Annotated in this window: 100 protein-coding genes (2 of these 100 cut by a window edge); 60 read left to right on the top strand and 40 right to left on the bottom strand. The window is 65.8% G+C overall.

All coding sequences use genetic code 11. The features are described from left to right. Both CEY08_RS14620 and CEY08_RS14615 read left to right on the top strand, forming a co-directional pair. Positions 1–647, top strand: partial view of an amidase gene (locus CEY08_RS14620; protein WP_076812880.1) — the 3' end only. It extends 649 nt beyond the left edge of the window; the window shows 647 of its 1,296 coding nt (coding positions 650–1,296); its start codon lies off the left edge, out of view; its stop codon occupies positions 645–647. 1 nt (position 648) lies between these two features. After that, positions 649–1,626, top strand: a complete 978-nt coding sequence (locus CEY08_RS14615) for a Bug family tripartite tricarboxylate transporter substrate binding protein (RefSeq protein ID WP_076812884.1) — start codon at positions 649–651, stop codon at positions 1,624–1,626. Between the two features lie 4 nt (positions 1,627–1,630). Here CEY08_RS14615 and CEY08_RS14610 read toward each other — a convergent pair whose 3' ends face one another. After that, entirely contained in the window at positions 1,631–3,640 is a 2,010-nt protein-coding gene (locus tag CEY08_RS14610; protein ID WP_084738528.1) for a PEP/pyruvate-binding domain-containing protein, read from the bottom strand. A 477-nt stretch (positions 3,641–4,117) separates the two neighbouring features. Here CEY08_RS14610 and cnbCb point away from each other — a divergent pair, with 477 nt between their 5' ends. Both cnbCb and CEY08_RS14600 read left to right on the top strand, forming a co-directional pair. Continuing rightward, the gene (gene cnbCb, locus CEY08_RS14605; RefSeq protein ID WP_076812888.1) at positions 4,118–5,044 is read left to right on the top strand and encodes a 2-aminophenol 1,6-dioxygenase subunit beta; all 927 of its coding nucleotides are present in this window, start codon (positions 4,118–4,120) and stop codon (positions 5,042–5,044) included. Positions 5,045–5,062: 18 nt separating this feature from the next. Further along, entirely contained in the window at positions 5,063–5,881 is an 819-nt protein-coding gene (locus CEY08_RS14600; RefSeq protein ID WP_076812891.1) for a DODA-type extradiol aromatic ring-opening family dioxygenase, read from the top strand. On the opposite strand, the gene CEY08_RS14595 is transcribed toward CEY08_RS14600, so the two are convergent. The 8 genes from CEY08_RS14595 to CEY08_RS14560 form a co-directional block, all read right to left on the bottom strand. Beyond that, positions 5,868–7,415: a fumarate hydratase gene (locus tag CEY08_RS14595; protein ID WP_076812894.1), complete on the bottom strand. Its 1,548-nt coding sequence runs from the start codon at positions 7,413–7,415 to the stop codon at positions 5,868–5,870. The two genes, CEY08_RS14600 and CEY08_RS14595, sit on opposite strands and share 14 nt — an antisense overlap. A gap of 34 nt (positions 7,416–7,449) precedes the next feature. After that, complete coding sequence (locus CEY08_RS14590; protein WP_042793198.1) at positions 7,450–8,805, bottom strand: MFS transporter; 1,356 nt, start codon at positions 8,803–8,805, stop codon at positions 7,450–7,452. 71 nt (positions 8,806–8,876) lie between these two features. Continuing rightward, positions 8,877–9,545 (bottom strand): maleylacetoacetate isomerase, encoded by a 669-nt coding sequence (maiA, locus tag CEY08_RS14585; RefSeq protein ID WP_042793199.1) that lies wholly within the window; start codon positions 9,543–9,545, stop codon positions 8,877–8,879. Positions 9,546–9,558: 13 nt separating this feature from the next. Then, positions 9,559–10,593 (bottom strand): fumarylacetoacetate hydrolase family protein, encoded by a 1,035-nt coding sequence (locus CEY08_RS14580; protein ID WP_076812898.1) that lies wholly within the window; start codon positions 10,591–10,593, stop codon positions 9,559–9,561. A gap of 29 nt (positions 10,594–10,622) precedes the next feature. Next, entirely contained in the window at positions 10,623–11,582 is a 960-nt protein-coding gene (locus tag CEY08_RS14575) for an MBL fold metallo-hydrolase (RefSeq protein WP_042793201.1), read from the bottom strand. Positions 11,583–11,615: 33 nt separating this feature from the next. Next, positions 11,616–12,218: a VOC family protein gene (locus CEY08_RS14570; RefSeq protein WP_232033737.1), complete on the bottom strand. Its 603-nt coding sequence runs from the start codon at positions 12,216–12,218 to the stop codon at positions 11,616–11,618. Next, positions 12,215–12,421 carry a hypothetical protein gene (locus CEY08_RS14565; RefSeq protein WP_042793202.1) on the bottom strand — a complete coding sequence of 69 codons (207 nt, stop codon included), beginning with the start codon at positions 12,419–12,421 and terminating at the stop codon, positions 12,215–12,217. Before CEY08_RS14565 ends, CEY08_RS14570 begins: the two co-directional genes overlap by 4 nt. Continuing rightward, the gene (locus tag CEY08_RS14560; RefSeq protein WP_063960357.1) at positions 12,396–14,096 is read right to left on the bottom strand and encodes an FAD-dependent oxidoreductase; all 1,701 of its coding nucleotides are present in this window, start codon (positions 14,094–14,096) and stop codon (positions 12,396–12,398) included. Before CEY08_RS14560 ends, CEY08_RS14565 begins: the two co-directional genes overlap by 26 nt. A gap of 147 nt (positions 14,097–14,243) precedes the next feature. On the opposite strand from CEY08_RS14560, the gene CEY08_RS14555 reads away from it, so the two are divergent. Continuing rightward, complete coding sequence (locus tag CEY08_RS14555; protein ID WP_076812901.1) at positions 14,244–15,032, top strand: helix-turn-helix transcriptional regulator; 789 nt, start codon at positions 14,244–14,246, stop codon at positions 15,030–15,032. Here CEY08_RS14555 and CEY08_RS14550 read toward each other — a convergent pair. After that, positions 14,995–16,191, bottom strand: a complete 1,197-nt coding sequence (locus tag CEY08_RS14550) for an MFS transporter (RefSeq protein ID WP_076812905.1) — start codon at positions 16,189–16,191, stop codon at positions 14,995–14,997. The genes CEY08_RS14555 and CEY08_RS14550 overlap by 38 nt on opposite strands. 108 nt (positions 16,192–16,299) lie before the next feature. Here CEY08_RS14550 and CEY08_RS14545 point away from each other — a divergent pair, with 108 nt between their 5' ends. After that, positions 16,300–17,208 (top strand): LysR family transcriptional regulator, encoded by a 909-nt coding sequence (locus CEY08_RS14545; RefSeq protein WP_076812909.1) that lies wholly within the window; start codon positions 16,300–16,302, stop codon positions 17,206–17,208. A gap of 80 nt (positions 17,209–17,288) precedes the next feature. On the opposite strand, the gene argH is transcribed toward CEY08_RS14545, so the two are convergent. Continuing rightward, positions 17,289–18,710, bottom strand: a complete 1,422-nt coding sequence (gene argH / locus CEY08_RS14540; protein ID WP_076812912.1) for an argininosuccinate lyase — start codon at positions 18,708–18,710, stop codon at positions 17,289–17,291. A 135-nt stretch (positions 18,711–18,845) separates the two neighbouring features. On the opposite strand from argH, the gene CEY08_RS14535 reads away from it, so the two are divergent. The 3 genes from CEY08_RS14535 to CEY08_RS14525 all read left to right on the top strand — a co-directional run bounded on the left by CEY08_RS14535 (position 18,846) and on the right by CEY08_RS14525 (position 22,801). After that, entirely contained in the window at positions 18,846–20,195 is a 1,350-nt protein-coding gene (locus CEY08_RS14535) for a mechanosensitive ion channel family protein (RefSeq protein WP_088607701.1), read from the top strand. 80 nt (positions 20,196–20,275) lie between these two features. After that, the gene (locus CEY08_RS14530) at positions 20,276–22,333 is read left to right on the top strand and encodes an NAD(+) synthase (protein WP_076812915.1); all 2,058 of its coding nucleotides are present in this window, start codon (positions 20,276–20,278) and stop codon (positions 22,331–22,333) included. A gap of 129 nt (positions 22,334–22,462) precedes the next feature. Further along, complete coding sequence (locus CEY08_RS14525; protein ID WP_013393295.1) at positions 22,463–22,801, top strand: P-II family nitrogen regulator; 339 nt, start codon at positions 22,463–22,465, stop codon at positions 22,799–22,801. A 58-nt stretch (positions 22,802–22,859) separates the two neighbouring features. Here CEY08_RS14525 and gspF read toward each other — a convergent pair whose 3' ends face one another. Beyond that, entirely contained in the window at positions 22,860–24,065 is a 1,206-nt protein-coding gene (gene gspF / locus CEY08_RS14520) for a type II secretion system inner membrane protein GspF (RefSeq protein WP_076817623.1), read from the bottom strand. A 176-nt stretch (positions 24,066–24,241) separates the two neighbouring features. Here gspF and gspD point away from each other — a divergent pair, with 176 nt between their 5' ends. Continuing rightward, a complete protein-coding gene (gene gspD / locus CEY08_RS14515) occupies positions 24,242–26,614 on the top strand; it encodes a type II secretion system secretin GspD (RefSeq protein WP_076812918.1) in 2,373 nt (790 codons plus the stop codon). Beyond that, positions 26,611–28,038 (top strand): type II secretion system ATPase GspE, encoded by a 1,428-nt coding sequence (gene gspE, locus CEY08_RS14510; RefSeq protein WP_063959788.1) that lies wholly within the window; start codon positions 26,611–26,613, stop codon positions 28,036–28,038. Before gspD ends, gspE begins: the two co-directional genes overlap by 4 nt. A gap of 3 nt (positions 28,039–28,041) precedes the next feature. Here the strand turns inward: gspE and CEY08_RS14505 are convergent, their stop codons facing one another. The 10 genes from CEY08_RS14505 to CEY08_RS14460 all read right to left on the bottom strand — a co-directional run bounded on the left by CEY08_RS14505 (position 28,042) and on the right by CEY08_RS14460 (position 34,212). Then, a complete protein-coding gene (locus CEY08_RS14505) occupies positions 28,042–28,431 on the bottom strand; it encodes a hypothetical protein (RefSeq protein WP_076812922.1) in 390 nt (129 codons plus the stop codon). Positions 28,432–28,538: 107 nt separating this feature from the next. Next, positions 28,539–29,291, bottom strand: a complete 753-nt coding sequence (gspN, locus tag CEY08_RS14500) for a type II secretion system protein N (protein WP_076812925.1) — start codon at positions 29,289–29,291, stop codon at positions 28,539–28,541. Between the two features lies 1 nt (position 29,292). After that, on the bottom strand, positions 29,293–29,880 hold the full coding sequence (locus CEY08_RS14495) for a type II secretion system protein M (RefSeq protein ID WP_076812928.1): 588 nt from the start codon (positions 29,878–29,880) through the stop codon (positions 29,293–29,295). Beyond that, positions 29,877–30,869 carry a type II secretion system protein GspL gene (gspL, locus tag CEY08_RS14490; RefSeq protein WP_076812932.1) on the bottom strand — a complete coding sequence of 331 codons (993 nt, stop codon included), beginning with the start codon at positions 30,867–30,869 and terminating at the stop codon, positions 29,877–29,879. Before gspL ends, CEY08_RS14495 begins: the two co-directional genes overlap by 4 nt. Continuing rightward, positions 30,866–31,816 carry a type II secretion system minor pseudopilin GspK gene (gene gspK / locus CEY08_RS14485; RefSeq protein ID WP_076812935.1) on the bottom strand — a complete coding sequence of 317 codons (951 nt, stop codon included), beginning with the start codon at positions 31,814–31,816 and terminating at the stop codon, positions 30,866–30,868. The genes gspL and gspK overlap by 4 nt, the downstream gene beginning before the upstream one ends. Continuing rightward, a complete protein-coding gene (locus CEY08_RS14480; RefSeq protein WP_076812939.1) occupies positions 31,813–32,418 on the bottom strand; it encodes a PulJ/GspJ family protein in 606 nt (201 codons plus the stop codon). Before CEY08_RS14480 ends, gspK begins: the two co-directional genes overlap by 4 nt. Before the next feature lie 2 nt (positions 32,419–32,420). Further along, the gene (gene gspI, locus CEY08_RS14475; RefSeq protein WP_042793215.1) at positions 32,421–32,822 is read right to left on the bottom strand and encodes a type II secretion system minor pseudopilin GspI; all 402 of its coding nucleotides are present in this window, start codon (positions 32,820–32,822) and stop codon (positions 32,421–32,423) included. After that, on the bottom strand, positions 32,809–33,297 hold the full coding sequence (gspH, locus tag CEY08_RS14470) for a type II secretion system minor pseudopilin GspH (RefSeq protein WP_076812942.1): 489 nt from the start codon (positions 33,295–33,297) through the stop codon (positions 32,809–32,811). Before gspH ends, gspI begins: the two co-directional genes overlap by 14 nt. Next, positions 33,269–33,697: a type II secretion system major pseudopilin GspG gene (gene gspG, locus CEY08_RS14465; protein ID WP_042793217.1), complete on the bottom strand. Its 429-nt coding sequence runs from the start codon at positions 33,695–33,697 to the stop codon at positions 33,269–33,271. Before gspG ends, gspH begins: the two co-directional genes overlap by 29 nt. An 80-nt stretch (positions 33,698–33,777) precedes the next feature. Then, positions 33,778–34,212, bottom strand: a complete 435-nt coding sequence (locus CEY08_RS14460) for a general secretion pathway protein GspC (protein WP_076817625.1) — start codon at positions 34,210–34,212, stop codon at positions 33,778–33,780. 197 nt (positions 34,213–34,409) lie between these two features. Here CEY08_RS14460 and CEY08_RS14455 point away from each other — a divergent pair, with 197 nt between their 5' ends. The 4 genes from CEY08_RS14455 to CEY08_RS14440 all read left to right on the top strand — a co-directional run bounded on the left by CEY08_RS14455 (position 34,410) and on the right by CEY08_RS14440 (position 40,977). Beyond that, complete coding sequence (locus tag CEY08_RS14455) at positions 34,410–36,356, top strand: PhoX family protein (protein ID WP_076812945.1); 1,947 nt, start codon at positions 34,410–34,412, stop codon at positions 36,354–36,356. 206 nt (positions 36,357–36,562) lie between these two features. After that, the gene (locus tag CEY08_RS29835; RefSeq protein WP_076812948.1) at positions 36,563–38,569 is read left to right on the top strand and encodes an alkaline phosphatase family protein; all 2,007 of its coding nucleotides are present in this window, start codon (positions 36,563–36,565) and stop codon (positions 38,567–38,569) included. An 18-nt stretch (positions 38,570–38,587) separates the two neighbouring features. Continuing rightward, positions 38,588–38,770: a hypothetical protein gene (locus tag CEY08_RS14445; protein ID WP_042793219.1), complete on the top strand. Its 183-nt coding sequence runs from the start codon at positions 38,588–38,590 to the stop codon at positions 38,768–38,770. Between the two features lie 35 nt (positions 38,771–38,805). Then, positions 38,806–40,977 (top strand): phosphocholine-specific phospholipase C, encoded by a 2,172-nt coding sequence (locus tag CEY08_RS14440; protein ID WP_076812952.1) that lies wholly within the window; start codon positions 38,806–38,808, stop codon positions 40,975–40,977. A gap of 3 nt (positions 40,978–40,980) precedes the next feature. On the opposite strand, the gene CEY08_RS14435 is transcribed toward CEY08_RS14440, so the two are convergent. Continuing rightward, complete coding sequence (locus tag CEY08_RS14435; protein WP_076812955.1) at positions 40,981–41,883, bottom strand: LysR family transcriptional regulator; 903 nt, start codon at positions 41,881–41,883, stop codon at positions 40,981–40,983. Positions 41,884–41,976: 93 nt separating this feature from the next. On the opposite strand from CEY08_RS14435, the gene ggt reads away from it, so the two are divergent. From ggt to CEY08_RS14410, 5 genes are all read left to right on the top strand, one after another. Next, positions 41,977–43,605: a gamma-glutamyltransferase gene (gene ggt, locus CEY08_RS14430; protein ID WP_042793222.1), complete on the top strand. Its 1,629-nt coding sequence runs from the start codon at positions 41,977–41,979 to the stop codon at positions 43,603–43,605. A 113-nt stretch (positions 43,606–43,718) separates the two neighbouring features. Further along, a complete protein-coding gene (locus tag CEY08_RS14425) occupies positions 43,719–45,230 on the top strand; it encodes an ABC transporter substrate-binding protein (RefSeq protein WP_042793223.1) in 1,512 nt (503 codons plus the stop codon). Between the two features lie 129 nt (positions 45,231–45,359). Continuing rightward, positions 45,360–46,304 carry an ABC transporter permease gene (locus CEY08_RS14420; protein ID WP_076812958.1) on the top strand — a complete coding sequence of 315 codons (945 nt, stop codon included), beginning with the start codon at positions 45,360–45,362 and terminating at the stop codon, positions 46,302–46,304. Further along, positions 46,301–47,179: an ABC transporter permease gene (locus tag CEY08_RS14415; RefSeq protein ID WP_042793225.1), complete on the top strand. Its 879-nt coding sequence runs from the start codon at positions 46,301–46,303 to the stop codon at positions 47,177–47,179. Before CEY08_RS14420 ends, CEY08_RS14415 begins: the two co-directional genes overlap by 4 nt. A gap of 17 nt (positions 47,180–47,196) precedes the next feature. Continuing rightward, positions 47,197–49,056, top strand: coding sequence for a dipeptide ABC transporter ATP-binding protein (locus CEY08_RS14410; RefSeq protein WP_063642575.1), 1,860 nt, complete (start codon positions 47,197–47,199; stop codon positions 49,054–49,056). 60 nt (positions 49,057–49,116) lie between these two features. On the opposite strand, the gene CEY08_RS14405 is transcribed toward CEY08_RS14410, so the two are convergent. Beyond that, positions 49,117–49,767, bottom strand: a complete 651-nt coding sequence (locus tag CEY08_RS14405) for a LysE family translocator (RefSeq protein WP_076812961.1) — start codon at positions 49,765–49,767, stop codon at positions 49,117–49,119. Positions 49,768–49,910: 143 nt separating this feature from the next. Between CEY08_RS14405 and CEY08_RS14400 the strand changes: the two genes are divergently transcribed. Next, positions 49,911–50,447 carry a YaeQ family protein gene (locus CEY08_RS14400; protein WP_042793227.1) on the top strand — a complete coding sequence of 179 codons (537 nt, stop codon included), beginning with the start codon at positions 49,911–49,913 and terminating at the stop codon, positions 50,445–50,447. A gap of 19 nt (positions 50,448–50,466) precedes the next feature. Here the strand turns inward: CEY08_RS14400 and CEY08_RS14395 are convergent, their stop codons facing one another. Next, positions 50,467–51,576 (bottom strand): hypothetical protein, encoded by a 1,110-nt coding sequence (locus tag CEY08_RS14395; RefSeq protein WP_076812964.1) that lies wholly within the window; start codon positions 51,574–51,576, stop codon positions 50,467–50,469. After that, positions 51,569–52,210: a hypothetical protein gene (locus tag CEY08_RS14390; RefSeq protein ID WP_076812967.1), complete on the bottom strand. Its 642-nt coding sequence runs from the start codon at positions 52,208–52,210 to the stop codon at positions 51,569–51,571. Before CEY08_RS14390 ends, CEY08_RS14395 begins: the two co-directional genes overlap by 8 nt. A 115-nt stretch (positions 52,211–52,325) precedes the next feature. Here CEY08_RS14390 and CEY08_RS14385 point away from each other — a divergent pair, with 115 nt between their 5' ends. From CEY08_RS14385 to CEY08_RS14320, 14 genes are all read left to right on the top strand, one after another. Further along, positions 52,326–54,038, top strand: coding sequence for a GGDEF domain-containing protein (locus tag CEY08_RS14385; protein ID WP_076812970.1), 1,713 nt, complete (start codon positions 52,326–52,328; stop codon positions 54,036–54,038). Between the two features lie 62 nt (positions 54,039–54,100). After that, positions 54,101–54,898: a GntR family transcriptional regulator gene (locus CEY08_RS14380; RefSeq protein ID WP_042793229.1), complete on the top strand. Its 798-nt coding sequence runs from the start codon at positions 54,101–54,103 to the stop codon at positions 54,896–54,898. A gap of 17 nt (positions 54,899–54,915) precedes the next feature. Continuing rightward, positions 54,916–56,121: an ABC transporter substrate-binding protein gene (locus CEY08_RS14375; RefSeq protein ID WP_042793230.1), complete on the top strand. Its 1,206-nt coding sequence runs from the start codon at positions 54,916–54,918 to the stop codon at positions 56,119–56,121. Positions 56,122–56,123: 2 nt separating this feature from the next. Further along, the gene (locus CEY08_RS14370; RefSeq protein WP_042793231.1) at positions 56,124–56,996 is read left to right on the top strand and encodes a branched-chain amino acid ABC transporter permease; all 873 of its coding nucleotides are present in this window, start codon (positions 56,124–56,126) and stop codon (positions 56,994–56,996) included. A 2-nt stretch (positions 56,997–56,998) separates the two neighbouring features. Continuing rightward, a complete protein-coding gene (locus tag CEY08_RS14365) occupies positions 56,999–57,970 on the top strand; it encodes a branched-chain amino acid ABC transporter permease (protein ID WP_042793232.1) in 972 nt (323 codons plus the stop codon). After that, a complete protein-coding gene (locus CEY08_RS14360; RefSeq protein ID WP_076812973.1) occupies positions 57,963–58,718 on the top strand; it encodes an ABC transporter ATP-binding protein in 756 nt (251 codons plus the stop codon). Before CEY08_RS14365 ends, CEY08_RS14360 begins: the two co-directional genes overlap by 8 nt. Beyond that, complete coding sequence (locus CEY08_RS14355) at positions 58,715–59,425, top strand: ABC transporter ATP-binding protein (protein WP_042793234.1); 711 nt, start codon at positions 58,715–58,717, stop codon at positions 59,423–59,425. The genes CEY08_RS14360 and CEY08_RS14355 overlap by 4 nt, the downstream gene beginning before the upstream one ends. Before the next feature lie 2 nt (positions 59,426–59,427). Next, positions 59,428–60,696 carry a 3-isopropylmalate dehydratase large subunit gene (locus CEY08_RS14350; RefSeq protein WP_076812976.1) on the top strand — a complete coding sequence of 423 codons (1,269 nt, stop codon included), beginning with the start codon at positions 59,428–59,430 and terminating at the stop codon, positions 60,694–60,696. After that, a complete protein-coding gene (locus CEY08_RS14345) occupies positions 60,693–61,193 on the top strand; it encodes a LeuD/DmdB family oxidoreductase small subunit (protein ID WP_076812979.1) in 501 nt (166 codons plus the stop codon). The genes CEY08_RS14350 and CEY08_RS14345 overlap by 4 nt, the downstream gene beginning before the upstream one ends. Before the next feature lie 10 nt (positions 61,194–61,203). Then, entirely contained in the window at positions 61,204–62,874 is a 1,671-nt protein-coding gene (locus CEY08_RS14340) for a hydantoinase B/oxoprolinase family protein (protein WP_076812983.1), read from the top strand. Continuing rightward, entirely contained in the window at positions 62,871–64,943 is a 2,073-nt protein-coding gene (locus tag CEY08_RS14335; RefSeq protein ID WP_088607700.1) for a hydantoinase/oxoprolinase family protein, read from the top strand. The genes CEY08_RS14340 and CEY08_RS14335 overlap by 4 nt, the downstream gene beginning before the upstream one ends. Further along, positions 64,930–65,538: a cysteine hydrolase family protein gene (locus CEY08_RS14330; protein ID WP_042793239.1), complete on the top strand. Its 609-nt coding sequence runs from the start codon at positions 64,930–64,932 to the stop codon at positions 65,536–65,538. Before CEY08_RS14335 ends, CEY08_RS14330 begins: the two co-directional genes overlap by 14 nt. Continuing rightward, on the top strand, positions 65,535–66,932 hold the full coding sequence (locus tag CEY08_RS14325; RefSeq protein ID WP_076812986.1) for an FAD-dependent oxidoreductase: 1,398 nt from the start codon (positions 65,535–65,537) through the stop codon (positions 66,930–66,932). Before CEY08_RS14330 ends, CEY08_RS14325 begins: the two co-directional genes overlap by 4 nt. A 13-nt stretch (positions 66,933–66,945) precedes the next feature. Further along, positions 66,946–67,809 carry an isocitrate lyase/PEP mutase family protein gene (locus CEY08_RS14320; RefSeq protein WP_042793242.1) on the top strand — a complete coding sequence of 288 codons (864 nt, stop codon included), beginning with the start codon at positions 66,946–66,948 and terminating at the stop codon, positions 67,807–67,809. Between the two features lie 10 nt (positions 67,810–67,819). On the opposite strand, the gene CEY08_RS14315 is transcribed toward CEY08_RS14320, so the two are convergent. Continuing rightward, positions 67,820–68,440, bottom strand: a complete 621-nt coding sequence (locus tag CEY08_RS14315) for a chorismate--pyruvate lyase family protein (protein WP_088607699.1) — start codon at positions 68,438–68,440, stop codon at positions 67,820–67,822. A 299-nt stretch (positions 68,441–68,739) separates the two neighbouring features. Between CEY08_RS14315 and CEY08_RS14310 the strand changes: the two genes are divergently transcribed. The 9 genes from CEY08_RS14310 to CEY08_RS14270 all read left to right on the top strand — a co-directional run bounded on the left by CEY08_RS14310 (position 68,740) and on the right by CEY08_RS14270 (position 78,414). Continuing rightward, positions 68,740–69,630: a nitrilase family protein gene (locus tag CEY08_RS14310; RefSeq protein ID WP_042793243.1), complete on the top strand. Its 891-nt coding sequence runs from the start codon at positions 68,740–68,742 to the stop codon at positions 69,628–69,630. A gap of 38 nt (positions 69,631–69,668) precedes the next feature. Continuing rightward, positions 69,669–70,835: a substrate-binding protein gene (locus CEY08_RS14305; protein WP_076812989.1), complete on the top strand. Its 1,167-nt coding sequence runs from the start codon at positions 69,669–69,671 to the stop codon at positions 70,833–70,835. 53 nt (positions 70,836–70,888) lie between these two features. After that, a complete protein-coding gene (locus tag CEY08_RS14300) occupies positions 70,889–71,722 on the top strand; it encodes a branched-chain amino acid ABC transporter permease (protein WP_076812991.1) in 834 nt (277 codons plus the stop codon). After that, positions 71,715–73,538, top strand: a complete 1,824-nt coding sequence (locus tag CEY08_RS14295; protein WP_076812994.1) for a branched-chain amino acid ABC transporter ATP-binding protein/permease — start codon at positions 71,715–71,717, stop codon at positions 73,536–73,538. The genes CEY08_RS14300 and CEY08_RS14295 overlap by 8 nt, the downstream gene beginning before the upstream one ends. Further along, positions 73,535–74,251, top strand: coding sequence for an ABC transporter ATP-binding protein (locus tag CEY08_RS14290; protein ID WP_082884736.1), 717 nt, complete (start codon positions 73,535–73,537; stop codon positions 74,249–74,251). The genes CEY08_RS14295 and CEY08_RS14290 overlap by 4 nt, the downstream gene beginning before the upstream one ends. A gap of 61 nt (positions 74,252–74,312) precedes the next feature. Continuing rightward, positions 74,313–75,470, top strand: coding sequence for a transporter substrate-binding domain-containing protein (locus tag CEY08_RS14285; protein WP_042793246.1), 1,158 nt, complete (start codon positions 74,313–74,315; stop codon positions 75,468–75,470). 2 nt (positions 75,471–75,472) lie between these two features. Further along, on the top strand, positions 75,473–76,108 hold the full coding sequence (locus CEY08_RS14280; protein WP_063959807.1) for an ANTAR domain-containing response regulator: 636 nt from the start codon (positions 75,473–75,475) through the stop codon (positions 76,106–76,108). 18 nt (positions 76,109–76,126) lie between these two features. Beyond that, entirely contained in the window at positions 76,127–77,629 is a 1,503-nt protein-coding gene (locus tag CEY08_RS14275; protein ID WP_076812997.1) for a M81 family metallopeptidase, read from the top strand. A gap of 53 nt (positions 77,630–77,682) precedes the next feature. After that, positions 77,683–78,414, top strand: a complete 732-nt coding sequence (locus tag CEY08_RS14270; RefSeq protein WP_042793249.1) for a pseudouridine synthase — start codon at positions 77,683–77,685, stop codon at positions 78,412–78,414. A gap of 86 nt (positions 78,415–78,500) precedes the next feature. Here the strand turns inward: CEY08_RS14270 and CEY08_RS14265 are convergent, their stop codons facing one another. Beyond that, entirely contained in the window at positions 78,501–79,406 is a 906-nt protein-coding gene (locus tag CEY08_RS14265; protein WP_042796973.1) for a LysR family transcriptional regulator, read from the bottom strand. 272 nt (positions 79,407–79,678) lie between these two features. Between CEY08_RS14265 and CEY08_RS14260 the strand changes: the two genes are divergently transcribed. From CEY08_RS14260 to adeC, 3 genes are read left to right on the top strand one after another with little or no spacing between them, the layout of a single operon-like run. After that, positions 79,679–80,860 (top strand): efflux RND transporter periplasmic adaptor subunit, encoded by a 1,182-nt coding sequence (locus CEY08_RS14260; RefSeq protein ID WP_088607698.1) that lies wholly within the window; start codon positions 79,679–79,681, stop codon positions 80,858–80,860. A 17-nt stretch (positions 80,861–80,877) separates the two neighbouring features. Further along, a complete protein-coding gene (locus CEY08_RS14255) occupies positions 80,878–84,060 on the top strand; it encodes an efflux RND transporter permease subunit (RefSeq protein ID WP_063642560.1) in 3,183 nt (1,060 codons plus the stop codon). Continuing rightward, positions 84,057–85,529, top strand: a complete 1,473-nt coding sequence (adeC, locus tag CEY08_RS14250; protein ID WP_076812999.1) for an AdeC/AdeK/OprM family multidrug efflux complex outer membrane factor — start codon at positions 84,057–84,059, stop codon at positions 85,527–85,529. The genes CEY08_RS14255 and adeC overlap by 4 nt, the downstream gene beginning before the upstream one ends. A 61-nt stretch (positions 85,530–85,590) precedes the next feature. Here the strand turns inward: adeC and CEY08_RS14245 are convergent, their stop codons facing one another. After that, positions 85,591–85,842 carry a GlsB/YeaQ/YmgE family stress response membrane protein gene (locus CEY08_RS14245; protein WP_013393352.1) on the bottom strand — a complete coding sequence of 84 codons (252 nt, stop codon included), beginning with the start codon at positions 85,840–85,842 and terminating at the stop codon, positions 85,591–85,593. 128 nt (positions 85,843–85,970) lie between these two features. After that, positions 85,971–86,585 carry an SCO family protein gene (locus CEY08_RS14240; RefSeq protein WP_042793253.1) on the bottom strand — a complete coding sequence of 205 codons (615 nt, stop codon included), beginning with the start codon at positions 86,583–86,585 and terminating at the stop codon, positions 85,971–85,973. Between the two features lie 270 nt (positions 86,586–86,855). Here CEY08_RS14240 and CEY08_RS14235 point away from each other — a divergent pair, with 270 nt between their 5' ends. Next, complete coding sequence (locus CEY08_RS14235; RefSeq protein WP_232033735.1) at positions 86,856–87,587, top strand: class I SAM-dependent methyltransferase; 732 nt, start codon at positions 86,856–86,858, stop codon at positions 87,585–87,587. 52 nt (positions 87,588–87,639) lie between these two features. Here the strand turns inward: CEY08_RS14235 and CEY08_RS14230 are convergent, their stop codons facing one another. The 4 genes from CEY08_RS14230 to CEY08_RS14215 all read right to left on the bottom strand — a co-directional run bounded on the left by CEY08_RS14230 (position 87,640) and on the right by CEY08_RS14215 (position 93,072). Next, positions 87,640–89,706 (bottom strand): M3 family metallopeptidase, encoded by a 2,067-nt coding sequence (locus CEY08_RS14230; protein ID WP_076813002.1) that lies wholly within the window; start codon positions 89,704–89,706, stop codon positions 87,640–87,642. Positions 89,707–89,846: 140 nt separating this feature from the next. Then, complete coding sequence (gene folD, locus CEY08_RS14225; protein WP_042793255.1) at positions 89,847–90,698, bottom strand: bifunctional methylenetetrahydrofolate dehydrogenase/methenyltetrahydrofolate cyclohydrolase FolD; 852 nt, start codon at positions 90,696–90,698, stop codon at positions 89,847–89,849. Then, positions 90,695–91,321 (bottom strand): response regulator transcription factor, encoded by a 627-nt coding sequence (locus CEY08_RS14220; RefSeq protein WP_042793256.1) that lies wholly within the window; start codon positions 91,319–91,321, stop codon positions 90,695–90,697. The genes folD and CEY08_RS14220 overlap by 4 nt, the downstream gene beginning before the upstream one ends. Then, positions 91,318–93,072 carry a PAS domain-containing sensor histidine kinase gene (locus CEY08_RS14215; RefSeq protein ID WP_013393358.1) on the bottom strand — a complete coding sequence of 585 codons (1,755 nt, stop codon included), beginning with the start codon at positions 93,070–93,072 and terminating at the stop codon, positions 91,318–91,320. The genes CEY08_RS14220 and CEY08_RS14215 overlap by 4 nt, the downstream gene beginning before the upstream one ends. Positions 93,073–93,425: 353 nt before the next feature. On the opposite strand from CEY08_RS14215, the gene aceE reads away from it, so the two are divergent. Genes aceE through lpdA form a run of 3 tightly spaced genes read left to right on the top strand, consistent with a single transcriptional unit; the run spans position 93,426 to position 99,608 of the window. Continuing rightward, a complete protein-coding gene (aceE, locus tag CEY08_RS14210) occupies positions 93,426–96,134 on the top strand; it encodes a pyruvate dehydrogenase (acetyl-transferring), homodimeric type (RefSeq protein ID WP_063642557.1) in 2,709 nt (902 codons plus the stop codon). 12 nt (positions 96,135–96,146) lie between these two features. After that, complete coding sequence (gene aceF / locus CEY08_RS14205) at positions 96,147–97,811, top strand: dihydrolipoyllysine-residue acetyltransferase (RefSeq protein ID WP_076813006.1); 1,665 nt, start codon at positions 96,147–96,149, stop codon at positions 97,809–97,811. Between the two features lie 12 nt (positions 97,812–97,823). Next, a complete protein-coding gene (gene lpdA, locus CEY08_RS14200) occupies positions 97,824–99,608 on the top strand; it encodes a dihydrolipoyl dehydrogenase (protein WP_076813009.1) in 1,785 nt (594 codons plus the stop codon). Between the two features lie 118 nt (positions 99,609–99,726). On the opposite strand, the gene CEY08_RS14195 is transcribed toward lpdA, so the two are convergent. The 4 genes from CEY08_RS14195 to CEY08_RS14180 form a co-directional block, all read right to left on the bottom strand. Beyond that, the gene (locus tag CEY08_RS14195) at positions 99,727–99,921 is read right to left on the bottom strand and encodes a putative motility protein (protein WP_063642554.1); all 195 of its coding nucleotides are present in this window, start codon (positions 99,919–99,921) and stop codon (positions 99,727–99,729) included. 102 nt (positions 99,922–100,023) lie between these two features. After that, positions 100,024–100,344: a helix-turn-helix domain-containing protein gene (locus tag CEY08_RS14190; RefSeq protein ID WP_076813012.1), complete on the bottom strand. Its 321-nt coding sequence runs from the start codon at positions 100,342–100,344 to the stop codon at positions 100,024–100,026. Next, positions 100,341–100,700 (bottom strand): type II toxin-antitoxin system RelE/ParE family toxin, encoded by a 360-nt coding sequence (locus CEY08_RS14185; protein ID WP_076813015.1) that lies wholly within the window; start codon positions 100,698–100,700, stop codon positions 100,341–100,343. Before CEY08_RS14185 ends, CEY08_RS14190 begins: the two co-directional genes overlap by 4 nt. A gap of 353 nt (positions 100,701–101,053) precedes the next feature. Beyond that, entirely contained in the window at positions 101,054–101,884 is an 831-nt protein-coding gene (locus CEY08_RS14180; protein ID WP_076813019.1) for a hypothetical protein, read from the bottom strand. A 285-nt stretch (positions 101,885–102,169) separates the two neighbouring features. On the opposite strand from CEY08_RS14180, the gene CEY08_RS14175 reads away from it, so the two are divergent. Continuing rightward, a complete protein-coding gene (locus CEY08_RS14175) occupies positions 102,170–103,783 on the top strand; it encodes a class I SAM-dependent methyltransferase (protein WP_162726346.1) in 1,614 nt (537 codons plus the stop codon). A 162-nt stretch (positions 103,784–103,945) separates the two neighbouring features. Here CEY08_RS14175 and CEY08_RS14170 read toward each other — a convergent pair whose 3' ends face one another. Together CEY08_RS14170 and CEY08_RS14165 are read right to left on the bottom strand one after the other, a co-directional pair. After that, positions 103,946–105,145, bottom strand: a complete 1,200-nt coding sequence (locus CEY08_RS14170; protein WP_076813024.1) for a FliC/FljB family flagellin — start codon at positions 105,143–105,145, stop codon at positions 103,946–103,948. Between the two features lie 496 nt (positions 105,146–105,641). Beyond that, positions 105,642–106,397 (bottom strand): RNA polymerase sigma factor FliA, encoded by a 756-nt coding sequence (locus CEY08_RS14165; protein ID WP_076813027.1) that lies wholly within the window; start codon positions 106,395–106,397, stop codon positions 105,642–105,644. A 432-nt stretch (positions 106,398–106,829) separates the two neighbouring features. On the opposite strand from CEY08_RS14165, the gene flhD reads away from it, so the two are divergent. The 8 genes from flhD to CEY08_RS14125 form a co-directional block, all read left to right on the top strand. After that, positions 106,830–107,153, top strand: a complete 324-nt coding sequence (flhD, locus tag CEY08_RS14160; protein ID WP_013393369.1) for a flagellar transcriptional regulator FlhD — start codon at positions 106,830–106,832, stop codon at positions 107,151–107,153. A 31-nt stretch (positions 107,154–107,184) separates the two neighbouring features. Further along, positions 107,185–107,766 (top strand): flagellar transcriptional regulator FlhC, encoded by a 582-nt coding sequence (gene flhC / locus CEY08_RS14155; RefSeq protein WP_063642543.1) that lies wholly within the window; start codon positions 107,185–107,187, stop codon positions 107,764–107,766. Between the two features lie 345 nt (positions 107,767–108,111). Then, positions 108,112–108,987, top strand: a complete 876-nt coding sequence (motA, locus tag CEY08_RS14150; RefSeq protein WP_042793263.1) for a flagellar motor stator protein MotA — start codon at positions 108,112–108,114, stop codon at positions 108,985–108,987. Between the two features lie 11 nt (positions 108,988–108,998). Beyond that, the gene (gene motB / locus CEY08_RS14145) at positions 108,999–109,988 is read left to right on the top strand and encodes a flagellar motor protein MotB (protein WP_042793264.1); all 990 of its coding nucleotides are present in this window, start codon (positions 108,999–109,001) and stop codon (positions 109,986–109,988) included. Between the two features lie 2 nt (positions 109,989–109,990). Continuing rightward, on the top strand, positions 109,991–110,371 hold the full coding sequence (locus CEY08_RS14140) for a response regulator (protein WP_042793266.1): 381 nt from the start codon (positions 109,991–109,993) through the stop codon (positions 110,369–110,371). A gap of 29 nt (positions 110,372–110,400) precedes the next feature. After that, the gene (gene cheA, locus CEY08_RS14135; RefSeq protein WP_076813030.1) at positions 110,401–112,551 is read left to right on the top strand and encodes a chemotaxis protein CheA; all 2,151 of its coding nucleotides are present in this window, start codon (positions 110,401–110,403) and stop codon (positions 112,549–112,551) included. Positions 112,552–112,567: 16 nt separating this feature from the next. Beyond that, positions 112,568–113,068: a chemotaxis protein CheW gene (gene cheW, locus CEY08_RS14130; protein WP_042793268.1), complete on the top strand. Its 501-nt coding sequence runs from the start codon at positions 112,568–112,570 to the stop codon at positions 113,066–113,068. A 91-nt stretch (positions 113,069–113,159) separates the two neighbouring features. Beyond that, positions 113,160–114,808, top strand: partial view of a methyl-accepting chemotaxis protein gene (locus CEY08_RS14125; RefSeq protein ID WP_042796976.1) — the 5' portion only. It continues 55 nt past the right edge of the window; the window shows 1,649 of its 1,704 coding nt (coding positions 1–1,649); it begins with the start codon at positions 113,160–113,162; its stop codon lies beyond the right edge, outside the window.

Raw genomic sequence — 114,808 nt, 5'->3', positions numbered from 1 at the left:
CCGACGTGCTCATCGGCGGCACAGGAGCACAGGCCGCGGAGAAAGCCGCGGACAAGCGGCGGCTGACCGTGGCCGTGCAGCTGCATAACCCGAGAGCGGCGCTGTGCGCAGAGAGCCGCGCCGAGATTGAACGCGCCCTGGCCGTACTGGCTGCGCATGGCGTTCAGTGCCTGCCGGTGCAAGCCGAGCGGGAAACCGCGCTCCTGTTGCAGGCGCACGATGTGATCATGCATTACGAGTTCGCGCGCAGCCTGGCGCCGGTGGTGGAACGCCAGGGGCACGCGCTGAGCGGCGCCTTGCGCCAGGCGGTGGCGCATGGCCTGGGCATCGGAGCCGGGCAGTACGACGAGATGCGCGCGGTCCAGTCGGCGCTGCGCGGCAGCTGGCATGCGTGGTACGGCGGCGCCGATCTCGTGCTTACGCCCAGCACGCCAGGACCCGCGCCCCATGGGCTGGAACATACCGGCGACGCTTCATACAACAAGATCTGGTCGGTGCTGGGATGGCCATGCCTGCACCTGCCTACCGCGTTCAACCGCGCGGGACTGCCTTTGGGCATGCAATTGGTTGGTGATCTGGGCAAGGATGCCGCCTTGCTCGACGCTGGCCGCAAACTACATCAGCTGCTGACGCAGCAAGGGGAGTGAAATGGGATTCAAAAGAGTGAAGCAGGGCATGCTGGCCCTGTGCGCCGCCGCAGCCGTGGCGGGCTGGGGGCAGGCGCATGCGGCTTTTCCTGACCGGCCGATCAATGTCGTCGTGCCCACGGCGGCCGGCGGCACGGTGGACATCGTGGCGCGCATCATGGCGGAAAAGCTCGGGGCAGAACTCGGCCAGCCCGTGGTGGTCATCAACAAGCCGGGCGCGGGCGGGGTAGTGGGCACGCAGGCATTCCTGCGCGAACCTCAAGACGGCTATACCGTGTTGTTCACGGCGAACAGCAACCAGTTGATCGTGCCCTGGGTCTATAAAGAGGCGAAATTCGACCCGATCAAGGACTTTTCGCCGATCGCCGCGGTGGGGGAAGTGCCCAATGTGCTGTGCGTGAACCCGGCGTTTCCGGCAAAGGACATGAAGGAGTTCATGGCCCTGGTGAAGGCGAATCCGGAAAAGTACCAGTACGCCTCGGCCGGCGCGGGAACCTTGAACCATTTGCTCGGCGTCATGCTGGACCAGATGGGCGGACTGCGCATGCAGCACATTCCCTATCGCGGCGTGTCGCCCGCCATGGCGGACGTGATGGGCAATCAGGTGCCCATGCTGTTCGCCAGCCTGCCGTCGGCGGTTGAAGGCATCAAGGCCGGCAAACTGCGCGCCTTGGGCGTCAGCAGCGAAAAGCGCAATGCGCTGCTGCCCGACGTGCCTGCCATCAACGAAGCCATACCGGGGTTCCGCGGCGATCTGTGGGTCGCGTTTTACGGCGCGAAAGAAGCGCCCCGCGCGTCGATCGACACCCTGCACCAGGCGATACGCAAAGTCCTGGCGGACGCGGCGCTGCAACAGAAGTTTGACCAGCTAGGAGTCACAATGATGCATGATGGCCCGGCCGAGCTGGCTGCCCGCCAACAGGCCGAGTTCATGCAGTGGAAGCAGGTGGTGCAGGCGTCGGGAGCCAGCCCGGACTGACGCCTCAGCGGCTGCCGTCGATGTATGGGCGGGCCTGCAGAATAAGGATGTTCTCGCCCTGCACGGCCCATTCGATGTCCTGGTCCACGCCGCCCAGGCGCTGTTTGATATGGCTGCCCACGGCGGCCAGCCGCGCCACCAGGGCATCGTTGAGCACTTGGCGCGAGCCTTCGATCGGCACCTCGCGCACCCCGCCCGCGGCGTCCGCCACCAGTTGGGTGTCTTCGGCGGAGCGGCTCAGTACCTGGACCGCCTTGGACCAGCTGGAGTACATCAGCTGCTCGGCCTGGCGCTTGCCTTCCACCACCTTGATGCCCAGGCCGCGCTTGGCGGAAAGGTAGGTGACGTAGCGACGAGAGGCGTCGAAGGGATCTCGCGTGATCATCACCCCGGAACTCTCCGATGCCGCGGCCTGTTGCACCAGCACCGCCATCACCACGCCGTCCTGGCCGATGCCGGCCGCGCGCCGGGCTTCGTAGGCTTCATAGTTGTAGACCGACGCCCACACGGTTTGCACTGCCTGCGTCAGCGCTTCGGGCTGCGTCACGTTGGGAACGGTGGTGTAGAGCCCGGCGCCGCTGAAGCCCGGCAGGTCTTCGGAATTGGATGAGCTGCGCACGAACACGCCGCGCCCCTGCAATTGCTTCTGCCAGCGTTCGCGCCAGGCGGCCGCCAGCGCAGAGTCGGGCTGCGCCTGAATGATGTCCTGGCGCAGAGCGGCCAGTTCGGCGCGGCGCACATTGGCGTCGCGGGCGAAGTCGGGCCGTTGCTCAAGCGCCGCGATGCGTTCCGGCACGTGCAGCTGCGCCATGAATGCCGCGTACTGCGCAAAGGGTATGCAGAAACCGTCCGGCACCACCGCTGCGGGTGGCAGCGCGGATTTCAGCGCGCCGAGGTTTGCCGCCTTGACGCCGCAATGGCGGCTGTCGCGGGTGACCATGCCGGTGAGCGGCTTGATGGCCTTGACGGCCAGATCGGGCTTGGGCAGCGGGAGGGCGGCCTTGGGCGGCGGCGCCGCCGCAGGCTTTGCGATGCGGCGCAACTGATAACCGGTGCTGGTGACCGTCAGCTCGACCCAGTGGCCGTCATGTTCGCGCAGCGCCGCCACGGCATCGCGCACATAGGCATTGGGAATGCGCCAGCCCTTGGCCAGCAGGTTGACGTGGGACAGCAGGGTGGAGGGCCGCTGCGTGACCAGTCCGGCAACCGGCGGCAGGGCGACGGGGACTTCGTCCAGCACGAGGATGTCCGTGGGCGCCAGATCCGGCGTGTCGTCCACGGACGCCACGATGCGCAGGCGGCCCTCGGCCTGCCCGGTATTCAGCGGCAGGAAGGTCTGCTCGCGCAGCAGCGATTCCTGTGTCACCGCGTCCAGGCCTGCGCGTTGCGCGATTTGTTCGTGCAACGTGGAATTGGCCTTGAAGCGGACCGGCTCGTAAAAACTGGCCTGCAGCTTTTCGCCCGTCAGCTTGAGCAGTTCAGGGGTGAGGCGGTCGCCTTCCCAGAATTCATAGGTGTAGCCCGGCAGGTCGCGTTGCCAACTCAAGGTGCCGAACAGCAGGCGCCGCTGCGAGTCCTTGTACTGGGCGATGAGCGTGGCCTTGTCGCCCGCGGGCAGGAGCCGGTGTTCGCGCGCGAAGTTCTCGTGCAGCGAGTAGCGCGGCGTGTTGACGTAGTAGATCCGGTCACGCTGCTTCCTGTCGATCACGAACAGCACGTGCGGGATCTCCAGCGGCGTGCCGGGGTTGTAGACCCGCGCAAGCTGTTGGAACTCGGCCTGCGTGCGGATCTGGCTCAGGTAGGCGGGGCCGGCCTTCCTGGCATCCTCCGCCTGCTGCGCGGCGCGCTCATCAGCGCTCAATGGACGGGCGTTTTCGTACGGAGAGGGCTTGCGCGCGGTCTGCGCATGAACGGCGGGACCCTGGCCGGCGGCCAGCGCGCCGAGAGTGGCCAGGACGATCAGGCGGGGCAGGCGCCGGGAGGACACGCGGCGTGGGGCAGGCAAGGGATTCATGAACAGGCTTGCGGGGCGCAGAGAGCCGCGATGATATCGGAGCCCGCGCCGGCTGCATGCCCCTGCTTGTTTCAGGATGTGGCTAATTATGGATTGGCGTTGCCGGGCGGCTTGCCGAGCTGCGGCGAGGCGTGCCGCCGCCGGCGCGAAATACCCAATTTCAGGGATATGTTTTTGGCAAGGCTTGCCGTTAAATACCGCCCAGGCTTAATCGCCCCGCCGGCGCCACGAAAATCCCGGCCATCCAGGCTTGTCCTGATGGAGGGGGATTCTCGGAGGGCCTTTTTCAAGGAGCAGCAACTGCTGCTCCTTTTTTTGTGCCTGCTCGGGAAACTCCCTAGCCTTTGAACACGCATGGCGGATTGACAGCGGACCCGGTCGAATCGATACTGAAATCAAGTACGTATACGTACAAATCGGCATGCCGACCGCAACGATCGAAATCGGGTTCCCACTGCGCTCGCAAAGGAGCAAGCAATGAAGGACGGCGAAATTCTTTCCGGATTCCTGGCCCCCCATCCGCCACATCTTGTCTATGGCGAAAATCCGCCGCAGAACGAGCCGCGTTCGCGCGGCGGCTGGGAAAGCCTGCGCTGGGCCTACGACCACGTGCGCGAGAGCATCGAACGCCTGCGGCCCGACGTGCTGCTGGTGCATTCGCCGCACTGGATCACGCAGGTCGGCCACCATTTCCTGGGAGTGCCGCGCCTGGCGGGCCGCTCGGTGGATCCTATCTTTCCCGACCTGTTCCGCTACGACTTCGGCATGGACGTGGACGTCGAACTGGCCGAGGCGTGTTGCGAGGAAGGGCGCAAGCTGGGCCTCGTCACAAAGATGATGCGCAACCCCAAGTTCCGGGTGGACTACGGCACCATCACCACGCTGCACATGGTGCGTCCACAGTGGGACATTCCGGTGGTCGGGCTATCGGCAAACAATACGCCGTACTACCTCGACACCAAAGAGGGGCTCAAGGAGATGGACCTGCTGGGCAAGGCCACCCGGGAAGCCATACGCAAGAGCGGGCGGCGCGCGGTCCTGTTGGCCAGCAATACCCTGTCGCACTGGCATTTCCATGAACAGCCCGAGGTGCCTGAAGACATGTCCAAGGAGCATCCGGCGCGCTACGACGGCTATTTGTGGGACATCCGCATGATCGAACTGATGCGCAAGGGCAGGATGGCAGATGTCTTCGAGCTGTTGCAGCAGTTCATCGACGAGGCGTTCGCCGAAGTGAAGTCTGGCGCTTTCACGTGGATGCACGCGGCCATGGGCTATCCGCAGCTGGCGGGCAAGTTCCATGGGTACGGCACCGTGATCGGAACCGGCAACGCGGTCATGGAATGGAACCTGCAGGAGGCCGGTCTGTCCCGGCTTGAAGAAACCGCCGGCGTAGCGTCCTAGATCCCGAGGAGACATTCCATGGCCATCGTTTCCGCATTCCTCGTTCCCGGCAGCCCGCTGCCCCAGCTGCGTAGCGATGTGGCGCCCTGGGGACGCCTGAATCAGGCGCTGCGCAAGGCCGGCATGGCGCTGGCCGCGTCCCGCCCCGACGTGGTGCTGGTGTATTCGACGCAGTGGATGGCGGTGCTGGACCAGTTATGGATCACGCGCCAGCGCAGCACGGGCGTGCATGTGGACGAGAACTGGCACGAATTCGGGGAACTGTCGTTCGACATCGCCAGCGACAGGGGCCTGGCCGAAGCGTGCGTGCAAGACTGCCGCGATGCCGGCATCCATGCGCGCGGCGTGGACTATGACCAGTTTCCCATCGACACGGGCACGATCACGGTCAGCTCGCTGATGGGCTTCGGCTCTGAGGCGCTGCCGGTGACACTGGCGGCCAACAACCTTTACCACGACAACGCGCAGACGGAGCAACTGAGCCGCATCGCCGTGCAGGCGGCGGCCATGCAGAACAAACGGGCGGCGGTGATCGGCATAGGCGGGCTGTCGAACACCATGTTCCGCGAGCCGGTGCCGCCGGACTCGGACCACGTGATTTCCCGCAGCGACGACGATTGGAACCGTCGCATGCTTGCCTTGCTGGAATGCGGCGATGCCGGGCAACTGCGCGCGCTCATGCCCGAGTACGCCGGGCAGGCCAAGGCCGAGATGGGCTTCAAGCACATGTCCTGGCTGCTGGGCGCGCTGGGCGAGCAATTCCAGGGCGCCAATGTGCTGGAGTATGCGCCGTTGTATGGAAGCGGCGGGGCGGTGGTGGAGTTCAAACTGGCTTGAAGGCGCGCAAGGGCCTGGCCTCAGGCGTCCTGCGCCATTGCGACGGTCCGGACACATGCAGGTTTCCGCCGTGGGCGTCAACCGCCACGGTCACGGGCATGTCGGTGACCTCGAATTCATGGATCGCCTCCATCCCCAGGTCCTCGAACGCGACGACGCGGGCGCGGCGGATGGCGCGGGAAACGAGATACGCGGCGCCGCCCACCGCGATCAGGTAGGCCGCGCGATGGCGCTGGATCGCCTCGACCGCCTGCGGGCCGCGTTCGGCCTTGCCTATCATCGTCAGGAGGCCGGTGCGTTCCAACATCATGTCCGTGTAAGCGTCCATGCGCGTCGAGGTGGTGGGGCCGGCCGGGCCCACGGCTTCGTCACGCACCGCGTCCACGGGGCCCACATAGTAGATGGCGCGGCCCCGGAAGTCGGCTGGCAAAGGCTCGCCGCGCGCCAGCATCTCGCGGATGCGCTGATGCGCCGCATCGCGTCCGGTCAGCATGCTGCCGTTCAGAAGCAGTGTTTCGCCCGCGCGCCAGGACGCGACTTCTTCGCGGGAGAGGGTGTCCAGGTTGACCCGACGGCCCGCGGCGGCCTCACGGTCCGCACCCAGCTCGGGCCAGATTTCCAGCGACGGCGGTTCCAGATGCACGGGGCCCGAGCCGTCGAGCACGAAGCTCGCGTGGCGCGTGGCCGCACAGTTGGGAATCAGCGCGACGGGCTTGGCGGCGGCGTGTGTGGGATAGGTCTTGATCTTTACGTCCAGCACGGTGGTCAGGCCGCCCAGACCCTGCGCGCCCACGCCCAGCGCGTTGACGCGGTCGTAAAGTTCCAGCCGCAGGGCGTCTTCGGGCGCCAGCGCGCCGCCGCGCCGGGCCCGATCCTGCAAGTCATGCATGTCCAGGGGCTGCATCAGGCTTTCCTTGGCCAGCAGTACCGCTTTCTCGGCGGTACCGCCTACGCCGATGCCCAGCATTCCGGGCGGGCACCAGCCCGCGCCCATGGCGGGGATTTGCGCCAGCACCCAGTCGATGACGCTGTCGGCCGGGTTCAACATGGCGAGCCGGGCTTTGTTCTCCGAGCCGCCGCCCTTGGCCGCCACCGTCACCGCTACGCTCGCGCCCGGCACGATCCGCATGCTGATGACGGCGGGGGTGTTGTCGCGGGTGTTGCCTCGGCCAAAGAGCGGATCCGCCACCACCGAGGCTCGCAAGGGGTTGTCCGGGTCCAGGAAGGCTTGGCGCACGCCGGCGTTGACGGCGTCCTCCAAGCTGCCCGTAAAGCCCTCCCAGCGCACGTCCATGCCGACTTCCAGGAACACATTGACGATGCCGGTGTCCTGGCAGATCGGCCGTCGGCCGATGGCGGCCATGCGCGAACTGGCCAGGATCTGCGCCATGGCGTCGCGGGCCGGGGCGCTGGCCTCTTTTTCGTAGGCGCGGGCCAGGTGCGCGATGTAGTCGGCCGGGTGGTAGTGGCTGATGTACTGGAGCGCGCTGGCAATGGATTCGGTCAGATCGTTCTGGCGGATGATGGTGCTCATGGCGTGCGTCGGGCGGTGGCGTGAGAGGCGGCGGTCATTCGGCGTGCAGCGTGGTGCCGGGACGGTCCCGGACCAGGGTCACGGCCACGAAGGACACCGCCGCCATGACGATGACGTAGACGCCCACCAGCCAGGATTGGCCCGTGGCGGTGATGATGGATTGCGCAATCATGGCGGCGAAGGCGCCGCCCAGGATCGAACCCAGCGCATAGCCCGCCGACACGCCGGAATAGCGCACGTCGGCCGGGAACATCTCGGCGTACAGCGCGGCCTGGGGGCCGTAGGTCAGGCCCAGCGGCACGGACAGCACGGCCAGGGCGAAGGCGAATTGCATGACGTCGCCGGATTCGATGAAGGACCACATCGGTATGGCCCACAGGGCCAGCAGCACATAGCCGAGCTGGAAGGTGCGCACGCGGCCGATGCGGTCGCCCAGCCAGCCACCGAGCAGCGTGGTGCCCAGCCAGCAGGCTGCGGCCAGGGTGCAGATCATCAGCACCTGTTGCGCCGGCATGTGCAAGGCCCGGCTCCCGTAGCTGATGAAAAAGCCAACCAGCAGGTAGCCCGCGGTGCTGTTGCCGACGAAGATCAGCGTGGTCAGCAGGATCTGGCGCGGATGCTTGCGCAGCAGGGTGCCCAGCGGCGCGGAGGAATGGCTGCGCCGGGACTGCATCTGCAGGAACACGGGGGATTCCTCCACGGCGCGCCGGATGAAGACGCCGACAATGATGAGCGCGATGGACAGCAGGAAGGACACACGCCAGCCCCACGCCATGAAGTTCTCGGGGCCTACGGCGGCGGTGATGCACCACAGCACGCCGGTGGCCACAATCATGCCCAGCGGCACCCCGATCTGCGGGAAGGCGCCAAACAGCGAGCGTCGGTCCTCGGGCGCATGTTCGACCGCCATGAGCGCCGCGCCGCCCCATTCGCCTCCGGCCGAAAAGCCTTGCAGCACGCGCAGCGTCACCAGCATCACGGGCGCCCACACGCCGATCTGCGCATAGGTCGGCAGCACTCCGATCAGCGCGGTGGACACGCCCATCAGGATCAGCGTGGCGGCCAGCACCCGTTTGCGGCCGTAACGGTCGCCCAAGTGGCCACAGACGATGGCGCCCAGCGGCCGGAACAGGAAGGCCACGCCGACCGTGGCGAAAGACAGGATCAGCGACAGCTCTGGGTTTTCCTTGGCGAATGGCGCGAAGAAGAGCGAGCCCAGCACCAGGCCCGCGGCCTGGACATAGATGAAATAGTCGTACCACTCGATGGCCGAGCCGACGAGCGTGGCGGCGAGTACCTTGCGGTCGTCGGCGCTGACCAGCGGGCCGGCCGCGCCGGAGCGGCCGGCTGGCGCGACGGCGGCGCCGTCGGCGGGAATGTCTGTCTGCATGTTTGTCTCCTTGGGGTATGCGGCGGGTTCAGCTTCTTGTTGGGGGGGCTGTCGCTTTGGAATGGCGTCGCCTAGGCTGCTGCGCTTTGCGGCGCGTCAGGCTGGTTTTCCGGACGGGCCTGTTCGAAGGCGGGCAGGGCGGCGCAGGCCTGGACGATGGCGCGCACGCGCGCATAGGGCTCCAGATCCGCGCCGTAGCGCAAGGCGTTGTAGACCTGCGGTATGAGGGTGCACTCGACCAGCGTGGGGGCGGCGCCCAACGCGTACGCGCCGCTGGGCGCCGAGGGCAGCGCCGCCTCGAAGGCCTGGAAGCCCTCCGCGCACCAATGGCGGTACCAGTCGTGGATCCGTTCGTCGTCCGCGCCGAACTGCGCGCGCAGGCGCTTGAGCGCGCGCAGGTTGTTGAGCGGGTGCATTTCGCACGCAATCAGTTGCGCCAGCGCGCGTGCCTGGGCGCGCAGCGCCGGATCGGCCGGAAGCAGCGGCGTGCCGGGATGGCGCTCATCCAGGTACTCGATGATGGCCAGCGACTGTTGCAGGCGCAGGCCGTCGATCTCCAGCATGGGCACCAGGCCGAACGGCGCGAGCGACCGGTAGGCGGGCTGCTGGTGCTCTCCCTTGACCATGTGCCACGTGACCTGCCGGTACGGCAGGCCTTTCAAGGCCAGGGCGATGCGCACGCGGTAGGCCGCGGAACTACGCCAATAGCTGTGCAAGGTGAGGGCGGGCGATTCTGCCATGAGGGACTCCCGTTCAGGCGGTGGCGGCTTCGCGCGGGGCGGGCGACGCGGCGCAGGGCATGGGCCTCGTGCCCGGGATGCGGACTTGCTGGTCGATGTCGCCGAACAGGCTGTGGCCGGCATCGTCGCGCATGCCGATGCGCACGCGGTCGCCGTGCTTGAGGAAAGGCGTGCGCATTTCGCCGTCGCGCAGCTTTTCCCGTACGCGCGCTTCAACCAGGCAGCACACGCCGGCGGCGTCGCTGGCGTTGGAGATGGTGCCGCTGCCTACCAACGTGCCGGCGCCCAGGCGGCGCGTGCGGGCCGCGTGCGCGATCAGCTCGCCGAAGTGAAACTGCATTTCCTCGCCCGCCTGGGGCTGGCCGATCTGCTTGCCGTTGAGCCATACCTGCATGGCGCGGTGCAGTTTGCCGCCACGCCAATAGGGCTTCAGTTCGTCGGGTGTGACCAGCACGGGCGAGAGCGCCGAGGCAGGCTTGCCCTGAAGGAATCCGAAGCCCTTGGCCAGTTCGGGCAGCACCACATTGCGCAGGGTGACGTCGTTGACCAGGCCCAGCAGCGCCACGTGCGCCAGCGCCGTGTCCGCGTCCACGCCCAGCGGCACGTCGTCGGTCACCACGACGATCTCCGCTTCCAGGTCCACGCCCAGTTCCTCGCTGGCCGCCGTGATGTCGTCGCACGGGCCCATGAAGTCATCGGAGGCGCCCTGGTACATCAGGGGATCGGTCAGGAACGATGGCGGCATTTCGCCGCCGCGCGCCCGGCGTGTGAGGTCCACGTGGTTCAGGTAGGCGGATGCGTCCAGCCACTGGTAGGCGCGCGGCAGGGGCGCGGCGCAGCCGGCCGGATCGAAGGGCTGGCTGGCGCCGTCGCCGGCGTTCAGCGCCTCGTACTCGGCCTGCAGCAGCGGTGCGCTGCGGGCCCAGTCGTCCAGCGCCTGTTGCAGCGTGGCGGCGATGTGCGGCACGGCGCGCATGCGGGTCAGGTCCCGGTTCACGACGGCCAGCACGCCGTCGCGGACGCCATTGTTCAGGGTGGCGAGTTTCATTTTCAGTTGTTCCTTATGGGGAAGAAGGTTCAGGCGGTGAGCTCGGCCCACATGTCGCGGTCGCGCTGGGCGGTCCAGACGCGCGGGTCGACGATGCCGCTGGCCTCGTCGTAGGCGCGCGAGATGTCGAAGGGAATCGCGTGTTCATAGATCACGACGTGGCCGAACTCGGGGTCCATCACGCGGCGCGTGTCTTCGTAGACCTGTTTCAGGCTCTTGCCTTGCTCCACGCCTTGCCGGGCGCAGCCGTACAGCGTTTCCACCCAGCTACGCGTGTAGCCGATGGCCTCGCGGCAGGCAGCCGGCGTGGTGAGCGCCGGGCCGCGGCCGGGCACCATCTGGCGCGGCTCCAGGGCCTGCAGCGCGTCCAGCGTGGCCGGCCAGTCGGCCAGATAGGCGTCGCCCGTATACACGCCCGCGTTGAACTCCACCAGGTCCCCCGAGAAGCAGATGCCCTGCGACGGAATCCAGACGATGGAGTCGCCGCGCGTATGGCCGGCCCCCAGATGCAGCATGCGTACCTCCAGGCCGCCCAGAAACACGGTCAGCTCGCGGTCGAAGACCACGGTGGGCCAGGTCAGCCCCGGGATGGTCTCGGCGGACTGGAACAGGCGCGGGAAGCGGCCGATCTCCGAATCCATGTCGGCCTGGCCGCGCTCGACGATGAGCTCATGGGTGCCGCGGCTGGCGAACACGTTTACGGCGCCTTCGGCCGCGAACGCGGATGCGCCCAGCACGCGCACCGCGTGGTAATGGGTCAGCGCCACATGGCGGATGGGCTTGTCCGTGACGCCGCGGATGGCGCGGATCAGGCCCTGGGCCATGGCTGGGGTGGCGGTGGCATCGACGACCATGACGCTGTCATCGCCGATGATCACGCCGGAATTGGGATCGCCGTCGGCCACGTAGGCGTAGGCATTGTCGGACAGGCGTTCGAAGGAGATTTTCTTTTCCGCCAGGTCGGCCTGGGAGGCGAAGGGTTTGCTCATGGGGTTCCTTTATGGGATGAGAGGTCGGGCGGTTCAGTCGGCATGCGCTTGGCTGCGCTGCTGGCTGCTGGTGCCGGTGGCGCCGGGCCTCAGCCCGGCTGCCTTGTCGCGGGTCCAGGCGGCAAGTTCCTCGTGAGCGCTGCGCCGCTTGCGGGCGACGTAGTCGTCCACGGGCAGGCGCGAGGTCAGCTCCAGCCGGATGCCGTTGGGGTCGAAGAAGTAGATAGAGCGGATGAAGTGGTGGTCGGTCGGTCCCACGACGTCGATGCCATGCGTTTGCAGCCGTACGCGCATGCGTTCCAGCTCGGCTTCGCCGCGCATTTCCATGGCGAAGTGGTTGACCCAGCGCGGCGTTCCGGGATCGGGCTGGGTCAGGCCGTTGTCGCCCAGGTCGAAGAAGGCGATGTGCGAACCGTCCGCGAATTCGAAGAACAGGTGCACGAAGGGGCAATGCTCGCCAGTGGAGGGAACGCGTTCTTCCTTCACGACGTGCACGAGCGGCAGGCCCAGGATGTCTTCGTAGAAGCGCCGGGTTTCCTCCGCGTCGCGGCAGCGCCAGGCGAAGTGGTGCAGGCCCTGGATGGTCGGGTGGGTTTGGGGTTGTGTCAGCGTCATGGCGCCGTCTCCGTGGTTCATGGAATATTCAAGGCGGGCGCACCGGGTTGGGCCGCCAGGATTTCGTCGACGGCGTCCTGCACCCGGGCGGCGTCGTCCACTGCCTCGATGAGCAGCAGGGACAGCCGGGCCAGGCTGTCGCGCTGGGCCGCGGGATCGGGCACGTTGGTCAGCGCGATGAGGCGCTCTAGCAGGTCATCAAGCTGTTGCTGGGATAGCGGCATGGCTGGCGCCTCCGGTTGATCGGTAGAGGCCGCGGGCCTCGGGCGGGGATACGGGACAGGCGCCGGCGGCGTCCAGCGCGGCGGCGACCCGGGCCAGCACGGCCCGGGGATCGCTCGTTTCGGAAGTGGCGGCCGCCATGACGTGCTGGTCGGGACGCAGCAGCCACGCCTGGCCGTCCAGCGCCAGTCCCAACTGATGCGCCAGGGCGGCGCGTCCGCGCTCATCGCACAGCGGCGCAACGGCGACCCAGCGCACCAGGCCATCGCCTTCCTGTGCGCCGGCGGGCAAGACATCGCCAAAGACCAGGACGGTGAACCAGGGACCCAGCAGCCCATGCAGGGTCAGGCCATCCGCCTGCCGCAGCACGATATTGGGCAACGCGCGCCCGGCCAATGCGTGGGTGCCGAGCGACAACGCCGATGCGGGATAGACGGCTGGCATGCACAGGCGGCCCGTGTTGATCATGCGGGCCGCGACCGGGTGGCGCGGCGCAAGGTCGATGATGGCGTCGCGCCACAGCGCGGCCGAGCGCGCTGCGCCCGGATAGACAAAGCGCGACGAGCGGCGGGCTTGGCGGATGTTTTCCATCGCCGCGTGCTTGCGCTCGAGGCTATAGGTATCCAGCAGGGATGCGCCTGCGCGGCCTTGCAAGTGCAGGGCCAGCTTCCAGCCCAGGTTGTCGGCGTCCTGGATGCCGCCATTGCCGCCGCGCGCGCCAAAGGGAGCGACCAGGTGAGCCGAATCGCCAGCAAACAGCACGCGGCCGTGGCGCAGGCTGTCCAGGCATTCATGGCGGTACGCCCAGACGCCGTGCCAGGCGATGTCGAACTCCACGCGTTCGCCCAGCAGGTCCCAGACGCGCTGGCGCATGGCGGCGTCAGTGGCTGCCTCGGCGGGGTCTTCGTCCGTGCGCAACTGGAAATCCAGCCGCCAGGTGTCGTCGGCCATCTTGTGACGCCAGACCGCGCGGCCGTGGTTGCTGCCGGCGTCCAGCCAGGTCCAGCGTTCTTCCGGCCACGTGGTGTCGCGCAGCACGATATCGATGATGATCCAGCGGTCTTCGGTCTGGTCGTACACGCGTGGGCTCAGGCCCAGCATGCCGCGCACCGCGCTCTTGGCGCCGTCGCAGGCGACCACCCATTGAGCGCGGCAACGATAGGCGCCATCGGGCGTTTCCACGTGCAGCGTGGCGGGGCCGTCAGCTTGCGGCTCGACGCCGGCGACGCGGTTCAGCCAGCGCAGTTGCGCCAGCGGTTCGCGCATCAGCGCCTCGACCAGGAAGGCTTCCAGGTAGTACTGCTGCAGATTGACGAAGCCGTTGTGCCGCATGTCAGGCTGGTCCTGCAGCGTGAAGGAGGCCACCGCCAGGTCGCGGCAAAGCACGCGGCCCACGTTCCAGCGCACGCCCTTGCCGACCACGTCGCCAGCCATGCCGAGCCGGTCGAAGATGTCCAGCGTGCGCTGCGCCCAGACCATGCCGCGCGAGGCCAGGCCGCGCACGCCTACGGTGTTGTCGTCATCCAGCACGACAACGGGAATGCCGCGCCGCACCAGATCCAGGGCCAGCGTGAGGCCGGTCAATCCAGCCCCGACGACGGCCACCGGATGCGGATCGCGGCGGGGACGGTCCATTTCGTCGGGCCTGACGTATGGATAGATGGGAAGCTCTTTCATCGTTTTCCCTAGTTCGATGAGGTTTGTTGCAGCCCCCACTCTAGGAGCGCGCCGCGGACCCGTCATGTCCTCACGGAAGAGGACACCGCGGCGGCGGAGGATGACCTTAGAATCGGGAAAACACGCGCAAGCGGGGAAAACGACACCATGGAAGAGACAAGCAACCCCATGCCCGCGGGCGGGGGACCTGACCGCTGGGCCGAGTCCGCCGTCATGGACCTGGGCGGTCCGATGTTCCATGCCGCGCTACTGCTCGCACTGCGCGAAACGGTGGCGGCCGACCATGTGTCGCACGTGTTCTACGGCCACGAGGGCTCGGTGCAATATTCGTCGGCGGCCAGCTTGCTGAACCAGTCCCTGATCGAGTGGACCACCAACGTATTCGTGGACAACGAGTTCTACCGGCGCGATCCGAATTACGGCTTGCTGCGCGACATGGCATGCCGGCCGGAGCAACATCCCGATCTGGTCGTCCAGACGGCGTCTCCCGAACGCATCATGGACGACGAGTACCGCCGCCTGCTGTTCGAGCGTCCGGGGTTTGCCAGCAAGATTTCGCTTATCGGGTCTCGCAGCGAAGGCATCAGCTACCTGAACCTGTATTTTTCGCGCACGCATTCGCCGAACGTGACCGAATTGCTGCGCGGGCGCGCGCCCTTGCTGATCGCGCTTGCGCGCCGCCACCATCAGTTGTGCCGCGCGCAAGCGGAGCCGCCGCGCGCGGCGTCCTGGTGCAGCGGCTTGTCGCTGCGCGAAATCCAGGTGGCGGACCTGCTGCGCCAGGGCCATACCGCCAAGGAGGTGGGTCGCGAGCTGGGCCTGTCGCCCACCACCGTGGTCACCTACAAAAACCGCATCTTCAAAAAGAACAACGTGGCGAGCCTGAAGGAATTCCTGATCAAGGCGCCGCCGGCGAGGGTCGCAGGCGCGCAATGACCGGAACCGCCAGCGCCGCCAGGAGCGCCATGGCCGCGGCCACGTAGCCCACGCTGCCCAGGCCCCATTTCGCGATGGCCAAGCCGCCCAGCATTGCGCCGGCGCCAATGCCGGCATTGGCCGCCGATACGTTCAGGGTTCCCGCCATGGCCTGCGCGTGGGGCGCCACTTTCATCACACGCACCTGGCAAACCGGATACAGCGCCGTGTTGGCGATGCTCCAGGCGGCCAGCGCCGGCAGCAGGCCGGCCAGCGTGGACGCCAGGGGCACGGCTGCCATCATGCCCAGGCCCAGCAGCAGCGTGAATGCCAGGGTTGCGGCCAGAGGATGACGGTCTGCCGCCAGCCCGCCCAGCCAGTTGCCGGCAAGGCCCGCCGCGCCAAACCCCATCAGCCACCATCCCACCTGCGCAGGCGGTACGCCGGCGATGCGTTCCAGCACGTCGGCCAGATAGGTATAGGAAGCGAACATCGCAGTGAACACCGCGACCGACAACCCGATGTGGGCCAGCATGCGTGGATCTCGGAGGATGCGCGCCTGTTCGCGCAAACCGACACGGGGCGGGCGCGGCAGGGCAGGCATGCAGGTAAGCATCAGCGCCGCCAATGCCAGCGAAAGCCCCGACAGCGCCCAGAAACTGCCGCGCCAGCCGATCGACGCAGCCGCCAGCGTGCCCAATGGAATGCCGAACAGCAGCGCGGCGGAAATGCCGAGGTAGACGCGCGCTACCGCCTGGCCGGCGCGGCGCGGGCCGGCCAGTTGCGCGGCCGCTTCGCTGGCCGTGCCCCAGAACACCGGCAGCGCCAGCGCCGGAATGAAGCGCGCCAGTGCCAGTACCCAGATGTTGGGCGCGGCCGCAGCCAAGGCGTTGGACGCGGCGAAGAGCAGCAGGATGGCGATGAACAGGCGCTTGAGCTCCCAGTGCGACACCGTTGCCGTCAACAGCGGCCCGGCCAACATGACGGTGAAGGCGAACAGCGTGACGAGCTGGCCGGCGGCCGATACGGAGATAGAGAGGTCGCGGGCCAGTTCCGGCAGCAGCCCGACGATCAGGAACTCCGTGGACACAATGACAAAGGCGGCGGCGGCCAGGATGCTGATAGCCAGCGTGCCCGAGCGGGTCGGGGCGCAGGCCGAAGGCAAGGAAGATTCAGTCATGAAAAGCGTAGAAGGCTGGAGAGCCTTGTACGATATTGGAGATAGAATTTCTTATCTCCGGTATTTTTTCCTTATATTAAGGAATCAAATTCCTTAATTGGTAGCCCGATGATTCCTTCCGAACGCCTGAAAGGCATCGAAGCCTTTGTCTGCGTGGCAGACGCAGGCAGCTTTACCGCTGCTGCCGACCGGCTCAGCCTCACCGCCTCGGCCGTGGGCAAGAGCGTGGCCCGGCTGGAGGCCCGGCTGCGAACCCGATTGTTCGAGCGCAGCACCCGCCGCTTGGCGCTGACGGATGCGGGTCGCGCTTACTACCGCACCTGCGTGCGCGTGCTGGCTGAATTGCAGGACGCCGAAGCCGTGTTGGCGGCCGAGCGGCAGGAGCCGGCAGGGCGGCTGCGTGTGGATCTGCCAGCAACCTTCGGCCGCCGCGTGGCGCTGCCGCTGCTGCTGCAGTTCGCCCAGCGGCATCCGCAGTTGCGGCCGCAAGTGTCGTTCACGGACCGCTTCGTCGATCTGGCCGATGAGGGCATAGACGTGGCGGTGCGCATCGGCGGGCCGCAGCGTTGGGCGCCCGGTCTGGGGCATCGTTACCTGGGCTCGGAACGCGTGGTTTTCTGCGCGTCGCCCCAGTACCTGGCGCGCCGTGGCGTGCCGCAAACCGCCGACGATCTCATGCGCCATGACGCAGTGGCGTACGGGCGCCCGGACGGGGAGCCGGCATCCTGGCGGATAGTCCAAGGCGCGGGGCCGGTCAGCTTGCGACCGATAGAGGGTGTCATGGTGTTGGACAGCGCCGAAGCCCAGGTCGATGCCGTGGCCGCAGGGCTCGGCATCGCGCAACTGGCGACGTGGCTGGCGGCTGACGCTTTGCGCGATGGCCGGGTCGTCGAGGTATTGCCGCAACTGGCTACCGAGGGGTTGCCGCTGTACTTGCTTTGGCCGCTTAGCAAGCAACTGCTGCCCAAGGTGGACGCGGTTCTGGAGATGCTGGGCGAATCGCTGCGGATCGCGTGACCGACCCATACTCGCGAGCGCCCACGCAAAAGGCCCCGAAGGGGCCTTTTGCTTGCGACAGGATGATCCCGGGGCGGGAATCAGCCTTCGGCCGTTTCCTGCAGCACGCGCTTGGCTTCCTCGGCCACGCGCTCGGGGGCGGTGCCGCCCACGTGCTTGCGGGCGGCCACGGAGCCTTCCAGGGTCAGGACCTGATGCACGTCGTCGCCAATGCTGGCGTGGTAGGCCTTGAGCTCGTCCAGCGACAGATCGGCCAGGTCGCAGCCGCGCTGTTCGCAGTCGCGGACGGCGTGGGCGACCACTTCGTGGGCGTCGCGGAAGGGCACGCCGCGCTTGACCAGGTAATCGGCCAGGTCGGTGGCCGTGGCAAAGCCTTGCAGGGCGGCGGCGCGCATGTTGTCGGCCTTGACCTTGATACCGCCAGCCATGTCCGCGAAGATCGTCAGCGTGTCGCGCACCGTGTCGACGGTGTCGAACAGGCCTTCCTTGTCTTCCTGGTTGTCCTTGTTGTAGGCCAGGGGCTGGCCCTTCATCAGGGTCAGCAGGGCGACCAGATGGCCGTTGACGCGGCCGGTCTTGCCGCGGGCGAGCTCGGGCACGTCGGGGTTCTTTTTCTGCGGCATGATCGAGCTGCCGGTGCAGAAGCGGTCGGCCAGGTCGATGAAGCCCACGCGCGGGCTCATCCAGAGCACCAGCTCTTCGGAAAGGCGCGAGACGTGCGTCATGATCAGCGCGCCGGCGGCGCAGAATTCGATGGCGAAGTCGCGGTCCGACACGGCGTCCAGCGAATTGCGGCAGACGCCGTCAAAGCCCAGGGTCTTGGCGACGCGCTCGCGGTCGATCGGGTAGGACGTACCGGCCAGTGCGGCGGCGCCCAGCGGCAGGCGGTTCACGCGGCGGCGGCAGTCGGCCAGGCGCTCGGCGTCGCGGCCGAACATTTCGGCGTAGGCCAGCAGGTGGTGGCCGAAGGTGACGGGCTGGGCGACCTGCAGGTGCGTGAAGCCGGGCATGATGGTGCCCGCGTTGTCCAGCGCCACGGTGGCCAGGGCGCGGCGCAACTGGCGCAGCAGGTCCAGCAGGTTGTCGATTTCGGCGCGCAGCCACAGGCGGATGTCGGTGGCGACCTGGTCGTTGCGCGAACGGCCGGTGTGCAGGCGCTTGCCCGCGTCGCCCACCAGTTCAACCAGGCGCTTTTCGATGTTCAGGTGCACATCTTCGAGGTCGAGCAGCCATTGGAAGCTGCCTGCATCGATTTCGGACAGGATCTGAGTCATGCCGCGCTGGATGTCGGCCAGGTCCTGGGCGCCGATGATGCCCTGGGCGGCCAGCATGTCCGCGTGCGCGAGGGAACCCTGGATGTCGTAGCGCGCCAGGCGCTTGTCGAAATCCACGGACGCCGTATAGCGCTTTACGAGTTCGGAAACCGGTTCCGAGAACCGGGCGGACCAGGCCTGCGCCTTGTTGGCGAACTGGTTTTGATCGGGGGAGGGAGTGTTTGCCATGATGGGCGGAATTATAGGGCCTGGCGCGCGGAGGGCGAAGGCGGGCGCCGGTCCGCGGGCGGTGAACCTCCAGGCCGGGCCAGTTGTCGGATAATCCTGGATTAGTTTCAAGACCTTAGAGCAGGAAGAGAGTCTATGCCCCTGGAATGGGAAGAGCTGGTCACCCAATTGGATACCCATCTGCCGCGCGAAGCCTGGGCGCAGACGCTCATCGGGATCGCCGCCTTGATCCTGACGGCGCTGTTCGTCCAGTGGGTCGTGGCCCGGGTCGTGCTGCTGCTGGCGCACCGGGTGCTGGTGCTGAGCGGCAGGGGGGACTGGGATAAGGCCCTGCAGCGCCGCCGCGCGTACCAGAACCTCTGGTACGCCGTGCCGTTCGCGGTGGTGTCGATGGGCATCGGCCTGGTGCCGCATGTGGAACGGGCCGTCACCATCGTCGGGCGGCTGGCGCACGCCGGCGCCTGGATCTGCGTGTTCGTGGCGTTTTCCGGGGTGCTGAGCGCCTGGCAGGACACGTATTCCGCCACCACACGCGCGCAGACCCGCTCCATCAAGGGCTATATCCAGATAAGCAAGCTCATCCTGATGGCGGTTTGCACCGTTTTGGTGCTTTCGATCCTGATCGACCGCTCGCCGCTGTGGATGATCTCCGGCCTGGGCGCGCTGTCCGCCGTTTTGCTGCTGGTATTCAAGGACACGCTGCTGTCATTGGTGGCCAGCACCCAGCTGACCAGCAACGACATGCTGCGCATCGGCGACTGGATCGAGATGCCGCAATCCAACGCCGACGGCTTCGTGAAGGATATCGCGCTCCACACGGTCAAGGTGCAGAACTGGGACAACACCGTCACGACGGTGCCTACCTACAAGCTGTTTTCGGAAAGCTATCGCAATTACCGGCACATGTTCGAATCGGGCGGACGACGCATCAAGCGCACCGTCCGCATCGACGCGGCCAGCGTGCGCTTCCTGAGCGACGAAGAGGCCCGCCAGCTGATGCGCTTTCGCCTGTTACATGATTACCTGCAGGCCAAGACCCACGACATCGCCCAGGCCAACCAGACCATGGGCGAACTTGCCAGCGTGCCGGCCAACCGCCGCCGCCTGACCAATATCGGCACCTTGCGGGCCTATGCGCTGGCCTACCTGAAGCAGAATCCAGAGGTCCGCCAGGACATGGCGATGATGGTGCGCATGATGGAGCCCACTTCCGAGGGCATTCCGGTCGAGGTCTATTGCTTTACCGCCGTGACGGCCTGGGTGGAATACGAGCGCATCCAGGGCGACATCTTCGACCATTTGCTGGCGATCCTGCCCGAACTCGGCCTGCGCCTGTATCAGCAGCCGTCCGGCGCCGACATCGGCGCGATGGGTACCCACCTGCGCGAAGGGGCCTTGCAGGCGGCGCTGGCCGTCGAGGGCGGCCGCCCGGGCCTGGCCGCGCCGTCCGGGCACGGACTGACGGACGCGAAGATGCCGCGTTGAGGGACCGCGGGCGCCGGGGCGGGGCTGGCGGGGAGCCCCGTGAGATAATCCAGGCGTTGAAATCCCAGGCGATAGACCCGATGTCGAACCCGTTCTTCAACCTCTATTCCCACGGCTTTGCCCGGGTAGCCGTCGGCGTGCCCGAATGCAAGGTCGCCGACCCCGCGTTCAACGCCGCCCAGACGATCGCGCTGGCGCAGCAGGCCGCCCAGGGCGGAGCGGTGCTGGCGGCGTTTCCCGAACTGGGCCTGTCCGCCTACACCTGTGACGACCTGTTCCACCAGAAGGCCTTGCTGGACGAGTGCGAGGCGGCGCTGGCGCAGGTGGTGGCGGCAACCGCCGAGATGGATATCGCCGTCGTGGTCGGCGCGCCGCTGCGCGTGGCCCACCAGTTGTTCAATTGCGCCGTGGTTGCCGCGGGGGGCCGCGTGCTGGGCGTGGTGCCCAAGAGCTACCTGCCCAACTATGGCGAATTCTACGAAGCGCGCCAGTTCAGCGCCGGGGATTGCGCCACCGCCTCCGAGATCCACCTGCTGGGACAGACCGTGCCTTTCGGGTCCGAACTGATCTTCCAGATGGAAAAGCTGCCGCTGTTCCAGTTCCACGTTGAAATCTGCGAAGACGTCTGGGTGCCCATTCCGCCGTCCTCCTTCGCCGCGCTGGCTGGCGCCACCGTGCTGGTGAACCTGTCGGCTTCCAATATCGTGGTCGGCAAGTCCGAATACCGCCACCAGCTGGTGGCGCAACAGTCGGCTCGCTGCCTGTCTGCTTACATGTATACCTCCGCCGGGCGGGGCGAGTCCTCGACCGATCTGGCCTGGGACGGCCAGGCGCTGATCTACGAAAACGGCGAACTGCTGGGCGAATCGGAACGATTCCTCGGCCATTCCCATCTGCTGTTCGCGGACGTGGACCTCGAACGCCTCTCGCGCGAGCGGATGCGCCAGACCACCTTCGGCCAGTCCGTGCGCCGCCACCAGGACGAAGTGCGCAAGTTCCGCAGCGTGGCCGTTCCCGTGGATCCGCCGCTGGAAGACGCCGAGCTGGCGCTGGAGCGGCGCGTGGCCCGCTTCCCATACGTGCCGGCCGATCCGCAGCGCCGCGATGCCCGCTGCAAAGAGGTCTACAGCATCCAGGTCCAGGCCCTGGTCCAGCGCCTGTCGGCCAGCCGCATGTCCAAGGTCGTCATCGGCATCTCCGGCGGACTGGATTCCACTCATGCCCTGCTGGTCTGCGCCAAGGCCATGGACGCGCTGGACCTGCCGCGCTCCAACATCCTGGCCGTCACGATGCCGGGCTTCGCCACCAGCTCCCGCACGCTGCAGCAGGCGCGCCGGCTGATGGCGGTGGTGGGGTGCACGGCATCCGAGATCGATATCCGGCCCAGCTGCCTGCAGATGCTCAAGGACCTGGGCCATCCCTACGCGGACGGCAAGCCGGTCTACGACATTACGTTCGAAAACGTGCAGGCCGGCGAACGCACCAACCACCTGTTCCGCATCGCGAACTTCAACAACGCGATCGTCATCGGCACGGGTGACCTGAGCGAGCTTGCGCTGGGCTGGTGTACCTACGGCGTGGGCGACCACATGTCGCACTACAGCGTCAATGCCAGTGTGCCCAAAACGCTCATCACACACCTGGTGCGCTGGGTGGCCGAATCCGGCCGCCTGGGCGAGGAGGGGGCTGAAGTCCTGCTGGACGTGCTGGGCACCGATGTCAGCCCCGAGCTGGTGCCGGGCGGCGCGGACGACAAACCGGTGCAGAAAAGCGAAGATTCCATCGGTCCCTACGAGCTGCAGGACTTCAACCTGTATTACACGCTGCGCTACGGCTTCGCGCCGACCAAGGTGGCTTTCCTGGCCCTGGCGGCCTGGCGCGACAGGGAGGCGGGCGCCTGGCCCGAGGGAGGCCACGTGGCCCGCAACCAGTACGACCTGGCGGCCATCAAGCGCAACCTGAAGATCTTCCTGGACCGCTTCTTCCGGCTCAGCCAGTTCAAGCGCAGCTGCGTGCCGAATGCGCCCAAGGTCGGCTCCGGCGGTTCGCTGTCGCCGCGCGGCGACTGGCGGGCGCCCAGCGACTCCGAGTCGGCGGTGTGGATGCGCGACGCCGAGCGTATTCCTGACGAAACCTGAACCGGGCTTTCCCGCCAGGAGGGGCCCGGCGCTCGGGCTTCCTGGCGGGTGGTATTCTCTTATCCAACGTGCCCTGCAGCCATGCCGAGCCAGGGCGCCGCTACAGATCAAAAACCCAGGACGACCAACGTGAAACAAGTCACCGCCATCATCAAACCCTTCAAGCTCGACGAAGTCCGCGAAGCGCTGGCCGAAGTCGGCGTCAGCGGCCTGACCGTTACCGAAGTGAAGGGTTTCGGCCGCCAGAAAGGCCATACCGAGCTCTACCGCGGCGCCGAGTACGTGGTGGACTTCCTGCCCAAGATCCGCGTCGAAGTGGTGCTGCCCGACAGCCAGGTCGAAGCCGCCATCGAAGCTGTCGTCAAGGCCGCCCGCACCGGCAAGATCGGCGACGGCAAGATCTTCGTGACGCCGGTCGAACAGGCCATACGCATCCGCACGGGCGAAAGCGACGAAGAGGCGCTGTAGGTTCCAAGGCATTTGTGGCTGGCCGGATCCGCCGGCAGCCGCGAACACATTTTCCGGCCTACCTGATGAGCTGATTCATTTCCAGGATCGGGCTCATTACGGCCAGCACGATCAGCAGCACGAATCCCCCCATCAGCAGGATCAGCGCCGGCTCCAGCAGGGCGGTCATGGCCATCGCGCGCCGTTCCAGGTCGCGCGACAGGTTCTGCGCGCCGCGGTCCAGCAGTTCAGGCAGGCGGCCGGTCTTTTCGCCGCTGGCGATCAGGTGCACCAGCAGCGACGGAAATACCTTCTGCGCGCCCAGCGATGCCGAGAGCGACGCGCCTTCCCGCACCCGCGCCGAGGCTTCGTCCACCGCTTGGCGCAGCACATCGTTGCCCAGCGTGCGGCGCGCCGCTTCCAATGCCGTCAGCAGCGCCACGCCGCTCCCTGAGAGGATGGCCAGCGTGGATGCGAAGCGGGCGGCGTTCACGCCCAGCACGAAACGTCCGGCCAAGGGCAGCCGCAGCAATCGCGCATGCCAGGCGCGCCGCGCGGCAGGCGCGCGCAGCGCGTAACGCCACAGCGCCACCGCAGCCGCCAGCGCGGCGCCCGTCGCCGTGCCCCATTCCCGCACATAGTCGGACAGCGCCAGCATGATGCGCGTCAAGAGCGGCAGTTCCTGCTTGGCCTGGCTGAACGCGGACACCACCTGGGGCACCACATAGCCCAGCAGGAAGATCACGATGATCACCGACACGCACGCCACCACCGCGGGGTAGATGAACGCCGTCAGCACCTTGCTGCGCAGGGCATTGCGTTCCTCGATGTAGTCGGCAAGCTTCTCCATCACCTGCGCCAGGTCGCCTGATTCTTCGCCGGCGCCGATCAGCGCCCGGTAGATCTCCGGGAAGTCGCGTGGCCGCGCGGCCAGGGCGGTGGACAGCTTGTGCCCCGCGCGCACGTCGTCGCGCACGCCGCCCAGCGTGGCGGCGATGTGTTTTTTTTCAGCCTGCTCCAACGTGGCGCTGAGGGCGGCGTCCAGCGGCAGGCTCGCCGCCAGCAGGCTGGCGAGTTGACGCGTCAGCCAGGCCAGATCGGCGTCCGACAGGCGTGTGCGCAGCGACGCGCCGATTCCTTCGGCGCGCGCGGCCAGGGACGTGGACAGCGGCAGCAAGCCGCGGCCGCGCAACTGGTTGCGCGCGCCGCGCTCGCTGTCGGCGTCGATCGTGCCGCGCACGATTTTTCCCAACGCGTCGGTGGCTTCGTATCGGAAGGAAGGCATTTGCAAAGCACGGGCCGCGCGCATTTGCAAAACGCGCAAAGCCCCGAATTTAAAGGGTTTCAAGGCCGCTACGATGCCTGCGGATTATGACCGTAGTGTTGCACTGTCACCCCGTATACTCCGACGCGCTTTCACGTTTTTTCACACGATTTCACGTCTCAGGCACCTATCCCGTCATGCGTCAAATTGCGCAATTCAGCCTCGCGGTACTGCTTGCCGCGAGCCAGCTCGGACCCGCGGCCACCACGGTTCATGCTCAACAGACCGACAACCGCGTCAGTCTGAACTTCGTCGACACCGACATTCCCGCCGTGCTGCGCGCCTTGTCGTTGTTCACGCAGCGCAACTTCCTGGTGGACCCGCGCGTCAAGGGCAAGCTTACGCTGGTGTCGGACCGCCCCGTGGACAGCGCGCAGGCGCTGTCCATGCTGACGGGCGCGCTGCGTCTGCAGGGTTTTGCCATTGTCGACGTCGATGGCGTGACGCGCGTGGTGCCGGAGGCCGATGCCAAGCTGCAGGGCAGCGCGGTGGTGGGCAATGGACGACCCGGGCAAGCCGTGGGCGGGGCGCCGGCTGGCGGCGCGGGACGCGGGCCGGTGCCCGTCGCCGCGTTTGCCAAGGGCAGCAGTGGGGAAATGCTGACGCGCGTGTTTCCGCTGAAGTACGAAAACGCCGCCAACCTGGTGCCGGTGCTGCGTCCCATGGTGCCGCCGAACAATCCGATCAACGCCTATCCCGGCAACAACACGCTGGTGGTCACGGACTACGCCGATAACCTGGAACGGATCGCGCAGGTCATTGCGCGCATCGACGTCCCCAGCTCGATCGACACGGACGTGGTGCCGGTGCGCTCGGCCATCGCGACCGACATCGCCATTCTTGCCTCGCAATTGCTGGATACGCAAAGCAGCGACCCGACGCAGCGCATTGCCGTGGTGGCCGATCCGCGCAGCAATAGCGTGCTGGTGCGTTCCGGCAGCCCTGCGCGCACGCGCCTTGCACGGGACCTGATCATGAAGCTGGACGCGCAGCAAAACCGCGCCGGCAATCTGCACGTGGTCTACATGCGCAACGCGCAAGCCACGCGCATCGCCGAGGTCTTGGGCGGCCTGCTGACCGGGCAGGCGAATTCCGCGCCGGGCGCCACGGGGGGCGCCGCCGCCGGCGCCGGTGCCCAGGGCGGCGCACGCGCACAGAACGCGTCGGCGGGCATGGCCGGCCAGGCAGTGCAGGGCATGTCCGGCATGTCCGCGTCGTCCAAGGGCGGATTGTCGGGCGAGCAGGAGCGCATTGCCCGCGAAGACAACAGTTCGCAAGCCGTGTCGTACTCGGCTGGCGGGGCCACCATCCAGGCGGATCCCGCGACCAATTCACTCATCATCTCGGCGCCTGAACCGCTTTACCGCAGCTTGCGCGAGGTCATCGACCAGCTCGATCAGCGCCGCGCGCAGGTATTGGTGGAGAGCCTGATCGTGGAAGTCAGCGAGGCCAAGGCGGCGGAGTTCGGCATCCAGTGGATGACGGGCGCCGGCAACATCAATAGCGACGGCACCAGCTTCATCGGCGGCACCAATCTGGGCGGCAGCGGCATTACCGGCAAAGGCCCCACTACCATCGACGGCCTGGGCAGCGGCCTGAGCCTGGGCGTGGTCAAGGGCACCGTCGACGTGCTGGGCAACAAGGTGATCAACCTGGGCGTGCTGGCGCGCGCGATGGAAAATTCGGGCGAGGCGAACATCCTGTCCACGCCCAACCTCCTGACGCTGGATAACCAATCGGCCAGTATCCTGGTGGGCAAGACGGTGCCGTTCGTGACCGGTCAGTACGTGACTTCGGGCAGCAATGGCAGCACCAATCCGTTCCAGACCATCGAACGCGAAGACGTCGGCCTGAAGCTGAATATCCGCCCGCAGATTTCCGAAGGCGGCGCGGTCAAGCTGGACATCTACCAGGAAGTCAGCAGCATCGATGAAAGCCGTTCCAATTCCACCACCGGCATCGTCACGAACAAACGCGCCATCGACACCAGCGTGCTGATCGATGATGGCCAGATCATTGTGCTGGGCGGCCTGCTGGAAGACAACGTGACGCTTACGACGAACAGCGTGCCCGGCCTGGGTTCGCTGCCCGTGATCGGTTCGTTGTTCCGCTACGACTCGCGCAAACGCACCAAGACCAATCTGATGGTGTTCTTGCGGCCCTACGTGGTGCGCGACGCCAATCGCACTGCCGGCGTCACCATGGACCGCTACGACTACATGCGCCGCGCGCAGGGCGCGGTGCAGCCGGGCCAGCACTGGCTGCTGCCGGACATGCAGGCGCCGATGCTGCCTCAGCCCGGTTCGGCGCCCTCGGTCTCGAACAATGCGTACGACCTGCGGCCGGAACATCAGGCGGAAACGCTGCGGCGGCCGGCGCCCGTCACGGCGCAGTCCTTCGCGGTGCGGCAGTATCCCGGCATGGAGCAGGGCCGCGATGCTTCCGGGGCCATCCGTGTGTCGCGCACGCTGATGCACAGCGTGGCCGTGGACCCTGATACGTTGCTATGAGCGCGCATCCGCTGCCATATGCCTGGGCCCGCGCACAACGGGCGATGCTGTCGCTGCGCGGCGGACAGGCCCGCCTGACCGTCAGCCCGCGCACGCCAGAATGGGCGGTGCGCGAGATCCGGCGCTGCCATGGCGACATTGAACTGGCTCAGGTCGAGGACGAGGCGCTGGAAACCCTGCTGACCGCGGCCTACAGCCATTCCGAGGACGCGGCATCGGTCATGGGCGTGGCCGAGAACGAGATCGACCTGGACCGCCTGATGCAGGACATGCCCGAGGTGGCGGACCTGCTGGAGGCCCAGGACGACGCGCCCGTGATCCGCATGATCAACGCATTGTTCGCGCAGGCCGCGCGGGACGGCGCCAGCGATATCCACATCGAACCGTTCGAGACGCACTCCGTAGTGCGCTACCGGGTCGACGGCACCTTGCGCGACGTGGTGTCGCCGCGCAAGGCGCTGCATGCGGCGCTGATCTCGCGCATCAAGATCATGGCGCATCTGGACATCGCCGAAAAGCGCTTGCCGCAGGACGGACGCATTGCGCTGCGCGTGGGCGGGCGGCCGATAGATGTGCGCGTTTCCACCTTGCCGACCGGGCATGGCGAACGGGCCGTGCTGCGGCTGCTGGACAAGGAAGCGGGGCGCTTGCAGCTGGAGAAGCTGGGCATGGATGGGGGCGTGTTGGGACAGCTGGACCGGTTGATCCGCCAGCCGCACGGCATCGTGCTGGTGACCGGACCCACCGGCAGCGGCAAGACCACCACGCTGTACGCGGCGTTAAGCCGCCTGGACGCATCCACCAGCAATATCCTGACGGTCGAGGATCCGATCGAATACGACTTGCCCGGCATCAGCCAGACCCAGGTCAACGCCAAGATCGACATGAGCTTCGCATTGGCGCTGCGAGCCATCCTGCGCCAGGATCCCGATGTGATCATGATCGGCGAAATCCGCGACCTGGAAACCGCGCAGATCGCGGTGCAGGCATCGCTGACGGGCCACCTGGTGCTGGCCACCTTGCACACGAACGACTCGGTGTCGGCCGTGACCCGGCTCACCGACATGGGCGTGGAACCCTTCCTGCTCGCGTCATCGCTCTTGGGTGTGCTGGCGCAGCGTCTGGTGCGCAAGCTCTGCCCGGCGTGCAAAAAGCCCGCCCTGCAGGACGGTGCGCGCGTGTTTCATCCGGTGGGCTGCGATGCCTGCAACCATACCGGCTACAGCGGACGTTCCGGCATCCATGAACTCTTCACGGTGGACGACGAGGCGCGCCGGCTGATCCACGAAGGGCGCGACGAACGCGAACTGCGCCGCGCGGCTGCCGCGTCAGGCATGCGGACCATGCGCGAGGACGGACAGCGCTGGGTGGAAAGCGGGCAGACCTCGCCGGAGGAGATCCTGCGGGTGACGCGGGACGCCTAGTATTTATATTCGCCAGCGGTCGAAAAAGGCGAAGGAAAGCTGGCGGTGATGCCGGATCGAGAGCAGGTAGACCCGATTCTTGATGCAGGCGTAAAGCTTCAGGTAGTGGGCAGAGACGTACTCGCGCAGTTCCGCATCCTCGGAAAGCGTACTGAGCTGCCGGGCCACGCGAGCCACTCCATTGGCGGCTTCCACGGAACGCACGGGCCGTTCCAGGAACGAGCGCCCCATGGCGGCGGGAAAGGCTGCGAGATTCGGAATGACCACATCGGCTAACTCGTCCAGCAGCGCGTCGAAAGCGTGTGGAACCTTGGCCCCGGTGAGGAAGGCTTCGATTTCCTCGAGCTTGCGCTCGAAGTGGGCTGTGAGCTTGATGGCGGGTTTGGCGGTCACGAAGCGAAACCGTCGATCAGCGGGTGGCCATGGCAGGCTCCCTGGGCTAGATTTTGTACTTAAAAACGTACATTTTTCGGCCAAATCCGAAGCCCAACGATCCGGAATCAGGTGCCGAACGTCGTCACGTCGCCCGACCGCCTACCCAACGCCGACAACAGGCCGTCCAGGGCCGCGCGCTCGGCTTCGCGGGCGGACCCGGCATAGGTCGCCTGGCCCTGGAATTTCAGGCCGCCCCGGCCGCTGGCGCTGCCCTGGCCGGTCACATCCAGCAGGCCGCTTTCCGTGCTCAGCGCCAGTGTGGCGCCGGACTTGCCGCCTTGCACCCGCAACAGATACGAGCCCACTGGCGCCACCGGCGTCAGCGCGGTGCTGGCGTTGCGCCAGCGCAGTTCGGCCAGTGGGCCTGCGGGCAGGGCCGCGCCCAGCCGCAGCGGCTGCCAGCGGATTTCCAGCGTGCCCTGTGGGGCGATGGTGTTCCAAGGCGCGCCCAGCGCGGACAGGATGGAGGCAGGCGCGCGCAGGGACTGGGCGGGCACCGACACGCCGTTCCAACCTGGGCTGGCCCGCAAGGGGCCCTGCAGCCAGGGGTGGGAGATCTCCAGGGCCAGCGCATCCCAGCGCCATTGCCATTGCACGGGCTGTGGCAGCATGCGGCGCGCGCCGGGCGGACCCAGCGCGATCCAGGCGCTACCGCGCCACAAAGTGCCGCTGGCGTCGGCCAGCGCAACCGGCGCCTTGTCCGGCAGCAGAACCAGCAGCCAGCGCGCGGGCAGAACGGTGACGGCGGCCGCGGCGGCACAGACAGAGCCTGCCAGGAGCAGCGCAGCGGAACGTTTGGAAAGGCGCAAGCCGGACATGTCAGCCACGCTCCGATGCTTGCGGCGTCACCAGGCTCACCTTGCCGTTGACCAGACCGGGCAGTGGCCGCCCGTTGACGTTGGCGGCACGTGTGAGCTGCACCTCCTTGACCGCCAGGCCCCAATCGCGCGCGGCCCCATCCAGCCAGCGCAGCAGGGCCGAAGACGGCGCCTGTTTCAGTGTCAGCAGTATGCCCGGGCCTTGCTCCGGTTCGTCCAGCGCCCATAGTTCCGCGGCGAGTCCGGCGCGCTCCAGCGAGGCGCCCATTTCCGCGACGCTGGGCATGGCGCCGGCAGGCGCTGCGGACTTGCGCCGCAACGCCTTGGCTTGGGTGGTCAGGTCGGCGACCGTGGCTGCCTGGCCGCGCAGCGCGGGCAATTCCGCTTGCATTTTGCGCAGCGTGTTCAAGGGCGGCTCGATCAGGGCGACGAAGACCAGCGCGCCGCCCAGCAGCAGGCCGGCCGCTGTCACCAGCCGGCGCTCGCGCGGCGCCAGCGCCTGGTAGCGTAGTCCGGCGCGCGCCAGCGCGGGAGTCAGGGTCTTGGCCAGCGACTGTCTGGCCGCATGCAGGGCTTGCGGAAGTTTCATGGTTGCGCGCGCACGATGCGCCAGGTGGTGTCGTTGTCGCCGCGTTCGAGCTTCAGGCCCAGGGCTGCGGCTTGCTGGATCAGCGCGGGCGTCTCCGCCACGCGTTGCGACTGTTCGCCGGCGTCGGCCAGTTGCAGCGTCAACGCCTGTTCGGTGTAGCCCAGGCGGGACACCTTGTCGGCGGCGAAGGGCAGGGCCTGCGCCGCGGCGCGCGCCAGGGGCAGGAAGTCGGCGGCATTGGCTGCGCCGCGGTTCGCCTGCAGCGCGTCCAGGCCTTGCTGCGCCTGGCGTGGCGGGTCCAGGACCACTGGCAGGTCGGGGAACGCGGCCAGGACCTGCGCATGCATGCCGTTGCGCAACGCGTCGGCTTCGGCTTGCAGTTGCGATGCGTACAGGTTCAGCCCGCCTATCCAGACGACTGCCGCGGCCGCGCCCCAGCGCCAGGCGGGGCGCCAGGCCGAGACTCGGGCCGGCGCCAGCTGGGGCATGGCGAGCGACCATGAAGGCGAGGGCGCCTGCCAGCGAGGATCGGCTGGGTCGCGCAGGGGCGCCGAGGTTTCGGCCCCCAGCGCCTGTGGCGCGATGAGCGCCTGCGTGCGCAAGCCCTGCGCATTTAACAGGCTCCAGCCTCGGCGCACGGGTTCGCGCGCGGCCCAGGCCAGCGGCACCGTACCGTCGGCCGAGCGCGGACCGTGGCCGATGGCCAGCGCGTCCAGGTCGCTGAGCACGAGCGGCTCCAGGGCGCTGTGCACCGCGGCCGCAAAGCGGGCGCGCGCCACCGCGGGGATCTGCACGCTGGCGGCGATCACATCGTCGGGGTGCAGCACGGCTTCGCAGGCGGCGTGGGGATAGGCATGGCCCAGCGCTTCGAGCGTCAACTCACCCTGGCGGGCGCAGCGGCCGCGGCGGTCGAACCAGGCGTAGGGCAGGAGCGAGCCGGCGTTGAATTCTTCCAGCGGCGGCAACGCGATGCGCAGAATGTTCTTCAAGGAATTTCTCTAGTCCATAAGGTGTCGGGGGCTGCCGGCGGCGAGCTGCGCAGCAGCGCCTGCATGGAGATGCGCGCCCGCTCATAGGCCACGGTGCCGCTGGCCAGGAACCATGCGCTGGTGGTGACCACCGTGGGCGCGGGCGCCTTGATGCCTGCGCCTGTCAGGCGGTTGGCGAAGTCGCCGGCATTGTTGAACCAGTTGCCGCGGTCGCGTTCGCCCGCCATGGTGCGGGCCTGGCTCAGCGACAGGCCGGGCACCAAAGCCGCAATGACCTCGGCGGGCGCGGTATTGACGTTGACACTGGTGGAGACAGGCAGCACCGTCATTGTGCGACGCAGTGCATTGCGTACCGACGGATCCAATGCGAGCAAGGCCGCCACTTCGTCCACGCCGCGCGGCAAGGGCGCGCGCGCCTCGGGGGCAGGGCGCCCCGGCGGCGCGGAGGGAACGTCGGCTGGCGGCGCCACGGGCTGCGCGGCCGACATCACCTCCACAATGCGCGCGGCCAAGGTGTCCGGCAATTGCAGCGCATTCAGGAGTCGGCGCAATACCTGCTCCTGCTCGGGTTGAGGCACGCCATTGGTGGCGAGGTTGTAGAGGTTGTACTTGCCTTGCTCGTCCTGAACGCGGCCAGAGAACACGGCGATGCGTTCGTCGCCAGGCCGCTCGATGCGTGTATCCAGGACCGGCGTGGCCCAGATCTGGTCGCCGCGCGTGATGGATTCGCGCCGGCCGTGGTCGCGCACGATGAGGCGAGCCCAGTCTATGCCGCCCGCCAGCATGGCAAGGGCTTGCACCCGCGCCATCTCGTTTTCCACGCGGCGCGTGCTGGCGGTCTGGCGCTGGAACAGACCGGTGGTCAAGGCAGCGACGATGGCAACGATGATGAGCGCGCTGATGACGGCGGCGCCGCGCTCGCGCCGGGATCCGCGGACGCCGTTCATGGCAGTTCCAGCACGCGGGTGTAGCGTTCGGGAGAGGCGGAGGAGCCGCGTTCCAGCGTGATCTCCAGGCCGGTCGGGGTGGCAGCCAGGCTGGCTGCGCCGTCGACCCAGCCTGTGCCGGGCACCCAGGCGCGCAGCGCGAGGTTCCGTGTGCCGGGCAGCAGAAGTATGCCGTCGCCCGCGGCCGGCAGGGGGCTGCGAGCCGCCGACGGCCCGCTGGCGCGCCACAGGCCGTCCTTGCGCACCTGCCAATGCACGCGCTGCCACTGGCCGTTGCCGTCCGGGTCGGGACGCAGGATCTCGAAGACCGGTCCCCCGCCCGCGCGGCGCAGCAGGCGCAGGCCGCTGGTGTAGGCCTGCGCGTCCAGTCCCGTGGGGTCGAAGCCGGGGCCGCTGTAAGAGAGTTCGATGTCGCGCGCCATCTGGCCCAGCGTGCGGACGATAGCGTCAATGTCATCGGCCTGCGCCTCGATCCGCTCGCGCGCGCCGGACACGCTGGCCAGGCCGCGCCAGGCCATCAGGCTCACCAGCGCCATCAGCGCCAGCGCTACCAGCACTTCAATAAGCGTAAAGCCGGCTTGGGTCGGGAGAGGGCGGCGCATGGCTATCGCAGGCTGGACAACAGGCCGTCCAGTTGCAGCAGCACGGCGCCCGTCTGCGAGGCGCCGGCATCGCGCACCTTGATCGACACCTGGCGGAAGCTGCGGTTCATCGAATTCGTAAACTCCATTTCGCATTGCAGCGCCCGGCCGCCTTGCGGACAGGCTGCGCTGCGTGTGCCGGCGCGCGGCAACACCTGTTCCAGCCGCAGCTGGGTCAGCGCGTTCTGCGCGGCCAGCAATGCCAGCGTCTTGTCCTGCAGGGCGCGGTTGTTCTCCGCCATGACGCCGGTCGCGCGCAGGGCTGCGCCCATGGCGACGGCGATGATGGCCAGTGCCACCAGCACCTCGATCAGCGTGAAGCCGCGCTGTCGGCCGGGCGGGCGGGGCGGCTCAGCGGATCTCATAGCGGCCCGCGGCGTCGCGCAGGAGGATGACGCGGGACGTGCCCGCGCTCAGTGTCAGGGTGATGGGCGCGGCGACCCATTCCGTGTTGAACACCAGCGGTTGGTCCGGATCGAGCCGCAGTTCCACCGGCGCGGCCGACCAGGACTGCGGGCGCAATACCTCGTCGCGTTCCATGCGGTCCAGGGGCAGAGGCCTGTCTTCCTCGGCGCTCAGCCCCGGCAGCCGGCCCTGGCGTTCGAAGGACCAGCCCTGGCCGCTGGCCAGCCAGCGGATGGGGCGGCCATCGCTGCGCGCCTCGCTCTGGGCCACCGTGAAAGCGTCCGCCAGGCGCTGGGCATCGCCGCGCAGTCTGTTTTCGCTACGTCCGACGGACAGGCTCACCATGCTGGCGGCGATCGCCACGATCACGAGCACGACCAGGACTTCGACCAGCGTGAAGCCGCGCTCAGAGTTCCCAGGAACCGATGTCGGCATCGCCGCTTTCTCCCCCGGGCTTGTTGTCGGCGCCGAACGAGAACACATCGATATCGCCTTTGACGCCGGGGCTCAGGTATTGGTAGGGGTGGCCCCAGGGATCGTTGGGCAGCTTGTCCAGGTAGCCGCGCCAGTTGTTCACGCCTTCGGGTTTTTGCACCAGGGCGCGCAGGCCCTGGGCGGTGGTGGGGTAGCGGCCATTGTCCAGGCGATACAACTTCAGCGCCTGCATGATGCCGGCGATGTCCTGGCGCGCGGCGACCTGGCGGGCCTGATCGGGGCGGTCCAGCACGCGGGGGACGATCAGCGCCGCAAGTATCCCCATGATCACAATCACCACCATGATCTCGATGAGGGTGAAACCTTGCTGGCGGGCAAGCCCGCGCGGTAGCTGACGCACTTGATGACTCCGGTCTTTCAGTAGAAGCGGAGGATTGTGGACATGAAATATGACAGCAATACTTACGCCGCCGACGCCGCTTACTTTTCGCGCGAGATTCCGGCGGGCGCAGGCAGGGAGGCGGGCGCGGGCAGGCGGCTTGCGCGCCCGGCCTGCTCCACCGTCACCGCGTCCGCGGCGACCTCGCGCAGCACGATGCCGGGGGCCACTTCGCCGCCCGTGCGCCAGGCCAGGGGCGGGCCGCCGTCCACGCTGAGCACGGCGGCGCCGCCAGCGCCCGAGGCGATCACGCCCAGCACGGTGATTTGCGTGCGCATGGCTTCGTCCTTACCGAACCACAGGGCCACGGGGGTGTTGTCAGCGGCGCGTGGCGTGGCTGCCGACACGGCGGGGGGCAGGACGGCGGGCCTGGGCGCCAGCAGGATCGAGGCCCACACCCCCAGGCCGGCGGCCAGGGCCAGCACGGCAAGAATGCGGAAGGCGGCGGGCAGGTTCGGGCGCAGGAACAAGGGCATGGAACGGGCGGGACGGGTTGCAACCGCGCCGACTATATCGGCCTTATGTGACAGGCGCGCGATCGCCAGCCGACGCGCCGCGCGCCGCAACGGCCGCGCCAGTCCCTGTCATCGTTCGTACATGCCTCGTGTCTAGCATGCGCTGAGGTCCGGATGCCCAAGCCGGACAGACCTCCACTTCAACAGGGACCACCCGCATGCAAGACCTGAACCAAGCCAATCGCCGCCGACTCCTGAAAATGCTGGGAGGCGCGCCGATGCTGCCGATCGGCGGCGTCAGCCTGGCCGCGCTGCTGGCCGGCTGCAATTCCAGCGACGATGACGACGATAGCAGCGAGCCGCCTGTCACGCCGGTCACGTTTCAGTCCGCCTCTTTCACGTCCATGGCCGCGCCTTCGTTGTCGCAGCCCGAACTGATGGCGCGTACCACCGTCGCCTCGGCGCTGGAGCTGACGTTCAGCGATGGCTCCAAGCGCAGCGTCGAGCTCGGCTACGAGCCTTTCTTCATGACGGGCGACGCGGTTCCGGACGGCAAGGGCGGGACGGTGATTGCCGGCGGATACTTCAACCTGGCGGGCGCGCCCATCATGGACAACTCGGTGCCGGCGAAGGCGCGGCAGTTCTTCTCGAACTGTCCGGACGGCATGTCGCTGCTGTCCTTGTCGGAACCGACCAAGGTGGCGGGTGTGGCCGGCAATGCCCTGTACGCGGTGGTGCAGTTCGAATACCAGTCCATGGATCAGGCCGGCAAGGACATGTACGGCCTGCTGCCGTCGCAGATCGCGGTGCTGACGCTGTCGCAAGACCCCAATACGGGCAAACTCAGCCTGGTCAAGTACCACACCGTGGACACGTCTCCCGTGCATGGCCTGTGGATCACCTGTGGCGCCAGCCTGTCGCCCTGGAACACGCACCTGTCCAGCGAAGAGTACGAACCGGACGCCACCACGGCCAAGGCTTCCTCATCGTTCCAGACCTACAGCCAGAATGTGTACGGCGATCCAGCCAAGGCCAATCCGTACCACTACGGCCACATGCCCGAAGTGACTGTCAATCCGGACGGCACCGGCACGATCAAGAAGCACTACTGCATGGGCCGTATTTCGCATGAACTGGTCCAGGTCATGCCAGACCAGCGCACCGCGCTCATGGGCGACGATGCCACCAATGGCGGCCTGTTCATGTTCGTGGCCGACCGCAAGGCGGACTTGTCCGCCGGCACGCTGTACGTAGCCAAGTGGGCGCAGACTTCGGGAACAGGACCCGGCGCCGGCACGCTGACCTGGATCAAGCTGGGCCATGCGACCAGCGCCGAAGTGAAAGCGTTGGCCGATCAGCTGACGTCGGCCGACATCATGGACGTGCGCACGACCGACCCGCTGGATGCCGCCTTTACCAAGATCCGCTACTCCGGCAAGGACAATTGGGTCAAGCTGCAGTCCGGCCGCAACGTGGCCGCGGCCTTCCTGGAAACGCACCGTTACGCCGCCCTTGCGGGCGGCACGCTGGCCTTCTCCAAGATGGAAGGCACCACCGTCAACATCAAGGACAAGATCGCCTACAGCGCGATGTCCCGCGTGGACAGCTCGATGACCGACGGCCTGTCGCCCGGTTTCAAGGTGGAAGGCCCGGCGGCCGGCGCGGTCTACCAGTTGCACATGAAGGAAGGCCAGGTCGATACCGACGGCAACGCCATCGACAGCGCCTGGGTGCCGGTGGACATGGCCGCGGTGCCGGAACTCATCGGTGACGTGCTGGCGGCGCGCGATGCGCTGGGCAACACCCACGGCGCCGACAAGATATCCAACCCGGACAACCTCAAGTTTTCGGAGAAGCTGCGCACCCTGTTCGTAGGCGAGGACAGCGGCGGCCACGTCAACAATTTCCTGTGGGCCTACAACGTCGACACCAGGCAGCTGTCGCGCCTGTTGTCATGCCCGGTGGCCGCGGAGTCGACGGGCCTGCAGGCAGTGGACGAAATCAATGGCTGGACCTATATCACCAGCAACTTCCAGCACGCGGCCGATTGGGGCAGCGTGCACTCGGTGGTGCGTCCCACGCTGGAGCCCCTGGTCAAGGCCAACTACAAGGACGGCTTCGGCGCGTCGGTGGGCTATCTGACCGGCGTGAAGATAGGCGCCTGAAGCACGCGGCGGGCCTGCGAGTCCGTCAAGCCATTCCACGCCGCGGGGCGGCTTCTTCTCGGAAGCCGCTTTTTTTTTGCGCATCCGGCGCAAAAGAATCCTGATCCGTCGATCAAGGTTTCTCTTCTTTGCTTCACGGGGCTTTCACCTTCGCTGGCCATCATGTGGCCCAGCGTAAACCCTGTTCATGACACGAGAAGAGAAGCATGCAAGCATTGAATTGGAGAAGATGGTGCGCGGCCGTGGTGGCGACCAGCGCCCTGGCGGGTTGCGGAGGCAGTGACGATGACGACGATACCGAAGCGCCGCCGACCCAGCCCCCGGTGACCGAACCGGATACGACGCCCGCGGACAAGGTGCTGTTCATCGGCGTGGACGGCCTGACTTACGACGCGATGCGCCGGGGCGTGGCCGACAAGTCGTTGTCGAACATCGCTCAATTGAATGCCACGCGTGCGTGGACCGGCGGCGTGACGGACGCGCCGACGCAGCAGCCAACGCTGCTGGCGCCGGGCTGGGCCACGCTATTGACGGGGCAGTGGGCCGACCAGCACGGCGTGCGGTACAGCGTGCAAGCGCCCGCGCTGCAATCTCCGACCCTGTTCCAGCGCGTCAAGCAGGCGCGCCCCGAGGCGCGCACCGCCGCCGCCTTCAATTCGACCCTGCTGGCCGGATTGATCGCCGGCGATCGGGACGCGGGCTATCTGCAGTCGCTGACCGACTGTGCCGGCGGGGACGATTGCGTTGCGGCGCAGGCGCGTGATCGCATCGCCGAGGGCTATGACGTGGTGGTGGCGCAATTCGGCGCGCCCGAACGCGCGGCCTCGGAGAACGGCTTCGGCTCGTCCTACGACAGCGTGATCCGCCAGACCGACGCAGCCATCGGCGCGCTGACCAAGCAGATCGCCGACCGCAAGGCGGAGCATCCGGGCGAGAACTGGCTGGTGGTTGTGGCATCCAGCCATGGCCTGGGCCAGAACGGCGCCAGCGATGGCCGTCCGCTGTCCTCGAACAAGACCATTCTGCTGGCTGCGAACCAGCCGGCGCTGCTGGGCGGCAGCGCCGACGACGCTTCGTTCGACGGCTTGTGGGACAGCAACTGGTACGCGCTGCCCAGCGCTGCCGACGTGGCGCCGACGGTACTGGATCACTTGAAGGTCCTGCCCGCCGCCGCCAACTACGACATGGCCGGCACCACCCTGACCGGCAAGCTGGCGCTGCGCCACACCGCGGCCCGCACCTCGACCGACAACAAGAGCGTGACGCTGAGCTGGGTGCGCGTGGGCGAACCGGCAGGCGACATCGTGGTCAGCCGCGACGGCGCCGAGATCGCGCGCCTGCCCGGCACGGCCGCCGAATACGTCGACCGCGGCTTCACGTTCGAGACCGAGGGCGTGCATGCGCTGAACTACAGCGTGGCGGTCGGCAGCGCGGTCAGCGCCGCGCGCACCACCGTGGCCTACAGCAAGCCCTTGCCGCTCCTGGCGTCGCTGCGTACCGGCCTGACGATGCTGTTCCCCTTCGAAGGCAACATGACGGACGTCGCCGCGGGCGGTGGCGCCATCACGCCGTTCGACGGCACCCAGGCGCCCGCTTACGCCGATGTGGGCGTGTTCGGCAAGATGTTCAAGAACGACCGCAGCGCGGCTCCCCTGGGTGGGTTCAAGCTGGACTATCCGGCAGGCATGCTGGACGCGGCCCAGGCTTTCACCATCGGCTTTTGGTACCAGTCCGACGGCAACGCCAACGACCGCTCCATCCTGGGCAATAAAGACTACAACTCGGGCGGCAATCCCGGCATCACCATCGCCCAATGGGCGGGTCCGGTGCTGTATTTCAACCTGGCTGGCGGCGGTTCGCGGGTGGACATCAATAACGTGAAGTTCACCCCGAACAAGCCTGTCTATATCGCGATGACCGTGGACAAGGCTGCCAAGACCCTGACGGCTTCCGTCTATGACAGCGAGCTGGGGTTCTCGCAGCGCACCATCGGCACGGGCTCGGTCGACCTGAGCAAGATCGCCGGGGTCTATGGGCCGCACCTGGGCCTGAATGAAGACGGACGCGGCACCTACGGTATCTGCTGCGCCGGCACCAAGGGTCCCTACACGATGTATTTCGACGACCTGGCCTACTGGTCGCGCGCGCTCACCGAAGCCGAAGTGAAGTCGCTCGCGCTGTCCGGCAAGTCCGTCTCCGAACTGTTCCGCTGATGTACCGAGGATAAAAAAATGAGCATGTCCATGATCTTGCGCGGTTTCCTGCGCCTGGGCGCAGTGCTGATGCTGAGCGTCACGCTGGCTGCCTGCGGCGGCGATGACGGCGATAGCGACAGCGGCACGGACCCCGGCACGGGCCAGCCCGAAACGCCGAAGCCCGAGCCGGTGAAACCTGAATTGCGTTGCGCGCCCTGAGCCGCGTTCCCTCCAGATCCATAGGAAAAGAATCCGTGACGTTCGATAAAGACCAGGTTCACGCCGGCAAGCGCCGCTTCTTGCGCAATGCCGCCGCCTCGACCGCAGGCCTGACCGCGCTGTCGATGTTTCCGCCGGCCATCCGCCGCGCGCTGGCCATTCCCGCCAACAACCGCACCGGCACCATCAACGACGTCGAGCACGTGGTCATCCTGATGCAGGAAAACCGCTCCTTCGACATGTACTTCGGCACGTTCAAGGGCGTGCGCGGCTTCGGCGACCGCATCACCATCCCCTTGCCCGAGCAGCGTTCGGTCTGGGAGCAGAGCAACGGCACCCGCGTCGTGATGCCGTATCACCTGGACAGCACCCAGGGCAACGCCCAGCGCGTGGCCGGCACGCCGCATGACTACCTGGACGCGCAAATGGCCTGGGACGGTGGCCGCATGGACCACTGGCCGCGCTACAAACAGAACCAGTCCATGGGCTACTACCGCCAGAAAGAGGTGGAGTTCCAGTTCGCGCTGGCAGAAGCCTTCACCCTGTGCGATGCCTACCACTGTTCTACCCACGGCGGCACCAACACCAACCGCCTGTTCCATTGGACCGGCACCAACGATCCGCTGGCCCTGGGCAACGGCCCCTCGACCCGCAACCAGTGGGACAGCCTGGGCGCCTCGTCCACCGGCTGGACCTGGAAGACGTATCCCGAGCGCCTGCAGGAAGCTGGCGTGACCTGGAAGGTCTATCAGAACCTGCCCGAGAACTTCGGCGATAACCCGCTGGCGGGCTTCAAGCAGTACCGCCGGGCCAATGAGCTGGCCGGCAACAGCGCCAACGGCGCGCCGTATCCGGCCTGGACGCCGTCCATGGACGCCGCCAATCCGCTCTACAAGGGCACGGCCAACACCATGCCCGATGGCGGCTTCCTGAAGGCCCTGCGCGAGGACGCCGTCAACGGTACGTTGCCGCAGGTGTCGTGGATCGTGGCCCCGGCCACGTACTCCGAGCACCCCGGCCCATCCAGCCCGATCCAGGGCGCCTGGTACATCCAGGAAACGCTGGATGCGCTGACGGCCAACCCGGAGGTCTGGAGCAAAACGGTGCTCCTGATCAACTTCGACGAGAACGACGGCTACTTCGATCACGTGCCGCCGCCCGCGGCGCCCTCGCTGAACCCGGACGGCTCGATGGCCGGCGCCTCCACCGTCAACACCGACCTGGAGCGCCACACCCATGCTTCCGCCCAGGACGCCGCGGACGACCGCGTCTACGGTCCGGGGCCGCGGGTGCCCATGTACGTGGTGTCGCCGTGGAGCCGCGGCGGTTGGGTCAATTCCCAGGCCTTTGACCACACGTCCGTACTGCGTTTCCTGGAAGCCCGCTTCGGCGTGGCGGAAGACAACATCAGTCCCTGGCGCCGCGCGGTGCTGGGCGACCTGACCTCGGCGTTCAATTTCGCCACGCCCAACAACGAAAAGCTGCCCGACCTGAATCTGCTGACCCGCGCCGGATCGGACAGCGAGCGCAGCGCGCAGGAAGCGCTGAACGCCGTGCCGTTGCCGGATCCCCGCACGCAGGCCAAGCCGGTGCAGGAGCAGGGCGTGCGTTACTCCCGCGCCTTGCCCTACGAGCTGCACACCAGCGGGCGCGCGCAGCCCGGCACGGGCGCCATGCGCCTCGTGTTCTCCAACACGGGCAAGCAGGCGGCGGTGTTCCACGTCTATGACCGCCTGCATCTGGACCGCCTGCCGCGCCGCTACACAGTGGAACCGGACAAGCAGCTCGAGGGCAGCTGGGACACGGCCGCCGATGGCGGCAAGTACGATCTGTGGGTGCTGGGACCCAATGGCTACCACCGCCATTTCGCGGGCGATCTGGCCCTGGCCCGCACATCGGTGCTGGCCCCCGAGATCCGCGTCTGCTACGAAATCGCCAAGGGCGACGTCTACGTCAGTTTCATCAACGGCGGCAAGGATCCCTGCACCTTCGAAGTTGCGCCCAATGCCTACTATGCCAACCACGAGCGCTGGAAGTTCACGGTGCCCGCGGGCGGCCAGGTCGAGCAGCACTGGCCGCTGGAAGGCAGCCAGGGCTGGTACGACTTCACGGCGCGCCTGGCCGAAGACCCGGCCTACCTGCGCCGCTTTGCCGGCCGCGTCGAAACCGGCCGTCCGTCGGTGACGGATCCGGCGATGGGGCTTTAAGCCTCAAGCGGCGGTCTGCGGTTCGCGCGCCCGGAAGGCCGTGGCGCACGCCGCGCAGATCGCCGCCGTAATGCCCTGGCGCGCGTGTTCGCGCCGTTCGAGCATACCGATGGCGCGCGACATCGGCCCCAGGTCTGGCGGCAGGGTCAGAATCCGCAGCTCCGGGCTGTGCTGCCAGTTGGAGCCGTTGATCAGCGGCAGCAGCGTGACGCCGACCTCCTGGCGCACCAGCTCGACCAGCGTTTCAATAGCGTTGAGTTCCAGGAATTCATTCAGCGGCACGGCCAGTCGCCGCAACAGCCGGTCTATCTGCAACCCGGTACGCTGGGTCCGGTCAAAGCGCAGGAAGGGGTTCTGCGCGAGCACCTGGCGGGCGTCCGCGCCCTGCGCCGAGTGCGGAGCGATCACCACCAACTGTTCTTCATATAGCGCGGTCCACCGCGTGCTGGCCATCTTGCGGCCCGCTTCCACCAGGAACGCCGCGTCCAGCTCGCCATCTTCGACCTTGCCCGCCAGCTCGCTCGCCTTGCCCGACAGGATCCGCACGTCCAGCTTTGGGTGCCGCATCTTCAGGCCGGACACGACCTTGGAGAGGGTGCCCATGCAGGACACGATGCTGCCGACGGCGACGGATCCGGCCAGCTCGCCAGGCACGGTGCGCGGCAGCCGCATGCGGTCGTAAAGATCCAGCAAGTGCTTGATTTCCGGCAATAATTCCCGGCCAGCGGCATTCAGGATGGCGAGCCGGCCGCTGCGGTCGAAAAGCTCGCGCCCCAGCTCGGCTTCCAGAGAGCGCATCTGGAAGCTGACGGCGGCCTGCGTCAGCGCCACCTGTTCGGCCGCTTCCGAGAAGGAACCGTGGTGCGCGACCGCCAGAAAGGTACGCAGGAAGCGGATCGTACTCATAAAAAATTCTTTTATGACGGAACAAAAAATCAAATTGATTTAATTAAACCACGGGAGTAACTTCGGCCGCTTAACCGTTATGAGACTACCCACATGAAATCCTTCGACTGGGGCAACCCGTATCCTTCCGTCCGCATTCCGCTGTTTGCCCGCAACGTGGTGTCCACGTCGCATCCTCTGGCGGCGCAAGCGGGCCTGCGCATGTTGCTCAAGGGCGGCAACGCCGTGGACGCCGCCATCGCCGCGGCCGCCACCATCGTCCTGGTCGAACCCGTGTCCTGCGGGCTGGGCGGGGATTGTTTCGCCATTGTCTGGGACGGCAAGGAACTGCACGGCCTGAACTCGTCGGGCGTGGCGCCGGCTGCCTGGAGCACGGAGTATTTCAAGCGCAAGCACGGCGTGGGCGCCGACGGCCTGGCGATCCAGCCCAAGCGCGGCTGGGATGCGGTAACAGTGCCGGGCGTGGTGGCCGGCTGGGCTGCGCTGCACGAAAAGCTGGGCAAGTTGCCGTTCGAGCAATTGTTTGAACCCGCGATCGAGATCGCCGAGCGCGGCTACGCCGTGCCGCCGGTGGTTGCGCACAAATGGGCCGCCGCGGCCGAGGAACTGAAGTCGCAACCGGGCTATGCCCAGGCTTTCCTGCCCGAAGGCCGCGCGCCCAAGGTCGGCGAACACTTCCGCTTCCCCGATGCCGCCAACACGCTGCGGCGCATCGCCGCGTCCAAGGGCCGCGACTTCTACGAAGGCGAACTGGCCGAACGCATCGCCGCCTTCAGCAAGGAATGCGGCGGCGCGATGACGCTGGAAGACCTGCGCAATTACCGTCCGGAATGGGTCAAGCCCATCTCCAAGTCCTATCGCGGCTATGAGCTGCACGAGATCCCGCCGAACGGGCAGGGCATCGCCGCGCTGATCGCGCTGGGCATCGTCGAACGCTTCGACATGGCCGACATCCCGGTGGACTCGGTGCAGTCGCAGCACATCCAGATCGAGGCCATGAAGCTGGCCTTCGCCGACCTGTACAAGTATGTGGCCGACCCGCGCTCCATGCAGGTGACGCCGGAACAGATGCTGTCCGACGCCTACCTGGACAGCCGCGCCAAGCTGATCCGCCTGGACCGCGCCACGCATTTCGAGGCCGGCCGTCCGCATGCCGGCGGCACCATCTACCTGACCGCCGCCGACGAAAACGGCATGATGATCTCGTTCATCCAGTCCAACTACATGGGCTTCGGATCGGGCGTGGTGGTGCCGGGCACCGGCATCAGCATGCAGAACCGCGGCGTGGGCTTCTCGATGGATCCGAAGTCGGCCAACGTGGTCGAAGGCGGCAAGCGTCCGTTCCATACCATTATCCCGGGCTTCCTCACCCGCGGCGGCAAGCCGGTCATGAGCTTCGGTGTGATGGGCGGGGACATGCAGCCGCAAGGCCATATGCAGACAGTGGTACGCATGCTGGATTACCACCAGAATCCGCAGGCCGCCTGCTGCGCTCCGCGCTGGAAGGTCAACCGCGATTTCACCCTCGACATCGAAACCAATATGAAGGCTTCCACCATTGCGGGCCTGAAAGACCTCGGGCATGCTTTGAAGTCGGTCGACGATCCGTACATGGATTTCGGCGCGGGCCAGTTCATCTGGCGCATGTCCGAAAACGACAACGAGCTTGGCTACGTTGCCGCCAGCGACAGCCGGCGCGACGGTCAGGCGGTCGGCTTCTAATAAGCCCCCACGCTGCGCCTTCGGCTAGCTGCCCCCCAAGGGGGCGCATTTTGCCTTGGGACGGCCCGGCGGCAAAATATGTACGCACTGCAACCACAAGGGGAATAAACACAATGAAGCGCTTGACCTTGACCTTCGGCGCCAGCCTGCTGGCGCTGGCCGCGGGCGCGGCTTCTGCCCAGAACATCCGGATCGGCCTGCAGGAAGATCCGGACGTGCTCGACCCGCACCGGGCGCGCACGTATGTGGGCCGCATCGTGTTCACGTCGCTTTGCGACAAGCTGATCGATATCGATCCCAAGCTGCACTTCGTGCCGCAGCTGGCCACCTCGTGGTCATTCAGCCCGGACAACAAGGTGCTGACCTTCAAGCTGCGCGAGGACGCGCTGTTCCACGATGGGTCCAAGTTCGACGCCGCTGCCGCCAAAGCCAACCTGGAGCGGGCCATGTCCTTGCCGGACAGCCTGCGCAAGGGCGAGCTGGCTTCGGTGGAAAAGGTCGACGCGCCCGACGCCACTACCCTGGTGCTGACGCTGAAAAAGCCCGACGCCACCTTGCTGGCCCAGCTGTCCGACCGTGCGGGAATGATGCTTTCTCCCAAGACGTTCTCGGACGACGTCGCGGCCGTGGGCCGCAAGCCGGTGTGCTCCGGGCCTTACAAGTTCGTCGAACGCATCCAGAACGATCGTATCGTGCTCGAGAAATTCGACCAGTACTACGATGCCAAGGATTTCGCCTTCAAGCGCGTGACCTTCCTGCCGATTCCGGATACCACCGTGCGCCTGTCCAACTTGCGCGCGGGCGACCTGGACATGCTGGAACGCCTGAATCCTTCCGACGTGCCGCAGGTCAAGTCCGACGCCAGCCTGACCTTCGCACCGGTGGCGGGCCTGGGCTTCCAGCAGTTCATGTTCAACGTGGCCAATGGCAAGCGCGCGGAAGACAATCCGTTCAAGAACAAGCTGGTGCGCCAGGCGTTCCAGTACGCCATCGACCGCAAGGCCATCAGCGAAGTGGCCGGCGGCGGCATCTTCGATCCGGCCCAGCAGCCGTTCCCTCCGGCCAGTCCCTACCACAGCGACAAATTCCCTCCGACCCAGCGCGACGTCGCCAAGTCCAAGGCCCTGCTCAAGCAGGCGGGCTTTGACCGCGTGAAGGCCGAGGTCATGTTCGGCAACAACACCACGACCTCGTCCATCGCCGAGATCGTGCAGGCCATGGCGTCCGAGGCGGGCTTCGATCTATCCCTGCGTCCGACCGAATACGCTGCCCTGCAGAAGGAATCGGCCGGCGGCAACTTCCAGGTTGTGATGCTGGGTTGGTCGGGCCGGGTCGATCCCGACGGCAACATCCATGCTTTCGTCACCTGCAAGGGCGCGTTGAACGATGGCCACTACTGCAACCCGGAAGTGGACAAGCTGTTGAACGAAGCCCGCACCGTGCCGGACGAGGCCAAGCGCCGCGCCATCTACGACCAGGCGCAAGTCATCATCCAGGACGAATTGCCCGGGGTGTATAACTACTACCAGCCTTGGCCCTTCGCCATGGCCAAGAAGGTCAAGGGCTTCACTCCCTATCCCGACGGCATGATCCGCCTGAAAGGCGTGACGTTCGCGCAGAAGTGATCGTGGCGCGGCAGTTACGCGCCGCGCCAGCCGGACGCGCCTTGCGCGTCCGGTTGTCGTTTGCGGCGGCGGGGCGCCGCGGTTTATTCTCCGGCCCCCGTCCGCCGTTCCTGTCTTACGGTTTCTCATATGCTTAAACTCATCTTGCGCCGCGTGATCGTCGCGATACCGACACTGATACTGGTGTCGATGATCGTCTTCATGCTGCAGAAAATCCTGCCCGGCGATCCGGTGTTGACCCTGGCCGGCGAAGAACGCGATCCGGCTGTCCTGGACTACCTGCGGGAAAAATACCGTCTCAACGATCCGCTGCCCGTGCAGTACGCCGCCTGGGCGGCCCAGGTTGTGCAGGGCGACCTAGGCAAATCGCTGCGCACGGACGTGCCCGTCACCACGCTGATCGGCCAAAAGCTGCCGGTCACGCTGCAATTGGCCGCCATGGCCATGTTCTTCGCGCTGCTGATCGGGATTCCCATGGGGATCGTCGCTGCCGTGCGCAAGGGCAAGCCCGTAGAAATGGGCGCCAATATCGCCGCGCTATCCGGCATGTCCATTCCCAACTTCTGGCTCGGCATCATCCTCATCATGGTGGTGTCGGTGCAATGGAAGCTGCTGCCGGCCTCGGGCTATGTGTCGCCCTCGGAGGATTTCTGGCTGTCGATCAAGACCATGCTGATGCCGTCGCTGGTCCTGTCCACGGCCATCGCCGCCTACCTGATGCGACATACGCGGTCGGCCATGCTTGAAGCTCTGTCGGCCGACTATGTGCGCACCGCGCGCGCCAAGGGCGTGTCGCCGCGCAGCGTGGTGCTGCGCCACGCCTTGCGCAATGCGCTGATGCCCATCGTCACCCTGGTGACGCTGCTGTTCGGCGAATTGCTGGCCGGCGCCGTGCTGACCGAGCAAGTCTTCACCATTCCGGGCTTCGGCAAGCTGGTGGTCGACGCGGTCTTTACGCGCGACTACGCGGTGGTGCAGGGCGTGGTGCTCTGCGTGGCGGTGGGCTTCATCATCATGAACCTGCTGGCCGACATCCTCTACATCCTGGTCAATCCCCGCCTGAGGCACTCATGAGCGCAATTCCTGCAACGGCCGCTGCCGTCACGCCGCCCCGCAGCCGCAATCGCGCCTGGGCCAAATTCAAACGCAATCACATCGCCATGCTGGGCCTGGGGATCGTGCTGTTCTTTGTCGTGGTGGCCATCCTGGCGCCGCTGATCGCCAGCCACGATCCCTTCCAGACCAGCTTCACCACCATCCGCAAGGCGCCCTCGGCATCGTACTGGCTGGGCACGGACGAACTGGGCCGCGACATTTTCAGCCGCATGGTCTATGGTGCCCGCGCTTCCCTGATGGCGGGTCTGGTGTCCGTCCTGATCGCGCTGGCGGTGGGCGTGCCGTTCGGCCTGGCCGCCGGCTATTTCGGCGGTTGGACCGACAGCGTCATCTCGCGCGCCACGGAAGCGCTGCTGGCGATTCCGTTCCTGATCCTGGCCATTGCGCTGGCCGCTTTCCTCGGCCCCAGCCTGACCAATGCCATGATCGCCATCGGTGTCTCGGCCGCGCCCAAGTTCATCCGGCTCACGCGAGGGCAGGTGCTGGCGGTCAAGAACGAGGACTACGTGCAGAGCGCGCGCGCCCTGGGCGCATCCGACCTGCGCATCATCGGCCGGCACGTGTTTCCCAACGTGATGCCGCCCTTGATCGTGCAAGCCACCATCACTATCGCCACCGCCATCATCGCCGAGGCCAGCCTGTCGTTCCTGGGCCTGGGGCTGCAACCCCCGAACCCGTCCTGGGGGTCGATGCTGAACACGGCCAAGAACTTCATGACCCAGGCGCCCTGGATGTCGATCTTCCCCGGATCGGCCATTTTCCTGGTGGTGCTGGGCTTCAATCTGCTGGGCGACGGGTTGCGCGACGCGCTTGATCCGCGCCAGGAAAAGTAATCACCATGGCAACAACAATGGACCCCAAGCGCGTCGTCCAGGTCAATGACCTGACCGTGCGCTTCAAGACGCCCGAACGCACCGTGGAAGCGGTGCGCAAAGTCTCCTTCCACGTCGACCGCGGCGAAACCCTGGCCATCGTGGGCGAATCCGGTTCCGGCAAATCGGTCACGTCGCTGGCGCTGATGCGCCTGGTCGAATACGGCGGCGGCCGGATCGTCAATGGCGGCATGCTGCTGCGCCGGCGCAACGGCGAGGTGCTGGACCTGCTCAATGCGCCCGACAGCACGCTGCAGCGTGTGCGCGGCGCGGATGTGGCCATGATCTTCCAGGAGCCCATGACGTCGCTGAATCCCAGCTTCACGGCGGGCAACCAGATTGCCGAGGCCCTGCAACTGCACCAGGGGCTGGACGCGGCCGCGGCCCGCGCCGAGACGCTGCGCATGCTGGAACGCGTGCGCATCCCCGAGGCCCGCGCCATCCTGGACCGCTATCCGCACCAGCTTTCGGGGGGCATGCGCCAGCGCGTCATGATCGCCATGGCGCTCTCGTGCAAGCCCCAGCTGCTGATCGCCGACGAGCCGACCACGGCCCTGGATGTGACCATCCAGGCCCAGATCCTGCAATTGATCCGCCAGTTGCAGGAGGAAATGGACATGGGCGTGATCTTCATCACGCACGATATGGGCGTGGTGGCCGAAGTGGCCGATCGCGTGCTGGTCATGTACCGCGGCGACAAGGTCGAGGAGGGCGGTTCGGACGAAGTCTTTGCGCGTCCGCAGCATGCCTACACGCGCGCGCTGCTGTCGGCGGTGCCGCGCCTGGGCGCCATGCAGGGCACGGACGAGCCCGCGCCGTTTCCGCTGCTGCGCGTGGACGACGGCGCATCCCGGCCGCAGGCGCCCGCGGAGCCGGTCGCGGCGGCTTCCACCGTGCGGCGCGAGAACGGTCCGGTGCTGAAAGTCCGCGGCCTGACGACCAGTTTCGATATCACCGGCGGCATTCTCGGCCGGGTGCAGAAGCGGGTGCACGCCGTGGAGAAAGTCAGCTTCGACCTGTATCCGGGCGAGACCCTGTCGCTGGTGGGCGAGTCCGGCTGCGGCAAGACCACCACGGGCCGCTCGCTCCTGCAACTGGTCAAGAGCAAGGCCGGCAGCATCGAATTCGACGGCAAGAACATCGGCGCCTTGCGCGGCAGCGCCATGCAGACGCTGCGCCGCCACATCCAGTTCATCTTCCAGGACCCGTTCGCCTCGCTGGACCCGCGCATGACCGTGGGCTATTCCATCATGGAGCCCTTGCTGATCCACGGCGTGGCCCGCGGCAAGGCGGCGCAGGACCGCGTGCGCTGGCTGATGGACAAATGCGGGCTGCTGCCCGAAATGATCGACCGCTATCCGCACGAGTTCTCGGGCGGCCAGCGCCAACGCATCTGCATCGCCCGCGCCCTGGCGCTGAACCCCAAGGTGGTGATCGCCGATGAGTCCGTTTCGGCGCTGGACGTGTCGATCCAGGCGCAGATCGTCAATCTGCTGCTGGACCTGCAGCGCGAGCTGGGCGTGTCGTTCCTGTTCATTTCCCACGACATGGCGGTGGTTGAACGCGTAAGCCATCGGGTGGCGGTGATGTATCTGGGGCAGATCGTCGAAATCGGCCCGCGCCGGGCCATTTTCGAGAATCCGCAGCATCCCTACACCAAGAAGTTGATGGCGGCCGTGCCCATCGCCGATCCGCAGCGCCGCCACCGCGAGCGGTCCTTGCTGGTGGACGAGATCCCCAGCCCGATGCGCAAGCTCGGCGACGATCCCCTGGTGGAGCCGCTGGTCGCGGTGGGCGAGGGCCATTTCGTGGCCCGCCACCCGATCGGGGTGTATTGAGGCAGGGAGAGGCATGCCGGCGGGCGCCGCGCCGGCATGTCGGGCCCGCGGGCCAGCGGGCTAGCGCTTCTCCAGCGCCAGCTTCAGCCCGAAGGCGATGAATACCGCGCCCGTCATGCGGTCCAGGCCGCGCATCACGGCGGGCCGCGACAGCCAGCGTGCCAGCGGGCGCGTCGCGGCCACCAGCACGGCGAACCATAGAATGCCCAGCACGGCGTGTATGCCCGCCAGCAGCAGGCTGAAGCGCAGCACGTCCGCGCCCGCCGGAATGAACTGCGGCAGGAAGGTGATGTAGAAAATCCCGATCTTGGGATTGAGGGCGTTGGTCAGGCAGCCGCGCATGAACCAGCCGCTAGCGCTGGCGCTGGCGGCCGCGGCCGGCGCGGGCCGGGCGGCGGCGCCATGGGCGGCCTGCTTGCCGGCCCGCGCGCCCCACAGCAGCTTCACGCCCAGATAGAACAGATACAACGCGGCGCAGATGCGCAACGCATCGTAGGCCAGGGTCGATACCAGCAGCAGCGATCCCAGGCCGAATGCGGCCACCGCTCCCCATGCCAGGCAGCCCGTGGCGACGCCCAGTCCCGCCATGAGGGCGCGGCGGCTGCCTTCCACGGCCGCGGTGCGCAACACCAGGGCGCTATCCATGCCGGGAGTGATAGTCAGAATGGCGGCGGCCAGCGTAAAGGCGAGCAGGGCGGCGTTGGGAGTCATGGGCGGGGTCCGGTGACAAGGGGGGCGAAACGCAGAGATTCAGTGTAGCGCCGCCGCGAGGGCGCGCGCGGCGATCGGGTACGGTGCCGCAGGCGTTATCATGGCGGCCTTCAGCAATTCGCCACATTCAACGGATTTTTGCCATGGCCCTGCGCGCCACCATCTACAAGGCCGAGCTCAACGTCGCCGACACCGACCGACACTATTACGGCAGCCACTCGCTGACGGTCGCCCGCCACCCCTCGGAAACCGACGAGCGCATGATGGTGCGGCTGGTCGCCTACGCCCTGCATGCGCAAGAGGAACTGGCCTTCACCAAGGGACTGAGCGACACCGACGAGCCCGACCTGTGGGTCAAGGACCTGACCGGCGCGGTCAAGCTGTGGATCGAAGTCGGCCAGCCCGAAGAGCGCCGCATCCTGCGCGCCTGCGGCCGCGCCGAGGAAGTCATCGTCTATTGCTACGGCGGCTCCGCCAGCAAGATCTGGTGGGACGGTGTGAAGAACAAGCTGGAACGCACCCGCAACCTGAAGATCGTCAACCTGCCGTCCGACCAGAGCAAGGCCCTGGCCCAGCTGGCCGAGCGCACCATGCGGCTGAACGCCAACATCTCCGATGGCGTGGTGTACTTCTCGGCCGACAAGGGCGAGGTCAGCATCGAGCCGGAAACCTGGCGCTAGGCGTGCCGCGCCGGCCGCCTCAGCCGCAGGCGTCGGCGGACGGGTTCGCGGGATCCGCGCAGGCCCGCCAGCGGGCCTCGTCCATCGCGGGCACCAGCAGCACCCGGCTCATGGGGTCTGAATACCAGAAGATCCGGCCGGGCTTGTCGTTCATGGCCTGCCACACGCGCGCCTGGACGTCCGCCGCGAGCGGCGCGCGGCCCTTGGGGTCGGTCACGCCCTGGGCCAGGATGGTCTGCGTGCGGGGATCCCAGGATTGCATGTCCGAGTCGTTCACCGGTATTTCGTCGGCGATGCGCACGATGCGCCACTCGTTGCCCGGAACCTCGGCTGACAGGCTGCCCAGTTCCTCCCGTTTCAGTGCGTAGGGGCGGGAGTCCCGCGCCGCGGTCTCGATATCGGCATAGGACCTGTCGCTTTCCCCGGGAGAGTAGCGACGCAGATAGCGCTGCTGCGGCCGGCCTTCGGCGTCATAGGCCTGGACCCGGAAGGCGCCGCCCTGCGCGGTGGTGTCGATGGCGCGCAGCAGGCGACCGTCGGCGTCGCGCGCATAGAAGCGGCCGCCTTGCGGCTCCTGCGCGCTGCCGCAACCCTCGCTGATGAAGGCGCTCAGCGCGCCCCGGGCGTCGCGTCGCAGGCAGGTCTGGCGGCTTGCCGCGTAGGCGGCGGGCCGCCGGTACTCCGTCTGCTCGTATTCGACCACGCGCGTCAGGGCGCCCGCGGCGTCGTATTCCAGCGCGTAGCCGCCGGACAGGAAGGGCGCGGCGCCCTGGGCGTTGCGCGGCGGCAGCTCATAACGTTCGGCGCGGCACAGCCGGCCGTCGGCATCGAAATAGAGGCGCGCGGGCGCCTGATCGACGCCGTCCAGCTGGTAGGCGGACCAATCGACCTTGTCCATCCAGGTCCGCGGCAGCGGGTCGCCGGTCTCTTCCACCCAGACCGGCGTGTTACGGGCGGCAATGCGTTCGCCATGCAGGCCCAGCAGGACGCGGTCGTCGCCCAGGCCGGCCGATACGGGCACGGCCTTCAGCGCCACGGGCGCGGTGAAATCGACGGGAGCGGGGCCGCAGGCCGCCGCGCCGCCGGCATAGGCGATGGCGCTCAGGGCGAGGGCAAGTCGTTCAAGCATATTGCAGCGCATCCATGAACTTCACCAGGTCCCAGAACTCCCTGGACACGCCGCCCAGCCGCAATTTGCCGTCGCGGTCTTCGAACAGCAGGAAGGGATAGGCATTGCGCTCCAGGGTGCCGGCCTGGGGCAGGCGGTAGGGCTTGAAGACTTCCGGATTGTTGAAATAGGGCTCCAGCCGGCCGTCGCCGTCGACATGCATGTAACGGACGCGCAGTACATGTTTCTGGTACTTGGCCTGGGTCTCGGGGAAGTCGCCGCCGTCGCCCGCCACCACCGAGTCGGCCAGGGCGGCCAGGAAGACGCGCGCGAAGCCCGCAAAGTGGATTTCGCCGCTGGTGGAGTCGCCGGGCGCCTCGCCCAGCGTTTTGACCAGCTGGGTGGCGCGGGAGCCTGGCACGATGGTCCGCGCGAACAGGCTATCGATATCGGCCGCGGCCGGGTCGGGAGACTGCCGCAGGCGCAAGAGGTCGGCGCGGAAGTCCGCCAGCCATTGCCGGTAGCGGGCGTTCTCCGCCTGCAGGTCGAATGGCTGGGCGGCGGCGCCGCCGCAATAGAGGCTTAGCAGGAAGGCCAGGAGCAGAAGCCGGGCCTGTTGCAGCCAGCCTGAGGGCACGCGGATAGGGTGTTCCATAGGCCGGCGATCATATCGTTCAAAATGATGCTATTTTGGTGCAGAGCGTGACAGAATGTCAGTCATGGTCACCGGCATGACCATACCGATAATCCGTGTTGAATCAGGTCCAGAAATGCCCACACCAGGTGACGTTCCCACTGCATCTGCGCGCGCCGGCTGCGCGGAAAATGTGCAAACCGGGCTCGACGGTCCCCTGGACCGGCTTGCGCGCCTGGCCAGGCGGCATTTCGGCGTGGATATGGTGCTGGTGGCCTGCAGCGATGCCGATGGCGTCTGGCAGGCCCACGCAGGCGCGCTACCCGCCGCTTGCGCCGAACCGGGATCCCTTCCTTTTTCCGTGGATTGCCCGCTGCGCGCGGCCGATGGCCGGCAGATGGGCACGTTTCGCCTCCTGCATGGGGCGCCACGCGAATTCGCTGACGATGACCTGGACGCACTGCGCGATTTTGCCGAACTGGCGGCCGCCGCCGTGGAGAAGCGCCAGGCCCTGGCGGAGGAACGGGCAGCGGAAGACAGCTGGCGGGACGAGGCGCGCAATCTGTCCATGGCCATCGCGGGCAGCGGCACCGGCATCTGGGACCGCAACGTCGTAACCGGGGAGATCACGTACTCACCGGGCTGGAAGGCGTTGCTGGGTTACGCCGAATCCGAAGTCACCAATCGCATCGAAGACTCCTACAAGCGCCTGCACCCGGACGACGCCGACTATGTGCGCGCCGCCATGCAGGCGCATTTCGAGGGCAAGACCGAAAGCTACGAGGTCGAACACCGCATCCTTTGCAAGGACGGCAGTTACAAGTGGATCTGCAGCCGGGGCAAAGTCGTCAGCCGCGATGCGGAGGGCAGGGCCTTGCGCATGATGGGCACCACCACCGACATCAGCGCCATGCGCGCCATGTCCGAGCGCCTGCGGCGCACGGCCGACCTGTTGGTAAACCTGACCGACGCCGTGCCGGGCATGGTGTTCCAGTGCGGCCAGCGGCCCGAGGGCGGGTCGCGCTTCCTGTATGTCAGCGCGGGCATCTGGGACATGTTCGAACTCACGCCCTACGACGTGCGCGTCAGTCCCGCGGCGATCGAGCAGCGCGTCCATCCGGAGGACTTGGCTACCTATCACGCGTCCCTGCAGGCCGCGGCGGCGGCGCAGACGCCGTGGCACCTGGAGTTCCGCGTCTGCCTGCCGCAGCAGGGCCTGCGCTGGCGCCAGGGAGACGCCAGCCCCCGCAAGGGGCCGGACGGCACCGTCGTATGGCATGGCTTCGTCACCGACATCACGGACCGCAAGCGGGCCGATTTCGAATTGCGAGAACTCGCCGCCACCGATGCCCTGACCACGCTGCCGAACCGGCGCCACTTCATGTCGCGCATTGCGGCGGAACTGGCTCGCATCAAGCGGCAGGGCAGCGACTGCGCTGCCGTGCTGATGTGCGACCTGGACCATTTCAAGCGCATCAACGACACCTGGGGACACGCCATTGGGGACGGGGTGCTGCAGCACTTCGCCAACACGTTGCGGGCCCAGTTGCGCGCGGTCGACCTGGTGGGGCGCATCGGCGGCGAAGAATTCGCCGTGGTGCTGCCGGATACCGACATCGAACGCGCGCACGCCTTTGCCACCCGCGTGCAGCAACGCATCGCCGCCGCGCCGTTTTCGCTCGGCGACGACCGCCACATCCCCCTGACCGTCAGCATCGGCATTTCGACCATGCACACGCTGGACGCGGACGCCGAACTGGCCCTCAGCCGCAGCGATCGCGCCCTCTATTACGCCAAGCAGCGCGGGCGCAATCGCATCGAGGCGGCCCCCTCAGTGTTTTCCCGATAGAACAACCCTCAATTGCATTTGTTCCATTGACGGTACATTAGGACACTCATAGAGTTCCCGTCATGGGAACCTCACTACCGCTTCCGAAGTACCACCAGATCTATCTCGTCCTGCGCGAACAGGTGCAGGAGGGGCGTTTCGATCAGGATGGCGTGCCAGGAGAGCACGCGCTGGCAGACCAGTTCGACGTGGCCCGCATCACCATCCGCAAAGCCATGGAAATGCTCGTCGCCGACGGTCTGGTGTCGCGCCGGCCCGGCCTGGGCACCTGGCCGCTGCGCGCGCCGGCGAGCCCGTCCAGCGCGCCTAAATCGAATCCGCAGCAGAAGGCGCATCTGACCGGGTTGCTGGAAAACATCGTCAACATGGGCCTGCGCACCTCGGTGCGGGTTCTGGACAGCACCCTGGTGTCGGCGCCGCCGGTCGTGGCCGAGGCGCTGGACCTCGCGCCCGGCGCGCCCGTGCACAAAAGCCTGCGCGTGCGCAGCACCGAGGCCGGCCCGTTGTCCCACATCACTACCTATGTGCCGCAGGCGGTGGCCGATTTCACCCGCGAAGACCTGGAGCGCGAACCCTTGCTGATGCTGCTGGAGGCAGCCGGCGTGGAGTTCGGCGGCGCCACACAGACCATTTCGGCGCGGCTGGCCGATGCGCAGGTGGCGCGTCACCTGGACGTGGCCGTGGGTTCGGCGCTGCTAGCCGTGACACGCATCGTGCGCGATGTGGACGAGCGGCCCGTGCAATTGCTGCAGGGCCTGTACCGGCCGGATCGCTATCAGTACCAGTTGCAGCTGTCACGCGTCGGCAGCATCGACGCCAAGGTCTGGGTCAGCGAAGAGCTGTCCGCCCAATTCCATTGAACCCTCGGAGATCGCCCATGAATTCGCGCCGCACTTTCCTCTATCAATCCGCCGCCGCGGCCGCCCTCGTGTCGGCGCCGTGGGTGGTCCGCGCCCAGGGCGCCAAGCCTGTGAAGGTCGGGATCCTGCATCCGGTGACGGGAGCGCTGGCCTATTCGGGCCAGCAATGCCGCTTGGGCGCGCTGCTGGCGATCGAGGACATCAACAAGGCCGGCGGCATCAAGTCGCTCGGCGGCGCGCCGCTGGAGGCCATGCTGGGCGATGCGCAGTCGCGGCCCGAGGCGGGATCCGCCGAGGTCGAGAAGATGAACGAAGCGGGCGTGTCGGCCATCGTCGGCGCCTACGCATCGGCAATCTGCCTGGCTACCACCCAGACCGCGGCCAAGTACAACCTGCCGCATGTGGTGGATGTGGGCGTGGCGGATCAGATCGTCGAGCGCGGCCTGAAGAACACCTTTCGCTTCGGCCCGGGCTACCGCGCCTGTAGCGAACGCGCCATCACGGACCTGGCGGCGCTCAACGATGCGGCGGGCAAGCCGGCCAAGACCGTAATGATCGTGCACGAGGATTCGCTGTTTGGCACCGGCACCGCGGCGCTGCTGTCCAAGGCGCTGCCGCAGCACGGCTTCGAAGTGAAAGACGTGGTCAAGCACCCGAACCCGACGCGCGACTTCAACAACATTGTGCTGCGCATGAAGTCCCTCAATCCGGACATCGTGATCCCGGCCAACTACTACAACGAATACGCATTGCTGCTGCGCGCCATGAAGCAGCAGAAGGTGCAGCCCAAGGCGATCTACTCCGTGTTGGGCGGCGCGGCTTCCAGCTACAAGTTCCTGAAGGAATTCCCCGACATCGCCAACGGCATCCTCGACTGCAACCACTGGTTCAATCCCAAGGATGCCCGCGTGGCGCCCCTGAAGGCGCGCGTGGAGGAGAAGGGCGCTTACTTCAGCTACGAGGTGTTCATGACCTATACCTCGGTGCTGTTGCTGGCCGATGCGCTGGAGCGCGCCAAGTCGGCCGATCGCGCCGCCATCATCGACGCGCTGGCTGCCAGCACGTTCGCCGATCACCTCATGCCTTACGGTCCGACCAAATTCGTGAACGGCCAGAACACAGGGGCGCAGCCCCTGCTGACGCAAGTGATCGGCGGGGACATCAAGGTGGTCATCCCTGCCGATTACCGCCAGGCCGACGCCATTTTCCCGCTGAAGGCCTGAGCGTGCTTGATCCCGCCATCCTTTTTTCCTCGGTGCTCAATGGCCTGACCACGGGCGCGGTGTACGCACTGATCGCCCTGGGCCTGACCTTGATCTACGGCGTGCTGCACATCATCAACTTCGCGCATGGCGCGGCGTTGATGGTGGCGCTGTATGCCGTGTACCTGCTCAAGGATCGCCTGGGCATCGACCCCTACGCCGCGTTGCCGCTGGTGGTGGCCGGCATGTTCGTCCTGGGCTATGCGCTGCAGCGCTATGTGATCAACCGCGCCAGCCACGGCAAGGACGAAAACATCCTGCTGGTGACGCTGGGGCTGGCCATCGTGCTGGAGAACCTGGCCCTGGTGTGGTTCAAGTCGGACACGCGCACCATCGACACGGCCTACACGCTTGCTACCGTCGAGATCGGGCCAGCGATGATCGCCTTGCCGAAGATCATCGCCTTCTGCGGCGCGCTGGCGGTGGCCGCGGTGCTGTTCTGGATCATCCGCAGCACGGACCTGGGCCGGGCAATCCGCGCGGTGGCCAAGGAAAAGCAGGGCGCCAAGCTGATGGGCATCGACGTGGAAAAGGTCTACGCGCTGTCATTCGGCATCGGCATGGCTTGCCTGGGAGCGGCGGCGTGCTTCCTGTTGCCCGCCTATTACGTGAATCCACAGGTAGGCGGCGGTTTCGTCCTGGTGGCCTTCACCATTGTGGTGCTGGGCGGCATGGGCAGTTTCGTAGGCGCGCTGGTCGGCGGCTTGCTGATCGGGGTAGTGGAATCCATCGGGGGCCTGTTCCTGGGCGACTCGCTGGGCCAGATGGGCATATTCGCGATCTTCATCGCGGTGCTGCTGTTTCGCCCGCAGGGGCTGTTCGGGGCGAGGGGCTGACCATGGGCAAGGATCTATTGACTATCGCGTTGTTCGGCGCGGCGCTGGCGGCCGCGGCCGCCTTGACCGAATCGGGCGTGGCGCTGACGTTCGTGATGATGTCGCTGTACGCGGCCCTGCTGTCCCAGGCCTGGAACATCCTGGGCGGATATGGCGGCCAGCTGTCGTTCGGCCATGCGCTGTTCTTCGGCGTGGGTGCCTATGCGCAGGCACTGGGGCAGTTGAACCTCGGCATCAATCCCTGGCTGGCGCTGCCCATGGCGATCGCGCTGGGCGCTCTGGTCGGACTGGCGGTGGGCGGATTGACCTTCCGCTACGGCCTGAAAGGCTCATATTTCGCGCTGGTGACGTTAGCGTTCGCGGAAGTGTTCCGCATCCTGGCGCTGTCGGTGTCGTTCACCGGGGGCGGGGTGGGACTGATGGTGCCGCTGCAGGAAGGCCTGGCCAACATGCAGTTCGGTTCGCGCCGGGGTTACATCTACCTGCTGCTGGCCTTCGTGCTGCTGGCGCTGGCCGTCACGGCCTGGCTGCGTCATTCGCGCTTTGGCGCTTATCTGCAGGCCGTGCGCGACAACGAGGACGCGGCGCGCGCCATCGGCGTGAATCCGCTGCGCGTCAAGCTGGGCGGGATCGCGCTGTCGGCGGCCTTCATGAGCGCGGCGGGCGCCTTCTACGTGCAGGTGTTCCAGTACATCGACCCGGGCATCGCCTTCGGCTCGGCGGTGTCGGTGGAAGCGCTGGTCGGCGCCATCGTGGGCGGACTGGGCACCCTGTGGGGACCCGTGCTCGGTGCGGTCACCCTGCACGCGTTGAGCGACCTCACGCGCAACCTGTTCGGCGAATTGCCGGGCATCAGCATGGTCATCTACGGGGTGGTGCTGATCGTGATCGTGATGTTCCTGCCGCGCGGCATTACTGGCAGCGGCCAGGCGCTGAGCGGCCTGTTCCGGGCAAAGGAGCGCGTCCGTGTCTGAGATCCTTCTGCAAGCGCGCAATCTTTCCATCACGTTCGGCGGCCTGAAGGCGGTCCAGGACGTGAGCCTGGACGTGCGCCAGGGCTCGCTGACCGCGCTGGTCGGTCCCAATGGCGCGGGCAAGACCACGTTGTTCGGCCTGCTGTCCGGATTTCTCAAGCCGGGTTCCGGTTCGGTGCATTTCGCGGGCAGCGAAATTACCGGCCGTCCGCCCCACGAGTCAGCCCGGCTGGGGCTGACCCGCACCTTCCAGATCGTGCAGCCCTTCGGCGCGCAGACGGTGCGGCAGAACATTGCGGTGGGCGCGCATTTGCGGCTGGGCAACCGCCGCGAGGCGCTGGAAGCGGCCGAGGCCGTCGCGGCGCGGGTCAACCTGCAGTCCTTGCTGGACCGGCCGGCGGCGGACCTGACCGTGGCGGGACGCAAGCGCCTGGAACTGGCGCGCGCCCTGGCAACGCGGCCGCGCCTGCTGCTGCTGGACGAGGTGCTGGCGGGGCTCAATCCGAGCGAGATCGACGAGATGATACCGGTGGTGAAAAAGCTGGCCGACGACGGCGTGACCGTGCTGATGATCGAACACGTGATGCGCGCGGTGATGAGCCTGGCCGAACATGTGTGGGTGCTGGCGCAGGGCCGCTTGATCGCCTCCGGCACGCCGGGCGAGGTCACTCGCGACCCGGCGGTGGTCGAGGCCTATCTGGGCCAGGGCGCGGCGGCCAGGCTGGCCGCGCAGGGAGCCCCGGCATGAGCGCGCTGCTGGAAGTCCAGGGACTGCGCGCCGGCTACGGCCGCATGGAAGTGCTGCGCGGCGTCGACCTGCGGGTGGACGAGGGTGAGATCGTGGTGCTGCTGGGCAGCAATGGCGCTGGCAAGTCCACGCTGAACAACACCGTGTGCGGCCTTTGCCGGCCCTGGGGCGGCGCGGTGCGCTTCGAGGGCCAGGACCTGACCGGCCGCCACTACCGCGACGTGGTCAAGGCGGGCTTGATCCAGGTGCCGGAAGGGCGGCGGGTGTTTCCCAACCTGAGCGTGCGCGAAAACCTGGAGCTGGGTTCCTTCACGCGGGCGCGCGAACGGCGCGCGGCCAACCTGGACAAGGTGCTGCAGATCTTCCCGCGCTTGCGCGAACGCCTGGGGCAATTGGCTGGCACCATGTCGGGCGGCGAACAGCAGATGCTGGCGATCGGGCGCGGCCTGATGGCCGAGCCGCGTCTGCTGATCCTGGACGAGCCCTCGCTGGGCTTGTCGCCGCTGATGGTCGAAGAGCTGTTCGGCCTGATCGGACGCCTGCATGGCGAGGGGCTGGCCATCTTGCTGGTCGAACAGAATGTGGGCCAGTCCCTGGAGACGGGACAGCGCGCCTATGTGCTGGAAAACGGGGCGGTGCGCTATAGCGGCGCCTGTCCGGAATTATTGGCCAGCGACGATGTGCGCCGTGCCTATCTTGGGATGTAGCCATGGCTGAGCCTCAAACGCTGGCCCAGAAGCTGATTGCGGCGGCTTGCGGCCGTTCTTCCGTCGCCGAGGGTGAAATCGTCACCTGTGCGGTAGATCTGGCCATGTTCCATGATTCCAGCGGTCCGCGCCGCCTGCAGCCCATGCTGCAGGAGCTGGGCGCGACGTTGTGGGACCCCGCGAAAGTGGTGCTGGTCATTGACCACTATGTGCCCGAATCCGACGACGAGTCGCGCCGCATCGTGCGCATTGCCCGCGACTGGGCGGCGGGGCAGCAACTGCCCAATGTGTATGACTCGGTCGGCATCTGCCACGTGGTGGTGCCGCAGCATGGGCATATCCGTCCTGGCATGTTCTGCGTCGGCGGGGATTCGCATTCGCCCACGGGCGGCGCCTTCGGTGCCTATATGTTCGGCATCGGCAGCACTGAAATGCTGGGCGTGGCCGTCACCGGGCAGATCTGGGTGAAGGTGCCCCAGACCCTGATGATGCGCTGGAACGGCCGGCTGCCCGCGGGCGTAACGGCCAAGGACATGATGTTGCGAATGATCGGCCGCTATGGCATGAACGGCGGCCGTTACCAGGCGGTGGAGTTCTGCGGCGAGGCAGTGCGCGCGCTGTCCATGCAGGAGCGCATGACGCTGTCCAACATGAGCGCGGAACTCGGGTCGCAGGTCGGCCTGATCGCGCCGGATGAAACCACCGCCGCGTATCTGCGGGAAGCCGGTGTTACCGGCGAGCTGGACCTGGCGCGTTGGCGCAGCGACGAAGGCGCGCAGGCGGAATGGCACGATTTCGATGCCGCGGCGCTGGCGCCGCAGGTTGCTGCGCCCCACAGTCCGGCCAATGCGCGCGACGTGGACCAGTACGGCAATGTGCCGGTGGAGGTGGCCTACATCGGCGCCTGCACCGGGGCCAAGCTGGAGGACTTGCGCGCCGCGGCCAGCGTGCTGCGCGGCCGCAGGCTTGCTGCCGGCATGCGCCTGATGGTGGCGCCGGCCAGCCAGAAGGATCAGGCCCTGGCCGAACAGGAAGGGGTGATGCAGGTGCTGCGCGACGCTGGCGCGGACGTGTTCGCCACGTCCTGTGGCGCCTGCGCGGGCTACGGCGGATCGATTCCCGATGGTGCCAACGTCATTTCCACCACGGCGCGCAATTTCAAAGGACGCATGGGCTCCGAGACGGCGCAGGTCTACCTGGCCTCGCCCTATACGGTGGCAGCCTCGGCCGTCGCCGGCCGCATCGCCGATCCCCGGGAGTTCATGGCATGACCGAGCAGTCTACGACGCACCGCGTCTGGCGGGTGGGCGCGGATATCGACACCGATGCGCTGGCGCCGGGCGCCTACATGAAATTCGGCATCGACGAGATTGCCCGCCATTGCCTGCAACGGGTGCGGCCCGAATTCGCCGCCAACGCGCGGCCGGGCGACGTGCTGGTGGCCGGTCCCAACTTCGGCATCGGTTCCTCGCGCGAGCAGGCTGCCGCGGCGCTCGTGCGCCTGGGCATTGCCGCGGTGGTGGCGCCGTCCTTCAACGGCCTGTATTTCCGCAATGCCTTCAACGTAGGCCTGCTGCTGCTGACCTGCGAGCAGGCCGAAACCCTGCAAGAGGGCGAACGCATCGTCCTGGACCCCGCCGCCGGCCGGATCCGCCGAGCCACGGGCGGATCCGCGGCGTTGCGGTGCGACACCGTGCCCGGCTTCCTGTTGGAAATGGTGCAGGCCGGCGGACTGCTGAATCTGCTGAAACAGCGCAAGACTCATTAGGAATCACATCATGCTTGATCCCGTCACACTTGCGGTCCTGAAGGGCCGCCTGGAACAGATCGCCGACGAAATGGACGCCACGCTGTATCGCAGCGCGTTCAACCCCATCATTGCCGAAGCCCACGACGCGTGCCATGGCATGTACGACGCGGCCACCGGCGCCACGCTGATACAGGGCAAGTCCGGGCTGCCGGTGTTCGTGGGCGCGATGGCCTTTGCCGTCAAGGCCGCGGCCAAGGCGGCCGCCGAGCGGCGCGGCATGGTCGACGGCGATGTCTGGCTGTTCAACGACCCCTATGAAGGCGGCACCCACGCCAACGATTTCAAGCTGGTGCGTCCGGTGTTCCGCGGCGGCAGGCTGTTCTGCTTCCTGGCGTCGGCGGCCCATTGGCACGACGTGGGCGGCGCGGTGCCCGGCAATTACAACCCCGCCGCCACGGAATGCTGGCAGGAGGCGGTGCAGATACCGCCGGTGCGCATCGTGCGCGCGGGTGTGCTGGACCAGGACGTGTTGGCTATCCTGAAAGCCAACACTCGATTGCCCGACAGCCTGTGGGGCGACCTGAACGGGCAACTCGCGGCGCTGGAACTGGGCGCGGGCCGGCTGGACGGGCTGCTCGACGAGTACGGCGACGCCACTGTGCTGGAGTCCCTGGACACGCTGCGGGAACGAGCCCGCCGCCTGATGCGCGATCACATCTCGCGCCTGCCTGACGGTGAGTACGCCTTCGACGACATGCTGGACAACGATGGCGTGCGCGATGAGCCGCTGCGCATCGCGCTCAAGCTCAAGGTCCAGGGCGACCGCCTGATGCTGGACTTCACCGGCACTTCGCCGGCCTGCGCCGGCCCGGTGAATATTTCGCGCGCCACGGCCATCGCGGCGTGCTACGTCGCGTTGAAGCACTTGTTCCCGGATGTGCCGGCCAATGCCGGCGTGCTGGATGCGGTGGAAGTGGTGCTGCCGGAAGGCCTGGTGATTTCGGCGGACCGTCCGCGCCCGGTCGGCGGCTATACGGAGACCATCCTGCGCATGATCGACGTCATCTTCTGCGCCATGGCCCAGGCAGAGCCGGCGCGCGCGCTGGCCCAGGCCTACGGCACCATCAATGCCTTGTCGATCGCCGGCTACCGCAGCGATCCCGCGCGGCGCGGCCAGCGCTGGGTGATGTTCAGCTTCTTTGGCGGCGGCCACGGCGGCCATTCCGATGGCGACGGCCTCAGCCACGGCAACGCGCCGATTTCCACGGCCACCATCCCGCCGCTGGAAATCCTGGAAGCGGCCTACCCGGTGCGTTTCACGCAATGGGCGCTGCGTCCGGATTCGGCGGGCGACGGCGCGCACCGGGGCGGATTGGGCGCAATCTATGAAATCGAACTGCTGGAAGACAGCGCCGAGGCATTCATCTTCGGTGAACGCGGCAAGAGCGCGCCCAAGGGCATTGCCGGCGGCAAGGAGGCGGCGCTGAACGTCTTCCGCTATCAGCAGGACGGCGGTTGGCATTCTCCGCCCATGAGTTCAAAGATGCTGGGCATCCAGCTCAAGCGCGGCGATCGGGTGCGCCTGGAAACGCCCGGCGGGGGCGGCTATGGCGAGCCCGCCGCGCGCGCGCAGCAAGCGCGCGAGCACGACCGCAAAATGGGTTACGTAAGTGGCAATCTGAAGGAGCAGGCGGCATGAGCGCGGCACAAGGCTTGGTGGTGGGCGTGGACGTGGGCGGCACGTTCACCGACATATTCGTGCTGGACGAAGCGGGTGGCACCGCTCGTGTGGTAAAGGTGCCTTCCACGCGTGGCGAGGAAGCGCGTGGCTTCATGAACGGCATTGCCCGCGTGGCCGACGGGGCCGACGCCATCGGCACCATCGTGCACGGCACCACGGTGGGCACCAATGCATTGCTGGAGCGCAAGGTGGCGCGCACCGGCATCATCACCACCGCGGGTTTTCGCGACGTGCTGGAAATGCGGCGGCGCGACCGGCCCCAGACCTGGGGCCTGCGCGGCAACTACGAGCCCGTGGTTCCCCGCGATCTGCGCCTGGAAGTCGAAGAGCGGGTGCTGGCGGACGGCACCGTGCATACGCCGGTGAACCTCGCCCAGGTCGAGGCCGCGGCCCGCCAGTTGCTGGAGCAGGGGTGCGACGCGGTCTGCCTGTTTTTTGTCAATGCGTATGCCAACCCGATCAACGAGGCGCAGGCAGCGGCCTGCGTGCGCGCGCTTTGGCCCAACGGCAATGTGACGGCAGCCACCGAGGTGCTGCCGGAAATCCGTGAATTCGAACGCTGCTCCACGGCGGTGCTCAATGCCTCGTTGCAGCCGGTGGTGGGCGGTTACCTGACCCGGCTGGAGTCGGACCTGAAGGAAAACGGCTTCGGCGGAGAGTTGCTGGTGGTGCAGAGCAATGGCGGCGTGATGTCGCGCCAGACGGCCTGCGACGTGCCGGTGCGCACGGCGCTTTCCGGTCCGGCCGCGGGCGTGATCGCCTGCGCCGCCATCGCGCGGGCCGCCGGCTTTCCCAACGTGGTCAGCGGCGACATGGGGGGCACCTCGTTCGACGTGTCGCTGGTGGCGGACGGGGAGGCTTCGCTCTCGGCCCAGACCGCCATCGATTTCGGCATGGTGGTGCGCGCGCCCATGATCCAGATCGAAACCATAGGCGCGGGCGGCGGCTCGATCGCGAGCGTGGATGCGGGCGGCCTGCTCCAGGTGGGCCCGGAGTCAGCCGGCAGCGTGCCGGGGCCGGCCTGCTATGGCCGGGGCAATACCCGGCCCACCGTCACCGACGCCAACGTGCTGTTGGGCCGCATCGCGGCCGAGCGTCCGCTGGGCGGCGGTCTGCTGGCCACCATGGACGTATCGCTGGCGCGAGCCGCCATCGAGGAGCACGTGGCCAAACCGCTGGGCCTGGAGGTGCATGCCGCGGCCGAAGCCATTCTTACCGTGGCCAATGCCAAGATGGCCGGCGCGATCCGCGTCGTGTCCATCGAACGTGGCCATGACCCGCGCAAGTTCGCCTACATGCCCTTTGGCGGCGGCGGCGCGTTGCACGTCTGCGCCATGATGAACGAAGTGGATGCGGTGCGCGGCATCGTGCCACGCTACCCGGGCGTGACCTCGGCGCTGGGCTGCGTCATGGCCGACATGCGGCACGACGGCGTGCAGACGTTGAACGTGGCGCTGAGCGCACTGGACGCCGAGGACCTGCTGGCTCGCATCGACGGCCTGGCCCAGGCTTGCCAGGAGCGGCTGGATTCCGCGGGCGTGAGCTTCGAAGGCATACGAGAAAGCATCGAGCTGGACATGTTGTACGTGGGCCAAAGCCATACCGTGCGGGTCGAAATCGGCCGAGACGAACTGAACCGCGCGGGGATCGAAACCGCCTTCGACCGGGCCTACCGCGCCGCCTTCGGGCGCAGCCTGGACGGTATCGCGGTGCGTATCCTGAACTTGCGCTATGCGCGTATCGGCCAGCGACCCAAGTTCGACCTGGCGCTGCTGGCGCCGACCCGCAGCGAGATGCCGGCCGCGCTGGGAACGCAGGGGGTCTTTCATGGCGGCCAGTGGCACGACGCCGTGCGCTATGCGCGGCTGGACCTGCCGGTGGGCGCCGGAGTGGCCGGTCCCGCCATTCTTGAGCAGCCGGACACCACGATATGGATCGAGCCGGGCTTTGCCGGCCAGGTCGATTCGCTGGGTAATCTGCTGATTGCCCGCCAGCCTTCCCCGGAGAGCACCAATGTCGGCCTTTGATCCCCGCAGCACCGCGCTGGTCATCATCGACCTGCAGAACGACTTCCTGGCGCCCGGCGGCGCCTATGACCGCGGTGGCGCGGTCAGCCCGCAGGCACGCGCCTTGCCCGCGCGCGTGGCACCCGTGGCCCGCGCGCTCAAGGCACGGGGCGGTTTCGTGGCAGCCAGCCAATTCACGCTGTGGCCGGACGCACATGGCGAACCCATGATCTCGCCGCATTTGCGCCAGTTGCGGCCCTTCCTGCGCAAGGGCGATTTCGTCGCCGGCTCCAAAGGGCAGGCCAATGTGGCCGAACTGGACGGGCTGGTGGATGTGTCGGTCTGGAAAGTGGCGTATTCCGCTTTCTTCAATACCCAGTTGGACTGGGTGCTGCGGCGGGCCGGCATTTCCAGCGTGGTGCTTGCCGGCATCGTCACCAACGGCGGCGTCGCGAGCACGGCGCGCGACGCCCATATGCGCGACTATCACGTGGCGGTGCTGGCCGATGGCTGCGCCGCGCCCACGCCGGCAATGCACGACGCCTCCCTGGCTGACCTGCGCACCGTAGCGGACGTGCTGTCCTGCCAGGATTTCCTGGACAGGCTGGCCTCGTGAGCGCGCCGCAGGTCCTGCGGGGCAAGGCGCCCGGCGCGGATGCGATGCATGTGCCGGTGGCGATCATCGGCGCTGGCGCCTGCGGCTTGACCGCCGCACTGCGTTTGGCCGACGCCGGCATCGAGACGGTGCTGATCGAGCGCGACGCCGCGCCCAGCGGCTCCACCGCGCTGTCGTCCGGCTTCATTCCTGCGGCGGGGTCGGCGGTGCAGCGAGCCGCCGGCATTGAGGACGACGCGCAGCGCTTTGCCGCCGACATCCAGGCCAAGGCCGGCGGCGCGGCAGCCCCGCATCTTGTTGCCGCCTACACAGAGGCGGCCGCGGCCGCGATGGATGGGCTGGCAAGCCACGGGCTGGTCTTCGAGGTACTGGACGGCTTTCTGTACCCGGGCCATTCCGCCCGTCGCATGCATACTTTGCCGGAGCGCACCGGCGCGGCCCTGGTGGCCGCGCTGGAGCGCGCCGCGACTGGCGCCGGCGCCTATCTGCTGACCCGCGCGCTGGCGCGGCAGATCTGGACGGATGACGACGGTCGCATCACGGCGGTGGGCTGCGAGCGGCCGGACGGGTCCATGGATGTGATCGGGTGCGACGTGCTTATCCTGGCGTGCAATGGTTTTGGCGGCAATTCGGAGATGGTGGACAAGTATTTGCCGGCCATGCGCGGGGCCGTCTATGGCGGCCATGTGGGCAACGATGGCAGCGCCATCGAGTGGGGCGCGCAACTGGGGGCGCGGCTGGCCGATCTGGGCGGGTACCAGGGCCACGGTTCCTGGGCCACGCCGCAGGGCGCGCTGATTTCCTGGGCCGTGATGATGGACGGCGGCGTCCAGATCAACGGCGCCGGACGCCGTTTCCACGACGAAACCCACGGCTATTCCGAGGCCGCCGTGCATGTGCTGGCGCAGCCAGGCGGAGTGGCCTGGAATGTATTCGACGACCGCACGCTGGCGCTGGCACGAGGCTTTCCGGACTTCGTCGAGGCCGAGGCGGGTCACGCGCTCAGGACCTGCGCGGACGCTACGGCGCTGGCGGCAATGATCGGCTGCGACGCGGACACGCTGCGCGCGACGCTCGCGGGAGTGGCGCCGGGCCTGGCGGATGCGCATGGACGCCGCTTCGAACGCGTGCTGCAAGCGCCTTACCACGCCATCAAGGTCACCGGCGCGCTGTTTCATACGCAAGGCGGCCTGGACATCGACGCGCATTGCCGCGTCCTGGACCAGTCGGGCAACGCCTTGCCCAATCTGCTGGCGGCGGGCGGCGCGGCCCGCGGCGTGTCGGGCAACGATGTGTCCGGCTATCTGTCCGGCAATGGCTTGCTCAGTGCCGTGGCGGGCGGCCATATCGCTGCGGCAACCGCTGCATCGCTACTGGGCCGCCAGCTTTCCTAGGATCTTTCAGACCATGCAAAACCTGAATCTGCAAGCACAGTTGGCTACGGGCGCCGTGCTGGCTCCCGGCGTCTACGACGCCTTGTCCGCCCTGATCGCCGAACAGGCGGGTTTCGGCGCGCTGTACCTGTCTGGCGCGTCTATCGCCTATACGCGGCTGGGTCGTTCGGATATCGGGCTCACCACGTACAGCGAAGTCGAGGACACGCTGGCCCGCATCACCGAGCGGGTAGCCACGCCGGTCATCGTGGATGCCGATACGGGTTTTGGCAACGCGCTGAACACGCAGCGCACCGTGCGCGGCCTGGAGCGAGCGGGTGCGGCCATGATCCAGCTGGAGGACCAGACCTTTCCCAAGCGCTGCGGCCATCTGGACGGCAAGACCGTGGTTCCCGCCGCGGAAATGCGTGGCAAGCTGCAGGCTGCGGTCGACGCTCGGGCGCGGACTTCGACGCTGATCCTGGCGCGCACCGACGCGCTGGCCGTGGAAGGACTGGATGCCGCGCTGGACCGGGCCGAATCCTACCTGGAGGCGGGCGCCGACGCGCTTTTCATCGAGGCGCTGCGCACGCCCGAACAGATGCAGGCGGCCTGCAGCCGCTTCGCCCATCGCGTGCCTCTGCTTGCCAATATGGTCGAAGGGGGGAAAACCCCGGTGCAAAGCGCCGATGCCTTGACCGCGCTAGGGTTCCGCATCGTCATTTTCCCCGGTGGCACGGCGCGGGCCGTGGCGCATACCCTGCAAGGCTATTACGCCAGTCTGCATACCCACGGCACCACCGCGCCATGGCGTGCGGGCATGCTGGATTTCGACGGCTTGAACGCCGTGATCGGCACGCCCGAGCTGCTGGAACTCGGCCGCCGCTACGAGGGCTGAGGTCGCCGCTTCAGCGCGGCGTGCGCTGGTGCGGCACCAGCGGCGGCACCGGCTGCTCGGCAACCAGATCCCAGAACGCCGGCAGGAAGCACTCGGCCACAAGCAGCGGCTGGCCCTGGCGCCAGAACACCGAGCGGCGTGCCCAGATGCGGCCGCCGTCGCAGTCGCGCCGGGCGGCGGGCAACACGCCCAGTGCGGTGCCATGGAACGGTACCGGCGAGGCCAGCCGGCGGCAGGCAAACGGCGAACGCACGACCGTGCTGTCGTGGTAAAGCATGTCGGCCAACGGGCGGGTCAAGAGCCGGCGCATGCCTTGCCAGGCGCCGTGGGATGCGCCCAGCGGCGTCAGGCTGCGTGCCGGCACGCTGTCCACGCCGTTCACCGACATCAGCACCTCGCGTATCCACACCGGCGTGCCGGGCGGGATGCCCATCGCCCGGGCTTCGTCCAGCGGCGCCCCATCGGCATACTCGGCCAGCACGCGCAGGCGCACCTGGCCAACCTGGCGCAATCCGGCGGTCAGCGCGCCGGGGCGGAACAGCCAGTGGCGCGGGGCAGGGGGCAGGATGGGCGGCGCGCTGGCCAGCCAGCCTGCGGCGAGAGGGGGATGATGTGCTGCGGGTTTGATCATGGCTGCGTATTATGCCAAGGCGGGCGGGACGGCCCAATGCGTCGCAATGACGCAGCGCACCCGATCGCGCCCATTCCGCGCCCGGACAGGCCGGCGCATCGTCCGGGAAAGCACTTATTGTCCCGGGAACCCGCGCCTCCCTATTATTCGCACACGGTCAGCATAGACCGGAAAGGCTTGCAGTACCCCGCAGCAATAATTGCTGCCCGAACATTCAGTCTGGCTATGAAAGCCCCCGACTTGCACGCAACGCGTGGTCGGGGGCTTTTTCGTTTTCAATTTCTGAGTATGGAGCTCGCATGCAAGCGTCGGACCCGCAACGTTCCCCCGCCACTGTGACCTGGGTGGCCAGCGTGCAGATGGAGCCCGTCATCGGTGAAGTCGCCGCCAACATCACACGATCGATCGAATTGGTGGAGCAGGCCGCCGCAAAGGGCGCGCGGCTGGTGGTCCTGCCTGAACTGGCCAACACGGGATACATGTTCGAAAGCCGCGAAGAAGCCTACGCCCTGGCCGAAGCGGTGCCCGAAGGCCCCAGCTCGCAGGCGTGGATTGCGGCGGCCCAGCGCCTGGGCGTCTATCTGGTGGCCGGCATCGCCGAGCGCAGTGGCGGCCGCCTCTACAACGCCGCCCTGGTTGCGGGGCCCGAGGGCTATCTGGGGACCTATCGCAAATTGCACCTGTGGGGCGACGAAAACCTGTATTTCGAAGCCGGCGACCTGGGACTGCCGGTGTTCGATACCGAATTGGGCCGCATCGGCGTGGCGATTTGCTACGACGGCTGGTTCCCCGAGGTGTACCGGCTGTTGGCAGTGCGCGGCGCGGACATCGTGGCCGTGCCGACCAACTGGGTGCCGATGCCCGGACAGACGCGCGACGGACCCGTCATGGCGCATGCACTGACCATGGGCGGGGCCCACAGCAATGGCCTCACGGTCGTATGCGCCGACCGGGTCGGCACCGAGCGTGGCCAGCCCTTCGTGGGCCGCAGCCTGATCGTGGGTTCACAGGGGTGGACCGCCGCGGGGCCCGCCAGCATCGACCAGGAGGAAGTCCTGCTCGCTCCCATCGACGTCAGGGCCTCCCGCAGGGCGCGCCAATTGAACGATTTCAACCACGTGCTGCGCGACAGGCGCCGCGATATCTATGACGAGCAGTTGGGCGCCGCCGCAAGCTTGCGGCAACGCTGAGCGACCGTCCTCGGCCGTTCCCCCCAAGGAGAAAACCCATGAAAAACCTATACAACCGCTGCCGGATCCCCCTGTCGTTTGTCGCCTTGCTGGCCGGCCTGGCCGGCGCGCATGCCGCAGAACCGCTGCGCATCGGCGTGCCTGTCGGCCTGTCCGGGGCCAATAGCGTGGTCGCGCCTGGCGTCGTCCAGGCCTCGCAATTGGCGGCCGACGAGATCAACGCGGCCGGCGGCATCCTGGGCCGGCAGGTCGTGCTGGAGATTGCCGACGATGCCTCCGGCGCGGTCGGGGCGCAGAAGGCCTACGACACCCTGGTGTTCCAGAAGAAGGTCGACGCCATAATCGCCATGGAGACCAGCGCGGCGCGCAATGCGGCGCTGCCCATCGTTTCGCGCGGGAAGGTGCCTTATATCTACACCTCGTTCTATGAAGGCCGCTCGTGCAACCGGTGGCTGCATGTGAATGGCTGGGTGCCCGAGCAGCAGGTCGCGCCGGTCGTGGACCACTTCATGCAGGACCGCAAGGCCAAGACATTCTTCCTGGTCGGCAGCGACTACGCCTTTGGCCGCGGCATGCTGAAGTTCACGCGGGAATACATCGAAAAACAGGGCGGCCGCGTCGTGGGCGAGGAATACCTGCCCATCGATGGCTCCGACTGGACGCCGGTGGTGTCAAAGATACGTTCCGCCAACCCGGATGCGCTGATCAGTTCGACGGCGGGCGGCGGCCCCAATGTCAGCCTGGCCAAGCAGGTCAAGGCGGCGGGCCTGTCCATGCCTTATGGCAACCTGGCAATCGACGAGGGCACCGCCAAGACCATGGGCGACACGGCAGTGGGCATGTACATGTCGGCCTCCTACCTGACCAGCATCGATACGCCGCAGAACCGCAAATTCCTGGACGGGCTGAAGGCCAAGTTCGGCAATGACGCCAAGACCGCCAATGAGTTCTCCGCGCCGCAGTATGAGGCCTTCTACCTGTACAAGGCCGCGGTTGAAAAAGCCGGCGGCACCGACGCGCCCAAGGTGGTGCAGGCGCTGAGCACGGTTACTTTCGAGGGCCCGCGCGGCCCGGTGACCATGGACCGCCAGCGCCACGCGGCGCTCACCATGCGTCTGGGCCAGGTGCAGCAGGACGGCTCCATCAAGATCCTGCAGACCTTCGACAAGGTCGATCCGGGCGCGCAATGCCCGGACCTGAAATGACGGCCATGCCATGACACGCGCCGCCGGTCCCGCCGGCGGCGCCGGAGAGCGATATGGGTTTGCTGCTGGATATCCTGAGCACGGCCGCCATGCTGTTCATCGTGACGGCCGGCCTGATGATCATCTTTGGCGTAATGAAGATCGTCAATTTCGCGCACGGCGCCATTCTTACGCTGGGCAGCTATGCCAGTCTGGTGGTGACGCAGCTGGGGTTGAATCCCTGGTTGGCCTTGCCCTTCGCGCTGGCGGTGGGCGTGCTGGTGGGCATGGGGGTGGAACGCCTGATCGTGCAGCCGCTGTACAAACGGCCGCTGGACGCCATCCTGGCCACCTGGGGGCTGGGTATCGTGATAGGCCAACTGATCACCATGGCCTTCGGCCGCGAGGTGCAGTTCGTCGATTCGCCGGTGCAGGGCGCCGTGTCTTTCCTGGGCACGGAGTATTCGGCGTACCGGCTTCTCCTGGTGCCCGGCGCGCTGCTGATGTATGCGGCCATGAGCTTGCTGCTCAACGGCACGCGCTTTGGCGTGCGGACCCGGGCCGTGATCATGAACGAAGACCTGGCGCGCGGCCTGGGCATCAATGCCGAGCGCATCCGTTTCACCACGTTCGGCCTGGGCGCGGGGCTGGGGGCGCTGGCCGGCGCGCTGATCACGCCGCTGTCCAGCGTGGATCCAAACATGGGCCTGCCGTGGCTGGTCAGCGCCTTCATGCTGGTCATGGTGTCGGGCCATTCGATCACCGCGCTCATGCTGACCTGCCTGGTCTACGGCGCCTGCCAGGTGCTGGTGAGCGTCTACGTCAGCCCGATCCTGGGCGGCGTCACTATTGCCGTGTTGGCCGCGCTGACGCTGCGCCTGCGTCCCCAAGGATTCGCCCATGACTGACCGCGCATTGATTCCCCAAACGCTGGCTGGCGGCGATACCGGCGCCTCGGCACGCGCCTCGCGTGGCCGCAGTCTGCTGGGCCTGGCAGGCCTGTGCCTGGTCCTGACGGCTGCGGGGCCGTGGCTCTTTGACACTTATCTCCTGAACGTCCTGATCAAGGCGCTGTTCTTCGCGGTGGCAGCCGTCACCGTGGATGTGCTGTGGGGCTATACCGGCTACCTGACCTTCGGGCAGTCCGCTTTTTTCGGGGTGGGCGCCTACGCCGCCGGGCTCGCTTTCACGCATTACGGGTTTTCGCCGGCGATCGCGGCGCTGGCCGCGCTGGCGGCGGTGGGCGCCGCGATGGTGCTGGCGCTGGTGACCGGCTGGCTGTCGTTCTATCGCGGGGCTTCGCCGTTCTTCGCCACGGTGATTTCGCTGGTCCTGCCCATCGTGCTGATGCAGCTGGTGCTGTCCGGCGGCACTTTTACCGGCTCGTCCTCCGGCCTGACCGGCTACGAAACCTTCGATCTGTCGCTGGAAGCCTGGTATGTGATCGCGGCAGGAGGCCTGTCGGCGGTCGCGCTGATGGCCTGGGCGGTGGTGCGCAGCGACGGCGGCCGCATTCTCGTTGCGCTGCGCGACAACGAGGCGCGCTGCAGCTATCTGGGGCTGAACACGGCCCACTGGCGCATCGCGCTGCTGGTGATCTGCGGGGCGGTAGCCAGCCTGGCGGGATTCGGCTATGGCGCGTTCAGCGGCGTGGTGGCGCCGGAACTCACGGGCTTCGTCTTCGGCACGGAGTTGATCATCTGGGTGGCGCTGGGCGGGCGCGGCACCATCTGGGGCCCGGTGCTGGGCGCCATTCTGATCAATGTGGCGGGCTCCTATCTCAGCGGCAACATGCCGTTCGTGTGGCAACTGTTGCTGGGCGTGACCTTTGTCCTGGTGATCCTGCTGCTGCCGCGCGGCCTGCTGCCTCTATTGACGTCGCCTTGGCGCGGCCGCGCCGCAAGGCCGGCGGCGCCCGCGCTGGGCGAACGCGCCACGGCGCCGCGGCCATCCGGCGGCGCTGTCCGGGCCTTGGACCTGGCGGGCGTGTCCAAGCATTTTGGCAGCCTGAAAGTGCTGGAAGGGATAGACCTGCAAGCCAGCGGCGGCGAACTGGTGGGGCTGATCGGCCCCAACGGCGCGGGCAAGACCACGCTGATGCGTTGCATTGCCGACGGCGCGGAGCGTTCCCGCGGGCGGCTCGAACTCTATGGCCATGAGGTGCAGCGCGACGGCCCCGAGCAGTGCGTGCGCCATGGCCTGGGGCGCAAGTTCCAGAACGCCAATGTCTTTGACACGCTGACCGTGGCCGAGAGCCTGCGTATCGCGACCACGCTGCGCGAACGGCCGTCCTGGTGGCGCCGTTCAGCCACGCTGGACCTGCCACCCTATGCACTGGAAACCCTGCGCGTGACCGGGCTGGACCAGTGCCTGGACAGCGTGGCGCGCGACCTGTCGCACGGACAGCAGCAGGCGCTGGAACTGGCGATGGTGCTGGCGTTGGAGCCGGGCATCGTGTTGCTCGACGAACCGACGGCCGGCCTCAGCAAAGCCGAGCGCCTGCAGATAGGCCGCATACTCTCGTCGCTGGCTCACCGCTATGGCTTGTGCTGCCTGCTGGTCGAGCATGACCTGGACTTCGTCAAGGAAATCGCGACCCGCATCGTGGTCCTGCACCAGGGCCGCATCGTCATGGACGGGGGCTTCAGCGAGGTCGTGGAGTCCGAACTGGTGCGTACCATCTACGCCGGCAGCGCGCCGGCCCCGCAAGGAGCAGGGCAATGACGAGCATCGCGGCGCCGGCGTTGCGCCTGGAAGAGGTGTCCAGCGGCTACAAGCGGGCCATGGTGCTGCACGACGTGTCGCTCACGGTCGAGCGCGGCGCCTGCGTGGCCTTGTTGGGCAAGAACGGCATGGGCAAGAGCACCCTGCTCAAGACCGTCATGGGCTACCTGCCCAAGCAGCGGGGGCGCGTCAGCGTGGGCGGGGTGGACGCCACCCGGCTGCGCCCGCACGAAGTGGCGCGCTGCGGCGTTGCCTATGCGGCGCAGGAGCAGCCGCTGTTTCCCGACCTGAGCATCCGCGACAATCTGCGCTTGGGCCTGGCGCGCGAGCAGCTGTTCGACGAGCGCTTTGCCGAGATCGCCGATTTGTTCCCGGTGTTCACGGCCCGCTTGCGCCAGCACGCCGGTACCCTGTCGGGCGGAGAGCAGAAAATGCTGCTGGTGGCGCGTGGGCTGATGCAGCGGCCCGCGCTTTTGCTGCTGGACGAAATCACCGAAGGGCTGCAGCCTTCTGTGATCGAGCGCCTGGGGCGCGCGCTGACCTGGGAGCGCGAACGGCACGGCACGACGATGTTCATCGTGGAGCAGAACGTGGCGTTTGCCCTGGACGTGGCAGATCGCTATCTGGTGCTCAAGCAGGGCAGTATCGTCGACGAAGGGGTGGCTGGCGCGCCCGAGGCCGCGGGCAATATCATTGCTCATCTGAAAGTATGAACCGCACGCGGCCACAGTTTGCAATGATGCACATGCGCAATACCTGCTCAAGGATCCCATCATGACCTCGCCCCAGGACCAGGACCGGCCAGGCTGGCGCATCGGCGTGCTCTACTCGCGCAGCGGTGTCACCGGCACCACGGAATCGCAGCATTTCTTCGGCACGGTGCTCGCGGTGGAAGAAATCAATGAACTGGGCGGCGTACTGGGCCGGCCGCTTGCGCCGGTGGTGTACGACCCGCGCAGCGATGCCGAAGAATATCGCCGGCTGGCGGCCCGCCTGCTGTTGGACGACGAAGTCAGCGTCATTTTCGGCGGTTGCACCTCGCATTGCCGCAAGGCGATGCTCCCCGTCGTGGAGCGCAGCAATTCCCTGCTGTGGTATGGATCGGTCTACGAAGGCTTCGAATATTCTCCCAATGTGATTTATACCGGTGCGGCGCCCAACCAGGGCAGCATGCAGCTGGCGGCTTACCTGATCCAGAATTGCGGCTCGCGCATATTCCTGGTGGGCGCGGACTACATCTATCCGCGCGAGACCAACCGCATCATGCGCGAAACCGTCGAGGAACACGGCGGCGAGATTCTCGACGAAACCTATCTGCCGCTGGGCTGCGACGACAGCGAGATCAACGATGTCGTCGCGGACATCCGGCGCATCCAGCCCGACGTGGTGTTTTCCACTCTTATCGGCGCGGACGCCCAGCGCTTCTACCAGCGCTATCACGAGGTCTGCCAGGCCGAGGGTACGGAAACCGCGCATATCCCCATCGCCAGCCTGACGATGGCGGAATCCGAGGTCGCGGAGATCGGGCCTCGGCGCTGCGTGGGACACATCACGGCCGCCACGTACTTCAACACGGTGGACACGCCGGCCAATGCGCACTTCCTGGCGCGATGGCGCGCGCGCTTCGGCGATCATCCGGCCAGTGTCTACGCGGAAACCTGCTATAGCCAGATACACCTCTTCGCGCGCGCTTTGCAGCGTGTGGGCAGCATGGACACCCGCAAGCTCGTGCAGGCGGTGCATCAGGTGCAGTTCGACGCGCCGGACGGGCTGATGTCCGTGCTGTCGGAAAACAACCATAGCGTGCTGACGCCGCGCATCGGCGTGTGCCGTGAGGACGGACGCTTCGATATCGTCTGGGAAAGCGATGAACCGGTGAAGCCTGACCCCTACCTCACCGCGTTCGGCCTGGACGAGTTCTGGTTGAAATAGCCATGGACCATAGCCTACGCCGCCTTTACGAGGACTTGCGCAGCGTGGCCGTCGCGGTGGTGTATCCACCGGGCGAGGACCGCGACGTGCTGGTCGAACAACTCAAGCGCATCGGGTGCCGCATCCATCTGCACTGGCCGTTTCCGGATGTTCCGCCGACAGGGGTGGACGTCATCTTCTTCCAGGTGTCGCAATGCGGCCGGAACAGCGCCGCCTGGTCGGCCAGCGAGGTCGAGGCCACCCTGATCGCCTTGTCCGAGTACGAAACCCCGACCACGCTGAAGCAGCTGCTCAAGACCAATGCGCACGGGGTGCTGACACGGCCCTTCCGCTCGGCGGGGGTGCTCAGCACCCTGGTGCTGGCGCGCTCCGCCAAGCAATTCCAGGGCCGCCAGCAGTCCAAGATCAACAAGCTGGAAAGCACGATCAAGGCAAGGCGCGTCATCGAAAAGGCCATCCGCGTGCTGATGGACCACCAGCGCCTGGACGAGCGCGCCGCCTATGAACACATGCGGACCCGGGCGACGGGCCTGCGCGTCAGTGTGGCGGAAGTGGCCGCGATGATCATCGAGGCCAGCGAGGCCATGGAAAAACTCGGCCTGGGCGGCTTGCGCCCGGGGCCATCGCAGAACAACTGAGCCGCAAGGAGCCGGACAATGAAGGTCATGATCGCCCGCCTGAATCACGAGACCAACACGTTCTCGCCGGTGCCCACGCCGCTGTCCGCGTTTGGCAATGACGGTCCCGCCTTTGGCGATCAGGCCTACGACGAGAACAAAGGCAAGCGCACGGCGATGTCGGCCTTCATCGATATCGCCGAGGCAAACGGCGCGACGCTGGTTACGCCGGTTTCCGCCACGGCCTACCCCAGCGGCCGGGTGTCGGCGCAGGCCTATCGCGAGCTGTGCGACGCGATCGTGGCCGGCGCGCGGGGCTGCGGCGCCATCCTGCTGGACCTGCACGGCGCCATGGTGGCCGAGACCACCGATGATGGCGAGGGCGACCTGCTCGAACGCCTGCGCAGGCAGACGCCGGACGTGCCCATCGCGGTGGCGCTGGACCTGCACGGCAATGTCACGCCCAAGATGATGGCCAACGCCGACGTCATCATCAGCTTCAAGACCTATCCGCACGTGGACATGTACGAGACCGGCGAGCATGCGGGCCGCATCCTGTACGACTGGCTCAATGGCGGTCCGCGTCCGGTGATGGCCTGGCGCCGCCTGCCGCTGATGACGCACACCCTGCGCAGCGCCACCGGCCAGGGAGCCATGCGCAACGCGGTGCAGGCGGCGCGCCGCGCGGAGGAGGAGGGCGGCATCCTGGGCGTGTCCGTGCTGGCGGGTTTTGCGCTGGCCGACATACCCGATCCCTGCCTGAGCGTCGTCGTGGTGGGTTCGGGGACGCAGGAGCAGGCGGAACGGACCGCGGCCGCGATGGCCACGACCATCTGGGCCGAGCGCGACGGCTATTTTTACGACAGCGAACCCCTGGGCGAGTCGCTGGCCCGGGCGGCCGAATTGGCGCGCGGCGCGGATAAACCCGTGCTTTTGCTCGACCACGGCGACAACTGCATGTCCGGCGGCACCTGTGACACCATGGAAGTGCTGGTCGCGGCGGTGGAGGCCGGGCTGACGGGGATCATCGCGGGCCTGTATTGCGATCCCGAAGCCGTCGAGGCGCTGGCCGCGGCGGGCGAGGGCAGCCAGGTGGAGCTGCCGGTGGGGAACAAACTACCGATCCCCGCCATAGGCCGGCCGGCGGCGCCCGTGCGGCTGCGGGGCGTGGTCCGCGCAGTGACCAACGGCGAATACGTCATTACCGGCCCGACCTACACCGGGCAGACGGCATGCATGGGCCGCAGCGCGGTGCTGGACATCGGTGCGGCGCAATTGGTGATCACCGAGAGAACCCACGAGCCCTGGGACCTGGGGGTGTTCGAGAGCATGGGGCTGGATCCGCGGCGGGCCCGTTTCGTGTTGGTGAAGTCCCGCATGTACTGCCGGCCGGTGTTTGAGCCGATATCGCAGGCGCTGGTGGAGTGCGCCAGCGCGGGCGTCACCAGTTCGGATTTCGCGCTGTTTCCCTATGAGCGCCGCAGCCGGCCGCTGTATCCGCTGGATGCCATGGCGCCATCGGATTACCACCCCGCTGGGTAAAGAAAAGGGCCGGGTGGAACGGGGCCGGATGGCGTCCGCATACAATACCGGCCATGGAAAAAGTACGTATCTCCAAGCTCATGTCCGAGCGTGGACTGTGTTCGCGCCGCGAGGCCGACACCTATATCGAACGCGGCTGGGTCCGGGTGGACGGCATCGTGGTGTCCGAACTCGGCGCTCGCGCCTACCCCGACCAGGTCATCACGCTGGAGCGCGCCGCGCAGGCGCGCCAGACTTCGCGCGTCACCATACTGATCAACAAGCCGGTGGGCTATGTGTCGGGGCAAGCCGAGAAAGGCTACACGCCCGCGGTGGCCCTGATCGACTCCCGCTCGCGCTTTGCGGGCGACCGCGCGCCGCAGCGCTTCGAGCGGGCGCACCTGGACGGGCTGGCCGTGGCCGGCCGCCTGGACATCGATTCGCAAGGCTTGCTGGTGCTGACCCAGGACGGCCGCATCGCCAAGCACCTGATCGGCGAAGATTCCAGCGTGGACAAGGAATACCTGGTGCGGGTGCAGGGCAACCTATCCGAAAACGGGCTGGCGTTGCTCAACCACGGGCTGTCCCTGGACGGCAAGCCGCTCAAGCCGGCGCAGGTGCGCTGGCAGAACAGCGACCAGCTGCGCTTCGTGCTGCGCGAAGGCAAGAAACGCCAGATCCGCCGCATGTGCGAGCTGGTCGGATTGAAGGTGATCGGCCTGAAGCGCGTGCGCATCGGCCGGGTTTCGCTGGGCGACCTGCCGCTGGGACAGTGGCGCTACCTGCGCGAGGACGAGCGCTTCTGACGCGCTTTCCGGCATTGGATTAGCCGGATTGGCCGACAGGTGTTGTCGGCCCAGCTTAAATTTTTCAGTCTGTTTCCGACGCCCGCTTATTTCATGAAAGCAGGAGTATCCTTCGCTTGCCCGATGTCGCCCAGGCGCTCCATCAGGAATTCGATGAAGATCCTGGTCTTGGCGGGCAGCAGCCGCGTCTCCGTTACCGCATAGACCGGGAACGGACCCAGTTGCCAGCCGGGCAGCACGCGCTGCAATTGGCCGGCCTGCAATTCGGCCGGCTGGCCACCCACCAGCACCACGATGCCCGCGCCCAGCGTGGCGAGGCGGCGCGCCATGGCGACTCCGTTGACGGAAAAGCGGTTGCCAGGCGTGAATTCGATGTGCTGGCGGCCGTCGGTCAGAGGCCAACGCGTGACCTGCCCCGCGCCCTTGGCGCGGAACTCGATGCATTCGTGGCGGGTCAAGTCACTGGGATGCTGCGGTTCACCATGCTTCTGAAGGTATTCGCGCGAGGCGTACAGATGGGCGGGAAGCATGCCCAGCAACCTCGCAATCTGCGTCGAATCGGGCAGTTCGCCGATTTCGATCGAAATATCGCAGGTCTGGAACACGCGCTGCGCGTGGTCCGGATTGGCCAGATCAAGGAAAAACGTGACGTCGGGGTAGCGGCCGGAAAATTCCATGAACGATTCAGCCAGGAAGTCCGTGCCGAAATCCGCGGGCATGTTCACGCGCAGGGGCCCGGCCGGCGTATCGACCAGCTTCTGCAGTTCTTCATGGGCGATCTGCGCTTCGGCCACGATGCGCTGGCAGCGCTCGAAATACAGCCGGCCCGCATCGGTCAGCTCGACTTTGCGAGTGGTGCGGCTCAGCAGCCGCAAACCGACGGAGCGCTCCAGTTCGGCCACCTGGCGGGACAGCGTCGACTTCGGTACGCCGAGCATCGCCGCAGCGCGGCTGAAGCTGCGCGTTTTAGCGACTTCGACGAAAAGTTCCATGCCTTGCAAGCGTTTCATGCCGGAATTTTGTCATATTCAATGGTGATGCCATTGTCCCATAAATGGAATGATGTTTTCTCAACATGCCTCTTTGTTTCTGGGGCGGGATAACGCAGAATGCGAGTTCTGCAATGCAGCAATGCGACAAAGCCCAGCCTGCGTGTTCGAGGCAAATCCACCCAATCGAAGCGCGCGGAACGCACAGATGCGATCCGGGGCGGGCTTTTTTTTTGTTGAAATCGGGAATGCAATCTATGGATAAGAAAAGCGCTATGTGGCGCAGCGCGGCGGTTGTCACGCTGACGGCATCGGCTCTCACGCTGGCCGCTTGCGGCAAGAAGCAAGACGCTCCCCAGGCGGGCAAGCCCCAGGTAACGGTTGTGACGCTCGCCACGCAGCCCGTTTCTCTGACCACCGAACTGCCCGGCCGCACCTCGCCATTCCGTGTGGCCGAAGTGCGTCCCCAGGTCAACGGCATCGTCCAGAAGCGCCTTTTCACGGAAGGCGGCGAGGTCAAGGCAGGGCAGCAGCTCTATCAGATCGATCCCGCGCTCTACCAGGCCAGCCTGGACAGCCAGAAGGCCGCCTTGGCCCGCGCCCAGGCGCAGCAAAAGACCGCCGCCTTGCTGGCCGAACGTTACAAGCCGCTGGTCGCCACGCGGGCGGTCAGCCAGCAAACCTACGACAACGCCGTCGCCTCGCGTGACCAGGCCGCCGCCGACGTGCTGTCGGCCAAGGCCGCGCTGGACACGGCGCGCATCAACCTGGTCTACACCAAGGTGCTGTCGCCCATCGATGGCATCATCGGCCGTTCGGCGGTGACTGAAGGCGCGCTGGTCACGGCCAACCAGACCACGGCCCTGGCCGCGGTGCAGCAAATCGATCCCATCTACGTCGATGTGACCCAATCCAGCGTCCAGTTGCTGCGCCTGCAGAACGCGCTGGCCAGCGGCCAACTGAAGAAGGCCGATGGCGAGCAGGCCGCGCTGGTGACGCTGACCCTCGAAGACGGGTCGCAGTACAGCCAGCCCGGCAAGCTGCAGTTCTCGGAAGTCACGGTGGACCAGGGCACGGGCTCGGTCACCTTGCGCGCGGTGTTCCCCAATCCGGACCGCCGCCTGCTGCCGGGCATGTTCGTGCGCGCCCGCCTGGCCGACGGCGTTGCCGCCGACGGTCTGTTGGTGCCCCAGCGCGGCGTCACGCGCAACCAGCGCGGCATTCCGACGGCGCTGGTGGTCAACGCCAAGAACGTGGTCGAGTTGCGGGAACTGAAGACCGACCGCGCCATCGGCGACAAGTGGCTGGTCACCGACGGCCTGGCCGCTGGCGACAAGGTCATCGTGGAAGGCCTGCAGATGGTGCGCCCGGGAGCGGAAGTGGTCGCCACGGAAGCCAGCGCCGCCGCGCAGCCGGCCCAGCAGCCGCAAGCAGCCGCCGCGGCGGCTAAGCAGTAGTAGTCAGGGAGCCTTGCATGGCAAAGTTTTTTATCGATAGACCGGTCTTCGCATGGGTGATCGCGATCGTGCTGATGATGGCCGGCGCGCTGTCCATCCTGAAGCTGCCGGTCTCCCAATACCCCAACATCGCGCCGCCGGCCATCGGCATCGCGGTGACCTACCCGGGCGCGTCCGCGCAGACCGTGCAGGACACCGTGGTGCAGGTGATCGAACAGCAGATGAATGGCCTGGACGGCCTGCAGTACATCTCCTCGGAAAGCAACTCCGACGGCAGCATGTCCATCACCCTGACCTTCACGCAGGGAACCAACCCTGACACCGCGCAGGTCCAGGTGCAGAACAAGCTGTCGCTGGCGCAACCGCTCCTGCCGCAGGAAGTGCAGCAGCAAGGCATACGCGTCACCAAGGCCACCAAGAACTTCCTGATCGTGGCGGGCTTCGTGTCCACCGACGGCTCGATGACCAAGGACGACCTGGCCGACTACGTCGCCTCCTACGTCCAGGATCCCATCAGCCGCACGCAGGGCGTCGGCGACTTCCAGCTGTTCGGCTCGCAGTACGCGATGCGCATCTGGCTGGATCCCGCCAAGCTGGTCAATTACGGCCTGACCACGGTCGACGTCGTGACGGCGATCAAGGAACAGAACGTGCAGGTGTCGTCCGGCCAGTTGGGCGGCCTGCCGTCCGTGCGTGGCCAGCAGTTGAACGCCACCATCATCGGACCCTCGCGCCTTGAGAAGCCGGAAGACTTCGGCCGCATCCTGCTCAAGGTCAATTCCGACGGCTCGCAGGTGCGCCTGAGCGACGTGTCCACCATCGAACTGGGCGGGCAGACCTACGCCATCGACAGCTTCTACAACGGCAAGCCGGCCTCCGGCCTGGCGATCAAGCTGGCGCCGGGCGCCAACGCGCTGGATACGGCCCAGGCGGTGCGCGACACCATCAATAACCTGAAGCCTTACTTCCCGCCGGGCATGGACGTCGTTTATCCGTACGACACCACGCCGTTCGTCAGCCTGTCGATCCACGAGGTGTTCAAGACGTTGATCGAGGCCATCATCCTGGTCTTCCTGGTGATGTACTTGTTCCTGCAGAACTTCCGCGCGACCATCATCCCCACGCTGGCGGTGCCGGTGGTGCTGCTGGGCACGTTCGGCGTTCTGGCGGCGTTCGGCTATTCCATCAATACCTTGACCATGTTCGGCATGGTGCTGGCCATCGGCCTGCTGGTCGACGACGCCATCGTGGTGGTGGAAAACGTCGAGCGGGTGATGGCCGAGGAAGGCCTGTCGCCCAAGCAAGCCACCCGCAAGTCCATGTCGCAGATCACGGGCGCCCTGATCGGCATCGCCATGGTGCTGGCGGCCGTGTTCATTCCCATGGCCTTCTTCGGCGGCTCCACGGGCGTGATCTATCGCCAGTTCTCCATCACCATCGTGTCCTCCATGGTGCTGTCCGTGATCGTGGCCATCGTGTTCACGCCGGCTTTGTGCGCCACCTTGCTCAAGCCTATTCCCAAGGGCCATCACGGTTCCAAGAAAGGCTTTTTCGGCTGGTTCAATCGCATGTTCGACCGCAGCAGCCACGGCTACGCCAACAGCGTGGCGCGCGGGCTGAACCGCACCAAGCGGCTGATGGTGGTCTACCTGGCGCTGGTCATCGCCATGGGCTGGATGTTCACTCGCATCCCGACCGCGTTCCTGCCGGACGAGGACCAGGGCATCCTGTTCGCCCAGATCCAGACGCCTGCCGGCGCCACCGCGGAAAGCACCAAGGCCGTCATCGACGATGCCACCCGCTACCTGCTGAACGAGGAAAAGGACGCCGTCACTTCCGTCTTCGCGGTCAACGGCTTCAACTTCGGCGGCCGTGGCCAGAACGCGTCCATCCTGTTCATCAAGCTGCGTGACTGGGAAGAGCGCGGCGACGCCCGACTGAAGGCCGGCGCCGTGGCGCAGCGCGCCAACGCGCATTTCGCCAAGACCGAGCGCCGCGCGCAGTTGTTCGTGGTGCCGCCGCCGTCCGTGATGGAACTGGGCAACGTCACCGGCTTCGACTTCCAGCTGATGGACCGCGCAGGCGTGGGCCACGAGAAGCTGCTTGCCGCGCGCAACCAGCTGCTGGGCGAGGCCGCAAAGAGCCCGGTCCTGCGTGGCGTGCGTCCCAACGGTATCGAAGACGCGCCGCAGTACCAGTTGGACATCGACCGCGAGAAGGCGCGCGCCCTGGGCGTGGCTGTGTCGGACATCAACAGCACGCTGGCCACTGCGTGGGGTTCGTCGTACGTCAACGACTTCATCGACCGGGGCCGCGTGAAGAAGGTGTTCGCGCAGGGCGAGGCTTCCTCGCGCATGCTGCCGGAAGACCTGAACAAGTGGTACGTGCGCAATAACGCAGGCGATATGGTGCCGTTCTCGGCGTTCGCCAAGGCCACCTGGAGCTACGGTCCGCAAAAGCTCAACCGCTATAACGGCGTGCCGTCCTACAACATCCAGGGCCAGGCGGCGCCGGGCTACAGCTCGGGCGCGGCAATGGCGGAAATGGAACGCCTGGCGGCCAAGCTGCCGGTAGGCGTGGGCTTTGAATGGACCGGCCTGTCGTTCGAAGAACGCCTGTCCGGCGCCCAGGCGCCCGCGCTGTACGCCATTTCGCTGATCGTGGTGTTCCTGTGCCTGGCGGCGCTGTACGAAAGCTGGACCATCCCGTCCGCGGTGATGCTGGTGGTGCCCCTGGGCATCATCGGGGCCTTGCTCGCCACCATGCTGCGGGGCCTGTCCAACGACGTGTACTTCCAGGTGGGGCTGCTGACGACCATCGGCCTGGCGGCCAAGAACGCCATCCTGATCGTGGAATTCGCCAAGGAGCACTACGAGGCGGGCGCCAGCCTGACGGAATCGGCCATCCACGCCGCGCGGCAGCGCCTGCGTCCCATCCTGATGACGTCCCTGGCGTTCATCCTGGGCGTGACGCCGCTGGCGATCTCCTCGGGCGCGGGCTCCGGCAGCCAGAACGCCATCGGCACGGGCGTGATCGGCGGCATGCTGACCGGCACGTTCCTCGCCATCTTCTTCGTTCCGGCCTTCTTCGTGATCATGCTGCGCGTCTTCAAGGTCAAGCGCATGAGCGAAAACGTCGATGAGCACGACACCAGCGCCAATGGCACGCAGGGCGTCTCGACGGAGGGCCAACCGCAATGACATTCCCGATGAGAACCTTGCTGTCTGTTTCCCTGGCGGCGGCCCTGGCGGGCTGCTCGCTGGCCCCCACGTACGAACGGCCCGACGCGCCGATCGATGCGGCCTATCCCACGGGTCCGTCCTACCAGGCGGCCCAGCCCGCCGATGCGGGGGGTATGGTCACCGCGGACATCGGCTGGCGCGATTTCTTCGGCGCGGATCCGTTGCTGGAAAAGCTGATCGAACAGTCGCTCGCCAACAACCGCGACCTGCGCGTGGCGGCCCTGAACGTGGAGGCGGCGCGCGCCCAGTACCGTATCCAGCGCGCCGACCTGATGCCCAGCATCGGCATCGCCGGCCAGGAGTCCGCCCAGCGCACGCCGGCGGATCTGAGTGCCAGCGGGCGCGCGACCACCAGTCACAGCTACCAGGTCGGCGCCGCCATGTCGGCCTGGGAGCTGGACCTGTTCGGGCGCATCCGCAGCCTGAGCGACAAGGCGCTGGAATCCTATCTGGCGCTGGACGAAACCCGCACGGCGACCCAGCTGACGCTGATCGCCGAAGTGGCCAACGCCTATCTGACCCTGCGGGCCGACCAGGAACTTGTCGGGCTGACGCGCGACACGCTCAAGAGCCAGCAGGATTCCTTCAAGCTCACGCAGCAGAGCTACGACCAGGGCCTGTCGACGGCGCTGGACCTGAGCCAGGCGGAGGTGTCGCTGCGCACCGCCGAGCGTAACCTGTCGCAATACACGCGTCAGGCCGCGCAGGACCGCAATGCGCTGGTCCTGTTGGTGGGCCAGCCGCTGTCGCCCGAGCTGACGGCTGCGCTGGACAACGCGGTCATGCTTGACGATGCCATGCTGCCGACCACCTTGCCCGCCGGCCTGCCGTCGGACCTGTTGGCCCGTCGCCCGGACATCCGCGCGGCCGAGCATCAATTGAAGGGCGCCAACGCCAATATCGGCGCGGCGCGCGCCGCCTTCTTCCCGACCATCAGCCTGACGGGCTCGGCCGGCACGGCCAGCGCCAGCCTGGGCGGCCTGTTCGAAGGCGGCTCGGGCGCCTGGAGCTTCGTGCCCCAGATCACCGTGCCGATCTTCGCGGGTGGCTCGCTGCTCGCCGGCCTGGATCTGGCCAAGGTGCAGAAGAACATCCAGATCGCGCAGTACGAGAAGTCGATCCAGACGGGTTTCCGCGAAGTGGCGGACGCCCTGGCCGGGCGCGGCACCCTGGACGAGCAAATCCAGGCGCAGCGGCTGCTGGTGGCCGCCAACCAGCGCGCCTACGACGCCTCGGACCAGCGTTTCCGCCAAGGCATCGACGACTACCTGAGCGTGCTGGATTCGCAGCGTTCGCTGTATAGCGCGCAGCAGGCCCTGGTGGATACGCGCCGGGCCAGGCTGTCCAACCTGGTCACCTTGTACAAGGTGCTGGGCGGCGGCTGGACCGAACGCACCGTGACCGCCCAAGCGCAGCAGCAACAGTAAGGGCAAAAGAAAACGGGCCGATCAATCGATCGGCCCGTTTTGATTTCAACCCTGCAGGGCGTCAGGCGCGTTTCTTGGCGATCAGGCCCACCACGAACAGAACCACGATAGCGCCCACGACCGACCCGATCCAGCCAGCGGGTTCGCCTGGGGCGTACCAACCCAGCGACTGGCCCAGGAAGCCGGCGACGACCGAACCGACGATACCCAGGATGGTGGTCATGATGATCCCCATGTTCTGGTCTCCGGGCATGATGGCGCGGGCGATCAGGCCCACGACGAACCCGACGATGATCATGATGATGATGCTCATGCGCGTACTCCTTGCTGGAAGTAAAAGGGGGCAGTGTGGCTAGATGATACCCACGCCCCGCGCACGGCGGTTGTAACAACTGGTGTATGGCGCAGGCTGGCAACATTGCCAGCCGCGGCGGCCGGCGCTCAGGACGTCAGATCGATCAACTGGCGCACGTCTTTCGTCATGGCGTCGATGCTGTCGGTATCGGACGCCAGCAGCCGGGCCTTGCCGTCCTTGTCGAATATGTACACGCCACGGCTGTGCGTGACTTCGTACATGTTGGCGTCGTCTCCCGGACGGGGCTTCTCGATCTGGTAGGCCACGCGATAGCGGCGCGCCAGGTCCGCGATCTGCTTTTCGTCGCCCGTCACGCCGATGGCGTTGTTGTTGAAGGCGTTGACATAGGCCTGCAGGATGTCCGGCGTGTCGCGGTGCGGATCCACGCTTACGAACAGAATGCGCACATCCTTGGCCTTGTCGCCCAGGTTCTGCAGCACGGCCGTCAATTGCGCCATGGTGGTCGGGCAGATGTCCGGGCAACTGGCATAGCCGAAGAACAGCAATACGGTCTTGCCCTTCAGATCATCGCTGCTGACGGTCTTGCCGCCCGCGCCGGGCAGCGAGAACTTCAGGTCGGGCAGGTGCCCCTTCACGTTGTACAGGGTCCAATCGACGTTCCTGTCGCCGCAGGCAGCGAGAAACACGCACAGGGTCAGCAGCAGGCCGCGCAGGGCGCGGCCGGAAATGAGGTGTCGCATGAGTCCAAGGGCCGGTAGGGGGTAAACTTTTTGATTCTACCCGCAAGGCGAGGGCTGGGCGGCGCGCGGCGGCCGAGCAGATCCGGGGCAGCTTGTCCTGGCGCAAGCGGCGATGCCGCGACCGCCCGTCCACTTGTAAAGCTTTGTCGGATTATTGTTTGGAAGTGGCGAAGTCGCCTGATCCGGCGCCATGGCTCCCGCTACATTCAGGGCTGTGTCAGATTTCATCGTCTAGAGGCGTCATATATGGACATGCCGGCCAGGAATTCCTTGAGCTATCCCTACTATCCGTACTATCCCGTCGTGCTCGACATCCTGCGCAGCCGTCTCGCCGATTCGGTACTGGACGCGCCCTGCGGACTCGGCTGGCTGGGCGACATGCTGCCGGCGGCAAGCGGCCGCCAGGTCGATATCGACGGAGTGGGCCTGTGGGAGTTTCCCCGGGCCGGTGGCGGTTACCGCCGCTTCACCGAACACGATCTGGAAACGCCATTGGCGGTGGCGCAATCGTATGACGCCGTGGTTTGCTGCGAGGCGATCCACCTGCTGACCAACCCGGGCGTGCTGATGCAGAGCTTTTACCGCGCATTGCGTCCGGGCGGCACCCTGATCGTCACGACTCCCAATACCTGGTACTTCCGGTCGCGCCTGCAATTCCTGTTGCGCGGCTTTCATTCGGGGTTTCGGCCCATGGTGGGGCGGCAGCGCGGCGAGGACTACGTCACGTACTTTCCCTGGAACTTTCCGCAGTTGCATTTGCTGTTCAAGCACTACGGCTTTACGGACATCACCCTGCATGAGGTGGACGAGAACAAACCCAAGCGCATGATGGAGCACGTGCTGGCGGTGCCATCACGTTTGTACTACGGGCGCAGGCTGCGGCTGGCGGAAGACGAGGAGACCCGCCGCTACTGGAAGCAGGCCGGCTCCGTGCAGTCCGTGCATGGGCGTTGGCTGGTGATGTCTGCGCGCCGGCCGGTTGACGATCCCGCTTCGCCATAGCAAACGGCCCGCCTAGGGCGGGCCGTCGGGTCAAGCACCGGGGGCCGGATGATCAGGTGGACGTCATGCCGCTGTGGCGCAGCAGGGCATCGATGCGCGGGGCCCGGCCGCGGAAGGCGGCAAAGGATTCAGCCGCCGGCCGCGAGCCGCCCACGGCCAGCACTTCGCGCCGGAAGCGCGCGCCGGTTTCCGGGTCCAGCGTACCCAGGGCGTTGGCGGCCTGGCGCGTCGCTGCTTCCTCGAAGGCTTCGTAGGCGTCGGCCGACAGCACTTCCGCCCACTTGTAGCTGTAGTAGCCCGCGCCGTAGCCGCCCGCAAACAGGTGCGAGAAGGCATGCGGCAGGCGATGCCAGGCCGGCGGAAACAGCACCGCCACTTCCTGGCGCACTTCTTGCAGCAGAGCCAGCACTTCACTGATCGATGCGCCCTTGGCGCGGTCATGCATCAGCATGTCGAACAGCGCGAACTCGATCTGGCGCACCGTCTGCATGCCGCTCTGGTAGTTGCGGGCGGCGACCAGGCGGTCATAGAGCGCGCGCGGCAGGGGCTCGCCCGTGTCGACGTGGGCGGACAGTTTCTGCACCACCGCCCATTCCCAGCAGAAGTTCTCCATGAACTGCGAGGGCAGTTCGATGGCGTCCCACTCCATGCTGGCGAAGGCGGCCGCGCCGGGCTCGTCCACCTCGGACAGCAGGGCGTGCAGCGCATGGCCGGTTTCATGGAACAGGGTGATGACGTCGTCATGCGTCAGGACGGCGGGCTTGTCGCCGTTGGGGCGCGAGAAATTGCAGGTCAGGTAGGCGATGGGAGTCTGCAGCTTGCCACCCACGACACGGCGCGTGCGCTCGCTGTCGACCCAGGCGCCGCTCTGCTTGCCGGCGCGGGCATACAGGTCCAGATACAGATAACCGATGAGTTCGCCCTTGGGGCTTTCCACGCGCACGCCGCGCACGTCGCCGTGCCAGGACGACACCGGCGTCTCCGCCAGGCGCACGTCGAACAGGGTTTCGATGACCTCGAACAGCCCCGACAGTACACGCGGCTCGGTGAAATACTGCTTCACCTCGTCTTCGGAATAGGCGTAGCGCGATTCGCGCAGGCGCTCGGAAGCGTAGGCCACGTCCCAGGGCTGCAGGTCATCCAGCCCCAGTTCGCCGGTGGCGTAGGCTTTCAATTCCGCCAGGTCGCGCTGGGCGTAGGGCTTGGCGCGCGCGGCCAGGTCGCGCAGGAACACGGTGACTTCCTTGGCATCGCGGGCCATGCGGGTCTGCAGGCGCAGTGCGGCGAAGGTGCCCAGGCCGAGCAGGCCGGCTTCCTCGGCGCGCAGGGCCAGCAGTTCTTCGATAAGAGGGGAGTTGTCGAACTTGCCGTCGCCGTGCTCCGACGCCACCGTGCCGTAGCCGCGGTACAGCGCCTCGCGCAGCGAGCGGTCCTGGGCGTACTGCATCACGGGCAGGTAGCACGGCATCTTGAGCGTGAGCTTCCAGCCCGGCTTGCCGTCTTCCTCGGCGGCGGCCCGGGCGGCGGCGCGTACGTCGGCCGGAATGCCGGCCAGGCGGGCTTCGTCCTCGACCAGCAGCGACCAGGCGTCGATCGAATCCAGCACGTTCTCGGAAAATTTCTGCGAAGCCTGGGCTTCGCGATCGGAAATGGCGGCGTAGCGTTCGCGGTCGGCGCCTTGCAGCTCGACGCCGCTCAGGCGGAAGTCGCGCAACGCCATTTCCACGATGCGGCGGCGCACCGGCGTCCAGGACGCGAAATCGGGGGCGGCGGCCAGGCGCTGATATTGCTTGTACAAGCCTTCGTGCAGGCCGACCCAGGTGGAGAATTCGGTCACCAGGGGCAGGGCGGCGTTGTAGGCTTCGCGCAGTTCCGGGGTGTTGACCACCGCATTCAGGTGGCCCGCCACCGACCAGGCGCGCCACAGGCGCTCCGAGGCGGTATCCAGCGGTTCAACCACCGCTTCCCAGGTGGGCGCCAGCGCAGGGTCGGCGGCGCGGTCCACGGCCTGGCGGGCGATGCCCAGCAGTTCCTCGACCGCGGGCACGATGTGCCCGGGCTTGACGGCCGCGTAGTCGACGAGGTCGGAGACAGGGGCGAGCAGGGGATTCTGGGTCATGGTGTTACAGGCTGGAAAGGGGTGAACGGCGCCCGGGCGCCGGCAAGGGCATGAGAATCAGGTGAGGGCGATCTGCCCGAACGCAAGGGCAGATCGCAAGACCCGTCCCGCGGCCAGGCCGGCCGCGGGCGCGCCGGCCGTCAGGCCGCGGCGCGTTCGGCCGCTTCGATGGTGTTGACCAGCAGCATGGCGATGGTCATGGGGCCCACGCCGCCCGGGACGGGCGTGATGGCGCCTGCCACTTCCTTGGCCGAGGCGAAGTCCACGTCGCCGCAGAGCTTGCCGTCGGCGCCGCGGTTGATGCCCACGTCGATCACGACGGCGCCGGGCTTGATCATCGAGCCGTCGATCATGCCGGGCTTGCCGGTGGCGACGACCAGCACGTCGGCGCGGCGGGTCTGGGCCGCCAGGTCGCGCGTCTTGGAATTGCAGATGGTGATGGTGGCGCCGGCCTGCAGTAGCAGCATCGCCATGGGCTTGCCGACGATATTGCTGGCGCCCACGATCACGGCCTCGGCGCCACGCAGCGTCACGCCTTCCGATTCCAGCATCTTCATCACGCCGTAGGGCGTGCAGGGGCGGAACAAGGGCTGGCCGGTCATGAGCAGGCCGGCGTTGCTGATGTGGAAGCCGTCCACATCCTTCTCGGCCGCGATGGCTTCGATGACCTTGTGGGAATCCATGTGCTTGGGCAGCGGCAACTGCACCAGGATGCCGTGTATGGTCGGGTCCTGATTCAGGATGGCGATGCGGGCCAGCAGTTCGGCCTCGGTCATGTCCGCGGGGTACTGCTCCTTGACGGAATGCAGGCCGGCCTTTTCGCAGGCGGCAACCTTGTTGCGCACGTACACCTGGGACGCGGGATCTTCACCCACCAGCACCACGGCCAGGCCGGGGCGGGTGCCCTTGGCAGCCAGGGCGGCAACGCGCTGGGCCGCTTCTTCGCGAATGCGCGCCGAGAGGGCCGCGCCGTCGATAATCCTTGCGGTCATGCGGTCGCCTCGGGTTTGGCCAGGGCCACTTTCATCAAATCAGCTACGGTGGTCACTTCGAGTTTTTCCATGATGTTGGCGCGGTGCGCCTCTACGGTCTTGATGCTGATGCCCAGGTCGTCGGCGATCTGCTTGTTCAAGCGGCCCGCGACGATGCGCTCCAGCACCTGCTGCTCGCGCGCGGTGAGGCGCGCCAGCATGGCTTCGTGGTCTTTCTGGGCCTGGTGCTTGGTCACGCGCTGCGTGGCCTGCTCCAGCATGCGCGCCACGATCTCGCGCAAATCGGATTCATTGAAGGGCTTTTCCAGGAAGTCGACCGCGCCTTTCTTCATGGTGGACACGGCCATCGGCACGTCCCCGTGGCCGGTGATGAACACGATGGGCAGCGGGGCGTTGCGGGCGATCAATTGTTCCTGCAGTTCCAGGCCGCTCATGCCGGGCATGCGCACGTCGGCGATCAGCACGCCGACCTGGCTGGCGTCGTAGTCTTCCAGGAAGGATTCGCCGCTGGCGTAAGCGCGAACGCGATAGCCATTGGCCTCCAATAGCCAGCGCAACGAATCGCGGACCGCTTCGTCGTCGTCAACAATGAAAACCGTGCTCGACAGGTGGGGCGTGTTCATGCGTGCAACTCCTCGGACTGATCGTTCTGGGCCTGCGACTGGGGTGCAGCGCAGGGCAGGGTAAAGCGGAAAATGGTGCCGCCGGCGGGATTGGGATCCGCCCACAAGCGGCCGTGATGCGATTCAATAATGGTACGGCAGATATTCAGCCCCATGCCCAGGCCCTGGGTCTTGGTGCTGAAGAAGGGTTCGAACAGGCGCTCGGGCTCGGCCAGGCCGTGGCCGCGGTCGACCACGGCAACCTCGATGTGCTGTTCATGCAGGATCACGGCGACCTTCAGCTCGTCGGATTCGCTCTTTTCCATGGCTTCCAGCCCGTTCTTCAGCAGGTTCAATAGGACCTGCTCGATCAGGATGGGGTCGGCCAGCACGTCCGGCGCATTCGACGGCACGAACCGGTCGATCCGGATGCGGCGCTTGCGGGCGTCGATCTCGGCAAAGCCGATGGCGTTGTCGACGATCCGGCTGATCGCGACGCGCTGGCGGCGCGGTTCGCTGCGTTTCACGAATTCGCGGATCCGGCTGATGATCTTGCCCGCGCGTTCGGCCTGCGAGGCCGCCTTTTCCAGCGCGGGCAGCAGCATGTTGGGGCTGGTGTGGCCGGCCTTGACCAGGGCGACGGCGCCCATGCTGTAGTTGGCGATGGCGGTCAGCGGCTGGTTCAGTTCGTGCGCCAGCGACGAGGCCATTTCGCCCATGGTGGTCAGGCGGCTGGTGAGCTGGATCTTCTCCTGCTGCACGCGCGAGGCTTCCTCGTGGACGCGGCGCTCGGTAATGTCGCGCGCGACCTGCATGCGCACGCGGCGGCCGTCGGTCCAGGCCAGCATGCGGTGGTGCACCTCGAACCAGCGCTGCACCGACGGCGCGAAGACTTCCACGGATTCGTCGGTGAAACGGCCGCGGCGGCCGGCCAGCAGTTCGTCGTGGCCGCCGGTCTGGGCGCCGAACACGCGGCGGTAGGTGCGGTTGGCGAACAGCAGCTCCAGGCCGTCGTGAGTGTCGGCGGTGACCGAGATGGCGTCATCCAGTCCTTCCAGCACCGTCATGAAGCGCTCGTGCGCGGCCGTCAGGGCCTCGCGGATGCGCTTGGGTTCGGTGATGTCGGTCATGGAGGTCATCCAGCCGATCTGGTTGCCGTTGGGGTCCAGCAGGGGGGACACATACATGCGCGCCGTGAAGCGCGAACCGTCGCGCCGCTGTGCCTCGACTTCCAGGCCGCTGCTGGGCGTCTTGCCCGACATCAGCACGTCCAGCGTGTGCTGATGCTGTTCGTGGCGGCCGGGTACCCAATAGGGGAAGGGCGGGCTGCGGCCGATGAGGTCGGCCTCGTTCCAGCCGATCATGCGACAGAACGCGGGATTCACATAGGCGATGCGGCCTTCCATATCCAGCACGCGCATGCCGGTGGACATGGAGTTTTCCATGGCGCGGCGGAATCCGGTTTCGGCGATCAGGGCCGCTTCGGCCGCCGAGCGAAAGCGGGTATAGCGCCACAGCATCAAGAGGCTGATGACGATCACGCAGGACAGGGCCAGCACCACCCAGATCAGGCGTTGCTGGCGCATTTCCTGGTCAATGGTGACAAACATGACGCTGTCGTCATGGATGCGCTGCAGCCAGAAAAACACCGCCATTACACAGATATAGAGGATCAGCACCATGGCTGGCGTGACCCAGTACACCCCGCGTCTGCGAGTGCGGGCGTGATCGTGGAACGGCGTAGGAATATTGGACTTGGGCGCGCTGGACATGGAATTCGGGCCGGATAGACCGCGCATTTTAGTGCGTGTTGGCAGGGATTTGCCGGGAATCGACTCGTCCTTTTGGAGTACCTGCTTAAAAGTATGACGCCAACGCGTTCAGCTTGCTTTAAATTTTCCGCATTATGAAATGCCGTACCGCAACATGAAATTTTTCTTGCGACCGGTTAACCTTCTTTCTTAGAATGCCCGCTGATAGGGAACCGACCCAGTAGCAGGTCTCTAGAACACCCCGACCCCATGCATTGACATGGTAGCCCGGATGATCCCGGCTACCATGCAATGTCCGCGAGTAGACAAGTAAAGCGGGTGCGGTCACGAACAAACCCAACAGGAGACACACGATGTCCTCTTACGCCCAGGCTGGCGCCGCACAGGCCGCCAACGACGAAGACACCCTTGAAACCCAGGAGTGGCTCGAAGCCCTGGCGGCAGTCCTTGATCGTGAAGGACCGCAGCGCGCCCACTATCTGCTCGAACGCCTGATCGACGAAGCGCGTCGTTCCGGCGCCCATATCCCGTTCTCGCCGAACACCGCGTACGTCAATACGATTCCCCCCGGCCTGGAGCCGGCCCACCCGGGCAACCTGGAGCTGGAATCGCGCATCCGCTCGTACGTGCGCTGGAACGCCATGGCCATGGTGGTCAAGGCCAACAAGCACAACCCGCCGGACGGCGGCGACCTGGGCGGCCACATCGCCTCCTTCGCCTCGCTGGCCACCATGATCGGCTGCGGCCAGAACCATTTCTGGCACGCCGAAGACGAAAACCACGGCGGCGACCTGGTGTACTTCCAGGGCCACACCTCGCCCGGCATGTACGGCCGCGCCTACCTCGAAGGCCGCCTGACCGAAGACCAGCTGAACCATTTCCGCCAGGAAGTGGACGGCAAGGGCCTGTCCTCGTACCCGCACCCGAAGCTGATGCCGGACTTCTGGCAGTTCCCGACGGTGTCGATGGGCCTGGGCCCGCTGATGGCCATCTATCAGGCCCGCTTCCTGAAGTACCTGCACGCCCGCGGTATCGCCGACACCAGCAAGCGCAAGGTCTGGGTGTTCTGCGGCGACGGCGAAATGGACGAACCCGAATCGCTGGGCGCCATCGCCCTGGCTGCCCGCGAAAAGCTGGACAACCTGATTTTCGTCATCAACTGCAACCTGCAGCGCCTGGACGGCCCGGTGCGCGGCAACGGCAAGATCATCCAGGAGCTGGAAGGCGACTTCCGCGGCTCGGGCTGGAACGTGATCAAGCTGATCTGGGGCGGCTACTGGGATCCGCTCCTGGCGCACGACAAGGAAGGCATCCTGCGCCAGATCATGGAAGAGACCGTCGACGGCGAGTACCAGGCGTACAAGGCCAATGACGGCAAGTTCGTGCGCGAGCACTTCTTCGGCAAGCACCCCAAGCTGCTGGAGGCCGTGTCGCGCATGAGCGACGAAGACATCTGGCGCCTGAACCGCGGCGGCCATGACCCGCACAAGGTGTACGCCGCGTTCAACGCCGCCGCTACCCACACGGGCCAGCCCACCGTCATCCTGGCCAAGACCATCAAGGGCTACGGCATGGGCCATGTCGGCCAGGCCAAGAACCCGACCCACCAGCAGAAAAAGCTGGAACTGGATTCGATCCGCGAATTCCGCGACCGTTTCGGCATTCCGATCCCGGACGACAAGCTCGCCGATCTGCCTTACTTCAAGCCGGCCGACGATTCGCCCGAAATGAAGTACCTGCACGAGCGCCGCGCCGCGCTGGGCGGCTATCTGCCGCACCGCCGCGCCAAGGCCGACGAGCAGCTCAAGGCTCCCGCGCTGGAAGCCTTCAAGGCCGTCCTGGAGCCCACCGCCGAAGGCCGTGAAATCTCCACCACCCAAGCCTTCGTGCGCATCCTCAACCAGGTGCTGCGCGACAAGGAACTGGGTCCGCGCGTCGTACCGATCCTGGCCGACGAATCGCGCACGTTCGGCATGGAAGGCCTGTTCCGCCAGATCGGTATCTACGCGCCGGAAGGCCAGAAGTACACCCCGGTCGACAAGGACCAGGTCATGTACTACAAGGAAGCGGCCGACGGCCAGCTCCTGCAGGAAGGCATCAACGAAGCGGGTGCGATGAGCTCGTGGATCGCGGCGGCCACGTCGTACTCCTCGAACAACCGCATCATGATCCCGTTCTTCATCTACTACTCGATGTTCGGGTTCCAGCGCATTGGCGACCTGGCCTGGGCAGCCGGCGACATGCAGGCGCGCGGCTTCCTGCTGGGCGGCACTGCCGGACGCACGACGCTCAACGGCGAAGGCCTGCAGCACGAAGACGGCCACAGCCACATCCTGGCGTCCACCATCCCGAACTGCGTGTCGTACGACCCGACGTTCGGCCATGAGCTGGCCGTGATCATCCAGCATGGCCTGAAGCGCATGGTGGAAGATCAGGAAAACGTCTACTACTACCTGACGGTGATGAACGAAAACTACCCGCAGCCCGGTCTGACCCAGGGCGACGAGGAAGGCATCATCAAGGGCATGTACAAGCTCAAGTCGCACGGCAAGGGCAAGAACCGCGTGCAACTGATGGGCTCGGGCACGATCCTGCGCGAAGTCATGGCCGCGCAAGAACTGCTGGAAGCCGACTGGGGCGTGGCCTCGGACCTGTGGAGCGTCACCAGCTTCACGGAACTGCGCCGTAACGGCCTGGACGCCGAACGCCACAACATGCTGCACCCCGAAGAGAAGAAGCCGCAGGTGGCTTACGTCACGGAACAGCTGGCCAAGACGGAAGGGCCGATCATCGCGTCGACCGACTACATGAAGCTCTTTGCCGACCAGATCCGCCCGTTCGTGCCCAAGGGCCGCGAATACAAGGTGCTGGGCACCGACGGTTTCGGCCGCTCGGATTTCCGCGCGAAGCTGCGCGAGCACTTCGAAGTGGACCGCCACTTCGTCGTGGTCGCCGCGCTGCGCGCGCTGGCCGACGAAGGCAAGGTGCCGGTCGCCAAGGTGGCTGAAGCCATCAAGAAGTACGGCATCAATCCGAACAAAGCCAACCCGCAATACGCCTGAGGGTAAAGAGACATGAGCAACATCGTGCAAATCAAGGTTCCCGACATCGGCGACTTCAAGGAAGTGGAAGTCATTGAAGTGCTGGTGGCGGTGGGCGACACGATCAAGGCCGAACAAAGCCTGATCACCGTCGAATCCGACAAGGCCTCGATGGAGATTCCCGCGTCGCAAGGCGGCGTGGTGAAGTCGATCAGCGTAAAGGTAGGCGACAAGGTTGCGGAAGGCACGGTCGTGCTGGAAGTAGAAGCGTCGGGCGCGGGCGAAGCTGCCGCCCCGGCTGCCGCACCCGCCAAGGAAGAGGCTCCCAACGCCGAAGCCAAGGCTGCCCCGCAGCAGGCAGCCGCGGCCGCGCCGGCCGCCCCGGCTGCCGCCTCCGGCCCGGTGAACATCGAAGTGCCGGACATCGGCGACTTCAAGGAAGTCGAAGTCATCGAAGTCATGGTCGCGGTGGGCGACACGATCAAGGCCGAGCAAAGCCTGATCACCGTCGAGTCCGACAAGGCTTCGATGGAAATCCCCGCTTCCCAAGGCGGCGTCGTCAAGGAAGTGAAGGTCAAGGTAGGCGACAAGGTCGCCAAGGGCTCAGTCGTCGTCGTGGTGGAGGGCTCCGCGCCCGCCGCTGCCGCGCCCGCGCCTGCCGCCAAGGCCGAAGCCGCCGCCGCGCCCGCTGCCAAGGCAGAGGTCGCGCCGGCGCCTGCGCCCGCCGCGCAGCGTCCGGCACCCGCTGCCGCGCTGGAAGACGCTAACCTCAAGCCCGGCCAATTGCCCCACGCTTCGCCTTCGGTGCGCAAGTTCGCGCGCGAACTGGGCGTGAACCTCAGCAAGGTCAAGGGCTCGGGTCCGAAGGACCGCATCACCGCCGACGACGTGCGCGGTTTCGTCAAGCAGGCTTTGGCTGCCGGCCCGGCCGCGGCCGCCGCGGGCGGTTCCGCCGATGGCGCTGCACTGGGCCTCCTGCCGTGGCCGAAGGTCGACTTCACCAAGTTCGGCCCCATCGAAGCCAAGCCGCTGTCGCGCATCAAGAAGATTTCCGGCGCGAACCTGCACCGTAACTGGGTCATGATCCCGCACGTCACCAACAACGACGAAGCGGACATCACCGACCTGGAAGCGCTGCGCGTCACGCTTAACAAGGAAAATGAGAAGTCGGGCATCAAGGTCACGATGCTGGCCTTCCTGATCAAGGCCGTGGTCGCTGCCTTGAAGAAGTTCCCCGAGTTCAACGCTTCGCTGGACGGCGACAACCTGGTGCTCAAGCAGTACTACCACATCGGCTTTGCCGCCGACACGCCCAATGGGCTGGTGGTGCCGGTGATCCGCGATGCCGACAAGAAGGGCATCCTGCAGATCGCCCAGGAAATGACCGACCTGTCCAAGAAGGCGCGCGAAGGCAAGATCTCGCCCGCCGAAATGCAGGGCGGCTGCTTCTCGATCTCCTCGTTGGGCGGCATCGGCGGCACCTCGTTCACGCCCATCATCAACGCTCCTGAAGTGGCCATCCTGGGTGTGTCGCGCTCCTCGCACAAGCCCGTCTGGGACGGCAAGCAGTTCGTGCCGCGCCTGATCGTGCCGCTGTCGCTGTCCTACGACCATCGCGTCATCGACGGTGCCGCGGCTGCGCGCTTCAACGCCTATCTGGGCGCCTTGCTGGCCGACTTCCGCCGCATCGCGCTGTAAACGGGGAGCCCCATGAGCAATACCGTTCAAATCAAAGTGCCGGACATCGGCGACTTCAAGGAAGTCGAAGTCATCGAAGTGCTGGTCGCCGTGGGCGACACGATCAAGCCCGAACAAAGCCTGATCACCGTCGAGTCCGACAAGGCCTCGATGGAAATCCCCGCGTCGCAGGGCGGCGTGGTGAAGTCCATCAACGTGAAGGTCGGCGACAAGGTCGCCGAAGGCACGGTCGTGCTGGAAGTGGAAGCGTCGGACGCTGCCGCGCCGGCAGCCAAGGAAGCTCCGAAGGAAGCACCCAAGGCTGCCGAGGCGCCGAAGCCGGCTGCGCAGGCTCCGGCCGCCCAGGCCGCAGCGCCTGCAGCGGCAAGCTTCAAGGGCTCGGCCGACGGCGAGTACGACATGCTCGTGCTGGGCGCCGGTCCCGGCGGCTATTCCGCCGCCTTCCGCGCTGCCGACCTGGGCCTGTCCGTGGTCCTGGTGGAACGCTACGACACGCTCGGCGGCGTCTGCCTGAACGTGGGCTGCATTCCGTCCAAGGCGCTGCTGCACAACGCCGCCATCATCGACGAAGCCCGCGAACTGGCTGCCCACGGCATCAGCTTCGGCGAGCCCAAGATCGACCTGGACAAGCTGCGCGGCTACAAGGACAGCGTGGTCGCCAAGCTGACCGGAGGCCTCGCTGGCATGGCGAAGGCGCGCAAGGTCACCGTGGTGCATGGCGTCGGCGAATTCGCCGACCCGAACCACCTGACGGTCAAGGCCGCCGACGGCAAGACCCAGACCCTGCGCTTCAAGCAAGCCATCATCGCCGCGGGCAGCCAATCGGTGAAGCTGCCGTTCCTGCCCCAGGACGACCGCATCGTCGACTCCACCGGCGCCTTGCTGCTGCGTGAAGTGCCCAAGAAGATGCTCATCATCGGCGGCGGCATCATCGGCCTGGAAATGGGCACGGTGTACTCCACGCTGGGCGCGCGCCTGGACGTCGTGGAAATGCTGGACGGCCTGATGCAGGGCGCCGACCGCGACCTGGTCAAGGTATGGCAGAAGAAGAACGCCTACCGCTTCGACAACATCATGTTGAAGACCAAGACCGTGGGCGCGGAAGCCAAGAAGGACGGCATCTACGTCACCTTTGAAGGCGAGGGCGCTCCTAAGGAACCGCAGCGCTACGACCTGGTGCTGCAGGCCGTGGGCCGCAGCCCCAACGGCAAGAAGATCGGCGCCGACCGCGCAGGCATCGCCGTGACCGACCGCGGCTTCATCGAAGTCGATCGCCAGATGCGCACCAACGTGCCGCACATCTACGCCATCGGTGACATCGTCGGCCAACCCATGCTGGCCCACAAAGCCGTGCATGAAGGCCACGTCGCCGCCGAAGCCGCCGCAGGCCAGAAGTCGTTCTTCGACGCCCGCGTCATTCCGTCGGTGGCCTACACCGATCCGGAAGTGGCCTGGGTGGGCCTGACCGAAGACGAAGCCAAGAAGCAGGGCATCAAGATCGACAAGGGCGTGTTCCCCTGGGCCGCCTCCGGCCGCGCCATCGCCAATGGCCGCGACGAAGGCTTCACCAAGCTCATCTTCGACGCCGAAACGCATCGCATCCTGGGCGGCAGCATCGTGGGTACCCACGCTGGCGACCTGATCAGCGAACTGGCTTTGGCGGTCGAAATGGGCGCCGACGTCGTCGACATCGCCAAGACCATCCACCCGCACCCGACCCTGGGTGAGTCGGTAGGCATGGCGGCCGAAGTGGCCGAAGGCGTTTGCACCGACTTGCCGCCGATGAAGAAGAAGTAAAGCGCCGGGCAGCCATGCTGCTGCCCGGTAAAGCAAAAGCGCCGGCCCTGGATAGGGACCGGCGCTTTTTTTTGTGCGCTGCGTTCAGGCGTGCGCTGCGTTCAGGTCTGCGCTGCGCTCAGGCGTGCGTATCGATGCGCGACCCCAGCGTGGCGTCCACGGCCAGCACGGGTAGCGACTGCATCAAGGTCAGGGCCGTATCCGCCTGCGCATTGATCGCCTTCTTCAGCACGCGCGCCTGCACTTCCTGCATGAGGTTCGCGTCATTCAAGGCCAGGGCGGTATTGACGGTACTGCTGATCGAAGCGTCCATGCTGGGGGTGTCCTAGTGTGTAGAAGGCGGTACAGGCCGACGCCGAATTATCTCGTGGAGCGCATCTTAATGCACGGAATTCTTGGCAAAGAAATGCGATTTTCAGGCGGCGACGGTAATACCTGGCGCATGCGTCCGTCGCGCCGGCTCCACCACGATCTCCACGTGTTGGTCCAGTGACACCAATGCCCGCATCAGGCGCTCCAACGAGATATTCTGCAACTTGTAGCGCCGAACCTGCGAGACCTTGGGCTGGGTCATGCCGGTAAGCGTAGCGGTGTCGATCTGGCTGAGCCCGCGCTCGTCGATCAGCTTATTGAGCTTGAGCGCCAACGCCGCTTTGGCGGATAGTTCGGCGGCGTCTTCGAACCCCAGGTCCTCCAAGACGTTGTCGGTACCTTGGGAATGGTCTTTACGTGTCATTGCTTACTCCTGCCGGACTCATGCCGGGCCAATACGGCCTTCAAGCGTTTTTCGATGAGTTCGATATCCGGCTGCGGTGTGGCGATGCCGGATTTGGACTTCTTCTGGAAAGCATGCAGCACGTGGACCGCATCACCCACCCGCAAGGTATAGACCGCCCGGAAGGTATCGCCAAGATAGTCGTCGACCAGCTCATACACCCGCGGTCCCAGTCCTTTCCAGACCTTGGCCGAAACCGGTTTGCCACCAAGCTGAACGACGAATAGTGCCACGCCCATGTCTTTCTGGACTTCAATCGGGAACTTCTTGAAGTCCTTCTTGGCGGAGCCCTCCCAGTACAGCAGCTTTCTGTTCATTATTATATCCGTTCGGATATAAATAACAATGCTTGAACATTCGCTTCAGTGCGTTGAATGACCGCCGGAACGACTCGGCGCTGCGGTGGAGGCTGGAGATATATGCGGTGTGTGAGGTCCATGTCTGCGTAGCGTAAAAAGCCGGGCAGCAGACAGGATAGGATGTTCATGACCCGACGTGCTCGCAGATAGGGATGATTTCAGCACTGGCGCGCTGGACGTCGGTTATTTGTGTGTCGTTGATCGGTGTGGTTTTTCACCCGCTAGCGAAAGCCAGAATCAGGGTCGTTCAGCGCCGCTCAGACTCAGTAAGTTTGCCCTCATACGCGATTCCTTAGCGAAGGCTCGTACCCTCAGGGCCGGTTTGGGCACTCGTTGATAGTGCCCCATGCGTGGTTAGGTTCGCAGAATTGCTTGCGTGCGGCCCACGAACAGTCTGGACGTTCGAAAAAACCCATCGTTGAGCAACGTGCTAACTCTTTCTTCAGCTCGTCAATCCAGGCCATAGGGTTTTCTGCGGGGATCTCGGTCACGCGCAGGATGGATTTGGGCGCGGTGCCAGGATCGTCGCCCGCGTTCGTGGCTACACTTTGCATGGACGCATGCTCAGGCTGCGTAGGCGGGGCGACGCGTGGCTCGGTGGATGTGGCTTCCGACTTGGGTATCGAGGCTGCTGGCTCCGGTTCCGACTTCGCAGCCGGCAACGACGGGGCTACCGGTGCCGACTCTGGCTGTGTCGACACGGATTCCCCGTTTAGGGGCGGAGGGAGCAGCGGTACTCGTACCGGACTGGCTGTCGTAGCACTGGAAGACGTCGTATTCGGCGAACTCCAAGACACTACCAATAGCACCAGCGCTCCGTAGATCGCCAGCGTGTACAGCACCGTCAACGTGGCATAGCCCACGCGTTTGCCCGTGAGCGGTCGCCCGTCTTCGCGTCCGACCAACGCGCGCCAGCCGACGAGCGCGGCGCCGGGCGCGGAAATCAACCACCAAATCACCCGCCGCAGCGGGCCAGGCTCCTGCTGAGAAGGGGTGGCCTGAGCCTGGGCAACAAGTAATTCGCGCAGCGCGCGGTTCTCGTCGCGCAGACGTTGGGTCTGCGCATCCATCGGCGCCTGGGTATCTGGATCCGGGGTGCTGCCGTGCTGCGTAGCGTGTGGATCGGAGGGCGTCGCGGTCATGTTGTGAAAACAATGGATACATATCTTGCAGTCGAAAGTATGCACCAATAGGGCGTCTCGAATAGGAGGAATAGTCCAAAGAAATGGCGGTTAATTGAGACTGGCGAGCGTTTCGGCGTTGGCACCTTCAACTTATCGTCGAGTGGCTTTAGTCCTGAGGCGAGAGAGGAAACCGCGAGTCCCTTCGTTTACCCGTCGATTTGGCCGTTATTCCCCGGATTTTCTTGTAGATTGGGCTGTTAAGGTGGCTGTTCCATTTTTCCGCCCATGCTTTCAGGAGTTCCCGTGGACGCCACTACCACCGTTTCGTCCGACGACGACAGCGTCGACCAGCAGATCGCCCGTCACTATGACGAGCGGCCCTATGCCTCGGAGGCGTTTTCTTATTCATCCCCTGCGCAAATCCGGGCTGCTGCGCGCCTGTATGGCATCTCGGCGCCCGCGCCGCATCGGGCGCGCGTGCTGGAGGTCGGCTGCGCCGCTGGTGGGAATATTCTGCCGTTTGCCTTGGCCTATCCTGAGGCAGAGGTGATCGGTGTCGATTTGTCGCCGGTGCAAATCGAGCAGGGGCGACAGGTGCTCGAGCGGCTGGGCGTGACAAACATGACACTGCAGGCGATGAGCCTGACTGACATCGGCCCTGAATTTGGCAAGTTCGATTACATCATTGCGCACGGCGTGTTCAGCTGGGTGCCGCCGGCCGTGCGTGATGCGTTGGTGAGGTTGTGCCAGACTCATCTAACCGAGGACGGGGTGGCCTATATCAGCTACAACACATATCCGGGCTGGAAGGCGGGGGATATCGTGCGTGACGCTATTACCTTGCATTCCCATGGAGCAAAGACTGCAAATGAACGCATGGAGTCCGCACGAGCGGTGGTGCGCATGTTTCAGGATGGAATGGCGGCCGCGAATCCACTACGTGGTGGTATGGCCACGGTATTGAATCAGCTGGATACTCTGCCCGATTACTACCTAGAGCACGAGTACTTGGAGGGCTTTAATGCGCCATGTTATCTGGTGGAGTTCGCCGACCTGGCCATGCGCAACGGCATGTCCTACTTGGGGGATGCGTACGCGTCTTTGGAAAGTGCCGCCAACTATGGGCAGAACGTACAGCTCAACCTGAGCCTTATCGCCATCGGTCAACCAAAACTGATGCGCCAGCAGTACCTTGATTTTCTAGTGGGCCAGAATTTCCGTCGGAGCCTGTTGGTGCATCAGCGGCGCCACGAGGAGATTCTTGTTCAGCCCGATTTTTCACAGGCGACCCATCTTCGCGCGGCGGCTATTTTCACCAAGACCGAGCCGCCTGCCAATGGAGCAGTGCAGCCTGGTATGCAATGGCTGTACGACACTGAGGGCACGCTGTTGAGCACCGATGATACGGTGATCTTGCAAGTTGTCGACGTGCTATCGCAAGCTTGGCCACGGTCGGTGCCAATAGCCGATTTGGCGAGTCGCACCGGTTTGCCGGAAGCTGAGGTGAAAAAGGCATGGTTGCGCTTGGCCGAATGGGGACGCTTGCTGCTGGTGCAGGACCCAACGCCTTACGATGATGTCGAACTCGATGCAGCTCCCACCCTAATACCGGGGGCCGTAGCTCTGCTGGACAGTAATGCACGCACGGGCGTAGAGCACGTTGCGCTGGCGAATCTATGGCATTGCACGGTACGCTGGCGCCCCAATGCCATGCAGGCATGGGTGATGCAGCAGATTGATGGAAAACGCAATGTAACCGCATTGGCTCGGTTGTTGTGTGAGGCTTGGCAGCGTGGCAAGGTGTCTGGGCCTGATGGTGAATCCTTGGTCGGGCAACGTAACCTTGATGCTACGGCTCAGCGAGTAGTCCAAGCTCTACTGGAAACTCTGCGGCGCCTTGCATTGCGTTTGTGTTGACCATAGTCTTTTAAGGGTTGTTGTGGTTATATGCTCGGGCCACTAACAGGCCCTTTTAGGAACCTATTCAAATATGAAAAAACGCCCGATGCGCGGTAACGCGATCGGGCGTTTTGTTGTCTAAACCATGTGGGTTTTACCCCACATGGTTTGATCAGTTGCTTAGCGCAACAGCGACAGCACGTTTTGCGGAACTTGGTTGGCCTGGGCCAGGACCGAAGTGCCGGCCTGTTGCAGGATCTGATTCTTGGTCATGTTCGACACTTCGGTCGCGTAGTCCGCATCTTCGATGCGCGAACGAGCAGCGGACAGGTTCGTGATCGTGTTGTTCAGGTTGGCAACGGTCGATTCGAAACGGTTTTGCAGTGCGCCCAGCGAGCTGCGCAGCGAATCCACGTCCGACAACGCCGTATCCAGGGTCTTCAGCGCGTTCGAAGTTGCGCCTTGCACCAGCGACGAGAACGACGTGGTCGTGCCGTCCACGGCGATGTTGGCGTCCGTGCCGGCAAACGTGGCCGATTGCGGGTTCAGAGCCATGTAGTAGGTTTCAGTCGCTGCGTCGGCAATGTCGAAGCCAGCAGCCTTCAGTGCTGCCGATTCGGCGGCACCGTTAGCCTTGATGTCGACCTTGGCAAACCAGTTGCCATTGCCGTCTTCGACAGCGGTGGCGCCCAGCGTGACGCTACCGGCGGCGACGCCGAGGCGCGATGCCAGGTCGGCGGCGAAGGTGCCCGGCGTAACCTTGACTGCGGTGACCTTGGTGGAGGCGCCGTAATTGGCCGCGAGTTGGCCTGCGCTCACTGCGCCCGGAGCGCCGGCGGAATCATTGACGCCGTTGACGTTGAAGCCTTGAAGGTTCAGCTTGGCAGCGGTAATTTCCTTCAGATCGATGTCGATCGTTTCGTTGTCGTTGGCGCCAACCTGGATCTTCAGGGTGCTGTCCTTGGCCAGGACCTTCACGCCGTTGAACTGGGTCTGGGCCGACACGCGGTCGATTTCTTCCAGACGCTGTTTGATTTCGTCCTGGATCGAGTTCAGGTCGGAGCCGGAGTTCGTGCCGTTCGCAGCTTGCACCGACAGCTGACGGATGCGCTGGAGGTTGTTGTTGATTTCGTTCAACGCGCCTTCGGTCGTCTGAGCGATCGAGATACCGTCATTAGCGTTGCGGGCGGCTTGGGTCAGGCCCTTGACGTTGGCGGTGAAGCGGTTGGCGATGGCCTGGCCGGCGGCATCGTCCTTGGCGCTGTTGATGCGCAGGCCCGACGACAGGCGCTCGATGGCGCTGCCCAGAGCCGATTGCGACTTGTTCAGGTTGTTTTGAGCAACCAGCGAGAGGTAGTTGGTATTGATAACTGCAGCCATGTTAAGGCTCCCAAGAAAGAAAGGCTTCTTCAAACTGGGCAGCAAGGCCGCCCACTGGTGTTAACGGGAAAGTTCGTCGACTTGGCGTCTGGGAATCTCTCCGTTGCCAGGATTACGGCACTCCAAAATCAATCTTTAGCGCTATTTCGCGAAAGTCGAAATTTTTCTTCCACCTTGTTGTTCTTCCCGGGCGCGCTGGTCATGCCTCGGCGGGTGAGGCCCGACCCCCATGTTGAGGGACCAAGTCGGGGGAGGGTCAGGACTACCCCTTTGCTGGGTATAGGGCTATCCATCTACGGGGGGGCGGGCCTCTATATAGGGCCATCCATCCTCGTTGTCACCGGAGGAAAGTGGGCAGGCGTCGTCCGGAACGGTCGATGTGTTTTCGGCACCCAAAGCAAAACGGACGCTCGTTGCGTCCGTTTTGCTGGCACTTCTTTCGTGGCGGCGGCGGTTGAGCGCAGCGGATTGCTGGTGCGCGCGGATGCGCTCAGGCCTAAATCACCTGCGCGATTTGTCCATCTTGCGGCAATTCCTGCCAGGCCTGCTCCTTTAGCTTCGCCCGGATCCGCGCCGTCGCCTGGGACCGCAGCTGGCACACCCGCGCCTCGGTCACGTTCAGGATCGCGCCGATTTCCTTCAGGTTCAGCCCTTGTTCGTAACAGAGCGACAGCAACAGTTTTTCGCGCTCGGGGAGGGCGTCGATGGCATGGATCAGCGCCTGGCGGAAGTCGCCGGCCAAGAGCGAGTCCAGTGGATTACCGCCGGCCGCCCCATGGTTCAGGGCGGCTGCCCAGTCGGACGGGCCGCCGGCAGCGTCGGACTCAGTAGTGAAATCTTCGTAATGCACGATCTGCACGCCTTGGGCGTCGTGCAGTAGCGTCTGGTACTCGTCCAGCGGCATGGCGAGCTGTTGCGCGATCTCGGCTTCGCTGGGCGCGCGCATCAAACGCTGTTCGAGTTGCTGGATCGCCTGCTCGATCTTGCGCGCCTTGGCGCGCACGCTGCGCGGCAACCAGTCCTGGCCGCGGAGTTCGTCCAGCATCGCGCCGCGGATGCGGGTGGTGGCATACGTTTCGAACTGGGCGTCCGCGGTTTCCTGGTAGCGGCGCACGGCGTCCAACAGGCCGATCATGCCGGCCTGTATCAGGTCGTCGAGTTCTACGCTGGCCGGTAGTCTGGCGAGCAATTGCAGGGCCAGCTTCCGCACTAGCGGGGCATATTCGACCAGGCTGTCATCTGCGTGGGGCATTGCGGGAATGTCTGGCGGTGTCCATCGTGACGCGTTGTCGGTTGTTGTCAATTCGCGACATTGTCGACAAACGCGCGGCTGCGCTAAAGCTAGCTGGATTGAGTGATCTGCAAGGTGCCATTGTCGGCAAATAAGGGCATTTCATTCCTCAAAGTACGCAATGTTTTGAATGCTTATTTGCCAAATTGACGTAAATTTGTCTGAAATTTTTATGTCAAGCTGTATCTGAAACGGTAAGTTGCGCAACATCAACAAAGTTTTGTCATATAAGTCATAGAAAATGACATCACCTGTGGTAAATTTTACTTAAATTGCGAACAAATGATACATTTCGCATCAATGCGAGGTGTATCGGATGCAAAAGCGGCGGGATTTCCCGAGCTTTTGCTTACACAAGCCCCCATCGGCGGGATAGGGAATAGGGAGTTGGGCGTGCAACAAGTCGAAAATTCATTGCTGACAGACATTCGTGAAGTGAATCTGTCATATTTGTTACTGGCACAACGCATGCTGCGCGACGATTACGCGGCATCGATGTTCCGCTTGGGGTTCAGCAATGAAGTCGCGGACATCCTGATGCGTCTGTCGCCGGCCCAACTGGTCAAGCTCGCCAGCTCCAGCTCGCTTCTGTGCCGCTTCCGCTTCGACGACTACAGCCTGCTGTCCGCCCTGACCCATGACGTCCTGGGTGGTGCGCTGCAACAAGCGCATGCAACCATCCTGCTGGCCAAGCAGCCGGTCGAAGAGTTGGCCTGACGGCCTGATCATTCCATCCGGAACACATGTAATGGCCACCAAGAGCGTTTCGCAGGAAGCGGATGACATCCTGCTTGCCAGCTCCATGATCACTTTGGGAGCCCGGCTGCAGGTGCTGGAGGCTGAAACCAGTCTCAGCCACGACCGCCTGGCGCGCCTGTACCGCGAAATCCGCGGTTGCTCGCCACCCAAGGGCATGCTGCCTTTCTCGGTCGACTGGTTCATGACCTGGCTGCCGAACATCCATTCCTCGCTCTTCTATAACGTGTATTCGTTCCTGAATACGCGCACCAGCAGCAAGGGCATCCGCGCCACCATCGACGCGTATCGCCTCTATCTCGAGAACGCCGGTACCGATGCCGCCGAAGGCGCGGAGCCCGTCCTGAGCTTCACCCGCGCCTGGATGCTGGTGCGATTTTTCGATAGCGGCATGCTGCAAATGTCCGCCTGCCGCCAGTGCGGGGGGCATTTCATTGCCCATGCCCACGATCCCCAGTCGGATTTCGTGTGCGCGATCTGCCGTCCGCCACCCCGCGCCGGCAAGACACGCGCCGCGGCCAAGGCGCGCGCCGGCACCCGTGCCGCGCCCACTGCGAATACCGCCCGGCTCTGACCTGCGGTATCCAAATACATCAAAAGCCCTGGAAAACCCCCCGTAACCCGCCTTTTTGGCCCGGGGGGAACAGGGGATCATTGACGCCGTTGTTTTGCCGCTGGGCCGCCCCAAGGCAAAAAGCCCCCTTGGGGGCAGCAAGCCGAAGGCGCGGCGTGGGGGGGGCATTGTTGCCGCCGGGCCGCCCCAAGGCAAAAAGCCCCCTTGGGGGCAGCAAGCCGAAGGCGCGGCGTGGGGGCATTTTTGCCGCCGGGCCGTCCCAAGGCAAAAACGCCCCCTTGGGGGGCAGCAAGCCGAAGGCGCGGCGTGGGGGCTTTTTTTTGACTTCGTTGGCAGGGGCCTGATGTGTTGATTGTTATCGGTTTTCTCGTGGTGGCCGTGTCGGTCGTCGGCAGCTTCATAGCGCTGGGCGGCCACCTGGGCGCGCTGTACCAGCCGTTCGAGCTCACCTTGATCTTCGGGGCGGCCTTCGGAGCTTTCCTCGCCAGCAACAGCAAGAAGTCACTGATGCTGGTCAAGGCCGCGCTGCCGGACACGCTGAAGAGCTCACGCTATGGCAAGGACGTATACATGGAGCTGATGGCGCTCCTGTACGTGCTGCTGAACAAGGCGCGCCGCGAAGGCCTCATGGCGATCGAATCGCATATCGAGGACCCTGAATCCAGCCCGATCTTCAGTGAATATCCCCGCATCGCCAAAGACGCCAAGCTCATGGAGTTCATCACGGACTACCTGCGCATCATGATCAGCGGCAACATGAGTTCGTTCGAAATCGAAACCCTCATGGACGAGGAAATCGAGACCTACCGCCATGAACGCGAGGTGCCTGTGCGTGCCCTGCAGCAGATGGCCGACGGCCTGCCGGCCTTCGGTATCGTGGCCGCGGTGCTGGGCGTGATCAAGGCGCTGGCCGCCGTGGATCAGCCCCCCGCTATCCTGGGTGACCTGATTTCCAAGGCGATGGTGGGCACTTTCCTCGGGATTTTGCTGGCTTACGGCTTCGTTGGTCCGCTGGCCTCGCGCGTCGAGCGCCGCAGCGACGAAGCCACCAAGATTCTGGAATGCATCAAGACCACGCTGTTGGCCAGTATGAACGGTTATCCGCCCCAACTGGCGGTCGAGTTTGGCCGTAAGGTGCTGTTCTCCGCGGTGCGTCCGACCTTCGGTGAGCTGGAAGAGCACGTCCGGCAAGCCAAGTCCGCGACCCCCGGCAAGGCCTGACGGAGCAGGCCATGAGCACGGTAAACAACCACCGTGTGGTGATCCGCCGCAAGAAGGTCCATGGCGGCGGGCACCACGGGGGCAGCTGGAAAATCGCTTACGCCGACTTCATCACGGCGATGATGGCGTTCTTTCTGGTGATGTGGCTGGTCAGCATCGTGCCGCGCGAAGAGCTCAAGGGTATAGCGGAGTACTTCCGCATGCCGTTGCGCGTGGCCATCACGGGCGGGCCCAGCAGTTCGGCCGAAACCAGCGCGGTGCCGGGCGGCGGCAGCGACCCCTTGCGCAGCGAAGGCGATGTGCGCCGCGCGCAGGGCAACCGGGTCGAGGCTCAGCCCATGGGCGATGCCGAGCGCCGCGAGCAGCATCGCCTCGAGAATTTGAAAAAGCGCCTCGAAAACGTTATCGAAACCAGCCCCGTGCTGAAGACTTTCCGGCCGCAACTGCTGATCGACCTCACCACTGAGGGCTTGCGTATCCAGATTATCGATAACCAGAACCGTCCCATGTTCGCTACCGGCCGTGCGGAAGTGCAGCCATACATGCGTGACATCCTGCGGGAACTTGGGCCGGTGCTGAACGAATTGCCCAACAAGGTCAGTATTTCGGGGCACACCGACGCCTCGCAGTATGCGCGCGGCGAACGCGCCTATAGCAACTGGGAGCTTTCGGCGGACCGTGCCAACGCGTCGCGGCAGGAGTTGGTGGCCGGCGGCATGAACGAAAGCAAGGTCCTGCGTATCCAGGGGCTGTCGTCCAGCATGAGCCTCGTTAAAGATGACCCGTACGCGGCCGTTAATAGACGTATCAGCCTCGTGGTGCTCAATCTGAGCACCCAACGGCGCATCGAAAGCGAGAACGCCGCAGCCGCGGATGTCAGCGCAAAGGATGCTCGCGAGGTGGGAACGGCGGTGGAAGCGGCGCGAGCCGCGGCCCAGGCCACGACGGCAACCAAACCAGGCGAGACGGAGAACAACCCGTCCGCGGAAGGGGTTCGATAGCAATGGCGGCAACGATTCTTGTGGCGGACGACTCGGCGACGATGCGGATGATCGTCCAGGCGACGTTGACGGGCGCGGGGTGGAAGGTTCTTACGGCCGGCAACGGTCAGGAAGCGCTGGAAATGGCGCGCAGCCATCCCGTGGACCTGGTGGTCAGCGACTGGAACATGCCGGTCATGGGTGGGCTGGAGCTGATCCAGGGTTTGCGCCAGGAAGACGAATACGTGGATGTGCCGGTACTGGTGCTGACCACCGAAGACGACGTGGATAGCAAGATGGCTGCCCGGGATCTTGGGGTTTGCGGCTGGCTGTCCAAGCCCGTCGATCCCGACGTGCTGGTGGAATTGGCGTCTGAACTGCTCGACGAGCAGGCCGGCGCGTAAGCAGGTTCATTTTTGAAGGCGTACGGGTCATGAGTTCTGGTTTGGACCTCAGTCAGTTTTACGAGACCTTTTTCGACGAGGCCGATGAGCTGCTCGCGCAAATGGAGCAATTGCTGCTTGAGCTCGATGTGGGCGCGCCCGACATCGAACAGCTCAACGCAATTTTCCGCGCGGCCCACTCGATCAAGGGTGGGGCGGCGACGTTCGGCTGCTTTACGCAGCTGGCGGGCACGACCCACTTGCTGGAAAACCTCCTGGACGCGATCCGTCGTGGCGAAATGGCGCTGCGCACGGACATGATCGATATTTTCTTGGAAACGAAAGACGTGCTCAAAAGCCAACTGGATGCCTATCGGGCCTCCGAAGAGCCCGATGAAGCCGTGTTTGAGCGTATCTGCGCCGTGTTGAGGCAGCTTGCGCTGGAGCATAAGGATCCCGCCGCAGAATCCGCGCCGGCACAAGCTCCCGCGCCTGCGACCCCGCCGCCGGTTCAGGTTCAGGCCCCGGCGCAGGCGGCTCCGGTGCCAAGTTCCGAACCCGCGGCCGCGCCGCAGGCTCAGGCCGCAGAAACCGGCACACTGCCGTTGCGCGTGCGCATTACCAAGGTTTCGGACAAGGACGCAGCTTCCTTGCTCGAGGAAATGGGCAATCTCGGCAACGTCAAAGCCAGCGAGCGCGCCGATGGCGCGCTGACCGTATGGATGGACAGTACCTGCACGCCGGACGATATCGAGGCCGTCTGCTGCTTCATCGTCGACGGCGACCAGCTCGAAATCGGCCACGAAGCTGCTCCGGCCGCGGCCCTTGCGCCGGTGGCGGCCGCCGCGCCTGCCGCCACTCCTGCGCCTGCCGCCACTCCTGCGCCTGCCGCGGCTCCGGCTCCGCAGGCACCCGCAGTGGTCGAGTCCGCGGCTGCCGCCGAGGCGATCACGCAAGCGACCCGTGCCGCCCGTCCAGCCGCCGCAGCCCCTGCGCATGCGGACAAGGAGTCGACCTCGATCCGTGTAGGCGTCGAGAAAGTCGACCAGGTGATCAATCTGGTGGGTGAGCTGGTCATCACGCAGGCAATGCTGGCGCAGACCGCGTCCACGCTCGATCCGGTGCTGCATGATCGCTTGCTCAACGGCATGGAGCAACTGGAGCGCAATGCCCGCGACCTGCAGGAAGCGGTCATGTCCATCCGGATGATGCCCATGGACTACGTCTTCAGCCGTTTCCCGCGCCTGGTGCGAGACATCGCCAGCAAGATGGGCAAGCAGATCGAACTGCAGACGCATGGCCGCGCGACCGAGCTGGACAAGAGTCTCATCGAACGTATCATCGATCCGCTGACGCACCTAGTGCGCAACAGCCTGGATCACGGCATCGAAACACCCGAAAAACGCATCGCTGCAGGCAAGGATCCGGTCGGACAACTGGTGTTGTCCGCTCAGCACAATGGCGGCAATATCGTCATCGAAGTCAGCGATGACGGTGGCGGCCTGAACCGCGAAAAGATCCTGAAGAAGGCGATCGCGCAAGGCCTGGCGGTCAACGAAAATTCACCGGACGATGAAATCTGGCAGCTGATCTTCGCGCCGGGTTTCTCCACGGCCGAAAAGGTCACGGACATTTCCGGCCGTGGCGTGGGCATGGACGTGGTGCGTCGGAACATCCAGGACATGGGCGGCCACGTGCAGCTCTCGTGCGAGCCGGGCAACGGCACCACGACGCGCATCGTATTGCCGTTGACGCTGGCGATCCTGGACGGCATGTCGGTGCGCGTGGGCGAGGAAACCTTCATCTTGCCGCTGAACCACGTGACTGAATCACTGCAGCCCACCAACGACCAGATCTATTCGGTGGCGGGCAATGAACGTGTGATGCATGTGCGCGGCGAGTACCTGCCGCTGGTCGAAATGCACCGTGTGTTCTCGGTGGAAGATGCCCAGACGGATCCCACGCAGGCTATCGCGGTCATCATGCAAGCGGAGGACCGCCGTTTCGCGTTGCTGGTGGATCACCTTATCGGTCAGCATCAGGTCGTGGTGAAGAATCTGGAATCGAATTACCGCAAGGTGCCAGGGATTTCCGCAGCCACCATCCTCGGCGATGGCAGCGTGGCCCTGATCGTCGACGTATTTGCGCTTGCGCGCGCCAACCGCGAGCGTTGGTCGCAGCCCGAAGCCATTCTGAATTGATGGAGAAATAAACCTCATGGCAGCCAAACCGCAAGCGCAATCCGCGCGCAACGAAGATGTCGGCAGCGAGTTCCTGGTCTTCACGCTGGGCGACGAAGAGTACGGCATCGATATCCTGAAGGTTCAGGAAATCCGTGGCTACGACGCCGACACGGTGACCCGCATTGCAAATGTTCCGCCGTTCATCAAGGGCGTCACGAACCTGCGCGGCATCATCGTTCCTATCGTCGACCTGCGTATCAAGTTCAACCTGGGCCGCGTCGACTACAACGAGCAGACCGTGGTCATCATCCTGAACCTCGACCGCCGCGTCGTCGGTATCGTGGTGGATGGCGTGTCCGACGTGCTGATGCTCAATTCGGGCCAGATCCGTCCGGCGCCGGAATTCGGCGCCACCCTGTCCACGGAATACCTGACCGGCTTGGGCACGGTGGACGAACGCATGCTGATCCTGGTGGATATCGAAAAAATGATGACCAGCGATGAAATGGCGCTGGTGGAGAAGGTCGCATCCTGATCGGATCGGCCAGCTCGGGAGGTAGAAGCGCCATATTGAGCCCAATGTGGCGCTTTCCTTTAATGACTTCAATCTGGGAGTGGTTCTTGTGATGCGCAAGTTTCTCGCGAACATGACGATACGCAGCAGCCTGTTGTGGGTGCTGGCGTTTTTCTCATTCATGTTGGTGATCGGAGCCGCACTGGGTGTGCTGTCTCTGCGCATCAGCAATGGCACGTTGGCGGAGATTAAGCAATCGCAGGAACTGGATGACGCGGTGGGCCGCGTCGTTTCCAGCTACAAGGACTCCATGACCGGCCTGGGCCGCGCGGCGGCGGCCAACTATGCGGACATCGTGAAGTCCGTCGGACAGCCCACGTTGCTCACCCAGGGGCTTTCGTCCGATGCGGCCGGTTTGCTGGAGCGCGCCAAGGCCTCCATGAACAAGGGGCAGGCCGAATACGAGTACTACAAGAGCCTGGCGCGGCCGGCCGAAGCGGCCGAGACCCTGAAGGAAATCGACGAATCCTACGAGGCGCTGGTCCGGCAAGGACTGACGCCGCTGGTGGCTGCCCTGGAAAAGGCAGATATGCCCGCATACCAGAAACAGGTCCAGACGGTCCAGGATGCGCTGGAGGGACGTTATGCGCGAGCGATCGAGGGCTTCGATTTCTGGCGTGCCAGCAAGACGCTGGATGCCCATGAAGTTGCGCAGGTGCGCTATCAGTTCGTTCTGATGGCCGTAGGCGCAGGCGGCGTGATCGCGGCGTTGCTGGTGTTTGCCACCTACGTCTTCCTGCGTCGTCGCGTGCTGTTGCCGCTCAAGGAAGCGGGGCATCACTTTGATCGTATCGCTGGCGGAGACTTGACCGCCCGTGTGGACGTGCGCAATACCAACGAGATCGGCCAATTGTTCGCCGCGCTCAAGCGCATGCAGGAAAGTTTGACCCGTACCGTGGCATCCGTACGCCGCGGTGTGGATGAAATCAACGTCGGTTCGCACGAAATCGCCGCTGGCAATACGGACCTGTCCAGCCGCACCGAGCAGCAGGCGGCTTCTCTTGAAGAAACCGCGGCTTCGATGGAACAGCTGGCCTCCACGGTGAAGCAGAATGCCGACAACGCCCGCCAGGCCAATCAGCTGGCGGCCAGCGCGTCGGACGTGGCCGAGCGCGGTGGTTCGGCGGTGTCGGAAGTGGTGAGCACGATGCAGGAGATTTCTGGCAGCTCACGCAAGATTTCCGAGATCGTGTCGGTCATCGACGGTATTGCATTCCAGACCAACATCCTGGCGCTCAATGCCGCGGTGGAAGCGGCGCGCGCGGGCGAGCAGGGCAAGGGCTTTGCCGTCGTGGCGGGCGAAGTCCGCTCGCTGGCGCAGCGCAGTGCCCAGGCGGCCAAGGAAATCAAGGGCCTGATCGAGGATTCGGTGACCAAGGTTGGCGCGGGCTCGGAGCAGGTCGAGCGCGCCGGGGCCACCATGCAGGAAATCGTGGCATCGGTGAAGCGCGTGACGGACATCATGGGCGAGATTTCGGCTGCGTCCGAAGAGCAGTCCAGCGGTATCGATCAGGTCAACCGTGCCGTCTCGCAGATGGACGAGGTAACACAGCAGAACGCGGCGCTCGTGGAAGAGGCGGCGGCGGCGGCGGGTTCCTTGCAGGAGCAGGCCCAGCGGCTGGCCGAAGCAGTGGCCGTGTTCAAGATCAACGCGGGCGAAGTCATCGAGATTCCCGCCCATCGTCTGTCATCGGCCCGTTC

It is taken from the genome of Achromobacter insolitus (assembly GCF_002209555.1).
Classification (GTDB): Bacteria; Pseudomonadota; Gammaproteobacteria; order Burkholderiales; family Burkholderiaceae_B; genus Achromobacter; species Achromobacter insolitus.
This window is presented reverse-complemented; position numbering and strand designations above follow the sequence as displayed.

Excerpts from the sequence above, each read along its gene's own strand:
- CEY08_RS14615 (WP_076812884.1), top strand. The coding sequence starts at position 649 with ATGGGATTCAAAAGAGTGAAGCAGGGCATGCTGGCCCTGTGCGCCGCC.
- CEY08_RS14610 (WP_084738528.1), bottom strand. The coding sequence starts at position 3,640 with ATGAATCCCTTGCCTGCCCCACGCCGCGTGTCCTCCCGGCGCCTGCCC.
- cnbCb (WP_076812888.1), top strand. The coding sequence starts at position 4,118 with ATGAAGGACGGCGAAATTCTTTCCGGATTCCTGGCCCCCCATCCGCCA.
- CEY08_RS14600 (WP_076812891.1), top strand. The coding sequence starts at position 5,063 with ATGGCCATCGTTTCCGCATTCCTCGTTCCCGGCAGCCCGCTGCCCCAG.
- CEY08_RS14595 (WP_076812894.1), bottom strand. The coding sequence starts at position 7,415 with ATGAGCACCATCATCCGCCAGAACGATCTGACCGAATCCATTGCCAGC.
- CEY08_RS14590 (WP_042793198.1), bottom strand. The coding sequence starts at position 8,805 with ATGCAGACAGACATTCCCGCCGACGGCGCCGCCGTCGCGCCAGCCGGC.
- maiA (WP_042793199.1), bottom strand. The coding sequence starts at position 9,545 with ATGGCAGAATCGCCCGCCCTCACCTTGCACAGCTATTGGCGTAGTTCC.
- CEY08_RS14580 (WP_076812898.1), bottom strand. The coding sequence starts at position 10,593 with ATGAAACTCGCCACCCTGAACAATGGCGTCCGCGACGGCGTGCTGGCC.
- CEY08_RS14575 (WP_042793201.1), bottom strand. The coding sequence starts at position 11,582 with ATGAGCAAACCCTTCGCCTCCCAGGCCGACCTGGCGGAAAAGAAAATC.
- CEY08_RS14570 (WP_232033737.1), bottom strand. The coding sequence starts at position 12,218 with ATGAACCACGGAGACGGCGCCATGACGCTGACACAACCCCAAACCCAC.
- CEY08_RS14565 (WP_042793202.1), bottom strand. The coding sequence starts at position 12,421 with ATGCCGCTATCCCAGCAACAGCTTGATGACCTGCTAGAGCGCCTCATC.
- CEY08_RS14560 (WP_063960357.1), bottom strand. The coding sequence starts at position 14,096 with ATGAAAGAGCTTCCCATCTATCCATACGTCAGGCCCGACGAAATGGAC.
- CEY08_RS14555 (WP_076812901.1), top strand. The coding sequence starts at position 14,244 with ATGGAAGAGACAAGCAACCCCATGCCCGCGGGCGGGGGACCTGACCGC.
- CEY08_RS14550 (WP_076812905.1), bottom strand. The coding sequence starts at position 16,191 with ATGACTGAATCTTCCTTGCCTTCGGCCTGCGCCCCGACCCGCTCGGGC.
- CEY08_RS14545 (WP_076812909.1), top strand. The coding sequence starts at position 16,300 with ATGATTCCTTCCGAACGCCTGAAAGGCATCGAAGCCTTTGTCTGCGTG.
- argH (WP_076812912.1), bottom strand. The coding sequence starts at position 18,710 with ATGGCAAACACTCCCTCCCCCGATCAAAACCAGTTCGCCAACAAGGCG.
- CEY08_RS14535 (WP_088607701.1), top strand. The coding sequence starts at position 18,846 with ATGCCCCTGGAATGGGAAGAGCTGGTCACCCAATTGGATACCCATCTG.
- CEY08_RS14530 (WP_076812915.1), top strand. The coding sequence starts at position 20,276 with ATGTCGAACCCGTTCTTCAACCTCTATTCCCACGGCTTTGCCCGGGTA.
- gspF (WP_076817623.1), bottom strand. The coding sequence starts at position 24,065 with ATGCCTTCCTTCCGATACGAAGCCACCGACGCGTTGGGAAAAATCGTG.
- gspD (WP_076812918.1), top strand. The coding sequence starts at position 24,242 with ATGCGTCAAATTGCGCAATTCAGCCTCGCGGTACTGCTTGCCGCGAGC.
- gspE (WP_063959788.1), top strand. The coding sequence starts at position 26,611 with ATGAGCGCGCATCCGCTGCCATATGCCTGGGCCCGCGCACAACGGGCG.
- gspN (WP_076812925.1), bottom strand. The coding sequence starts at position 29,291 with ATGTCCGGCTTGCGCCTTTCCAAACGTTCCGCTGCGCTGCTCCTGGCA.
- CEY08_RS14495 (WP_076812928.1), bottom strand. The coding sequence starts at position 29,880 with ATGAAACTTCCGCAAGCCCTGCATGCGGCCAGACAGTCGCTGGCCAAG.
- gspK (WP_076812935.1), bottom strand. The coding sequence starts at position 31,816 with ATGAACGGCGTCCGCGGATCCCGGCGCGAGCGCGGCGCCGCCGTCATC.
- CEY08_RS14480 (WP_076812939.1), bottom strand. The coding sequence starts at position 32,418 with ATGCGCCGCCCTCTCCCGACCCAAGCCGGCTTTACGCTTATTGAAGTG.
- gspI (WP_042793215.1), bottom strand. The coding sequence starts at position 32,822 with ATGAGATCCGCTGAGCCGCCCCGCCCGCCCGGCCGACAGCGCGGCTTC.
- gspH (WP_076812942.1), bottom strand. The coding sequence starts at position 33,297 with ATGCCGACATCGGTTCCTGGGAACTCTGAGCGCGGCTTCACGCTGGTC.
- CEY08_RS14460 (WP_076817625.1), bottom strand. The coding sequence starts at position 34,212 with ATGCCCTTGTTCCTGCGCCCGAACCTGCCCGCCGCCTTCCGCATTCTT.
- CEY08_RS14455 (WP_076812945.1), top strand. The coding sequence starts at position 34,410 with ATGCAAGACCTGAACCAAGCCAATCGCCGCCGACTCCTGAAAATGCTG.
- CEY08_RS29835 (WP_076812948.1), top strand. The coding sequence starts at position 36,563 with ATGCAAGCATTGAATTGGAGAAGATGGTGCGCGGCCGTGGTGGCGACC.
- CEY08_RS14445 (WP_042793219.1), top strand. The coding sequence starts at position 38,588 with ATGAGCATGTCCATGATCTTGCGCGGTTTCCTGCGCCTGGGCGCAGTG.
- CEY08_RS14435 (WP_076812955.1), bottom strand. The coding sequence starts at position 41,883 with ATGAGTACGATCCGCTTCCTGCGTACCTTTCTGGCGGTCGCGCACCAC.
- ggt (WP_042793222.1), top strand. The coding sequence starts at position 41,977 with ATGAAATCCTTCGACTGGGGCAACCCGTATCCTTCCGTCCGCATTCCG.
- CEY08_RS14425 (WP_042793223.1), top strand. The coding sequence starts at position 43,719 with ATGAAGCGCTTGACCTTGACCTTCGGCGCCAGCCTGCTGGCGCTGGCC.
- CEY08_RS14420 (WP_076812958.1), top strand. The coding sequence starts at position 45,360 with ATGCTTAAACTCATCTTGCGCCGCGTGATCGTCGCGATACCGACACTG.
- CEY08_RS14415 (WP_042793225.1), top strand. The coding sequence starts at position 46,301 with ATGAGCGCAATTCCTGCAACGGCCGCTGCCGTCACGCCGCCCCGCAGC.
- CEY08_RS14410 (WP_063642575.1), top strand. The coding sequence starts at position 47,197 with ATGGACCCCAAGCGCGTCGTCCAGGTCAATGACCTGACCGTGCGCTTC.
- CEY08_RS14405 (WP_076812961.1), bottom strand. The coding sequence starts at position 49,767 with ATGACTCCCAACGCCGCCCTGCTCGCCTTTACGCTGGCCGCCGCCATT.
- CEY08_RS14400 (WP_042793227.1), top strand. The coding sequence starts at position 49,911 with ATGGCCCTGCGCGCCACCATCTACAAGGCCGAGCTCAACGTCGCCGAC.
- CEY08_RS14395 (WP_076812964.1), bottom strand. The coding sequence starts at position 51,576 with ATGCTTGAACGACTTGCCCTCGCCCTGAGCGCCATCGCCTATGCCGGC.
- CEY08_RS14390 (WP_076812967.1), bottom strand. The coding sequence starts at position 52,210 with ATGGAACACCCTATCCGCGTGCCCTCAGGCTGGCTGCAACAGGCCCGG.
- CEY08_RS14385 (WP_076812970.1), top strand. The coding sequence starts at position 52,326 with ATGCCCACACCAGGTGACGTTCCCACTGCATCTGCGCGCGCCGGCTGC.
- CEY08_RS14380 (WP_042793229.1), top strand. The coding sequence starts at position 54,101 with ATGGGAACCTCACTACCGCTTCCGAAGTACCACCAGATCTATCTCGTC.
- CEY08_RS14375 (WP_042793230.1), top strand. The coding sequence starts at position 54,916 with ATGAATTCGCGCCGCACTTTCCTCTATCAATCCGCCGCCGCGGCCGCC.
- CEY08_RS14365 (WP_042793232.1), top strand. The coding sequence starts at position 56,999 with ATGGGCAAGGATCTATTGACTATCGCGTTGTTCGGCGCGGCGCTGGCG.
- CEY08_RS14355 (WP_042793234.1), top strand. The coding sequence starts at position 58,715 with ATGAGCGCGCTGCTGGAAGTCCAGGGACTGCGCGCCGGCTACGGCCGC.
- CEY08_RS14350 (WP_076812976.1), top strand. The coding sequence starts at position 59,428 with ATGGCTGAGCCTCAAACGCTGGCCCAGAAGCTGATTGCGGCGGCTTGC.
- CEY08_RS14345 (WP_076812979.1), top strand. The coding sequence starts at position 60,693 with ATGACCGAGCAGTCTACGACGCACCGCGTCTGGCGGGTGGGCGCGGAT.
- CEY08_RS14340 (WP_076812983.1), top strand. The coding sequence starts at position 61,204 with ATGCTTGATCCCGTCACACTTGCGGTCCTGAAGGGCCGCCTGGAACAG.
- CEY08_RS14335 (WP_088607700.1), top strand. The coding sequence starts at position 62,871 with ATGAGCGCGGCACAAGGCTTGGTGGTGGGCGTGGACGTGGGCGGCACG.
- CEY08_RS14330 (WP_042793239.1), top strand. The coding sequence starts at position 64,930 with ATGTCGGCCTTTGATCCCCGCAGCACCGCGCTGGTCATCATCGACCTG.
- CEY08_RS14320 (WP_042793242.1), top strand. The coding sequence starts at position 66,946 with ATGCAAAACCTGAATCTGCAAGCACAGTTGGCTACGGGCGCCGTGCTG.
- CEY08_RS14315 (WP_088607699.1), bottom strand. The coding sequence starts at position 68,440 with ATGATCAAACCCGCAGCACATCATCCCCCTCTCGCCGCAGGCTGGCTG.
- CEY08_RS14310 (WP_042793243.1), top strand. The coding sequence starts at position 68,740 with ATGCAAGCGTCGGACCCGCAACGTTCCCCCGCCACTGTGACCTGGGTG.
- CEY08_RS14305 (WP_076812989.1), top strand. The coding sequence starts at position 69,669 with ATGAAAAACCTATACAACCGCTGCCGGATCCCCCTGTCGTTTGTCGCC.
- CEY08_RS14300 (WP_076812991.1), top strand. The coding sequence starts at position 70,889 with ATGGGTTTGCTGCTGGATATCCTGAGCACGGCCGCCATGCTGTTCATC.
- CEY08_RS14295 (WP_076812994.1), top strand. The coding sequence starts at position 71,715 with ATGACTGACCGCGCATTGATTCCCCAAACGCTGGCTGGCGGCGATACC.
- CEY08_RS14290 (WP_082884736.1), top strand. The coding sequence starts at position 73,535 with ATGACGAGCATCGCGGCGCCGGCGTTGCGCCTGGAAGAGGTGTCCAGC.
- CEY08_RS14285 (WP_042793246.1), top strand. The coding sequence starts at position 74,313 with ATGACCTCGCCCCAGGACCAGGACCGGCCAGGCTGGCGCATCGGCGTG.
- CEY08_RS14280 (WP_063959807.1), top strand. The coding sequence starts at position 75,473 with ATGGACCATAGCCTACGCCGCCTTTACGAGGACTTGCGCAGCGTGGCC.
- CEY08_RS14275 (WP_076812997.1), top strand. The coding sequence starts at position 76,127 with ATGAAGGTCATGATCGCCCGCCTGAATCACGAGACCAACACGTTCTCG.
- CEY08_RS14270 (WP_042793249.1), top strand. The coding sequence starts at position 77,683 with ATGGAAAAAGTACGTATCTCCAAGCTCATGTCCGAGCGTGGACTGTGT.
- CEY08_RS14265 (WP_042796973.1), bottom strand. The coding sequence starts at position 79,406 with ATGGAACTTTTCGTCGAAGTCGCTAAAACGCGCAGCTTCAGCCGCGCT.
- CEY08_RS14260 (WP_088607698.1), top strand. The coding sequence starts at position 79,679 with ATGTGGCGCAGCGCGGCGGTTGTCACGCTGACGGCATCGGCTCTCACG.
- CEY08_RS14255 (WP_063642560.1), top strand. The coding sequence starts at position 80,878 with ATGGCAAAGTTTTTTATCGATAGACCGGTCTTCGCATGGGTGATCGCG.
- adeC (WP_076812999.1), top strand. The coding sequence starts at position 84,057 with ATGACATTCCCGATGAGAACCTTGCTGTCTGTTTCCCTGGCGGCGGCC.
- CEY08_RS14245 (WP_013393352.1), bottom strand. The coding sequence starts at position 85,842 with ATGAGCATCATCATCATGATCATCGTCGGGTTCGTCGTGGGCCTGATC.
- CEY08_RS14240 (WP_042793253.1), bottom strand. The coding sequence starts at position 86,585 with ATGCGACACCTCATTTCCGGCCGCGCCCTGCGCGGCCTGCTGCTGACC.
- CEY08_RS14230 (WP_076813002.1), bottom strand. The coding sequence starts at position 89,706 with ATGACCCAGAATCCCCTGCTCGCCCCTGTCTCCGACCTCGTCGACTAC.
- folD (WP_042793255.1), bottom strand. The coding sequence starts at position 90,698 with ATGACCGCAAGGATTATCGACGGCGCGGCCCTCTCGGCGCGCATTCGC.
- CEY08_RS14220 (WP_042793256.1), bottom strand. The coding sequence starts at position 91,321 with ATGAACACGCCCCACCTGTCGAGCACGGTTTTCATTGTTGACGACGAC.
- CEY08_RS14215 (WP_013393358.1), bottom strand. The coding sequence starts at position 93,072 with ATGTCCAGCGCGCCCAAGTCCAATATTCCTACGCCGTTCCACGATCAC.
- aceE (WP_063642557.1), top strand. The coding sequence starts at position 93,426 with ATGTCCTCTTACGCCCAGGCTGGCGCCGCACAGGCCGCCAACGACGAA.
- aceF (WP_076813006.1), top strand. The coding sequence starts at position 96,147 with ATGAGCAACATCGTGCAAATCAAGGTTCCCGACATCGGCGACTTCAAG.
- lpdA (WP_076813009.1), top strand. The coding sequence starts at position 97,824 with ATGAGCAATACCGTTCAAATCAAAGTGCCGGACATCGGCGACTTCAAG.
- CEY08_RS14195 (WP_063642554.1), bottom strand. The coding sequence starts at position 99,921 with ATGGACGCTTCGATCAGCAGTACCGTCAATACCGCCCTGGCCTTGAAT.
- CEY08_RS14190 (WP_076813012.1), bottom strand. The coding sequence starts at position 100,344 with ATGACACGTAAAGACCATTCCCAAGGTACCGACAACGTCTTGGAGGAC.
- CEY08_RS14185 (WP_076813015.1), bottom strand. The coding sequence starts at position 100,700 with ATGAACAGAAAGCTGCTGTACTGGGAGGGCTCCGCCAAGAAGGACTTC.
- CEY08_RS14180 (WP_076813019.1), bottom strand. The coding sequence starts at position 101,884 with ATGACCGCGACGCCCTCCGATCCACACGCTACGCAGCACGGCAGCACC.
- CEY08_RS14170 (WP_076813024.1), bottom strand. The coding sequence starts at position 105,145 with ATGGCTGCAGTTATCAATACCAACTACCTCTCGCTGGTTGCTCAAAAC.
- CEY08_RS14165 (WP_076813027.1), bottom strand. The coding sequence starts at position 106,397 with ATGCCCCACGCAGATGACAGCCTGGTCGAATATGCCCCGCTAGTGCGG.
- flhC (WP_063642543.1), top strand. The coding sequence starts at position 107,185 with ATGGCCACCAAGAGCGTTTCGCAGGAAGCGGATGACATCCTGCTTGCC.
- motB (WP_042793264.1), top strand. The coding sequence starts at position 108,999 with ATGAGCACGGTAAACAACCACCGTGTGGTGATCCGCCGCAAGAAGGTC.
- CEY08_RS14140 (WP_042793266.1), top strand. The coding sequence starts at position 109,991 with ATGGCGGCAACGATTCTTGTGGCGGACGACTCGGCGACGATGCGGATG.
- cheA (WP_076813030.1), top strand. The coding sequence starts at position 110,401 with ATGAGTTCTGGTTTGGACCTCAGTCAGTTTTACGAGACCTTTTTCGAC.
- cheW (WP_042793268.1), top strand. The coding sequence starts at position 112,568 with ATGGCAGCCAAACCGCAAGCGCAATCCGCGCGCAACGAAGATGTCGGC.